The 115,343-nt window shown below is 42.7% G+C and carries 90 protein-coding genes, 8 tRNA genes, 1 rRNA gene and 4 pseudogenes (2 of these 103 only partly in view); 76 read left to right on the forward strand and 27 right to left on the reverse strand.

The genetic code is table 11. The features are described from left to right. The 9 genes from BQ7344_RS10670 to BQ7344_RS10710 form a co-directional block, all read left to right on the forward strand. Positions 1-1,330 (forward strand): 23S ribosomal RNA (locus tag BQ7344_RS10670); it begins 937 nt to the left of the window's first position. Positions 1,331-1,417: 87 nt separating this feature from the next. Continuing rightward, positions 1,418-1,491: transfer RNA gene (locus BQ7344_RS10675), tRNA-Asp, on the forward strand. Positions 1,492-1,528: 37 nt separating this feature from the next. Continuing rightward, positions 1,529-1,601 (forward strand) — tRNA-Val (locus BQ7344_RS10680). Positions 1,602-1,609: 8 nt separating this feature from the next. After that, positions 1,610-1,691: transfer RNA gene (locus BQ7344_RS10685), tRNA-Tyr, on the forward strand. A gap of 18 nt (positions 1,692-1,709) precedes the next feature. Continuing rightward, positions 1,710-1,782: transfer RNA gene (locus BQ7344_RS10690), tRNA-Thr, on the forward strand. A gap of 17 nt (positions 1,783-1,799) precedes the next feature. Then, positions 1,800-1,873, forward strand: a tRNA-Met gene (locus BQ7344_RS10695). Between the two features lie 4 nt (positions 1,874-1,877). Next, a tRNA-Phe gene (locus BQ7344_RS10700) sits at positions 1,878-1,950 on the forward strand. Positions 1,951-2,043: 93 nt separating this feature from the next. After that, positions 2,044-2,116 (forward strand) — tRNA-Lys (locus BQ7344_RS10705). Positions 2,117-2,287: 171 nt separating this feature from the next. Continuing rightward, a complete protein-coding gene (locus BQ7344_RS10710) occupies positions 2,288-2,566 on the forward strand; it encodes a hypothetical protein (protein ID WP_015543413.1) in 279 nt (92 codons plus the stop codon). Here BQ7344_RS10710 and BQ7344_RS10715 read toward each other — a convergent pair. Next, a complete protein-coding gene (locus BQ7344_RS10715; protein WP_072522559.1) occupies positions 2,536-3,744 on the reverse strand; it encodes a metallophosphoesterase in 1,209 nt (402 codons plus the stop codon). The two genes, BQ7344_RS10710 and BQ7344_RS10715, sit on opposite strands and share 31 nt — an antisense overlap. A gap of 141 nt (positions 3,745-3,885) precedes the next feature. Here BQ7344_RS10715 and BQ7344_RS10720 point away from each other — a divergent pair, with 141 nt between their 5' ends. The 3 genes from BQ7344_RS10720 to BQ7344_RS10730 all read left to right on the forward strand — a co-directional run bounded on the left by BQ7344_RS10720 (position 3,886) and on the right by BQ7344_RS10730 (position 6,027). Beyond that, positions 3,886-4,719, forward strand: a complete 834-nt coding sequence (locus BQ7344_RS10720) for a SpoIID/LytB domain-containing protein (protein ID WP_072522560.1) — start codon at positions 3,886-3,888, stop codon at positions 4,717-4,719. Positions 4,720-4,772: 53 nt separating this feature from the next. Continuing rightward, a complete protein-coding gene (locus BQ7344_RS10725) occupies positions 4,773-5,603 on the forward strand; it encodes a M23 family metallopeptidase (RefSeq protein ID WP_072523414.1) in 831 nt (276 codons plus the stop codon). 181 nt (positions 5,604-5,784) lie between these two features. Next, a complete protein-coding gene (locus BQ7344_RS10730; protein WP_072522561.1) occupies positions 5,785-6,027 on the forward strand; it encodes a GIY-YIG nuclease family protein in 243 nt (80 codons plus the stop codon). Between the two features lie 53 nt (positions 6,028-6,080). On the opposite strand, the gene trhA is transcribed toward BQ7344_RS10730, so the two are convergent. Continuing rightward, positions 6,081-6,770: a PAQR family membrane homeostasis protein TrhA gene (gene trhA / locus BQ7344_RS10735; protein WP_072522562.1), complete on the reverse strand. Its 690-nt coding sequence runs from the start codon at positions 6,768-6,770 to the stop codon at positions 6,081-6,083. Positions 6,771-7,030: 260 nt separating this feature from the next. Between trhA and BQ7344_RS10740 the strand changes: the two genes are divergently transcribed. The 6 genes from BQ7344_RS10740 to spoVT all read left to right on the forward strand — a co-directional run bounded on the left by BQ7344_RS10740 (position 7,031) and on the right by spoVT (position 39,662). Next, positions 7,031-7,828: a LytR/AlgR family response regulator transcription factor gene (locus BQ7344_RS10740; protein WP_072522563.1), complete on the forward strand. Its 798-nt coding sequence runs from the start codon at positions 7,031-7,033 to the stop codon at positions 7,826-7,828. A 337-nt stretch (positions 7,829-8,165) separates the two neighbouring features. Further along, positions 8,166-9,344 (forward strand): tetratricopeptide repeat protein, encoded by a 1,179-nt coding sequence (locus BQ7344_RS10750; protein WP_072522565.1) that lies wholly within the window; start codon positions 8,166-8,168, stop codon positions 9,342-9,344. Positions 9,345-9,367: 23 nt separating this feature from the next. Beyond that, complete coding sequence (locus BQ7344_RS10755; RefSeq protein WP_072522566.1) at positions 9,368-34,369, forward strand: InlB B-repeat-containing protein; 25,002 nt, start codon at positions 9,368-9,370, stop codon at positions 34,367-34,369. A gap of 186 nt (positions 34,370-34,555) precedes the next feature. Then, positions 34,556-35,995, forward strand: a complete 1,440-nt coding sequence (locus BQ7344_RS10760; RefSeq protein ID WP_072522567.1) for an extracellular solute-binding protein — start codon at positions 34,556-34,558, stop codon at positions 35,993-35,995. Positions 35,996-36,030: 35 nt separating this feature from the next. After that, complete coding sequence (locus BQ7344_RS10765; RefSeq protein WP_072522568.1) at positions 36,031-39,024, forward strand: bifunctional diguanylate cyclase/phosphodiesterase; 2,994 nt, start codon at positions 36,031-36,033, stop codon at positions 39,022-39,024. Positions 39,025-39,113: 89 nt separating this feature from the next. Next, positions 39,114-39,662, forward strand: a complete 549-nt coding sequence (spoVT, locus tag BQ7344_RS10770; RefSeq protein ID WP_015543422.1) for a stage V sporulation protein T — start codon at positions 39,114-39,116, stop codon at positions 39,660-39,662. An 81-nt stretch (positions 39,663-39,743) separates the two neighbouring features. On the opposite strand, the gene BQ7344_RS10775 is transcribed toward spoVT, so the two are convergent. From BQ7344_RS10775 to BQ7344_RS10785, 3 genes are all read right to left on the reverse strand, one after another. Further along, the gene (locus BQ7344_RS10775; protein ID WP_072522569.1) at positions 39,744-40,775 is read right to left on the reverse strand and encodes a 3-deoxy-7-phosphoheptulonate synthase; all 1,032 of its coding nucleotides are present in this window, start codon (positions 40,773-40,775) and stop codon (positions 39,744-39,746) included. A 102-nt stretch (positions 40,776-40,877) separates the two neighbouring features. Beyond that, positions 40,878-41,441 (reverse strand): M15 family metallopeptidase, encoded by a 564-nt coding sequence (locus tag BQ7344_RS10780; RefSeq protein ID WP_072522570.1) that lies wholly within the window; start codon positions 41,439-41,441, stop codon positions 40,878-40,880. Positions 41,442-41,498: 57 nt separating this feature from the next. Further along, a complete protein-coding gene (locus BQ7344_RS10785) occupies positions 41,499-42,962 on the reverse strand; it encodes a nicotinate phosphoribosyltransferase (protein ID WP_072522571.1) in 1,464 nt (487 codons plus the stop codon). A 161-nt stretch (positions 42,963-43,123) separates the two neighbouring features. Between BQ7344_RS10785 and BQ7344_RS10790 the strand changes: the two genes are divergently transcribed. Further along, positions 43,124-43,195, forward strand: a tRNA-Gln gene (locus BQ7344_RS10790). A 51-nt stretch (positions 43,196-43,246) separates the two neighbouring features. On the opposite strand, the gene BQ7344_RS10795 is transcribed toward BQ7344_RS10790, so the two are convergent. After that, the gene (locus BQ7344_RS10795) at positions 43,247-43,855 is read right to left on the reverse strand and encodes a GNAT family N-acetyltransferase (protein ID WP_072522572.1); all 609 of its coding nucleotides are present in this window, start codon (positions 43,853-43,855) and stop codon (positions 43,247-43,249) included. A 164-nt stretch (positions 43,856-44,019) separates the two neighbouring features. Here BQ7344_RS10795 and BQ7344_RS10800 point away from each other — a divergent pair, with 164 nt between their 5' ends. The 14 genes from BQ7344_RS10800 to BQ7344_RS10865 all read left to right on the forward strand — a co-directional run bounded on the left by BQ7344_RS10800 (position 44,020) and on the right by BQ7344_RS10865 (position 59,062). Further along, positions 44,020-44,733, forward strand: a complete 714-nt coding sequence (locus BQ7344_RS10800; protein ID WP_072522573.1) for an acyl-[acyl-carrier-protein] thioesterase — start codon at positions 44,020-44,022, stop codon at positions 44,731-44,733. Between the two features lie 24 nt (positions 44,734-44,757). Further along, a complete protein-coding gene (gene aroE, locus BQ7344_RS10805; RefSeq protein WP_072522574.1) occupies positions 44,758-45,609 on the forward strand; it encodes a shikimate dehydrogenase in 852 nt (283 codons plus the stop codon). 9 nt (positions 45,610-45,618) lie between these two features. Next, positions 45,619-46,701 (forward strand): LacI family DNA-binding transcriptional regulator, encoded by a 1,083-nt coding sequence (locus tag BQ7344_RS10810; protein ID WP_072522575.1) that lies wholly within the window; start codon positions 45,619-45,621, stop codon positions 46,699-46,701. A 381-nt stretch (positions 46,702-47,082) separates the two neighbouring features. Next, complete coding sequence (locus BQ7344_RS10815; RefSeq protein ID WP_072522576.1) at positions 47,083-48,297, forward strand: hypothetical protein; 1,215 nt, start codon at positions 47,083-47,085, stop codon at positions 48,295-48,297. A 23-nt stretch (positions 48,298-48,320) separates the two neighbouring features. Beyond that, positions 48,321-49,835: a sugar ABC transporter ATP-binding protein gene (locus tag BQ7344_RS10820; RefSeq protein ID WP_072522577.1), complete on the forward strand. Its 1,515-nt coding sequence runs from the start codon at positions 48,321-48,323 to the stop codon at positions 49,833-49,835. Beyond that, the gene (locus BQ7344_RS10825) at positions 49,832-50,779 is read left to right on the forward strand and encodes an ABC transporter permease (RefSeq protein WP_072522578.1); all 948 of its coding nucleotides are present in this window, start codon (positions 49,832-49,834) and stop codon (positions 50,777-50,779) included. The genes BQ7344_RS10820 and BQ7344_RS10825 overlap by 4 nt, the downstream gene beginning before the upstream one ends. A 94-nt stretch (positions 50,780-50,873) precedes the next feature. Beyond that, a complete protein-coding gene (locus BQ7344_RS10830) occupies positions 50,874-51,932 on the forward strand; it encodes a substrate-binding domain-containing protein (RefSeq protein WP_072522579.1) in 1,059 nt (352 codons plus the stop codon). Positions 51,933-52,078: 146 nt separating this feature from the next. Beyond that, a complete protein-coding gene (locus tag BQ7344_RS10835; RefSeq protein WP_072523415.1) occupies positions 52,079-52,507 on the forward strand; it encodes an RbsD/FucU family protein in 429 nt (142 codons plus the stop codon). A gap of 3 nt (positions 52,508-52,510) precedes the next feature. Next, the gene (locus BQ7344_RS10840; RefSeq protein ID WP_072522580.1) at positions 52,511-53,545 is read left to right on the forward strand and encodes an aldose 1-epimerase family protein; all 1,035 of its coding nucleotides are present in this window, start codon (positions 52,511-52,513) and stop codon (positions 53,543-53,545) included. A gap of 19 nt (positions 53,546-53,564) precedes the next feature. Continuing rightward, positions 53,565-54,869 carry a cupin domain-containing protein gene (locus BQ7344_RS10845; RefSeq protein WP_200793042.1) on the forward strand — a complete coding sequence of 435 codons (1,305 nt, stop codon included), beginning with the start codon at positions 53,565-53,567 and terminating at the stop codon, positions 54,867-54,869. 113 nt (positions 54,870-54,982) lie between these two features. Further along, complete coding sequence (locus BQ7344_RS10850) at positions 54,983-56,497, forward strand: FGGY-family carbohydrate kinase (RefSeq protein ID WP_072522581.1); 1,515 nt, start codon at positions 54,983-54,985, stop codon at positions 56,495-56,497. 18 nt (positions 56,498-56,515) lie between these two features. After that, on the forward strand, positions 56,516-57,487 hold the full coding sequence (locus tag BQ7344_RS10855; RefSeq protein ID WP_072522582.1) for a Gfo/Idh/MocA family protein: 972 nt from the start codon (positions 56,516-56,518) through the stop codon (positions 57,485-57,487). An 11-nt stretch (positions 57,488-57,498) separates the two neighbouring features. After that, entirely contained in the window at positions 57,499-58,341 is an 843-nt protein-coding gene (locus tag BQ7344_RS10860) for an L-ribulose-5-phosphate 3-epimerase (protein WP_072522583.1), read from the forward strand. A gap of 25 nt (positions 58,342-58,366) precedes the next feature. Continuing rightward, positions 58,367-59,062: an L-ribulose-5-phosphate 4-epimerase gene (locus BQ7344_RS10865; RefSeq protein WP_072522584.1), complete on the forward strand. Its 696-nt coding sequence runs from the start codon at positions 58,367-58,369 to the stop codon at positions 59,060-59,062. Between the two features lie 90 nt (positions 59,063-59,152). Here BQ7344_RS10865 and BQ7344_RS10870 read toward each other — a convergent pair whose 3' ends face one another. Further along, positions 59,153-59,653 carry a heme-degrading domain-containing protein gene (locus BQ7344_RS10870; protein WP_072522585.1) on the reverse strand — a complete coding sequence of 167 codons (501 nt, stop codon included), beginning with the start codon at positions 59,651-59,653 and terminating at the stop codon, positions 59,153-59,155. Positions 59,654-59,861: 208 nt separating this feature from the next. Between BQ7344_RS10870 and BQ7344_RS10875 the strand changes: the two genes are divergently transcribed. The 28 genes and pseudogenes from BQ7344_RS10875 (at position 59,862) to BQ7344_RS11020 (ending at position 86,766) form a co-directional block, all read left to right on the forward strand. After that, a complete protein-coding gene (locus BQ7344_RS10875) occupies positions 59,862-60,704 on the forward strand; it encodes a CvfB family protein (protein WP_072522586.1) in 843 nt (280 codons plus the stop codon). 40 nt (positions 60,705-60,744) lie between these two features. Next, positions 60,745-64,212 (forward strand): DNA polymerase III subunit alpha, encoded by a 3,468-nt coding sequence (locus BQ7344_RS10880; RefSeq protein ID WP_072522587.1) that lies wholly within the window; start codon positions 60,745-60,747, stop codon positions 64,210-64,212. A 116-nt stretch (positions 64,213-64,328) separates the two neighbouring features. Further along, entirely contained in the window at positions 64,329-65,318 is a 990-nt protein-coding gene (gene pfkA / locus BQ7344_RS10885) for a 6-phosphofructokinase (protein WP_072522588.1), read from the forward strand. Positions 65,319-65,441: 123 nt separating this feature from the next. Next, positions 65,442-66,218, forward strand: a complete 777-nt coding sequence (locus BQ7344_RS10890; protein WP_072522589.1) for a TrmH family RNA methyltransferase — start codon at positions 65,442-65,444, stop codon at positions 66,216-66,218. A 26-nt stretch (positions 66,219-66,244) separates the two neighbouring features. Continuing rightward, positions 66,245-66,685 (forward strand): NfeD family protein, encoded by a 441-nt coding sequence (locus BQ7344_RS10895; RefSeq protein ID WP_072522590.1) that lies wholly within the window; start codon positions 66,245-66,247, stop codon positions 66,683-66,685. Position 66,686: 1 nt separating this feature from the next. Then, positions 66,687-67,631 carry an SPFH domain-containing protein gene (locus BQ7344_RS10900; protein ID WP_072522591.1) on the forward strand — a complete coding sequence of 315 codons (945 nt, stop codon included), beginning with the start codon at positions 66,687-66,689 and terminating at the stop codon, positions 67,629-67,631. Between the two features lie 108 nt (positions 67,632-67,739). Next, positions 67,740-68,741, forward strand: coding sequence for an ornithine carbamoyltransferase (gene argF / locus BQ7344_RS10905; RefSeq protein ID WP_072522592.1), 1,002 nt, complete (start codon positions 67,740-67,742; stop codon positions 68,739-68,741). Further along, positions 68,738-69,544, forward strand: a complete 807-nt coding sequence (locus BQ7344_RS10910; protein WP_072522593.1) for a biotin--[acetyl-CoA-carboxylase] ligase — start codon at positions 68,738-68,740, stop codon at positions 69,542-69,544. Before argF ends, BQ7344_RS10910 begins: the two co-directional genes overlap by 4 nt. Before the next feature lie 27 nt (positions 69,545-69,571). Beyond that, complete coding sequence (locus BQ7344_RS10915; RefSeq protein ID WP_072522594.1) at positions 69,572-69,934, forward strand: DUF6145 family protein; 363 nt, start codon at positions 69,572-69,574, stop codon at positions 69,932-69,934. Between the two features lie 9 nt (positions 69,935-69,943). Next, positions 69,944-70,903: a tRNA dihydrouridine synthase DusB gene (gene dusB, locus BQ7344_RS10920; RefSeq protein WP_072523417.1), complete on the forward strand. Its 960-nt coding sequence runs from the start codon at positions 69,944-69,946 to the stop codon at positions 70,901-70,903. A gap of 162 nt (positions 70,904-71,065) precedes the next feature. After that, positions 71,066-71,548 (forward strand): transcription elongation factor GreA, encoded by a 483-nt coding sequence (greA, locus tag BQ7344_RS10925; RefSeq protein ID WP_015543439.1) that lies wholly within the window; start codon positions 71,066-71,068, stop codon positions 71,546-71,548. A gap of 31 nt (positions 71,549-71,579) precedes the next feature. Continuing rightward, positions 71,580-73,613 (forward strand): lysine--tRNA ligase, encoded by a 2,034-nt coding sequence (gene lysS, locus BQ7344_RS10930; RefSeq protein WP_072522595.1) that lies wholly within the window; start codon positions 71,580-71,582, stop codon positions 73,611-73,613. 212 nt (positions 73,614-73,825) lie between these two features. Then, a complete protein-coding gene (locus tag BQ7344_RS16040) occupies positions 73,826-74,260 on the forward strand; it encodes a Type 1 glutamine amidotransferase-like domain-containing protein (RefSeq protein WP_143143560.1) in 435 nt (144 codons plus the stop codon). Continuing rightward, positions 74,193-74,693: pseudogene (locus BQ7344_RS10935) on the forward strand (Type 1 glutamine amidotransferase-like domain-containing protein); the annotation flags it as partial. The gene BQ7344_RS16040 and the pseudogene BQ7344_RS10935, both read left to right, overlap by 68 nt. Positions 74,694-74,959: 266 nt before the next feature. Further along, a pseudogene (locus BQ7344_RS10940) lies at positions 74,960-75,635 on the forward strand (hypothetical protein); the annotation flags it as partial. Beyond that, positions 75,616-75,990, forward strand: coding sequence for a TnpV protein (locus BQ7344_RS10945; protein WP_001129922.1), 375 nt, complete (start codon positions 75,616-75,618; stop codon positions 75,988-75,990). The pseudogene BQ7344_RS10940 and the gene BQ7344_RS10945, both read left to right, overlap by 20 nt. Positions 75,991-76,356: 366 nt before the next feature. Then, entirely contained in the window at positions 76,357-78,276 is a 1,920-nt protein-coding gene (gene tet(O) / locus BQ7344_RS10950) for a tetracycline resistance ribosomal protection protein Tet(O) (protein ID WP_002596250.1), read from the forward strand. Between the two features lie 54 nt (positions 78,277-78,330). Beyond that, positions 78,331-78,501 (forward strand): cysteine-rich KTR domain-containing protein, encoded by a 171-nt coding sequence (locus BQ7344_RS10955; protein WP_224783670.1) that lies wholly within the window; start codon positions 78,331-78,333, stop codon positions 78,499-78,501. A gap of 490 nt (positions 78,502-78,991) precedes the next feature. Further along, positions 78,992-79,501 (forward strand): sigma-70 family RNA polymerase sigma factor, encoded by a 510-nt coding sequence (locus BQ7344_RS10970; RefSeq protein ID WP_002596252.1) that lies wholly within the window; start codon positions 78,992-78,994, stop codon positions 79,499-79,501. 95 nt (positions 79,502-79,596) lie between these two features. After that, the gene (locus tag BQ7344_RS10975) at positions 79,597-80,028 is read left to right on the forward strand and encodes an RNA polymerase sigma factor (protein ID WP_002596253.1); all 432 of its coding nucleotides are present in this window, start codon (positions 79,597-79,599) and stop codon (positions 80,026-80,028) included. 76 nt (positions 80,029-80,104) lie between these two features. Then, positions 80,105-80,578: an RNA polymerase sigma factor gene (locus BQ7344_RS10980; RefSeq protein ID WP_002596254.1), complete on the forward strand. Its 474-nt coding sequence runs from the start codon at positions 80,105-80,107 to the stop codon at positions 80,576-80,578. 155 nt (positions 80,579-80,733) lie between these two features. Continuing rightward, positions 80,734-81,765 carry an AAA family ATPase gene (locus BQ7344_RS10985; protein WP_002596255.1) on the forward strand — a complete coding sequence of 344 codons (1,032 nt, stop codon included), beginning with the start codon at positions 80,734-80,736 and terminating at the stop codon, positions 81,763-81,765. Positions 81,766-82,095: 330 nt separating this feature from the next. After that, complete coding sequence (locus BQ7344_RS10995; RefSeq protein WP_004613323.1) at positions 82,096-82,275, forward strand: hypothetical protein; 180 nt, start codon at positions 82,096-82,098, stop codon at positions 82,273-82,275. Positions 82,276-82,281: 6 nt separating this feature from the next. Beyond that, the gene (gene mobV, locus BQ7344_RS11000) at positions 82,282-83,247 is read left to right on the forward strand and encodes a MobV family relaxase (RefSeq protein WP_002596256.1); all 966 of its coding nucleotides are present in this window, start codon (positions 82,282-82,284) and stop codon (positions 83,245-83,247) included. Positions 83,248-83,255: 8 nt separating this feature from the next. Continuing rightward, entirely contained in the window at positions 83,256-84,110 is an 855-nt protein-coding gene (locus BQ7344_RS11005; protein ID WP_002596257.1) for a ParB/RepB/Spo0J family partition protein, read from the forward strand. Between the two features lie 45 nt (positions 84,111-84,155). Continuing rightward, entirely contained in the window at positions 84,156-84,386 is a 231-nt protein-coding gene (locus BQ7344_RS11010) for a YdbC family protein (protein WP_002596258.1), read from the forward strand. Between the two features lie 70 nt (positions 84,387-84,456). Further along, positions 84,457-84,648 (forward strand): hypothetical protein, encoded by a 192-nt coding sequence (locus BQ7344_RS11015; RefSeq protein ID WP_002596259.1) that lies wholly within the window; start codon positions 84,457-84,459, stop codon positions 84,646-84,648. Positions 84,649-84,702: 54 nt separating this feature from the next. Beyond that, complete coding sequence (locus tag BQ7344_RS11020) at positions 84,703-86,766, forward strand: recombinase family protein (protein WP_235816097.1); 2,064 nt, start codon at positions 84,703-84,705, stop codon at positions 86,764-86,766. A gap of 427 nt (positions 86,767-87,193) precedes the next feature. Here the strand turns inward: BQ7344_RS11020 and BQ7344_RS11030 are convergent, their stop codons facing one another. From BQ7344_RS11030 to BQ7344_RS11045, 4 genes are all read right to left on the reverse strand, one after another. Next, positions 87,194-89,092: a hypothetical protein gene (locus tag BQ7344_RS11030; protein ID WP_072522597.1), complete on the reverse strand. Its 1,899-nt coding sequence runs from the start codon at positions 89,090-89,092 to the stop codon at positions 87,194-87,196. Further along, positions 89,085-89,807, reverse strand: coding sequence for a TetR/AcrR family transcriptional regulator (locus BQ7344_RS11035; protein ID WP_083585531.1), 723 nt, complete (start codon positions 89,805-89,807; stop codon positions 89,085-89,087). The genes BQ7344_RS11030 and BQ7344_RS11035 overlap by 8 nt, the downstream gene beginning before the upstream one ends. A gap of 205 nt (positions 89,808-90,012) precedes the next feature. Further along, positions 90,013-90,090 (reverse strand): TnpV protein, encoded by a 78-nt coding sequence (locus tag BQ7344_RS16975; RefSeq protein WP_317258981.1) that lies wholly within the window; start codon positions 90,088-90,090, stop codon positions 90,013-90,015. Positions 90,091-90,144: 54 nt separating this feature from the next. Beyond that, entirely contained in the window at positions 90,145-90,447 is a 303-nt protein-coding gene (locus tag BQ7344_RS11045) for a hypothetical protein (RefSeq protein WP_235816098.1), read from the reverse strand. Positions 90,448-90,701: 254 nt separating this feature from the next. Between BQ7344_RS11045 and BQ7344_RS11050 the strand changes: the two genes are divergently transcribed. Together BQ7344_RS11050 and BQ7344_RS11055 are read left to right on the forward strand one after the other, a co-directional pair. Further along, complete coding sequence (locus tag BQ7344_RS11050) at positions 90,702-91,010, forward strand: type II toxin-antitoxin system RelB/DinJ family antitoxin (RefSeq protein ID WP_026649468.1); 309 nt, start codon at positions 90,702-90,704, stop codon at positions 91,008-91,010. Continuing rightward, a complete protein-coding gene (locus BQ7344_RS11055; RefSeq protein ID WP_072522598.1) occupies positions 91,007-91,186 on the forward strand; it encodes a hypothetical protein in 180 nt (59 codons plus the stop codon). The genes BQ7344_RS11050 and BQ7344_RS11055 overlap by 4 nt, the downstream gene beginning before the upstream one ends. Positions 91,187-91,583: 397 nt before the next feature. Here the strand turns inward: BQ7344_RS11055 and BQ7344_RS11065 are convergent, their stop codons facing one another. Next, positions 91,584-91,937, reverse strand: coding sequence for a cupin domain-containing protein (locus tag BQ7344_RS11065; protein ID WP_004614173.1), 354 nt, complete (start codon positions 91,935-91,937; stop codon positions 91,584-91,586). A gap of 142 nt (positions 91,938-92,079) precedes the next feature. Here BQ7344_RS11065 and BQ7344_RS11070 point away from each other — a divergent pair, with 142 nt between their 5' ends. Continuing rightward, positions 92,080-92,412 (forward strand): winged helix-turn-helix transcriptional regulator, encoded by a 333-nt coding sequence (locus BQ7344_RS11070; RefSeq protein WP_008373705.1) that lies wholly within the window; start codon positions 92,080-92,082, stop codon positions 92,410-92,412. A gap of 318 nt (positions 92,413-92,730) precedes the next feature. After that, positions 92,731-92,967, forward strand: coding sequence for a DUF6061 family protein (locus tag BQ7344_RS11075; protein WP_004843528.1), 237 nt, complete (start codon positions 92,731-92,733; stop codon positions 92,965-92,967). 151 nt (positions 92,968-93,118) lie between these two features. On the opposite strand, the gene BQ7344_RS11080 is transcribed toward BQ7344_RS11075, so the two are convergent. From BQ7344_RS11080 to BQ7344_RS11105, 6 genes are all read right to left on the reverse strand, one after another. After that, on the reverse strand, positions 93,119-93,727 hold the full coding sequence (locus tag BQ7344_RS11080) for an ATP-binding cassette domain-containing protein (protein ID WP_005608342.1): 609 nt from the start codon (positions 93,725-93,727) through the stop codon (positions 93,119-93,121). Further along, positions 93,724-95,664 carry a DUF1430 domain-containing protein gene (locus BQ7344_RS11085; protein ID WP_005608344.1) on the reverse strand — a complete coding sequence of 647 codons (1,941 nt, stop codon included), beginning with the start codon at positions 95,662-95,664 and terminating at the stop codon, positions 93,724-93,726. Before BQ7344_RS11085 ends, BQ7344_RS11080 begins: the two co-directional genes overlap by 4 nt. A 243-nt stretch (positions 95,665-95,907) precedes the next feature. Continuing rightward, entirely contained in the window at positions 95,908-96,114 is a 207-nt protein-coding gene (locus BQ7344_RS16555) for a hypothetical protein (protein WP_235816099.1), read from the reverse strand. 67 nt (positions 96,115-96,181) lie between these two features. Continuing rightward, positions 96,182-96,526 carry a broad-spectrum bacteriocin mediterrocin MdcF gene (gene mdcF, locus BQ7344_RS11095; RefSeq protein ID WP_005608346.1) on the reverse strand — a complete coding sequence of 115 codons (345 nt, stop codon included), beginning with the start codon at positions 96,524-96,526 and terminating at the stop codon, positions 96,182-96,184. Between the two features lie 143 nt (positions 96,527-96,669). Further along, positions 96,670-97,566: an ISAs1 family transposase gene (locus BQ7344_RS11100; RefSeq protein ID WP_072522599.1), complete on the reverse strand. Its 897-nt coding sequence runs from the start codon at positions 97,564-97,566 to the stop codon at positions 96,670-96,672. A gap of 443 nt (positions 97,567-98,009) precedes the next feature. Further along, a complete protein-coding gene (locus tag BQ7344_RS11105) occupies positions 98,010-98,846 on the reverse strand; it encodes a MerR family transcriptional regulator (RefSeq protein ID WP_072522600.1) in 837 nt (278 codons plus the stop codon). Between the two features lie 136 nt (positions 98,847-98,982). Between BQ7344_RS11105 and BQ7344_RS11110 the strand changes: the two genes are divergently transcribed. Then, positions 98,983-100,311 (forward strand): MATE family efflux transporter, encoded by a 1,329-nt coding sequence (locus BQ7344_RS11110; protein WP_072522601.1) that lies wholly within the window; start codon positions 98,983-98,985, stop codon positions 100,309-100,311. 33 nt (positions 100,312-100,344) lie between these two features. Here BQ7344_RS11110 and BQ7344_RS11115 read toward each other — a convergent pair whose 3' ends face one another. The 6 genes from BQ7344_RS11115 to BQ7344_RS11145 all read right to left on the reverse strand — a co-directional run bounded on the left by BQ7344_RS11115 (position 100,345) and on the right by BQ7344_RS11145 (position 105,816). Continuing rightward, complete coding sequence (locus BQ7344_RS11115) at positions 100,345-101,961, reverse strand: IS1634 family transposase (protein ID WP_072522602.1); 1,617 nt, start codon at positions 101,959-101,961, stop codon at positions 100,345-100,347. 120 nt (positions 101,962-102,081) lie between these two features. Continuing rightward, on the reverse strand, positions 102,082-102,342 hold the full coding sequence (locus tag BQ7344_RS11120; RefSeq protein WP_072522603.1) for a transposase family protein: 261 nt from the start codon (positions 102,340-102,342) through the stop codon (positions 102,082-102,084). A 61-nt stretch (positions 102,343-102,403) separates the two neighbouring features. Then, positions 102,404-103,141, reverse strand: a complete 738-nt coding sequence (locus BQ7344_RS11125; protein WP_072522604.1) for a DUF6040 family protein — start codon at positions 103,139-103,141, stop codon at positions 102,404-102,406. Beyond that, positions 103,080-104,801, reverse strand: coding sequence for a MobA/MobL family protein (locus BQ7344_RS11130; protein WP_040893156.1), 1,722 nt, complete (start codon positions 104,799-104,801; stop codon positions 103,080-103,082). Before BQ7344_RS11130 ends, BQ7344_RS11125 begins: the two co-directional genes overlap by 62 nt. A 329-nt stretch (positions 104,802-105,130) precedes the next feature. Next, complete coding sequence (locus tag BQ7344_RS11140) at positions 105,131-105,445, reverse strand: hypothetical protein (RefSeq protein WP_005608351.1); 315 nt, start codon at positions 105,443-105,445, stop codon at positions 105,131-105,133. 140 nt (positions 105,446-105,585) lie between these two features. Further along, positions 105,586-105,816, reverse strand: a complete 231-nt coding sequence (locus BQ7344_RS11145; protein ID WP_004843519.1) for a helix-turn-helix domain-containing protein — start codon at positions 105,814-105,816, stop codon at positions 105,586-105,588. A gap of 171 nt (positions 105,817-105,987) precedes the next feature. Between BQ7344_RS11145 and BQ7344_RS11150 the strand changes: the two genes are divergently transcribed. Then, the gene (locus BQ7344_RS11150) at positions 105,988-106,617 is read left to right on the forward strand and encodes a helix-turn-helix domain-containing protein (RefSeq protein ID WP_005608353.1); all 630 of its coding nucleotides are present in this window, start codon (positions 105,988-105,990) and stop codon (positions 106,615-106,617) included. Between the two features lie 86 nt (positions 106,618-106,703). Beyond that, positions 106,704-106,943: pseudogene (locus BQ7344_RS11155) on the forward strand (site-specific integrase); the annotation flags it as partial. 2 nt (positions 106,944-106,945) lie between these two features. Here BQ7344_RS11155 and BQ7344_RS16055 read toward each other — a convergent pair. Next, a pseudogene (locus tag BQ7344_RS16055) lies at positions 106,946-107,011 on the reverse strand (MerR family transcriptional regulator); the annotation flags it as partial. A 171-nt stretch (positions 107,012-107,182) separates the two neighbouring features. Between BQ7344_RS16055 and BQ7344_RS11160 the strand changes: the two are divergent. From BQ7344_RS11160 to BQ7344_RS11170, 3 genes are all read left to right on the forward strand, one after another. Continuing rightward, the gene (locus BQ7344_RS11160; protein ID WP_005608353.1) at positions 107,183-107,812 is read left to right on the forward strand and encodes a helix-turn-helix domain-containing protein; all 630 of its coding nucleotides are present in this window, start codon (positions 107,183-107,185) and stop codon (positions 107,810-107,812) included. An 86-nt stretch (positions 107,813-107,898) separates the two neighbouring features. Then, complete coding sequence (locus BQ7344_RS11165) at positions 107,899-109,194, forward strand: tyrosine-type recombinase/integrase (RefSeq protein ID WP_072522605.1); 1,296 nt, start codon at positions 107,899-107,901, stop codon at positions 109,192-109,194. Between the two features lie 248 nt (positions 109,195-109,442). Beyond that, positions 109,443-109,631: a hypothetical protein gene (locus BQ7344_RS11170; protein WP_330392910.1), complete on the forward strand. Its 189-nt coding sequence runs from the start codon at positions 109,443-109,445 to the stop codon at positions 109,629-109,631. Here the strand turns inward: BQ7344_RS11170 and BQ7344_RS11175 are convergent. Further along, a complete protein-coding gene (locus tag BQ7344_RS11175) occupies positions 109,618-110,055 on the reverse strand; it encodes an Rrf2 family transcriptional regulator (protein ID WP_028087392.1) in 438 nt (145 codons plus the stop codon). The genes BQ7344_RS11170 and BQ7344_RS11175 overlap by 14 nt on opposite strands. Positions 110,056-110,173: 118 nt before the next feature. On the opposite strand from BQ7344_RS11175, the gene BQ7344_RS11180 reads away from it, so the two are divergent. The 5 genes from BQ7344_RS11180 (at position 110,174) to pepT (ending at position 115,174) form a co-directional block, all read left to right on the forward strand. Beyond that, positions 110,174-111,079, forward strand: a complete 906-nt coding sequence (locus BQ7344_RS11180; protein ID WP_235816100.1) for an SIR2 family NAD-dependent protein deacylase — start codon at positions 110,174-110,176, stop codon at positions 111,077-111,079. Continuing rightward, on the forward strand, positions 111,079-111,927 hold the full coding sequence (locus BQ7344_RS11185) for an SIR2 family NAD-dependent protein deacylase (protein WP_072522607.1): 849 nt from the start codon (positions 111,079-111,081) through the stop codon (positions 111,925-111,927). Before BQ7344_RS11180 ends, BQ7344_RS11185 begins: the two co-directional genes overlap by 1 nt. A 72-nt stretch (positions 111,928-111,999) precedes the next feature. Next, positions 112,000-112,953 (forward strand): SIR2 family NAD-dependent protein deacylase, encoded by a 954-nt coding sequence (locus BQ7344_RS11190; protein WP_235816101.1) that lies wholly within the window; start codon positions 112,000-112,002, stop codon positions 112,951-112,953. A gap of 133 nt (positions 112,954-113,086) precedes the next feature. After that, positions 113,087-113,767: a hypothetical protein gene (locus BQ7344_RS11195; protein WP_072522609.1), complete on the forward strand. Its 681-nt coding sequence runs from the start codon at positions 113,087-113,089 to the stop codon at positions 113,765-113,767. A gap of 204 nt (positions 113,768-113,971) precedes the next feature. Further along, the gene (pepT, locus tag BQ7344_RS11200) at positions 113,972-115,174 is read left to right on the forward strand and encodes a peptidase T (protein WP_072522610.1); all 1,203 of its coding nucleotides are present in this window, start codon (positions 113,972-113,974) and stop codon (positions 115,172-115,174) included. On the opposite strand, the gene BQ7344_RS11205 is transcribed toward pepT, so the two are convergent. Next, positions 115,122-115,343: the 3' portion of a TIGR03915 family putative DNA repair protein gene (locus BQ7344_RS11205; protein ID WP_072522611.1), read on the reverse strand. It continues 585 nt past the right edge of the window; only the last 222 of its 807 coding nucleotides appear in the window; its start codon lies off the right edge, out of view; its stop codon occupies positions 115,122-115,124. The two genes, pepT and BQ7344_RS11205, sit on opposite strands and share 53 nt — an antisense overlap.

Genomic DNA, 115,343 nt, shown 5'->3' on the forward strand with positions numbered 1-115,343 from the left:
TTTAGTAATGAAGTCCGTGAGCTGTGCGTCAAGAAAAGCCGCTATTGTTCATACCATACCCGTACCGTAAACCGACACAGGTGGATGAGGAGAGAATCCTAAGGCCGGCGGAAGAAGCATTGTCAAGGAACTCGGCAAAATGACCCCGTAACTTCGGGAGAAGGGGTGCCTGCGCAAGCAGGCCGCAGAGAATAGGCTCAAGCAACTGTTTAGCAAAAACACAGGTCTATGCGAAACCGTAAGGTGAGGTATATGGGCTGACGCCTGCCCGGTGCTGGAAGGTTAAGAGGAGAGGTTAGCGCAAGCGAAGCTTTGAATTTAAGCCCCAGTAAACGGCGGCCGTAACTATAACGGTCCTAAGGTAGCGAAATTCCTTGTCGGGTAAGTTCCGACCCGCACGAAAGGCGTAATGATTTGAGCGCTGTCTCGACAATGCATCCGGTGAAATTGAAGTACCAGTGAAGATGCTGGTTACCTGCGCCAGGACGGAAAGACCCCATGGAGCTTTACTCCAGTTTGGTACTGGGATCCGGTACTGCATGTACAGGATAGGTGGGAGGCTATGAAATGGTAACGCCAGTTGCCATGGAGCCGCTGTTGGGATACCACCCTTGCAGTATTGGGTTTCTAACCAGCCGCCGTGACCCGGCGGTGGGACAATGCCAGACGGGGAGTTTGACTGGGGCGGTCGCCTCCGAAAGGGTATCGGAGGCGCCCAAAGGTTCCCTCAGGATGGACGGAAACCATCCAAAGAGTGCAAAGGCAGAAGGGAGCTTGACTGCGACACCGACGGGTGGAGCAGGTACGAAAGTAGGGCTTAGTGATCCGGTGGTATTAAGTGGGAATGCCATCGCTCAACGGATAAAAGCTACCCTGGGGATAACAGGCTTATCACTCCCAAGAGTTCACATCGACGGAGTGGTTTGGCACCTCGATGTCGGCTCATCGCATCCTGGGGCTGTAGTAGGTCCCAAGGGTTGGGCTGTTCGCCCATTAAAGCGGTACGCGAGCTGGGTTCAGAACGTCGTGAGACAGTTCGGTCCCTATCCGGCGTGGGCGTAGGATATCTGAGAGGAGCTGTCCTTAGTACGAGAGGACCGGGATGGACGGGCCGCTGGTGCACCGGTTAGACTGCCAAGTCTATAGCCGGGTAGCCAAGCCCGGAAGGGATAAACGCTGAAGGCATCTAAGCGTGAAGCCCCCCTCAAGATGAGATATCCCATCCGAAAGGAGTAAACCCCCTTGAAGACGACGAGGTTGATAGGGCAGGGGTGGAAGTGTGGTAACACATGGAGCTGACTGCTACTAATAGGGTGAGGGCTTGACCAAAAAGCATGGTCAGAAAGATTCAGTTGATTGTCAACATGTATGTGGTTTTGAAGATACGATATATCTTCTATAGCAAAGTAATTTGCATGGCCCAGTGGCTCAGTTGGTTAGAGCGCCGCCCTGTCACGGCGGAGGTCGTGAGTTCGAGTCTCATCTGGGTCGTTGCATACCGAAAGGTGTGTACATTAATTGAATATGTGGGATCTTAGCTCAGCTGGGAGAGCATCTGCCTTACAAGCAGAGGGTCATAGGTTCGAGCCCTATAGGTCCCATATAATCCGGGTGGATTCCCGAGTGGCCAAAGGGGGCAGACTGTAAATCTGTTGGCACCGCCTTCGAAGGTTCGAATCCTTCTCCACCCACTAAGCCTAATTGGCTAAGCCGATGTGGCTCAATTGGCAGAGCAGCTGATTTGTAATCAGCAGGTTATCGGTTCGAGTCCGATCATCGGCTTCAAATTTCATAATTATCGCGGGGTGGAGCAGTCTGGAAGCTCGTCGGGCTCATAACCCGAAGGTCACAGGTTCAAATCCTGTTCCCGCTATTATGCCCAGATAGCTCAGTTGGTAGAGCAGAGGACTGAAAATCCTCGTGTCGCTGGTTCGATTCCGGCTCTGGGCATTTACCTTGTAAAACATGGTGTATGCTGGTTGAAAAAGCCTGGGCATTTACCTTGTAAGATTAAATATAATATAAGGTAATCAAACTGAATATGGGATATTAGCTCAGTTGGTAGAGCACTTGACTTTTAATCAAGTTGTCCGGGGTTCGAATCCCCGATGTCTCATTAGAAAGCACTATCATTTCGATAGTGCTTTTTTTGTACTCGGAAAAAAGTTAAAACAAAGATGCACTGTCGTTCTAAACAAGACAACTGCTGCATATATTATATTACATATGTAGTAGTGGGAAGTGCGCAGTCCCGGTGCTTTTTATGGAGAATAGCAGGAGGTTCATTATGAAAAATATGAAGGAAAGGTTTCATAAACTGATAACTGTAATTCTTTGTTTTCTGGTAAGTATGGTTCCGAAGAGGGATGAAGTAGATGTATCTGTGATCGGACAGGCTGTTACTGCATCTCCGGTTAATGGAAATGCAGCTGGCGCAGCAACTGTCTCTGCAGAAAATATGGATAAAGATGTGAATATGTGGATAGTGCACAATCGAAAACATCATCGCATGTGGAAAAAACTTTTTTTCTGGCTTCAGGGTCCGGGTGATACGAAATTGACCTGAATTGAGCAGATTTCGCTGTCCGTACCTAATCGCATGGCGGGTCCCCAGACACCGGCACCGGAAGTTACAATGCAGGTCATGGCATCCTTTTGGCTGATGCCACATGGATTCTCCCACATCGGTTTGATGGTCAGATTTCCGGGAAAGGTCTGTCCGTTGTGTGTATGACCGCACAGATCTAAATCAGTACCCGCGTCAGCAAGTTCCTGAAGTTCTTTTGGCTGATGATCAATAACAAGGATCGGTTTGTCCCTGTCCAGCAATTTGGTAAGCTGGTCAGGGGCTTTTCTTGTTTCATGGATCTTTTCTATGAGGGAGGCATCTTTGCGTCCGACAATATAAAATTTGTTATCTATCAGGACACTTTCGTCTTCGAGAAGCTTAATATTGGATTTACGGAGAAATTCATTCATGCGTGGATCTTTTACATCTGAGATATTATCTCCTTTGTGATGAAAGGTAAATCCGGCAAGAATTGCCTCGTTCAGATCATGATTTCCCCAGCATGCATATACTCCATAAGTGGATTTGATGGAACGCAGAACCTTTGAGAGCTTTTCGGGACTGCGGATCGCATCATATTCATTGTCAAAAATATCTCCGGCAATGCAGACAAGATCAGGTTTTTGCTTATTGATTTTATGGACAAGTTCATGTGCATGGATGACACCGGCATTGTAACCGAAATGTGTGTCAGCGACGAGAACAACTTTAAGTTTATCTGTATCGGGAACAGTTTTATTTATCGTAACTTCATAAGGTGTTACTTTAATGTATTTTGCATGGATAATTCCCCGGATACACAGACCAATGATTAGCAATACACAGACAGCACCTGCAACATTAAAGGCAATTCGTGAGTGAATCCACGATACTCTGCATACATATTTGAAAAATAACCGTCCGAGATCAGCCGCCATCACGATCATCAGTGAGTAAAGGAAAATACCGAGAAAATAATTTCCGGTTACTTTTAATGCGCGATGTAGCACTCTTGGCTTTTTAATAAAGAAACCGGATACAAGGCTGGTCGCGACTATGGCATAGATAATTGCGAAAATAGTGCGAAATGCCATAGTACGCAAAATACTGTGACAGCTGCCCATCCACAAATATGCCCATCGCAGAATATACAGGTTGAGGATAATATAAACAGGTGCAAGATAAATTGCAATCATATAAAACCTCCGAAATTTTTTTACATTATATAATGGATGTTTTTTGATGTCAAAGAAAGAAAAAAGGGAAAAATATCGAATTTACTTATAAAGTATGGATGATTTTCATATATTAGAGTAAAACGAGCATGGAAGATAAATATGAAGGGCAGAAAACAATCGTGGGTTACAAAAATTTTTCTGTTACTGACACTTCCATATCTGGTCACGGTCTTTGTAAATGGTCCGGAGGCAGTTGCTGTAAATAAAACAACAGATATGGAAAACATACTTCCGATAATTTTAAGTGAGCAGATTTCTCCGGAATATCGGATAGAGACGCTTGAAGCACAGGCAGTCATAGCAAGAAGTAATCTTATGCGAAAGCTTCAGGAGCAAGCAGACACAGGTTCCATTCTTTGTGAAATCAGCAATAACATAAAACAAAAAGGATGGGTATGGAAAATTCCGGAAAAATGTTATGAGACAGCGGTGAAAAATACGCAGGGTCAGATACTTACTGTGGAGGGAGAGTTAAAACTGGTACCTTATCATGAAATCAGTGCCGGAGAAACAAGAGACGGGGAGGAAGCTTTTCATGATTCGCAATATGCCTATCTGAAATCGGTGGATAGCAGTGCAGATAAAGATGCGGCAGAGTATTTAAGCAGTACTTATGTATCAGAACAACAGCTTCCAAAAGAGTTGGCGATTAGTTCACGGGATAAAAGAGGATATGTGCAGAGTCTGACGGCAGACGATAATATATTAGAAGGAACTGCGTTTGCATCCGGGATGGGAATTGCATCGCCGGCATTTTCCATGCAGAAGCTGGATGGCAGAATACGCTTTTTAAGCAAAGGAAAAGGGCATGGGCTTGGTTTTTCTCAATATGGCGGGGATGTGCTTGCAAAAGAGGGAAAAACATGGCAGGAAATTTTACATATTTATTTTCCATTGATGGAAATTGAAACAGAAGATTTTGATTATATTTAGTAAAATTGAATATTTTTGCATATACTGGACACCCTGTTAATACAGAAATGATTATGAGCAGAGGTGAAAAGAATATGGCAAATAACAGAATTGTAAGGTACGTAACAAATACGGCGCTTCTGGCGGTTCTTGCAGCGGCGGGAATTGGAGTTTATCAGCTCGGAACATCCGGAACGGATGTGGAAATTCAGGAAGAAGCACCATCGTACCTGAATGACACGGCAGATAACAAAGAGAATGAGGATTCGGCAGTAGATGCGGGAACCAGTCTTGTAGAAGCGGAGATGAAGGACGAAGGAACAGACACTGAAAAAGAGATGAGCGGTGTAGAAAACACAGTACTTGCAGACAACGAAGATGCAGATCAGACATCCGTACAGACCGTAGATGGGAACGGAGCAGCACAGAGTGCAGTCAATACAGAAAGTGTAAGCACTTCTGCAAGTGCCGAAGCAGCTCCAAAACTGAGTTTTTCGGAAGATACGCTGATGGAATGGCCGGTAGATGGATCGATCCTGTTGGATTATAACATGGATCAGACGGTTTATTTTCCGACGCTGGATCAGTACAAATTAAGCCCGGCAATTTCTGTTCAGGCAGTGGATGGAGCTCCTGTTCTGGCATCTGTTCCGGGAACTGTTTATTCAATTGAGGAAGATCCGCAGACAGGAACTACCGTAACTATGGAAATCGGAAGTGGCTATCAGGCAGTTTACGGGCAGTTGAAGGATCTTACTGTTGAAGAGGGTGACACAGTAACAAAAGGTACAGTGATCGGGTATGTGGGGACTCCGACAAAGTATTACAGCAAAGAAGGCAGCAACCTTTATTTTGCAATGAAAAAGAACGGAGAACCTGTGGATCCGATTGCATATCTTCCGTAAATGGTTCACAAAAAAGAAAGTACAACGTATAATAAAGCAGGTAGGAAATAAAAATTCGTAGCCGGCTGCTTTATATAGAAATGAGGGTAACTGCCGGAAAGAATGGCGGTTATCCTTTTACATAGAGCAAATAAACAGCTTGTTACATAAGATACAGCATGACCGGTAAAAGAGGAAAAGGATGAACTATACATACATGATGAAATGTGCGGATGGCACACTTTATACGGGATGGACAACCTCGGTGGAGAAACGTCTGAAAGCGCATAATGAGGGGAAGGCCGGTGCAAAGTATACGAGGGCAAAACGCCCGGTGGAACTGGTTTACTATGAGGGATATGCGACGAAAGAAGAAGCGATGAGCAGGGAGTATGCGATTAAGCAGCTTACAAGGAAAGAAAAACTTGCCCTGATGGATTTTTGAAAGAGAAATAATATTATTCTAGAAAGAACTTTCATAAGAAAAATACCCTGCCGTTAAATTGGCAGGGTAGAGATGAAGCAATACATGAGGATAAAGTGGCAGGCACTTCCAAGCATAATGAATACATGGAAGATTTCATGTGAACCGAAGTCTTTGTGACGGGCATTGAATAAAGGAAGTTTCAAACCATAGATGATGCCGCCGACGGTGTAAATAATGCCTCCTGCGAGAAGCCAGCCGAAACCGGCACGCGGAAGAGAATGAAAAATCGGGACAAAGGCAAGGACGCACAGCCATCCCATACCGATATAGAGTACGGAAGAGAGCCATTTCGGGCAGGTAATCCAGAGACCTTTAAGAAGGATGCCAAGGATCGCAACACCCCATACAAGGCCACAGAGGATGTAACCGGTACGGTTATGCAATGCAATCAGGCAGATCGGTGTATAACTTCCGGCAATCATAACGAAGATCATCATATGATCCATCTTACGCAGGCGTCGGTTAACGGTTTCGGTAGAATCAACGGAATGATAAACCGTGCTTGCTGTATAAAGAAGGATCATAGTGAGGATAAAAACTGCAAGTGCCGCAATATGAAGCGGAGCATTCTCACCGGAAGCAGCCCGTAGCAAAAGAGGAGCGGTACCGGCAATTGCCAGAAGCATCGCAATTCCGTGTGTGATGGCACTCCACGGATCCTTTAAATTTAATTTTGAGACAAGTGAGTTTATATGCATCATAGTGAACGCCTCCTAAATGGTAAAATAGATACGGAATAATTAAAAACATATCATGTAGTAATCAATACTACATAAGAAGTATACTGAAACTATAACACTTTTATGCATATTTGTGAAGAGAAAATTTATTAAAAGAATCTAAATTACTGTTCACAGATAAAATCCCGAGACATACGGGGCAAATATTGACGGTCATCGACGAGTTAAGTTATAATATTTTAAAAGAATAAATTGGGATGTAAAGAAAGAGGTGACCGCCCATGAATAAAACAGAAGATGAAGTTGTCAGGCTGACAGCAGAATGTCTGACCAGATACTGGAAGCGTGATTCTACGTTTATTTTCAGTCATTGTGCGCCTAAAATAGTCTGGATCAGTGCACGACAGGATGAATATCTTCTGACTCTTGATGAGGTGAAAGAGAATCTCGAAACAAACTGTGCGGCTATTCCGTCATGCCATCTTCAGCACGCAGAATTTCAGGTTGCAGCCAGTTGTTCCGAACTTTTCGTTATAACCGGCAAATATCTTGTAACAACAGATCCTGAAGAAAAGTTCTTTTTGTCTGCACAGCAGCGCTGTACGTTTGTGTGGGAGAATACCGGCAATGGACTGCAGATCAGTCATATCCATATTTCAAATCCCATAGGTGAACTGAAAATTGCTGAAGATGAAGCATTTCCTGATACAATGGGAAAAATGGCAAGTCACTATATGAAAGAAGAAATTTTACGTCTGACCAGTGACAGGAAGCTGTCTGTCTGTGACGTTAACGGATCCCTGATATTTTTGCAGATGTCTGATGTTATGTTTATTTCTGCACTGGGTAAAGAAACTGTTGTCAGGACTCTTACAGACTGCATTTTTGCAAAAAACAGTATTAAAGAACTGGCACAGCAGACACAGGATTGTTTTGTTATGACTCACAGAAGTTATCTGGTCAATCCGCAGTATATTACGGCTATCAGACGTTATGCTATTACTATGCAGGATGGTACAGAGCTCCCGGTTCCGCGGAAAAAATATGATGAGATTCGCAGACAGATTCTTTCGGTATAATTTCAATGTGGAATTATACCGAAAAATAATTTTAGGACCATATATATTTATTAAGACACATCTTTAATCGTACATTTCTTTATCAATTTTTATCTGAGTTTCTTTATTGCCATATCATGACTTTTCACACTGAAATATTATTAATTATCATATTATTAAGATATTTTCATGTATTATATTTCATTTTGTTTTTCGTTCCGTTATTGTACGTTTCATTCTTTCGATGTTGAAAAAAATATTTCAGAGAAGTATTATAAAAATAACCATATTTTTGTGAACTGATGTTTTTTAATAAAAAATTCTGAAAATTAAGATAAGGCGGTGGAGAACAGAAATAATGAAGATAGAGAAGAAACAACAAATCAGAGGACCTTCTGAGAATCCCGGAAGGACAAAGTCGAAATGGTACCGCAAAAAGTGGCTCCGTGTAACGGCTGTCTGTCTTGTGACAGTGCTTGTTGTATCGGAATTTGTAATTCATTATACAGCACAGCAGGAAATACAGACAGATTTCGGACCTGAAACACTTCTGGACGCACAGATACAGGAAGTACTGAAAGATCCAATGAAAGTACTTGAAGCATTTAAGGATGCAAAGAGGCAACTTCAGGATAAACAGCAGAAACTTCTTGATGCATGTAATAAGGCCGAAAAACTCATTAAAGAAGAAAAATACGAAGAAGCTATAGAACCGGTTGATTATCTTCTGAAGGAAATGGAACTTACAGAAGAAGAAAAGATACAGATGAAGATGACCAGAACGGCTCTCTGCTTTTCAGCAGGAAGATTTGATGAAGCTATGGAAGGCTGTACAGAGCTTATAAATCTGGACCGGAGTGAAGAAGGATATTATTACTTTATGAGATCTGTGTGCAGTATACAGAAAGAAGATTACAGTCAGGCAAAGGATGATCTTCTGGAAGCTCTTGCTCATGGATATAAAGACGAAGCTCTTTGTTATGTGCATCTTGCTTTTTGTGAGAACTATCTTGAAGATTATAAAGAGGTTCTGAAATATGCAGAACTGGCTGAAGAAAAGGGAGCAGAAGATGTTTATCATGCGACACTGACGTATCTTATGGCAGTGGCCAGTCTTAAAGAAGAAAAATTTCAGGACAGTATTTCTTATATTACGGAACTGCTGGAGACAGATCAGTACAAAACAAGCGGTGATCTGTATTTTTACAGAGGAGTCAGTGAGCTTACACTTGAAGAATATCAGAAGGCTTACGATGATTTTCAGAAAGCGATGAAATACGGGTTGACCAATGCACAGGAAACGGGAGGTGAACAGAAAAAAGAAAGTAATACGATGCTTTATTACAACAGAGGAATTGCGGCACTTGGATTGAACAGACAGGAAGATGCGACGGAAGATCTACGGAAAGTCGTAGAGAACAATGATTATCCGGAACTGACAAAAGCATCAGAAGAACTTCTTGATATGCTGGAATCAGGAAAATCAGACAGCATTCAAAATGAAGATGTCAGTTCAAAAACAGATCAAACCAAATAAAAAAAGGGAAAGGAGGTGTATAGATGAAACTGCACAGCATAAAGAAAAAAACACTGACATTTGTTCTGGCAATGTCTCTGTGTGCCGGTGGCTCGTTCACAGTACTGGCGGCTGAAGAAAGTGCGCTTGAAGTGCAGGAAGAAGCGGCCCCAGCCCCGGCAGCAGAAGAAGCGGCCCCGGCTCCGGTGGTGGAAGAACCAGCCCCAGCCCCGGCAGTAGAAGAACCGGCCCCAGCTCCGGTGGTAGAAGAACCAGCCCCAGCTCCGGTGGTAGAAGAACCGGCCCCAGCTCCGGTGGTAGAAGAACCGGCCCCGGCTCCGGTGGTAGAAGAACCGGCCCCAGCTCCGGTGGTGGAAGAACCAGCCCCAGCTCCGGTGGTGGAAGAACCGGCCCCGGCAGCAGAAGAAGCGGCCTCGACGGCAGTACAGACAGCCGGAGAAGAAGATTCTGCAGTAACAGGAGAAGATGATGTAGATACATCACTTCCTGAAGAAATAAAAGAAGGCAGTGCTCAGATTGCAGAACAGATTACAGGTGGCACGAATACAGCAGGACAGGAAGTTTTCAAAAATGATGCTCCGGTATCAGAAGAGAACAAAGACAGCAGAAATGCCATTCAGAAGGCTGTTGATGTAGCACTCAAATCAGCAAAGGAAAATGCTGGCATTACAGATATTACGATTGTTGTAGATGACGGCGAATATGATGGAGATATCAATATCTCCTGGGGATCGGACAAAACTCCGGGTTTATTTAAAACTCTTTATATCCTCGCGAAAAATTCTTTCAAAGAACCATCGGTCGGTGATGTGATCGACAAATCAACCATTAACAGTGGCGCAGGCGGCGGAGCGAAAGTAAACGGCAATATCATTATTGATGGAATCAATGTAGTACTTTCCGGTTTATATTATTCGCTGAATACAACGATCACATCAAAGAAAGCAACAACAACTGTTTACGGTACAGCAAAAGATGATAACATTCAGGTTGAACTGGAAGACTCGAGTCTGGAAGTAATATCCGGTGATGGTCAGGACAATATCCGCGTTAAAGGAAAAGGCGGAGAAAATCAGAAAGTTGATCTGGATGGCGGAGGCGGCAGTGACGTTTATACAGTAGATGTTTCTACAGGAACTACAGTAAATATCAATGATCAGGATGGAGGAAGAATTCATCTTACAGGTGATCTTAAGAAGAACAGCAATCCGACAGGAAATTATGACAGTGCGAAGCAGGAAGCTTCTTTTACGCTGACAAACAGTGCCGGAAAACTTTTGAAGATATTTACAAAAGGCATTACCGCATTTACAGATGAACTGACAAACAAAAAACAGATCGAGATCAAAAAATCAGATCTGAAATCCGGTATCTATGATGCAGGAAATATAAGCTTCAGTGATTTTGTATATAATCCTCAAAATGATGAAGCTGTTTCACTTATTGTTAAAGGAAAGGGATTTATGGACTCCCTTATCGTCAGCAGTAAAAATCTGATGATCCAGAAAATCCAGGCAGCAGAAATGAATGTCCGACTGAAAGGACAGGTTATTACTGTAAAAGATAGTATAGAAGCTGTGAATGTTATGATAGAGGCAGGCGATGATGATACGCTTGTCAGCACAGACAATCCGCTTCCGGGAAGTATCTCAGACAAAATCTCTCTCGGAGATGAAATGGATGCTTCTGTTATGGATATTGTAACAAATGCAAAAATCATCCTTGAAAAAGGAAGTAACATAAAAGCTGGTGGCTCTGTAGTAATGAAAGCAGTCAGCAGCCAGAAAAATAATCTGGTTCCTTTTGTAGAAGGAGCGAATATCATTAACGTCAAGATCGGAAATGCTGTAATCAGTATTTTCGGCAACATAGAAGCAGGCGGCGCTGTAGAAGCAACAGCTTCTTCCACAGTAAATGTTGCAGCTTCTAACGAAACTCTTGCAAAATATTACATCCCACTGGCAGCCGGTATCCTTGTATCAGAAGCCAGAGTGGAAACAGGTAAAGACTCAGTCATCACAGCAGGAGGAGATGTAAAGCTTTCTTCCATAAGTGATGTCACACTCACTACTCTTTCGACTGTAGGCGCACTGCCTATATCACTTGCTTTATCTGTAGTAGTGAACGATTCTCATGTTAAGGTCCTTGGTAAGATCATTTCCGGAAATGGAAATATCGGTCTGGATGCAAAAGGCAGTTCAACAGTGACTACAAAGTCAACGAACAAGACACCAGAGACCTCAGGCAGTGCGGTAAATCCGAAAAGCGGCAGCAGTACTCCTACCGGAAGTGGCAGCCTTTCCAATAAATATGGCGGATTTTTCGCAGCGTCAGTAGTAATTCAGGATGTAGATGCATCTCTGACAGGAAACGGAAGTCTGAGTGCGGTGAACGGTAACATCACCATTAATTCTCAGTCATCCGAAAAAGTAGATACACAGGCAGTTTCCGTTGGTGGCTCTAAAGAACAGAATTCTCAGGAAAGTCAGACAGTAGGAGGAGTCAAAGATAAGATCACAGCTCTGCTTAAGGGCGTTACCACAAAGCTTTCAGCAAACGCAGAGGAAACAAAAAATTCAGCAATCGGGAAATTAAACAGTGCGCTTGGCAGAATTGAGGGAAGCAGCGGAAATACCATCACTTCACAGGAAAATGAACACGGCACAGTTTCTGCACCGTCAAGAGCAGAAGTAGGACAGAAAGTCACAGTAAAGGCTGTACCTAATACAGGTTATAAACTTAAAGGCCTGACTTATACCTATCTTCCGGCGGGATCATCTTCTTATGTTACCAAAACTGTTGATATATCATCCGGAACCTATACTTTTGAGATGCCTGCATCAGAAGTAATTCTTGTTGCAGTATTTGAAAAAGATGAGCAGAGCGGATCAGAAAATACAAATGTAGGAGATCTGTTTGATGAGGACGATGATGATGATCTGGGATTGGGTGATCTTTTTGACGAAGGAACAGGCGGTGCAAGGGAAGACACACCGACATCGGCACAGCCTACCAGAATCGGACAGTTCGATATTAAGAACTATGAGAAAAAATCCCTTACAGGAAAACTGGAAGGTGCCATTCTTTCAGACCATGTGAAAGCAAACACAGGCGATACAATTAAACTGACTGTAAATCCGGCAGAGGGTATGAAACTGAAAGACGGAAGTCTGAAAGCAATCTATACCAATGCAGCAGGAAAGAAAATCACTTATACAGTACCGAAGAACAGCGCAGGAGCATATGTATTTACGATGCCTGAACTGAAAGTCGGAACAGTACTGGAATTTAAAGCAGATTTTGAAAAAGGTACAGCAGACACAACCGGAAAAGGCAGCACCTCTTCTTCACAGGCAACCGGAGCACTTGCCATTAACATCGTCTTCAACAGAAATGATGCATTCATTGATACAGATGGTAATGTGACAGCCGGCGGTGAACTGAGCGTAACAGCAACTGCAGATACATATGCACATTCAAATGCAGATGGTTCCAATTTTGATGAATCTTCCGCAGGACAGATTACTCCTACAAACCCGGCAACAGGAGAAACAGAAGATAATGACGGAGAAATCACCGGTGAACAGAGACATGGAAATGTTCGCATAGCGGCAACAACAAACGGAACAATCTCATTCAAATCTAATAACCAGACACCTCAGTCAGGAGATAAAGTGGCTGTAGCAGTAACTGCAAGAGAAGGCTATAAGCTTACAGACAGTTCCCTTGTATTTACTTATCAGAAGGTAATGAAAGATGCACAGGGAAATGTAATAACTGATAATAAGGGAAATCCGCGCATGACATCAGAAACAGGAAGTCTGAGTTATGACGGAAAGACAGGAAATTATTATTTTACAATTCCGGAGGATATGGCCGAGGGAACAGAACTGGTCATTAAAGCAGCTTTTGAAGGCGATGTACACAATATTACAATTGCAGGTACAGACTCTTCCAGAGGAACGCTTACCACTTCTTCTTCCACACCGAAGACCGGTGATACTGTTGTACTCAACATAACAGCAGCCAACGGTTATAAGGTTTCAAAAGTATATTACTTTGATACAACCGAAAACGGAACAGAAGACAATAACACCGTAGAACTGAAAGCCAATGCTGATGGAACCTGGACACTGAAAATGCCTGGAAGGAATATTACCCTGAAGGCTGTTTTCATCGAAAAAGGATATGCCATCGTGATCAACGGCAGCGCAACTGCAGACAAACAAAGAGCGGATGCAGGAGAAACTGTTAAAATTACAAGTTCCATAGCAGGACAGAATCCGGGAAACGTAAAAGTTGAATACGGATATAAATCCCTGTTCAGCGAACCGGACGACTGTTCGCTGGATTATTCCGATACTTATGGTGAACTTAGTTATGATGCTGCAACAGGTACTTTCGTACTTCCGGAAGGAGTAACCCTGAAAGATGGTATGATCATTCTCGTAACTGTAGACGGCACAACACAGAAAAAATACGAAGTAAAAATTGATGTGACAAAAGCTTCCTCAACGAAAGCCGGCGGAACAGTTTCAGTTCCGGGCAGAGTTGATCAGGGCGATGTGATCACAGTCAATGTAACACCGGACGCAGGTTATTCACTTGTTGCAAATTCACTGAAAGCAATGATTACCAAAAAGTCCGGAGCAGAAGAATTAAATGAACTGGTTGACCTTATTGCAGATGAAAACGGTGCTTATCGTTTTACAGTTCCAACTGATCTGGGCAATGATGCAGTGATCACCATTCTTGCAAAATTCACGGAGGGAACTGTAGAACAGCCGAAGAAGACTCTGTCACTTGGTGTGGGTGTCAATGTATCTTATACAAAGCACAGCAACAATGCTTACATCAAAAAAGGAAATATCACGGCAGGTTCTCTGAATGTTTCAGCAGTATCCGGAAGTAAGAATTCACCGGTCACCTCGATCGCAGAATCCTATGGCGGATATTCTGAAGGATCGATCGGACTCGGCGGATCAGTCACAGTTCATGTTGTATCAGCAAGAACGACAGCTCTTATTCTGAAAGATGCAGTCGTTACCCTGAAAGACGATGCAAAATTAAATGTAACTGCATCTTCAGCAGAACGTTTCCATACAATAGCAGATGCATCCAAAAATGACAAGGCAGGCAAAGTCGGCATAGGTGCCGGAATTGCAGTTGCTGTTACCGGTGTGGATGTTATTTCTGGAATGGAAGACAATACAACAGTAAGAGGTACAGACTCTATTGCTGCAGATCCTGTTACAGGTGAAGGAAAACCTTCCTATATTAAAAACACTGTAAAACTGGATTCCGTAACAGTCAAATCAGATCATTCTGCGGAAGAACGTGTTACTGCAAAAGCAGGAAGCGCAGGTGGAGTATCAGTAAGTCCGGTACTGGCACTGAATATATCAGGAATGCGTTCAGAAGCGTACATTGGAAATGCGGATTTGGCAAATTGTCCTCAATGGCAGATAAGAAATGATCTGACAGTTTCTTCAGACAGCGTGATCGATCGTCAGGTTGCAGCCGATGCGGCAGCAGCAGGAGGATCAGTCGGTGTCGGGGCAGCTCCGGTGATCACTGTCTATAATGACAGTTCCAGATCAGGTCTCAGAAGAAGCGTAAAAGCAAATAACATAAAAGTTTTTGCAGAAGGTATCAGTAAACTGAAATCGACTGCAAGAGCCGGCTCAAATGGAGCACAGTCCAATTCATCCGACAAGGGTTCCGGTGGGGAATCCGGCGGATCTTCTGGCGATGACTCCGGGGAGAGTGCCTCGCAAAAAGGAGAAACGGACAAACAGGCAGACAAGAGTATTGGCGGAGCATCTAAGATTGCAGGAAAAACCGGCAACAGTAATCTGAAACCGGGTATGATCAGCAATCTGACAGAAAACCGTCAGACTTCACAGACCAGTGAAGGTAATGTACAGATAGCAGCTGCTTTCAACCTCAATATTATGAAGAACAGCAGTATTGCAGCAATCGAGGGTAATATTGCAGTAGAAGCAGAAAATGAGCTGGAAGTATCTTCTATCGGTCAGACAACAGCAGAGATTTATGCAAATGCATCAGCCACTCAGGCCAAAACCGGCATCGGAGCAGCTGTGGCATTAAATATCGTTTCCTATATTAATGAAGCGTATATTGATCAGGCAGCAGTAAAGGCCGGAACTCTTAAAGTTCTCGCACAGATGCCTGAAAAGGAAATTAAAGAAGATAAAAAAACAGAAGATGAAGAAACAGAAGATAAATGGGTTAAGAATCTTGTAACAGATCTTGTAACAGAGGCAGCAGACAAGATGGGACTCAAAGATCTGTTCGGTGAAGAAAATACAGAAAAACTTACACGTCTTCTGGCAGGAACCGCAGATCAGGTAGTCACGGTTGCAAAGACAACAATGTTAAAAGAAACTCCTCTGGAAGGAATGAAACTGGAGGATATCCGAAACAACCCGGAAAATCTTCTCAAATTCAGAGAACTGATTGGTTCAAATATCACTGAAACTCTGAAGACCAATGCAAAGACAACATTAAGTGAGCTTGGCAGAGTACTGACAACAGCCGCACTTGATGGACTCTTTACCTGGCTGGATGTAGATGTGAAGGAAATTGAAAGAAATCCTTCCAATGTATTTGTTACAGAAGCGGTTTCTGGTGCAGGTGCATCAAATGTCGGTGTGGCAGGCAGCGTGGCAATCGCGGTGATCAACGGTACAACAAAAGCTTACATCGGTGATTCTGCAAATGTAATTACAGCAACCGGTGATATCATTATAAATGCAGATGCAAGACAGAGCGAATCTACAACTGGCAGTGCAGCAGTAGGAAACGATGGAAAGGCAGACAAAAACCTTTCCGGAGGCAATTCCGGGACAGAGAGTGATTCCACAGTGGAAGAGGATCCGTCAAAGCTTCACGATATCGTGATCCGTCCGCTGAATCCGTCCGGAAACGTAAACGGTGCAGTCGGAAGTCTTTTTGTGACAACACCATCCCAAAACGGAGAAAGCAAAAATCTCTCCAAAGCAAAATTTGAAGACAAAGTACTTGTCCGCGTAGTTCCGGCAGATGGAATGCAGCTGAAGGAAGGCTCACTTGTATTTGTCTATACATCAGATGGAAAGAAAGTTATCAAAAAGATCGTAACCTTTGAAAACAGAGGCAACAATGTGTATGCATTCTATATGCCGGATTTTGATGTCTCAATCGAAGCGACATTTGAACCGGTACCGGCAGGAACCGTTACAGCACCGGCGAAGACCGGAAACGGAAAGACCATCGGTGTGGGTGCTTCATTTGCACTCGATGTAATTAATGTAACAGTAGAAGCCGGAATTGGCTCATCACGCAAAGTAACCGGAAAATCTGTAGAGGTAAAAGCAGGTGCAGAGCATGATCGCACAACCGCATCTGTATCCGGTACAGATCCGATCAGTGGTGACAAAGCCAATGATACAAAGACAAAGGATGTTTCAGTAGATGCATCTGTAGCAATCGGACTGACAGATATTAATGTTAAGTCCTATGTGAAAAAAGATACAGTCCTTAAAGCACTTGGAGATTTTATCCTGGAAGCAGCTTCAAAAGGTAAATCTCTTACTCAGGCCAGTGGATTCGCAGCAGGTAATGAGACTGCAGTCGGTGCAGCAGTTGCGATCAACATCGCTGATTCTGATGTAAAGGCACTTTTTGAAGGAACAGGAATTATTTCCGGAAATGCATCACTTAAGAGCTATACTTACAATGAAGATGACAGTAAGGCTCTGGCAACAGCCATCGGTGCAGATATTTCCCGTTATCTGGCAAAATTCAAAAATGCAAAAGAAGTGACAGAAGAAAATGCCAATAAGATCATGAGCGGGGATTACGAAGGACTTGAAGCAGAAAAAGACAACACAGACAACCAGACAGCCAGCAAAATCAACGGCAAACTGGATGCAAACAGCAACAGCAGTAATCAGAGTGGAGCAACTGCCGGAAAGACCAACAATAATCTGTCACTTTCTGCAAATGCACTGAGATCTCAGGGCGTTGCAACAGAAGATACAGGTTCCGGTTCCAAGGTAGGGGATGCTTCAAAAGAAGCAAATGATCAGGCACAGGCAAACACTTCCGGTAAGGGTGGAAGTACCATGAACATGAATGCTCCTGGTAAAAAATCCATTCAGGCAGCGGCAGCAGTCGGACTGAACATTACCGGACATATGGCACAGACTTCTGTAAGCGGAAATATCACAGCCGGCAAAGTGCTTGAAATGCTGGCAGACAATGATGGCAATTTCCGCACACTTGGAAGTGGTGCAACCATGACTCTGGGTCGGGCAAAATTCTCTCTTGCAATGGGAGTAGCTGTTTCTGTAAATAACAATAAGGCAATCGTCACAGCAGGCGAGACAACTCCTGTTACTGTAGAAGGCAAAGATAAAGTGATCATTGCATCTGAACTTTCTCAGAACATGGATGGCAAATATAAAGGATATCTTGGTGCGCAGGCTCTTGCAGGTTCTGTAACAGGAACGGCCGATGCAGCAATTGCAGGAGCGGTATCTGTTCTTGTTTCAAGAGCAGAAACAAGATCTACTGTAGGAAACAGCTCTGAGATCAGAGGCGGTGATGTAGAGATCACAGCAAAAGACAAGAGCAAACTTGCAGTACGTGCAGGTGGATATTCCGTTGCAACAAGAGGTGCCAAAGTTGGTGTGGGTGCATCTTATGCATTCATCTACGGCTATAATCAGATCCTTGCTCAGATAATGGACAATGTGAAGATTACAGCTGCATCACTTAAAGTACAGGCATTGAAAGAAAAAGTATCTGATTCCGATTACGGACTTCCGATGGGACTTGAAAGTCTTATCACGAGAAGTGAAGGCGATGCAAAGATTCCGGATTCACAGAAAGGAATTATTCATCTTACCAGAAATGGTAATAAATCAGAATCTTCTTATTCTGTAGAAATCAATCTCAGTACAGATACGATCCTTGAAGGAATCGACCTTCTGAATTTCTTAAGCTCTGTGAACTATTATGCAGAAGCAATTTCCGGCGCAGTATCAGGCGGAAAAGGAAGTTTCTCAGGAGCCGGCTCTCTTGCCATGGTATTTTTCTTTAATGATACACAGGCCATTATCGGAAAGAATGTACAGATCATTCTGACTGGTGATGCACTTGTAGAAGCTGTCAACAAATCAAATGTCCGAATCATTGCAGGTTCACTTTCTGCCAGCCAGTCCAACGTCGGAGCAGGCCTGACATTAAGCTTCCTGTATAACGAGGACAAAGTAAGCACAGATGTTTCTGACGGAACAGTTATCCGTACTACAGGCGGAAACTATACACAGAGAGCTGAATCTTCAGCAAATGTACTGGTAATCACAGTTGCAGCTGCAGGAAGCAGCAGCAATGCAATTGGCGGAAATCTTGGTGCAATTGTCATGAAGAACAGAAGCAATGCACTTATCGGAAAGCAGGTATCAATTACTGCTGATGGTAATGTAACTGTAAAAGCTCTGCAGAACAGTGAACTTTACCTGATCGCAGCCAGCGCAGCCGTATCCGGAAGCAGGACAGCGGCAGGTGGAACACTGAATGTAACAGTAAACGGAACAGAAGCAAATGTAACTGTAAATGACGGAACAACAATTCGCAGTGAAAAAGGTTCTGTTGTCCTGAATGCAGATACAAAAGAAAAACTGATCAGTGTACTGGCAAGTGCAAGCGCTGCTCTTGGCGGCACCGGTGCTGCAGGCGTACTCAGTGTTCTGGTATCTGGTTCAAAAACAGTTGCAGATATCGGTAAAGTAACAATTTACGCAAAGAAAGATGTACAGATTCTGGCAACAGCAGTATCAAAACTTTTCCAGATCAATGCTTCCGTAAGCGGAGCATCCCAGAATGCAGTAGGTGCAACAGTGAGCGTAAATGTCCTGAACAGAAAAGTTCTGGCAACTGTAGCTGCTCCTTCCAGTATCACGGCAGAAGAGGGAAGCGTACTGGTTCAGGCAACCGGTGACGAAGCAGTTCTTCTCGTGATCATGGCAGCAGGTGCGGCAGGAAGTAATGCACTGACAGGTGTGGTTCCTGTGATCGTAAACAACAGCACTATCCTTGCAGAAGTGGAAAATGGAACAAAAACTTCTCATTCCAGAATCACAGCAGGTGACAGTATCGGAATCATTGCAGCAGCAGATTCTGATATCTATATCATCGCAGGCGGTCTTGCAGCCGCAGGAGCAAATGCAGTAGGCGCTTCCATTAATACAGCAATCCTGAAAAATGATATTCAGGCTCATGCAGGAACATGGACAGAGCTCATGACAACTGCAACACCGGCAGTACAGACTTCCTCAAATGGCATCAGGATTCCGAACCGTAATGAACGCAGACGCGGTATCATCATTTTTGCGAATGGAAATGAGGATGTAGTTATGGTATCTGTATCAGCAGGTGCGGGCGGAAGCAATGCCATAACCGGTGTAATTAATACACTGGTTGTAAGAAACACAGTAAAAGCAACATCAAGAGAACATGTGACCATTTCTGTAAAAAAAGCTGCCGGTTCGTCCACAAACGATACCGACCCTCTCCCCGGAGTCTATATTGCGGCTCATGATGATACGGAACTTCTGAATCTGGCAGGTGCACTGTCAGCAGCAGGAAGTGTAGGTGTGGGTGCAACAGTAGTGGCACTGGTATTCAACAAAAATGTAACGGCTGAAACAGCAAAAGAACATAAGATCCTGGCACCTGGAAAAGTACAGGTGATCGCAGATGCAAAAGATAATCTCTGGCTTCTGGCTGTGAACTTTGCAGCAGGAGGAAGTGTAGGTGTGGCAGGCGGTGCCAATGCACTGGTATTCCAGAATTATGTAACTTCTGCTCTTGGCGGAACTACAGGAGATATAAATAATCCTGTACAGTCCGTGAAAGTATCTGCAAACTCCGACAGCAGCCTCTACAATCTTGCAGCGGCAGCAGGAATTGGCGGAACCGCAGGTGTGACAGCAGTTGCAGTTATTACTTACTTCTATAATGAAACGTTAGCTTATGTAAAAGAAAACAGCAGAATCTATGCAGCAGGTGCTGTAGATATTCTGGCAGATTCAAAGGAATTTGTCACAGCAGATGCAGCAGGTGCAGCAGGCAGCGGAACCGTATCTGTAGGAGGAACACTGGATGTGGTCGTAACAAAGGTTGTTACGAAGGCATACACAGAGAAAAATGTTCTGATCCATGCAAAAGGAACTACAGCAGACATTTCCGTAAAAGCAGATGATGATTACAAACTGATCGCAGTAGTGGGAACAATTTCCGCTTCCGGTGTGGCAGCAGTGGCAGTCAGTGTACTGACAACTGTTTCCTATAATACAGTCAGTGCCGAGATCGGAGAAGGAAACACCATAAACGCAGGAAGAGATATCATCATTCAGGCGAAATCCGACCGTCTGGTTCAGGGCTATGTATTTACAGCAGGTGCAGGTCAGGCCGGTGTATCCGGTTCTGTTATGGTGATCGTGGCAGGAAGCCTTCTTACAGATGATGCACACAATGCCATTTATGTTACCAATAACAAAGACGGAAAAGAATACGGATCCATGAATCCGCAGACTCAGACAGATGCTGTTTTTGCACAGGCTCACAAAGAAGCTCTTTCATCAAAACCGGAAGATAATCTCGATGACCTTCTGAAAGGGGACGGATCTTCCGCAGAAAATACCGCAAACGGAAATGGAGCTCTTGACTATGATAATTATGGTCAGGATACCTCCAAAAAGGATAATGATGAGAGCAGCAGCTCCAACATGAATGATAAAGCATACGACAGCGCAGCAGATACGATCAGGAAAGAAGGTACAAAAGGTGCCGTTGTAAACGGAACAGAGCTGAAAGATTCCACAACAGCTGTTGTCCGTGGTGGAACAGAAGGAACAACTCTGACAGCCGGACGTAATGTGGAAGTAGTTTCCGGTGACAGCTTAAGTGCTTATATGGCAAGCGGTACACTGGCAGCCGGTCTTTATGCAGGCGTTGGCGCAGGCGTTTCCGTAGCAGTCCTTTACTCCAATGTTCAGGCTGTTGTGGAAGACAATGTTATCATCTCAGCAGGAAAAGATGTTATTGTCAAAGCAGTTTCCGGTTCTTCCGAGCAGACCAAAGCCGAACTGAAATATGACGCGGCAAAAGGCACAGACGGAAGCAAAGTGCTGAATGACAAAGTAAAAGAATCTGATCCTGACAATGCAGCAGCAACAGGTGACAAATCTACAATCCTTGTGATCGGTGTAACAGGAAGCGGCGGTATTGCAGGTGTATCTGTAACAGTAGCTTCACTGAACCTGATGAATAAGACCTATGCCAGAATGGCAGGTAACATTGTAAAAGCAGAAAATGTAACCGTAACAGCAGAAACACAGTACGGAACCGTGCTCGCCATTACTCTGGCAGCAGCAGGCGGTATTGCAGGTGTAAGCGGATCAGTTGCAGTTACAGATTTTGAATCAAAAACAGAAGCTTCCATAAGCGGAAGGGCAAAACTGGAAAATATTTCAGGAACTATTAAAGTCAGTACAGACGGAACCACAAATGCAACAGCAGCAGCAACTGCGGCAAGTGCCGGTGCAGTGGGTGCTTCTATAACTACAGCAGTAGCAGTTAACCGCAGCAGATTTGATGCATTTATAGGTCAGGGAGTCAGCATCAATGCTCCGTCCGCAAAGATTGACATGAAAGGTTATCTGAAAGCAGATGCAAAGGCAATCATAGTCAGTGCAGCCGGTGGACTCGCAGGTGTGGGAGTATCTGTGGCAGTAGCAGTTAACCGTCCGGTATCCATGACATATATCGGAATCACTCCGAATGGAGATATCATTGAAACTTCAAAATCTGATGTACGTGGTCAGATTACGGTATCTTCCGCAGATGTCAGAAACACAGTTGACGGTTCGACAAAAGTGACCAGCCTTGGTCTTGCAGCAGGTGGGATTGCGGTAAATGGTGCAGTAGCACTTGGATTTAACCGTGCGAAGAGCTATGCGGCAGTAAATAAGGCAAACGTGACAGCAACTGGTGACCTGACTGTAGAAGCAGCCATGAATGGAAACACCACCGTATACATTACCTCAGTAGTTGCAGGTTCTGTAGCTGTTGGTGCTTCAGTGGCAGTAGCACAGATAAAGAGCGAAAACATTGCGCTTATTGATGTAACAGGCGGAACTGTGAAAGCAGCAAATATCTCTGTACTTGCAGGAACCGAAGCAAATCCGTATGACACAGAAGCACTTGCAACTGTGATTACAGGTGCAGCAGGCGGAACAGCAGTGGCACTGAATTTTGCAGTAGCTCTCAACAGTTCTGTAAACAGAGCACAGGCGGGCGGCACATCCGGCAGTCTTATCGCAGAAAAAGAACTGAAGATCCGTGCAGATGGCAGAACGAAGGCTTACGGAATTGTATTAAATGCAGCGGTTGCCGGTATTGCGGCAAACGTATCCATGGCATGGGCAACTCTGTCAAGCATTCAGGAAGCACTTCTTGACGGAAACATTTCCGTAAGTGCAGGAAGCCTTACTGTAGAATCTGTGCAGAATAACAGTGAGACTACGAAGCGCAAAGACCCTGTTACTGTAGTGATCGACACAGCAAAGAAATTCACGAAGACAATCACTCCGGATTCTATGGCACAGGCATTTATCTTCAGCGCATCCGCATCAGCAGTGAGTATTACAGCAAATGCAGCTGTTGCAACAGCAGATGCAGTATCAAGAGCAAAAGTAAATGTAAATAACATCAGAGTATCCGGAAACATCAAAGTAAACAACAAAGCAGATTCTGTGGCAACAGTAACCGTAAACAATCTGGATCCGGTAAATTTTGTAAATGCAGGACTTATGACTGGATACGCTTATGCAAAAGGTACATTTGAAGCAGTCTTGAGCGGAAACGGAACAGTTCATGCAGACGGTAATGTAGACGTTACCAATACATGGAAAGGAAATTCCAAAGTAGAACTTGTACCTGCAGCAGGCGGAATTACAGTGGCTTATTACAAAGCCGGTATGAATGTTGCAATCGCAGAAACAAGTACAAAAGCATACGCTTACATCAGCGGAAAACTGAATATTTCGGCAAAAGGCAATGTAAACGTAAGAGTAACGGGAAATGCAGACTCCAGTGCAAGAATCGACGGAGCTGTGATCAAGATCAGCAAAGTGGCAGTGGCAGTCAATGTTGTAACTTCCGAAGTAAAAGCAGAACAGAAAGCTTATATCGAAGGCGCAGGCAAAAATTCAGCCGGTTACACAGGAATTGTTTCCGAAAATGGAAGCATTACTGTAGAATCAGTACTGAATGTAAATGCATTGGGCGTGATCGGTGGAAACAGTGCAGGAGAAGGTATCAGTGTTTCCGGTATTGACGGAGAGGCATCTTCAGCAACTGCAAAGGCAGAATCCGTAAATATCGCTTATGTGAATAATGGAGTTCTTGAAGCAGCAAGAGGAAAAGCTTCAATCAGTGCGAATACCTCATCAAAGACAGATGCACAGGCACTTGCTCCGAACTTCAGCCTTTCACTGGCAGAAATGAACATTGTAAATGTTTACACTGATTCTAACGACAGCGTAAAAGCTTATGTGACAGGCGCAAGCCGTGTCAGTGCACTTATGGTTGATATCCTTGCAAACGGAACAGCAGAAGTAACAGCAACAGGAGCAGTTCCGGGAGTAACGGTCAGTCTTGTAAACGGAAATGCAGTGATTGTTACAGCTACAGCAGCCAAAGGCACAAACGGCAAAGTAACAAAAGCATATGTTGGCAGAGATTCAGAAGTATATGCCAACGGAGTAACTGAAAACGAAAATACGGTGCACAGTCTGAAAGTCTCTGCAGAGTCAAATCTGACAATTACGGCAAAGGTTCCGGAAACAAAGAGCATCGGAGCAGTGAAGCTTGGTGTATTTCTTGTAAAAACTATTGCCGGAAAGACAGATACCTGGGCAGCAATCCTTGGCAAAGCAGAGTCCACAAATGATATTTTTGTTCTTGCAATAGATAAGATCACTGAAACCTCAAATGTGGAACTGTTCAGTGCAGGACTGGTTGCAGGTGGAGCATCCAGAGCAGAAAATACTGTGGAAAGTCAGAATTCATCTGTACAGGTCGGTGACGGTGCAGCGTTGAAAGCCTGGGGTAATATTCAGGCGAAGGCTGTTACAAAAACAAATGCACAGACACAGATACAGGATGCGGCCTATGGCGGCGGAACTAACTGTTCTGTAGAAAGTAAAAACAATATAACAAGAAAAACCTCTCTTGTAATAGGTAATAATGTAAATATTACCTCTGTGATCGGAAATATTGAACTTCTCGCAGAAGAAGACAAAACAAGCCACATTGAAAGCATTGCAACCGGTTCTTCCGGATCTGTGTATGCAGGCGGTGGCCCGAAAGCAGAGATCAATTACAATTCCACAGTAACTGCAACTGTAGGAAACGGTGGAAACATTGATGCCAGATATGGAACACTTGATATCAAAGCCATTGCAAATACCGATCTTTATGCGGATGCTTACAGAAAAGCAGCAGCAGCGGCAGGTTCCAACAAGAGTGAAGCAAACATTAACAGCAATGTGACAGTAGTTACAAACATCAGTAAAAACGGGGCAAAAACCAGAATCCTCGGTGAAGTGACCACAATTGGTGCTTATATTGAGAATCAGGTAATCCTGGCAAAAGCAAAATCCTATACTGCATCTGCAGGTTCCAAAACAGAGGCTTATGCAACTTCAAATGTAAACAACAATGTTTCAACGGGAGTTGATAATGCATGGATCGGCGGAACAGAAAATCTGAATGTTGAGGCACTTGTAGTTGCTCAGAATATCAGAAGTGAATCTTATGCAGAAGTAGTTGGATTTACCGGACACGTATATGCAACATCAACAGTGACCGGAGGTAATAATGTAAATGTAAATGTAACTTCCAACGCAGAACTTGCCGGTAAGAATATTTCCGTAAGAGCAGACGCTCCGGAACTTACCACACAGGTCATCAGCCGCAGCGCAACAGCAGTTGCAAATACCGTGGTCAATTATGTATGGACCAAGGTAAAGACAGTTGTAACAAAGATCATAAATAAGATCTGTAAGATCCCGCTGATCGGAAAACTGATCAAAAAGATTGTGAAAAAGGTTGTTGAATGGGTTGATAAGCTTGTAGAAGTTATTCTTTATTCGGATGCAGAAGCAAAAGAAGCCGGTGAATTCAAAAATGCAGGAAATATCATCTTTAACGGAACTGTTCATGTAGGCGGTGGTGCAGCAGGAATGTTTGTAGATATTTTTGACGGCCTGATCGCATATACAGGACTTGATAATGACCTTACAGACAGTTTGAAAAAGGCTGATAAGTTCCTGAAAACTGATGGAAATACAATTACTGTTAAGAAACTTTATAACAATGATGTGGGAAGTCTCAGACTGGAAGCAGGTGTCGGTAATATTTCCGGCAAAGGAACGGTCATTACAAATTCCTATCTTCCAAATGTACAGATTACAAACCACACTGACAAAAATCTGATTCTGAAAAACATCCGGATGTCAAATTCCAATGCTCTTGCACCGGATATCGATACATCAGCAGAAGGAAATGACGGATTCAGTTATCAGGTCAGCGAAGACACACCAAATCTTATCATCCGGACAGAAGGAAAAGGCAATATTACATTTGCAGACGGCTCTTCTGATGCGGATGGAAAAGGTTCTATAGAAACAGATCTGGGCGAAGGCGTTCTTACCATCGAGATGAATGGCGGAACACTTAAGACTTCCGGAAAGGCATTTGTAGCAGCCAACAAGCTGTATATCAGCGGGGCAGGAAAAATCGGAGATGGTGTTAAGAATCCGTTCCGTGCCTATATCTTTGATATCAGCAGTTATCCTGGAATCTCCGGTATGGCATCTGCAAAACCGGCAAGCCCGAATGAAGTAAAAGTAAAAGCCGGCGGAGATATCTATCTCAGTCTTACTCTGGTAAGAGAGTGGATGACCCAGAAGCAGATGAATGATGCAAAGAAAGGCATCGGAGAAAAAGCAGCCCTCAATCTCAAAGAGATCATCGGAGAATCCGACAGCACTGTTTATGTAAGTGTTGAGGCACCGAAGGTGGTTTGCGCAGGAAAACCGGACTCAGCAGATGATTATTTCATTTCTGTTCCGAGAACAGCAATGGACTTTGTGACACTTCCGGGTGCAAAGGGCAGAACCTTCCGGAAAGTACAGCTCAAAGATGCAAACGGCAACAATACAGATTTCTGGCTGACAGATGACGGAATGCTCGTAAATATGAGCGAAGACATCACTTTTGTTTCAGATGCATACCTTGTATCTCAGACATCGAAGTATGACACTTATCTTCTTCCAAATGGCGCAACTGTTGTAGTAGACAGAGTGTCAAAGAAACTTGTAAGAATCATAGGCAGGCTTCATGATGAAAAATCTGAAGATTACAGCGGCGGAATCTATGATCTCTCCAAAATGAAGGTGGAAACAGATTCCAATGGAAATCTGACCATTACCATTAATGAGAACGGAAACACATTTAACCAGAAGATCACCTTCAGAAACGGCACAGCCTATATGGAAATTGGTCAGAATGGTGCGACAACCTATATTGAGTCATCAGGTCTGGAAGAAGGACTTGGCTGGCGGCTTCCGAACGGAATCGTTGTTTTCTACAAGCAGGTATTCCTGGACGAAAGAACAAATACAGTTGTCAATGGTACACCGATCATGGAGACAAAAGACGGACGCTGGATTCTTCTTGAAAGTATCACGGAAGCAGGAAGAACAAAATACCATGTGGTACATGTAACCGGAACTGACGGTCATTATGAATTCAAGGAAGGATACATTTATGACAGAGCAGATCTGGAAGCAAAAACAATATCACTGAATCAGTCACTGAAAGAAGCAAAGAAAGCTGTCAAAAATGCACTTGGAAACAAAAATACCATCACCAGTATGGTAGAAACGGCACTGAAAGGAGCCGGTGTACAGACAGAACTTTCCGGATATGCAGATGCCATTCGCAATGCTATCATGGCTAAGCTGAAAGGAAAAGTTACACCGAATATCATTGTTGATGTGCTTGTAACCCTTTCTAAGACAACAAAGACAGAGAAATATAATTACACAGGCGAAACTCTGGAATATACAACTTATAACACACCGTGGAAGTTTGTGGTTTCTCTGAAAACAAATAACGGTGACAGTGAAGTAAGTGAAACTGTTTACAATGAGAAAGGTTCTGTTTCTGAGAGAATCAATGCAGGAAGCAGTGATAAAGCACTGGAAATCGGCAGTGAGGTAACATCTTCGACAGCCGGAAACAGTCAGTACGGTACGAAAGCAGCAGATTCCTACACAGTTTACCAGGACAGCGCTGATTCAGATATCTATTACAGATATGATGATGATACAAAGACCTGGACATTAAACGTAAAAGGAAAAGATCTGCTGGGTAATGACTACTGGTTTACATTTGACCTGAAACAGACTAACGGTGAATGGTATCAGGCAGAGGAAGGCATTTGGCTTTTGAAGAGACATGCAGCTTATGAAACAGTGAAAAACCTGTTTATCCGCATCTCATCTGAACCTGTAACGGTACTGAAAAATCAGGCAACCGGTGGTTATAAGAAGACTGAAAAGACTGTAATTTTCCTGGATAATGACGGAGATGAAAAGGGTATTCTGCTGATAACTGACCGTGTGCTTGCCCTGTTCCCGGATGGAACTTACAGTTTTGTTGCAGTCCGCAAGGACGAAAATGCGACAGACACCGGAAGTACTCCTGGAATGAATGAAACAGTGGCGATTGCACCTGGAATGCAGCAGAAAAAAGATGAGAACGGAGATCTGGTTTACTCCAGGGTATTCCTTTCTCTTCAGAAAAATGACGGATCAGGAAGCTGGCTTACCGGAGATGATGTGACAGCTAAATTCAGTTCCACACTTGCGGGAATGATCAGAAGTCACATTCAGAACGGTGTTGTCATTCTGAATCCACAGGTCGATAAAGACCTTATTGCAGCCATTAATGAAGAATTGAGCGGAAGATATGATATCAGTCTTATTTCTTATTACACAATGGCTGGCGGCAAAAAACATTATGCATATGACACTTCCAGTGACAGAGTATATGTACTCGAAACAGATGTGATAGATGCAGAAGGAAGAAAGCAGTACAGAGTTGATGGATTTACTGATGGAAGTCTGTATTACAGAAAGAAATCCGGATTATTTATCGGAGCAAGTGATGATATCGGTACTGTAGAGGTAGTAAACGGATATGTTTATCTTACTGATGAAGAAGCGGAACGTCTGGCAAGAGGTGCTTACACCAGCAAGCGGGACGCAAGATTTGAAACAAGGGTAAACCGTTCGATCTCCTTTACAAAAGTAACCGGTTATATACCGGGAACGATCATCATCAGCCCGATCGAGAAATCAAATACTGACAGCAGTAACAGTGCATATCTTTACTTCAAGAATGCGACAGAACAGTTTGCTGCTTCACGTGACAGCAACGGATATGCGATCATTGACCGTTACCTGAGAGTTGTAGATAAAGCAATGGAAAATGCTTCCGGTCTTCTGACAGGAACAATCCTTTTCCTGGATGAATCCGGCCAGATCGCAGCATATCTGAAACCAGACGGAACTTTCCGTGTATATGAGATTTCTTCCGGAAAATCCGAAAACGGATCCACACAGTATGTGGAAGTAACTAAGGACGGCACAACAGAACGTGCATATTCAGAATATACCGTTGACAGCAGCGGAAAACTGAATACAACAATCTCAAAAGGAACGGCAACTTATCTGATGGAGCTTTCACAGGACGTTTACACAAGTGTTTACGGACTTCATCAGAATCCACCTGCAGACAGTCAGTATAGCTATGACAGTGCACACTACTTCGGTTACAGCGAAGACGGTACACTGGTGGAACTTGCAAAGACAGATGAGAAGTATAAATATGTTGAAGCAGATGGTGATTACCTGCTGGCACGTGATGATGCAAACGGAACAGAAAAAGGTTTTGGTTTAAGCAACGGAAAACAGAAACTTCTTTCTATTCTGAATAACACAGTGAAACACCCACTGTCAGACAGAAATAATAAAGCAATTTATATTATGACAGATAACAGCACCATTGATTCTGATGGTAATCTGTCCAGCCTGACAGCAGATACAGCAAGAATCTATGCTGATCTTGAAGATGACACAGACCTGATTCTGGGCAAAGTTGAGGGCGGAGAAGTGATCATTGAGATCACCAGTCCGAAGAACGGTACTGTTCAGGTAAAAGGTGACCAGGAAACAATCAAAATCGTTTCCGACCTTCTTGTTCTTCTGAGCAAAGGTGAAGGAACCACCAGATATGGTGACTCTAAGAAACCGATGGAAGTGACACCTTCAAAAGAAAACGGAACCACAAATGTGATCTTCCGCAGAGAAGCAGTTGAGGATGCTGAAGGAAATATTTCCTATGAAGGCGAATTCACAGGAACCGCATATGTGAACTTCAATGGAAATGTATTATTCAAAGATTCTGTACTCAAAGACAACGCACTGGCAGACATAAAAGTCAGCACAGGCAATGTGGAATTTTCCAATGTGGAATTCAGGGACAATGCAAATATGACTCTGAAAATCCTGAACAAAGGTAATGTAAGCTTTGACAGGATCTCTGTAAATGGAACCCAAAGTACAGATAAGCCGAAACTTGATGTCAGCACAGTTGACGGAGATATTGTTTCCGGAGATGTTAATGCAAATGCACAGTCAGAAATTCTGCTGACAACGAAAAAGGGAAATATCCGGACAGGAAATGTCAGTGCAAGTGAACAGTCGGAAATTCTGCTGACAACGAAAAAGGGAAATATCCAGACGGGAAATGTCAGTGCAAATGCACAGTCGGAAATTCTGCTGAAAGCAGAAAACGGAGACATCCGTACAGATGATGTAAAACTCAAAGACAATGCTGTATTAAAAGTAAATGCCACAGACGGCAACGTAACTGTCAAAAAAGCAGATGTTTCCTCTTCGGGCAGCAATCATGCATCACTGTTTGTTACAACAAGAGACAAAAACCAGAAGAAAGGAAACCTGACTATTGGCGAAACATTAAATGCACAGGGCAAAGTTGTTCTTGATCTTTCAGGAAGTCTTCTCGGAGAAATCCAGAAAGACGGAAAAGAAAAGACCAGTACACTGATTCTTGGCAAAGATGTTTATAATAATGGTTCTTCCTTCTCCTTCGGAGGAGATATCGGATCCAGAGAAATTCCTCTGGTGGTTGATGTAACAGAATCAAATATACCATTTAAGATCGTTACTGTAAGAAACGCCTTTATCAGAGGTGCAGAGCATTACAGACTGACAGAAGATTACAATTCTGAACCCAAAGACAAAGACGGACAGATTAATATCAGAGTTGATCTGGATACAGAAGAGATCAGTGATGCACTTGAGGCATACAGAAAACTTCTGGAGACTGAGGACAGTTCAGAAGAAGAACTGGCAGCAGCGAGAGCGGCTGTAGAAGAGGCTCTTGCGAAGCTTGCAGAAGAAAAGAAAGCAGAACTTCTGGAACAGCTGAAAAAAGCGGCTGAATCGGGACGCCCGACAGGCATACCGAAAGAGCCGGTTTCCATGGTTGTTGAAATCGGTACTTCTACAGGAACTACTGATGGAATCAATATCAGCAATTACGGAGATATTACGGTAATCCAGAAAGCTGGCAATCTTTATATCGGACGTATTGAGACCAACCGCAGTGACCTTACACCTGGAAACATTGCACTTGGCAATGTAACAGTGAAAGCGCTCGGCGGAAGCATCATAGGTATTAAACAGAATGGCACAGAGACTGAAGAACTTGCCAACATAACTGCAAACAATATTACACTGGAAGCAAAGAAACATATCAGCGGCCTCCTGACAGACCTGATTCAGAAAGAATATCAGGTATCTGATAAAATTCTGACAGAAAAAGACGGAGACGAACTGGAAGACCCGAAAATTTCCTTTATCATGGTTAAGAAAGAAAACGAGATCGTTGACGAGGAAGGTAATACGGTTACAGTTACTGTATGGGAACCGGAATTTACTGTATCCGGCTATGTGGACTATACCGGAAACTGGGTATTTGATTCAAAGAAAGAAGGCATTCTGAATGCATCTTCCAAAGAGGGAAATATCCAGATAAAGGAAAAAGAAGGAAACATCGGTCTTGGCGTGATCACAGCACCAAACGGAACTGTAGAGATCGCAACAGATATGGATTCCGATATTCTTGACAGAAGATCAGAGGATCAGAAAGAAGCAGGACTGGTAAATATCACAGCAGGTGACGGAAACAGCAGTCTTACAGGTAAGAGTATCGGTACAGAAACAGATCTGATCACAGTTGATATCAGAGGAAAGCTTCTTGTAGATGCAATCGAAGATATCAGACTGGAGGCAAAGAACAGCCTGGATGCACAGACTGACAGCCAGATCGGAAAAGTTTATGCTTCAGCTGAAAAAGACCTCACACTGTCCAGCAGTAAGAAGTCTTACGGCGGAACCGGTGACCTGTATGTAGAGAAACCGAAAGCAGGAAGAGATCTTACTCTTGCAGCAGCAGGAAATCTTTACACAGATGAGCTTACCGCTCCTGGAAATGTAACTGCGAAAGCAGGTGGAAACATTACTGTTGATACAGTGAAAGCCGGAAAAGATGCTGCTCTTGAAGCTGGTGGAGATGTACTGGCCGAAACAGTAAAAGCCGAAGAAAATGCTTCCATAACAGCAGGCGGTTCCATTCTTGAAGGCGACCGCGGTGATGAACCGGCAGCAGTAACTGCAAAGAACATCACACTGATCGCAGGAAATGAAGTTGGAACAAGAGAAAATCCATACGAAGTGGATACTTCCACAGATGGAACTCTCACTGTAAAAGCAGACAGTGCAGTGATCCGTGAAATCAGCGGAGATCTTACACTGAAACAGGTAGAAACAAAGAAAGATTTTGTTCTGGACGCAGACGGAAGTGTATACGACGGAAACGGAAACCTGGCAGATAAAGCAGCAGATGCAAAAGCAGATGTTGATAAAGCACAGGTGAAGAAAGATGCCGCAGAAACAGATGAACGTGTCCATGAAGAACTGATTCTTCCACCTCTTCGTGATAAGAAAGATCAGGCAGAATCTGCAGAATCCGAAGCTGAAAAAGCAAAAGATGAAGCGCAGAATAAGTCTGCTGAACTGGAACAGAAGATCCGGGATATGGAAAATCTTCAGAAAGACCGTGAAGAACTGATTCAGAAAGCTGTTGATGCAGCAAGAGATCAGCTTAAAAAAGAACTTGACAAGAAACTTTCAGATACGGATCAGAAGATTCAGGATATTGAAGCAGAAATAAAAGATCTGGAAGCAAAAGAAGACCTTACACCGGAAGAAACGGAACGGCTTGAAGAACTGAAAAATTCCAGGGACGAACTGAACGGACAGAAATCTGAACTGAGTGATCGGCTTCAGAATCTGAAGGATACAGAAGGTTCTGTGGAAGAAATGCTGAACAGAATCCAGGATATTCAGGACAGAGTGGAAAAAGGTGAGCTGACAGAAGCGGAAGCAGAAGAACTTCTGAAAGAACTCCTGCCGGCAAAAGAACTTCTGGAAAGCGGAGACATTGAGAAGCTTGCAAAAGATCTTGAATCGGCACGGGAAGAATTTGAAAAAGCAGAAGAAGCCCGTAAAGAGGCAGAAGAAAACTATGCAAAAGCTCATGAGGAAGCAGAAAAAGCCAGACAGGAATATGCAGCAAGTGAAGAAGAACTGAATCAACTGAAAGAGAAATTGAGAAAAGCTGAGGAAGAACTTGAGGAAGCAAAAGCTGCATACGAAGAGGCTAAGAAGAAAGCGGAAGAGGAAACTGCAACGGTTATCGCCGGTGGAAATCTTGATATCAGATCCAACGGTGAAGTAGGAAAAGAAGACCATGGACTCTCTGTTAAAGTTGATGGAACTGTTGAAATAAAAGCAGAAGGAGATGTTTCTCTTACATCACCGTCTGATCTTACAGTAGACAACATCAACAGCAGTAACGGCACCGGAGATGTTACGATCCGGGTAGATGGAAATCTGAAAGATGTTCCGGGAAAAGCTCCGGCAGTTAAAGCAAAAAGAGCAGATCTGTCCGCAGCGGATGGCGATATCGGAACAACGGATAATCCATTCAGTGTCAGTGTTTCAGAAGTCAAAGCAAGCGCAGATAATGTTTATCTCGAAAATGACAGAGATCTTATTGTGGATGAAATCCACGGAAAGAGAGAAGATGGCACTGTACAGATCAGAGTTGACGGTGATCTGACCGGTAAAACGGCAGATTCCATGATCAGTGGCGGACATTTGGAAGCAGAGATCAATGGCAGTCTGGGTACACCGGAAAACAGAATGAACACAGATGTGGACAGTATCAAAGCAAAAGCTGATGATATTTATCTGAATAATATTTCAGACAAAATGGAAATCAGAGGAATGACAGCAGAAAACATTGACATTATCGCGAGAGGTGATATCTTTGGAAAAGATGTAAGATCCGGCAATCTGGTGATCCGTTCCAATGGTCATACAGGTTACAGTGACAATCCACTTCTGATTCATGTCAGTGGCAATGTAGATATAGGTTCGGCATATGGTGAAGTTCATTATGTAAACAGCTACCGGGCTGAAAAGCCATCTGAAGAAAAACCGGGACAGAAGCAGAATCATGATTCTGAAGAAAAGCCTGAAAGAAAGCCTTCTTCACAGAATGAGAAAGAACCGGGACTCTCAGAGTCTGAGCACGGGGCTGCAGGAATTTCCGGAGCTGTAAAGACTGGAGATTCCACACCGACGGAAGTAAATCTGTATCTGGCATTACTTTCCCTGGCAGCAGTAATTCTTCTGCTTAAGGAAAAAAGAAGAAAGAACAGATAAAAAATATCTGAAATAAGATTAATAGGGGTTGCCGTACTGAGCAGTACGGCAGCTCCTTTTCAATGCAGAAAATGCGGAAAATACAGGGTAGCTATTGTTGAAGACGTAGTCCTGAGATGGTACAATGGTGCCAGGTTATGCTTGAAAATTGTAAAGATGTACAGAAGGCTCAGGGAAGGAGATAACATGAACCAGAAGAGAATAATCACTGTACTGGCAGGAAGCGCAATGCTTGCAGGTCTGCTTACAGGATGCGGGACAGAGCCCGGGATCGGAAAATCAGAAGAACCTGTAAACCTGACGGTATGGACTTATTATAACGGAGAGCAGCTGGATGCATTTAATGCCCTGGTAGATTCTTTTAATGAAAGTGTAGGTAAAGAAAAGAATATTGTTGTAGAAAGTTCCAGTCAGGGAAGTGTTAATGACCTGGAATCAAATGTAATGGATGCTGCCGAAGAAAAAGTCGGTGCGGCCGATATGCCGAATATTTTTTCTGCATATGCAGATACTGCGTATAAATTAGATCAGGCAGGTCAGGTGGTCGATCTCAGTGATTATCTGACTGATGAAGAAAAAAATGAATATATAGATGCTTATTTAAAAGAAGGTGATTTCTCCGGTGACGGCAGTATTAAGATATTCCCGGTTGCAAAATCTACAGAACTTCTTTTTCTGAATAAAACGGACTGGGATAAATTTGCAGAAGCAACCGGCGCAGACGAGTCAGATCTGGAGACAGTAGAAGACCTGGTAGAGACTTCAGAGAAATACTATAACTGGACAGATGAACAGACAGAAGAACCAGATGACGGTAAGGCACTGTTTGGAAGAGATGCAATGGCAAATTATATGTTTGTAGGTGCGAGACAGCTTGGAGGAAATCTTTTTGAAGTGAAAGACGGTAAGATGACGTTGAATTTTGACAAAGAGATTGTCCGTAAACTCTGGGACAATTATTATGTTCCATATGTAAAAGGATATTTTGCGGCATCCGGTCGTTTTCGCAGTGATGATATTAAAACAGGAAATATTCTGGCATATGTGGGTGCAACTTCAAGTGCCACATTTTTCCCGACACAGGTAATGACCAGTGACACAGAATCACATGATATTGAACTGGAAGTACTTACACCGCCTGAGTTTGAGGGAGGAAAAAAGGTTGCAGTACAGCAGGGAGCCGGAATGGTTGTGACGAAAGGATCTGATGAAGAAATCGAAGCGAGCGTTGAATTTTTGAAATATCTTACAGAACCGGAGAACAATACCAGCTTTTCTATTGGGTCGGGATATCTTCCGGTAACCCAAAAAGCAAACGATATGGTTGAGATCAGAAAGGGTGGAACAGATCTTCCAAAATCTATGGATAAGGTTCTGACAAAAGCTGTTGAAACAGTAAATAACAATGAATTATATACAACACCGGCATTTGAAGGCGGGCAGGATGCCCGTTCAGTACTGGAATATTCGATGAGTGATCTTGCAGATGCGGACAGAAAGGCTGTTCAGGAAAGAATTGATGCCGGACAGACGATGGAAGCGGCAACCGAAGAATTTCTGACCGGAGAATATTTTGACAGATGGTATGAAGATACGCTGACAAAATTACAGACATATGAGGGTTAGTGTATTCTGAAACTGGAGAAGGAGGATTTTTCCGGATGCATCAACAGAAGAAAAAAGAAAAATCGATTTTTCAGTCAATATTTAAGGCAATGCTGATTGTATTGATAATAGAACTGTTCCTTTTAGTGGCTACGCTGTATTTTGGAAACGTAGGGAAACAGCTTAACAAGAATGCCGTGGATATTCTGAAAAAACAGGTGGAAAACAGACAGAATTATCTGGAAACCACTATGGTAGAAAATCAAAATCTGTCGTCTATATCCGGCATATTGAATAATGCTGTAGAAAGCAGGATTGCATCAGGACTGGATATTGAAAAACTTGATTCTGATGAAAAAGCCTGTGCATCTCTGATGGAAGAAACCAGTGACAGTCTTATCAATGTGCTGCGCCACAGGTCGGTCAATGGTATTTTTGTGATATTTAATACACATGATCTTGATGAACGTGAGACAGATTCTGTATTGCAGGGAATTTATATCAGAGATCTGGATCCGATGACAGCCGCTTCCGAAAGAAATCATGATCTTCTGCTTGAGCGTTCGCCGGTGCAGCTTGTTAAGTCTCTTGGGATTTCTACGGACAAGGGCTGGACACCGGGAATAAAATTCAAAAATAACAAAACTGAGGGAATTCTTTATCCTGTTTTTCAGGCAGCATATAAGGATGGTGGACAGCTAAATGCAGTGGATTACGGACGCTGGACAAGTACACCGTATACTCTGCCGGGAGATGACCGTTCAGTGGTGGCATATTCTGTTCCGCTGATTTTGGACGATGGAACAGTATATGGTGTCATAGGTGTGGAAATGCTTACGACTTATCTGGAGACGATGATTCCATATACGGAACTTCAGAATAATAATACAGGTACGTATATTCTGGCTGAGACAGGAGAAGATCTGGACTCAGATACTGTAAATGTAAAATCTGTAGATGTATCGTCAAAAGAAGGAACACTGAAAGGTACAGTGGGTGAAGACATTACGTTGAACCGGCTTTCCAGAAATATTTATGAAATGAATGCCGGCAAAAAGAAATACATGGTATCGGCATATCCGCTGGAACTGTACAACAAAAATGCGCCATTTTCAAAAGAACAGTGGATGCTGATTGGTGCAGTAGAGCAAAAAAATCTCTATGCATTTGGAAATCAGGTTTTTGCAATGCTGAAGCTGACAATTTTGATTACGCTGCTGGTTGGTGTGGTATGCAGTTATATTATCAGTCGGCGTCTGGCAAGTCCGATTGCAAAACTTTCAGAGGAAGTGGCAGAAGCACAGGGAAGCAGAAATACGATTCCGAAACTTTCCAGCACAGGAATCCGTGAACTGGATCAGTTTTCTGATGCGATTACACAGCTCAGTCAGGATGTCCTGAACACTTCTACGAAATTCCTGCGTATTATGGAAATGGCGAGTGTGGAGATCGGTGGATATGAGATTCGGTTTGATACAGGAAGTGTATTTTTTACAGAAAATTTCTTTGCCGTGATAGGAGCGCCTTTTAGTGCAGATGCTGTTTTGAATCTCGACGAGTTTCGAAAGATACTGAGAGAATTTACAGAAAATTATTTCTTCAAATCAGAATCAGGTGATACAAATATTTACTGTGTCCGGCTTCCGAAGAGAGGTCTTCGTTATGTACGAATGGAAGTGAAAATGGAAGGCTGGGTACAGGTTGGCCTGGTGGAAGACGTGACAACTGCTATGATGGAACGTCTCCGAATCGAACATGAAAGAGATTATGATGCACTGACCGGTCTGCATAACCGTCGTGCATTTAAACGGGAAAGTGAAAAGATATTCAGTCATCCGGACAAGATCGGCCATGCTGCTTTGGTTATGATGGATCTGGATAACCTCAAGTATACAAATGATACATTTGGTCATGACTGGGGCGATGAATATATCCGTCAGGCAGGATGTTGCCTGGAAGAAGGCACACCGAAAGGAACGTTAAGTGCGCATATTTCCGGTGATGAGTTTAATCTTTTATTCCATGGATATAAGAGTCAGGATGACATTCGTTACCAGCTCGATAAGTTGAGAAAAGCAATCGAAAGAAAGGTCATTCGCCTGCCGAATGGCCAGAAGCTGCATTTAAGTATTTCCGGTGGTGTGGCATGGTATCCGGAGGACAGCAACAGTCTGGGAGTTATGAGAAAACATGCGGATTTTGCCATGTATCAGGTCAAAAAGACAGAAAAAGGCAAAATTGCAGAGTTTGATCAGGATGTTTACGAAGAAGAATTTCGTGACAGTCAGATTCGGTGTGAATTTCATCGTTTTGTGAAAGAAGAACTGGTTACGTACTACTTCCAGCCGATCGTTTCCGCAAAAACCGGTGAGATTGAAGCTTATGAGGCTCTGATGCGCTCAGAACTTCCGATATTGAAGCGACCGGATGTGGTGATGAAAATTGCCCGGGAAGAAGGTGCACTGCGTGAAATTGAGCGTATGACATTATTCCACGCGACACAGGAATTCAAAGAATTGAAAGAAAAGAATCTGATAAAGGGAGATGCACTCCTCTTTGTAAATTCCATTGCGAGCCAGCATATGGACAGAGGAGACGAGGAAGAATTTGCAAGGCGTTTTAAAGATCTTGCAAAGCAGATTGTCATCGAGATCACAGAGGAAGAATCACTGGATTATCACGCACTGCAGCACAAGAAAAATGCGTCGGCATTCAGTGGTGTCTTTGCACTGGATGACTATGGAAGCGGTTACAGTAATGAAAAAAGCCTTCTTGATCTGGCACCGGGTTATATTAAAGTCGATCTTTCAATCATTCGTGACATTGATACGGATCCGGACAAGCAGCAGATCGTGGAAAATATTGTTGCGTATGCGCACAAGCGTGACATGAAGATTGTTGCGGAAGGGCTGGAAACACCGGAAGAGATCAACAAAGTTCTGGAACTTGGTGTGGATCTGCTTCAGGGATTTTATATTGCAAAACCACAGCCTGTTCCGACGAGTATCAGTCCGCTTGCATTAAAAACGATTTCACAGTTTTACACATAATTCTCCTGTTTTTCCATATAATAACGATACAGCAAACGACATTAGTGAAGATATAAATATGGAAAAACAACAGGAGGAACATAAAAAATATGAAGGCAACAGGAATCGTCCGCCGTATCGATGATCTCGGAAGAGTTGTGATTCCGAAAGAAATTCGTCGCACATTGCGGATAAAGGAAGGTACGCCGCTTGAGATTTTTACGGATAAAGAAGGCGAAATCATCCTGAAAAAGTATTCGCCTATCGGAGAATTGAATCTTTTCGCCAAAGAATATGCCGAGGCACTGGCACAGGCGACAGGAATGATCGCATGTATCACAGACCACGATCAGGTGGTGGCGGCAGCAGGGCAGAGGAGCAGGGAATTTGCCGGTAAGGAGATCAGCAGGGAACTGGACAGAGTAATCTCAGACAGAGAAATGCGTTGTTTTCATTCCGGGGAACGCGGGAAAATATCTCTGGTCGAGAACCAGAAAGAAAATGCGGGAGCAGTGATCGTACAGCCGATCATCTGCGACGGAGATGCGATTGGTTCAGTATCACTGATCGGAAAAGGCAATGGAGAAAAGTTCGGAAACCCGGAAAAGATGCTTGTACAGACGGCTGCAGGGTTTCTTGGACGACAGATGGAATCATAAAATAATAATAATAAAAATGGAAGATTTTCGGAGAGCCGAAAGTCTTCCATTTTTATTAACAGAGAGTTTATTGAAAATAAGTTAACATTTCTCAGCAATTTCGTAAATGAGACGTTCCGTATCTTCCCATCCGAGGCACGGATCAGTGATAGAGCAGCCCGGAGTCATGTGGTCACTGATGTCCTGTCTGCCCTCAAGCAGATAGCTTTCGATCATAACACCTTTGATCAGTTTGCGGAGATCCGGATTGTAGTTGCGGCTGTGAAGTACTTCGCTTACGATACGAATCTGTTCTTTGAACTGCTTGCCGGAGTTGGAATGGTTTACATCTACGATGGCAGCTGGATTTTTGAGATTTTTTTTGCCATACAGGTCATAAAGACGCATCAGATCTTCATAATGATAGTTAGGGATGGTCTGACCGTATTTGTTGACACCACCACGGAGAATCGTATGTGCAAGTTCGTTTCCGCTGGTTTCTACATCACAGCCACGGTAGATGAAGTGATGTGGGTGCTGTGCGGCAATTACAGAATTAAGCATAACGGACAGGTCACCACTTGTCGGATTCTTCATGCCGACCGGGATGTCCATGCCGCTTGCAGTCAGACGGTGCTGCTGGTTCTCGACGGAACGTGCACCGATTGCTTCATAGGAAAGCACATCATCCAGATAGCTTCGGTTTTCCGGGTAAAGCATTTCATCTGCTGAGGAAAGACCGGTTTCTTCAAGCACACGGATGTGCATCTTGCGGATTGCGATGATGCCGGCAAGAAGATCCGGGGCTTTATCCGGATCCGGCTGATGAAGCATGCCCTTGTAGCCGTCACCTGTAGTACGTGGTTTATTGGTATAGACTCTCGGAATGATCATTAACTTGTCAGATACTTTGTCAGCGACTTTTTTGAGACGATTGACGTATTCGCAGACCGTGTCTTCGTTGTCTGCGGAACAAGGGCCGACCAGAACGACAAATTTATCTGATTCGCCGGTAAAAATACGACGGATCTCCTGATCGCGAAGCAGCTTGGCTTTCTGCAGCTCTTTGCTGAGTGGATATTCTTGCTTCAACACTTCCGGAAGCGGAAGCTGGTGATTGGTTTTCATAGACATAATTGTTTCCTCCATGGATATTTTCACACATATACTGTGTTTTTATCAGCTTTGAACAGTAGTATAACACGTTATTTCAAAAAAATAAAGTAAATTAACGCGTTAAACTGTCATAGTGCAGTCCTTTTTTTGTATAGTATAGTATTCATCCAGCGTCATGCCTGTTTTTGTAAGGTAGATGGCCAGGGTTCGGGTGACAAAACGGATATGCCAGGGTTCATAAGGATACCTGGTAATGTCTTCTTTTCCGAGAGGATAGCGAAGGATAAATCCATAAAAAGGTGCGTGGGAGGCAAGCCAACGTCCCTCCGAAGTATCTCCAAATTTTTCTGTAAGCTCCATCTGTACGGATGGACTGGAAAGATCAAGGGCAAGCCCGCTCTGATGTTCGCTGGTACCGGGAGCTGCGACGTAGGAACTGCCACGGAAAAGTTCTTTTTGGCGGTCATAGGAGCGGTAACCGGAGATACAGCACAGACTGATTCCTTCGTGCTGACTGCGACAGATCAGTTCTCTGGCAGCATATGCAGTCCCTTTTTCGAGAAGTCTTTTGGGATTGCCGGGAGCACAGTCAAATGGAAGTCCGATGTCGATCAGATCCGGTGGCACATAGTCTGGTGGAAGTGGATACTCTTTATTGATCAGACGTGTGTAATCAGTAATCATAAAAATCCCCCCTCATTTTCCAGTATATGAAAGTTGAGAGGGGAGTATGAAGCCTTTTTAATCGAGAGCTTTTTCGCTCATTTCTTCAAGAAGGTTTTTCTTAAGATCAAACAGCTTCTGAGAAAGGTCTACGTAAACTTTCTGCGGATTTACGAGACGGCGGGATTCATCCCACAGAGTATTCTGTTCTTTCTGGCAGTATGCACGCAGATCCATGACTTCAGGAGAAGTATAGACACGTTTGCCCTCACGAATGACTGGAACCAGAAGCTCACGGAGTTCATAGGTGCCGCCGAGGACTTTGGTCTTTTTCCATGTATCAGTCGGATCAAAAATGATCATAGTTTCCTCCGGATCAAAGACTTCGTCTGCGAGACAGATAAGATCAGCTTTGATCTTGCCGGTGGATTTGCTGTAAATACGATAAACGGTCTTGTTACCAGGATTGGTGACTTTCTCAGTGTTTTCGGAAAGTTTGATCTTTGGAGTGAAGGAACTGCTTCCGTCATCTTTGACTGCGGCGAGCTTATATACACCACCGAAAGCCGGGTTATCTTTGCTGGTGATCAGGTTGGTGCCGACACCCCAGGAATTGATTTTTGCATCCTGAGTCTTCAGGCTGTCAATCAGGTATTCGTCAAGGTCACTTGATGCAGAAATCGTTGCATCGTCAAAACCGGCAGCAGCCAGCATTTTGTAAGCTTCTTTGGAAAGGTAGGCAAGATCACCACTGTCAATACGGATACCGTAGTGAGTGAGCTGGATGCCCTCCTCACGCATTTCTTCGAATACACGGATCGCGTTTGGTACACCGGATTTCAGGACATCGTAGGTATCTACGAGTAAGGTACAGGAATTCGGGTACATTTTTGCATAGGTTTTGAATGCGGTATATTCATCCGGGAAACTCATGATCCAGCTGTGGGCATGCGTTCCGAGAACAGGTACGTTGAACATCTGGCCGGTGAGGACATTGGATGTTCCGGCGCATCCGCCGATTACTGCAGCACGTGCACCGTAGATGCCGGCATCCGGTCCCTGAGCACGGCGGAGACCGAATTCCATGATTCCGTCACCACGGGCTGCATAGCATACTCTGGCTGCTTTTGTGGCAATCAGACTCTGATGGTTGATAATATTCAGGATTGCAGTCTCGACAAGCTGTGCTTCCATGATCGGCGCGATTACTTTAACGAGCGGTTCGCGTGGGAAGACAACTGTCCCTTCCGGGATTGCATAAATATCGCCGGTAAAATGAAATGATCTCAGATATTCCAGGAAGTCATCTTCAAAAATATGAAGGCTGCGGAGATATTCAATATCTTTATCACTGAAATGAAGGTTTTCAATATATTCAATCATCTGCTCCAGACCTGCTGTAATAGCAAAACTGCCGCCACAAGGATTCACACGATAGAACATATCGAAAATTACAGTCTGATTGGTCGGGTTCTTAAAATAGCCCTGCATCATGGTTAATTCATATAAATCGGTGAGCAGGGTCAGATTCATTGCTCTCATCTGTTATCTCCTTTTCTTTAAGGTTAATTTATTATACCATTATTCCCGTAGAACGGCACGAAATATTTTTTTGAAAAAAATTTAAAAAAGGGGTTGATTTTTTCGGAAGACTGTAATATAATAACATTCGTCGCGAGCGATGAGCAAGCGAAAAACAATAAAGGGCTATCGCCAAACGGTAAGGCAACGGACTCTGACTCCGTCAGTTCAAGGTTCGAATCCTTGTAGCCCTGCTAAGTGGAGCACCTCGGAAGAGGTGCTTTTTTCGTATTTGTTACAGGAAATTACTTCATAAATTTCCTGTAACAGATGTCGGATTCTATATCCCTGAATTTTCGGATCTCAGGCTGATCTGTCAGATGCTCTCCAATCTGTTTTTCCATCCAGACCATGTTGTACCACGTGCGGAATTTGTATCCGCACTGATAAAATTCACCAACGAGACGATAGCCCATGTGTGTATGGAACTCGACGCTGTTGTTATTGAGGTGAGGGTCTTCTGTTGGTGTGCAGGCAATACATGCATTCATATTGAGAATGCCCTGTTTTTTTAATGCATTTTCCAGTGCATCATGGAGAAGTCTGCCGATGCCGGAGTGCTTTAGATTCTCATCTACATAGATGGAAGTTTCAACAGCCCAGTCATATGCAGCACGCTCGTGAAACGGTCCTGCATAGGCATATCCCAGAATTGTGTGATCCTTTTCTGCAACAAGGTACGGGTATTTTTCCAGTGTGTGTGTGATCCGCCGGGCAAATTCTTCTGTGGATGGAACATCATATTCAAAGGTGATGGCGGTTTCAAGCACATAAGGTGCATAGATTGCAAGGAGTGCGGCTGCATCGTCGGGGGAGGCGGTACGAATGTGAATGTTTGAAGCGGCTGATGACATGATAATACCTCCGTTGAATTGGATGAATTTTGATGTTACTGTGGACGGTAACATTTTAATCCAGAATATTTTCTGCATTCAGCATACCACAATTGACCTTAAGATAAAAGACATGGTAAAATATAACATAATATAAAGAAATACATTGAAAGAGAGCGGAAATTATGATATATAGTTTTGATGGAAGAGTACGATACAGTGAGACCGGTGAAAATGGTCTGCTTACTCTGCCGGGGATTCTGAACTATTTCCAGGATTGTAGCACATTTCAGTCAGAAGAAGTCGGACTTGGCCTTAAAGTACTGAAGGAATGGAAACGTTTCTGGGTATTGTCTGCATGGCAGGTGATTGTTGAACGCTATCCGGCGTTGGGAGAACAGATCAGAACCTCTACATGGGCTTATGGTTTTCGGGGGTTTATGGGTTTTCGTAATTTTACTATGGATACAGCAGATGGCGAACGATTGGCTTATGCAAATACTTTCTGGACGTATATTAACAGAGAGAATGGGGTTCCCGTCAGGCTGACCGAAAGAGATATGGAGGGGTATGGTCTGGAAGAAAAACTGGAAATGGATTATGCCCCCAGGAAAATCGTTTTACCAGAGAAATATATAAAAGAAGATGTATTTTATGTCCAGAAGCATCACCTGGATACGAATCATCATGTAAACAATTGCCAGTATGTACAGATGGCAATGGATTATCTTCCGGCGAACTATAAGATTTATCAGATGCGTGCAGAATATAAGCAGCAGGCACGGTTGAATAATCAAATTTTCCCGGGAAAAGCAGAAGCAGATGGTGTGACTAAAATTTTATTAAATGACCGGAATAATGAACCATATGCCGTTGTTGAATTTATGGAAAAAATGTGAGATAAACAGACAGGAGGTATATGTATGAGGGGAAAGTATCAGAGACAGCTGGTAGGCGTTTTCGGTGATCCAGTAGATGATAATCCTACAGTAATTATGGAACAGGCTGCTTTTGATTCAGAACAGATACCGATGGACTATCTGACAATCCAGGTAAAGTGCGGTGATCTTGAAAATGCGATGAAGGGTCTGCGCGCAATGAACTTTACCGGGATTAATATTACAATGCCACATAAGGGAGAAGTTCTTCGGTATCTGGATGAAGTCTCAGAGAGCGCACAGATCATGGGTGCCGTAAATACAATCTACTGGAAAGACGGAAAACTGGCCGGTGAAAATACAGATGGCAAAGGTTTCCTGAAAAGTCTGAAAGACGGAAATGTCGCTACGGAAGGGAAAAACGCAGTGATTTTGGGCGCCGGAGGTGCTGCCAGAGCTATTGCTGTGGAACTGGCCGGGGCAGGAATGCGTAATATTATGGTGATCAACCGAAACAGAGACCATGCACAGCTACTTGTGGATATTATAAACAAAAAGACACTTGCAACAGGAAATTTTATGCCGTGGGATGGCTGTGTACAGATTCCGGAAGATACAGATATTCTGGTGAATGCAACATCAATCGGTTTTCAGGATGATGCAAAACCGGATATTCAGTATAAAAAACTGCCGAAGGATCTGGTAGTATGTGATGTAATTCCAAATAAATTAAGAACTTCGTTTTTACAGGAGGCAGAGAGACATAATTTAAGAACGTTTAATGGTTTGGAAATGCTGGTAAATCAGGGTGCATTGGCTTATGAGTTGTGGACAGGACGAAAAGCACCTGTGGAAGTAATGAAGCAGGCAATGAAAAAAGAATACGGAGAGTGCTGAGAAAAATATATGAGTGGAATTAAGGATGTTGCAAAAAAAGCAGGAGTGTCCATTTCAACGGTGTCCAATGTCCTGAACAAATCAAAATATGTAAGCCCGGATCTGGTGATGCGTGTAGAAAAAGCTGTAGAAGAGCTTTCTTATGAGGCTAATCCGATAGCAAGAAGCATGAAAAATAATAAAACGGGAACGATCGGAGTGATCACAGAAGATATGTGCGGAGTGTTTTATCCGTACGTAGTAAAGGGAATCAATTCAGTAGCAGTAGAAAAAGGATATCAGATCATCATTTGTGATACACAGGCAACCTATGGTGACAAGGATGCAATCAAAAGAGAAAAAGAGTTGTTTCGAAGACTGATAGCGAACCGGGTAGACGGAATTATTTTTGTCTCTTCAATATCAAATGAGAGCGCAGAAAAATATTTTTCACAGTTGAGAAAACAGGCAAATAAATATAAAAAAATCCCGCTGGTAAGTATGGAACGTGACATGACGGACGTTGGGATTGATTCTGTGTATTTTGACGGATATGCAAATGCACAGAAGGCAGTGCAGCACCTGATCGACTGTGGATGCAAAAAAATATGTCATATTACGGGTGCCACAGAACTGCAGATCGCGCTGGAGCGTATAAGAGGCTACGAAGACTGCCTGAAGAAGAATGACATGTATTATGACAGGGAAAAAATGATGACCTACGGTGATTACAGCCATCAGAGCGGTTATACATGTATGAAACAGCTACTGGAACAGGTGCCGGATCTGGACGGTGTATTCTGTGGAAACGACCAGATGGCGATTGGTGCGCTGAAAGTCCTGAAAGAATATGGAAAGAGAATACCGGAAGAAATCAAACTTATGGGATATGATGATGTTTTCCTCTCGAGTGTGATAGAACCGTCACTTTCAACAATCCATATCCGGAAAAGACATGCCGGGATCGAAGCGGCGAAGATACTGTTTCAGAGAATAGAAGAACAGGATGAGAAATATTATGATGCAATAGGTATCAAAATGAATGCAAGACTTGTTGTACGAAAATCAACAGTAGAAGATGCACCGGAAGACTGGAATCTGGTCGACTGGTAAAAGGATATCCCCGATATCATCTGATGATGGTGGCGTCGGGGATTTTTTTGTAGATAAATTTGCAAAAAATATAAATAATTGTATAATCAAAACAAATGAAAAAACGTTTTACGGAACGGGGGGGGGTAAAACTTAAAAAATATTGTGCAATTTTAACAAAAACATACCAGAAAAACGTTTCACTATTTACAAATATTAAATTGTGTACAAAAATCAATTGACAAATACAATATAAAAGGATATGATAAATCTATCTTGAGACGGCAAAAGCACTTAAAACATATGTATATTATGTGAAAAATAGTGCAAAAAGCACAATAATCAACAAGACTATTTTTTTTAACCATTAGAAAAACGTTTTACCAAAAAGGAGAGGATAATATGCAAAATAAAAAAAGACTTGCTGAAAAAGCGTTGGAACAGGGTGGCGGAATTTTAAGACTTGCTCCTACCTGGGTACCGAGATCGTTTTGCAGACCGGGAAAAAGAATCAAACTTCATCCGGATGATTATTTTGTTCTGGGTCAGAGAGGTGGAATAGATGAGAGATGGTTTTCATCTACCACATGGGCTGAGAATGGGCCGGATACACCGGAAGATGAAGGCCTCAGCTATGTTGTAGTTGATGATGAAGGAAAAGAAAAAGTCCTGCTCAGAGATGTTGTGGAACTTCTGGGAGCAGAGGTTATCGGAGAGACACTCTGGAACAAATATCACAGATGGCCGATGTTTTCCAAATTCTTTGATAATGCAGGCCCGTTGCCGCATCACATCCATCACAGAGATCAGCATGCGAACAGAGTTGGTGCTTCAGGAAAACCGGAAATGTATTTCTTCCCGTCACAGTTAAATAACCACGGTGGAGAATTTCCATTTACTTTCTTCGGACTGAATCCTGAAACTACAAAAGAAGAAGTTCTTGAATCTCTGAAAAACTTTACAAAAGGAGATAACAGAATCACTTCTCTGGCAATGGCATATAAGCTGGATCTTGATACCGGATGGGATGTACCTCCGGGAGTATTACATGCACCTGGAAGCCTTTGTACTTATGAACCGCAGTTTGCATCAGATGTATACGCAATGTATCAGTCAGTCCTTCTGAACGGACAGATTGTAGGAGAAGATCTTCTCTGGAAGAACACACCGGAAGAAGAGCTTGGAAATTATGAATACCTGCTGGATGTTATCGACTGGGATAAGAACGTAGATCCTGATTTCCATAAGAACCGTTTTATGGCACCGAAGCCGGTGAGACCGATGGAAGACATGATCGCAGATGGATACATTGAAGAGTGGATTTGCTATAAGTGTGAAACAGTCTGTGCAAAACGCCTGACTGTTCTCCCGGGACAGACTGTAACAATCAAAGACAGCGCACCATATGGTCTGATCTGTCTGGAAGGCCACGGAACTTTCGGAAAATGGGAAATCGAATCTCCGGCACTGATCCATTATGGACAGCTGACACATGACGAATATTTTGTAACTGAAAAAGCAGCAAAAGAAGGTGTTGTGATTACAAATCCATCCACCACAGATCCAATCGTGATTCTGAAACATTTCTCGGAAAACCCGGATTTGGTTATTGAATAGAAAATTGAAGGAGGAGAAAAGTCTTGGGAGGCAAATACATACTGGAAGCCACAGGAATTGATAAAGCTTTCTCCGGAGTAACTGTACTAAAAGGAGCAGAACTCTGTATTGAACCAGGTGAGCTCCACGCACTGATGGGTGAAAATGGTGCAGGAAAATCTACTCTTATGAAAATTATTATGGGTATTTATACAAAAGACGCAGGCAAGGTTGTTCTTGACGGTAAAGAAGTTGAATTCAAGTCGGCCAGAGAAGCACTTGATGCCGGAATATCCATGATCCATCAGGAATTAAGCCCTATTCCAGAAATGACAGTTGCAGAGAATGTTTTTCTTGGAAGGGAACAGAAAAAAATCAAAGGGTTGCCTTTTGTAGATAAAAAGCAGTTAAATCAGAAAACACAGGAGCTTCTTGTTGAATATGAACTGGACCAGTACATAAAACCAACAATGAAAATGAAGAATCTGAATATTGCTCAGATTCAGATGATGGAGATCATCAAAGCGGTTTCCTACAATTCAAAAGTTATCATTATGGATGAGCCTACCTCTTCCTTATCAGAAAAAGAGACAGAGACATTGTTCCATATCATTGATAATCTGAGAGCCAAAAAAGTCGGAATTATTTATATCTCTCATCGAATGGAAGAGGTTTTTGAACTTGCCGACAGAGTTTCTGTACTTCGAGACGGACAGTTTATAGGCTGTGTCAAGGTTGCTGATGCATCCAGAGAACAGTTGATTAACATGATGGTAGGTCGTGAGCTAGAAGGTGGTTATCCGACCAACACGGCGAAAAAAGGAGCAGTAGTTCTTGAACTGAAGAATTTCACCAGAAAAGGTGTTTTTGAAGATGTAAATCTTAAAGTAAGAGCCGGTGAGATTCTTGGACTGGCGGGACTGGTAGGTGCCGGAAGAAGTGAAGTAATGAGAGCACTTGTGGGTTATGACAAACTGGATTTCGGAGAAATTTATCTGGAAGGAAAACAGATTACGATCAGACATCCACAGGATGCAATCAAACATCACATTGTAATGGCATCAGAAGACCGAAAAGAACTGGGACTGGTGCTTTGCAGAAATATTAAAGAAAACGTATCTTTACAGAACTTTGATAAATTATCCGGGGCATCATTCATTCAGAAGCCGAAGGAAAGAAAACTTGCAAAAGAATATACAGAAAAAATGGCAACTAAGATGAATGGAATCGATGATCTGGTATCCAGTCTTTCGGGAGGTAATCAGCAGAAGGTTGTTTTAGCAAAATGTCTGATGTCAGAGCCTAAGGTGCTGATCATGGATGAGCCTACACGTGGTATTGACGTAGGTGCAAAAGCCGCAATTTATAACATTATGATCGATCTGGCAAAACAGGGTATTGCGATCATTATGATTTCCTCTGAAATGCCTGAGCTGATCGGAATGAGTGACCGTGTTATGGTTATGGCAAACGGCAGAGTAAAAGGAGAGCTGGAAGGCGAAGAAACAGCTTCTCAGCAGGCTATTATGAATTTAGCATTTGGAGGAAATGAACAATGACACAGAAAAAAGATATAGGAAAGATCCTGAGACAATTTGGACTTGTATTTGTTGCTCTTTTTATCATTGTCTTTATGAGCATCAAATCAGATGTATTTCTGACAAGTCAGAATATCATTAATATCCTGAGACAGATTTCCATAAATGGTATTCTGGCAGTTGGTATGACATTCGTAATTCTTACCGGCGGTATCGACCTTTCAGTCGGATCTGTAGTTGCTATCACAGGTGTTATCGTTGGTTCACTGCTTCAGAGCGGTACAAACTGGTTCCTTGCAAGTCTTGCAGCACTGGTAATTTCCGCTATCTGTGGAGTATTTAACGGATGGCTCATCTCCTATGTAGGATTCCAGCCATTTATTGCAACACTGTCAACAATGACTATCGGACGTGGTTTTGCACAGGTTTATTCCAATGGTAAACCGTACACCATCTCCGATCCGAGCTTTAAGGTAATTGGCCAGGGATACTTTCTGGGAATCCCGGTTCCGATCATCCTTCTGGTAATCTTCTGTATCATTGGTCTGGTCATTCTTACAATGACAACCTTTGGACGTTACGTATTTGCAATCGGTGGTAACATGAATGCCGCAAAACTTTCCGGTGTACGTACACAGAGAGTACAGCTTATGGTTTATGTAATGTCTTCTATTTGTGCATGGATGGTTGGTCTGATCCTTGCAGCACGTATCAGTTCCGGTCAGCCGACAGCTGGTGAATCCTATGAAATGGATGCAATCGCTGCAACAGCGATCGGTGGAACAAGTATGAGCGGTGGTATCGGTTCTCTGTCAGGAACTATCATCGGTTTCGTAATTCTGGGCCTGTTACAGAACTCCATGAACCTGATGAACATCAACTCTTTCTGGCAGCAGATCGTAAAAGGATTACTGATCATCATCGCAGTATTTCTGGATATGAGAACAAAAGGTAAAAAAGCATAATTAAGCACTACAAAAATAAAAACTGAATAATGGTGAATTTAATATCACTGTGATATTAAAAATATAACAATTTCTTTTAAGGAGGAAGCAAAATATGAAGAAAAAAGTTTTGGGTGGGTTACTTGCAGTTTCTATGATTGCAACAATGGGTGCATTTAATGTATCAGTATCAGCAGCAGAGAAGGACAATGCTGATATCAAGATCGGTTTCTCATCAAAAGACAACTCTGACACATTCGTAGCAGCTATTGCAGATGCAGCTGAGGCAGAGGCAAAAGAACTTGGCGTAGAGCTTCTTATGTATGATGCAGGCGGCGATGTAAATAAACAGATTAGTGACTGCGAAACTCTTCTGGCAGCAGGAGTAGATGCTCTTGTTGTAATTCCACAGAGTGTAGAAGGAAGTGCTCCTGTTGTTTCCATGGCAAATGACGCAGGTGTTCCGATCATCGTTGACAATGGCGACATCGGTGATAAGAATTACACAGCATTTGTAGGTTGTACAGATCAGGAATCCGGTGAACTTCTCGGTAAATGGTTCATGGAAGAATCCGGACTTGAAAAAGGATCCAAAGTAGCGATCATTGAAGGACCTATGGGACAGTCAGGACAGGTTGGGCGTATGGCAGGATTCGAAGAAGTCGGAATGCTTGACTATTTCGATGTAGTAGCTACTCAGACAGCTAACTGGAAACGTGATGAAGCTATGGCACTTGCAGAAGACTGGATCACAACTTATGGTGATGATCTGAAAGCTATCATCTGCGAGAACGATGATATGGGTATGGGTGCTCTTTCCGCAGCACAGGCAGCAGGCAGAGACGACATCATCATCGGTGGTGTAGATGGTCTTGATGATGCAGTTGCAGCAGTTAAAGATGGTTCCTATGGTGTATCCGTTCTTCAGGACTCCGCAGGACAGGGACGTGTTGGTGTTGATGTTGCAGTTGCAGCAGCTAAAGGCGAAGAAGTTGAGCCTGATACAAGAATTCCATTCCGCCCGATCACAAAAGACAACGTAGATGCATATCTTGAAGGTGGTGTAGACGCTATCTCCGGTGATGACGCAGCAGAAGATACAACTGAAGAGAAAACAGACGAAGCAGCTGATGATACAGCAGCAGAAGATACAACTGAAGAAGAAGCAAAATAATTTCTGATTCAGAGTAACTGGTAACACGAGTTTATAAAACATAATGAGATCTGGATAATAAAGCAAGGCACCGCTGGCAAAGAATGGACTTTGCAGCGGTGCTTTTTGCGCCCAAAAACAGAGCAGAATTAGAAAGGAAACACAAAATGCTGAGAAATATACCAAAAATTTTACCTCCGGAACTGGTAAAGACAATGATGGAAATGGGACATTCCGATGTATTGATTCTGGCAGATGCTAACTTTCCTGGAACCGCACATGCAAAAAAAATGATCCGTATGGACGGCATTATGATTCCGGAACTTCTGGAAGCAATACTGCAGCTGTTTCCGCTGGATAACTTTATCGATAACCCGGTGAGACTTATGAGAAACCTCCCGACAGAGCCGGTTCCGGAGATTTGGGAAACATACAGAGAACTTTTAAACAAATATGACAAAGATGATGCATTCCATGATTTTGAATTTATAGATCGTCTTCCGTTTTACAAAACAGCAGAAGATGCATTTGTGATCGTTCAGACAGGAGACGAATCCCGTTATGGAAACATAATCCTTCAGAAAGGGGTTTGCTGAAAAATGAATTATCAGGAAGAGAAAAAGTACATCGGACATAAGGATCAGCTGATGAAAGTAAAGAAGATCTGTATGGAAGATGGAAAGGCATCCGGTGTGGAAATGGTGGATGTTCAGAATCGTTCGGGTATGCATTTTGATGTAAATATAAGCAGAGGAATGGATATTCCGTATCTTGATTTCTGCGGAGAAAACATTGGATTTATTTCACCATGTGGTGTGGTTGCACCGGAATATTTTGACGACAAGGGACTTGGATTCCTCAAAAGCTTTACCGCGGGATTCATGACCACATGTGGATTAAAAGTTGCAGGTGCCCCATGCGAGTATGAGGGAACTTCTTATGGACTTCATGGAAATCTTTCACATACACCGGCAGAAAATGTCAGTTATGTGATCGACGAAAGCGGCGCAACACCATGCGCAGTGATCAGAGGAACCGTCCGTGATGCGATTATTTTCGGAGACAAGATGTCACTGAACCGTGAAATCCGCTGCTATTACAAAGACAGAAAAATCACAGTCAGAGATAAGGTAAAAAATGAAGGGTTCAAAAAAGTCCGCCAGATGATTCTTTATCACTGCAATATCGGCTATCCGATTCTTACACCGGACAGCGAAGTATATATACCGGCACTGGAAACAAAAGCAAGAAATGAACATGCGCAGGAAGGCATTGCAGACTGGATGCATCCTGAAGCGGCAGATCCGGATTATGAGGAGATGTGTTATTATCACAAACTGAAACCGGACGAAAACAATCATTCAAAAGTTGCCATATTCAATCCGGAACTTGATCTGGGTATTGCAATTGAAATCGACTTAAGTACTCTAGATCACCTTGTTCAGTGGAAGATGATGGGTGCAGGAGACTATGTTATGGGTCTGGAACCTGCAAACTCTACGATTGATGGAATCGAAGATGCGGTAAATAACGGCTCAATGAAATACCTCGAGCCAGGAGAAGTAAAAGAATACAATCTGACCTTTCACATTTTAAAAGGAAGAGACGAGTTCGAAGCTGTAAAAAATCTTTAAGAGTAAAAGGAGAAAAATCATGACAGAAAAAGATCTGATCAAAAAAGCCGGCGATGCACTGGATGCAAAGCTTGAAGAAGCCAAAAAAACAGGAAATCTTGTAGTAAAAGATGCAACGGAAGATGAAGCAGTTATCCGTTCCACATTCAAAAAAGGAGAAGGCGTTTTTCGTCTGTTCCCCGCATTCGTACCGAGAAGATTTGGTAAAGCAGGTCACAGATTAAAACTTCATCCGGATGATTATTTTGCATTTGGTATGGCACGAGGTTCCATCACTGAGAGATGGTTTGCGTCAACAATTGCAGCACAGAATGGTGAGACTGCAAAAGCCGATGAAGGTATGGCATATGTTTGTGTAGATTATGACAGTGACGAAAAATTCTCTCTGAGAAACGCTGTAAAAGTACTCGGAGAAGAGATTGTTGGTAAAGAATTAATGGAAAAATACAACGGATGGCCGATGTATTCCAAATTCTTTGATAATGAAAATCCACTGTTCCATCATCTGCATCTGGGATTTGAAGATGCTGCAAGAGTAGGCAAACTTGGAAAACCGGAAAACTATTATTTCCCGAAACAGTTAAATAACTATTTTGGTGAAGCAAACTACACATATTTCGGATTTGACCCGGATGTTGATCCGGAAGAGATTAAAGATAGAATTCGTCATTTTGCAGATGACGATACACGAATTACAGAACTTTCCAGAGCTTACAGAGTAGAGCTTGGAACCGGCTGGTATACACCGGCGGGCGTTATTCATGCACCGGCATCTGTACTGACATATGAGCCACAGTGGAACTCCGATGTAAACTCCGTATATGAAAATATCGTATCTGGTGAAGTTTATCCTCCGGAAATGTTGGATGAGGAACTGCCAGAAGACAAGAAAGATATTGAAGATGTATTCAAACTTCTTGACTGGGATAAGAACGTGGATCCTCACTACAGAAAACACTACTTCCGCAGACCAATCGTAGAGACAGAAACAGAACAGTATGTACAGAAATGGATTACATACGCAAATCCATACATTGCAGCAAAAGAGCTGACCGTATATCCGGGACAGACTGTAACAATTAAAGACGGCGCTGCATATGGCTGTATCTTCGTTCAGGGGCATGGAAAATTTGGTGTTTATGATGCTGAGGCCCCGACATTACTTCACTTTGGCCAGCAGAGCTCTGATGAATTCTTCGTATCAGAGCAGGCATCTGTAAAAGGAATCACAATTACAAATACCAGCAAGGTAGAACCGCTCGTAGTTCTGAAACATTTTGGACCGAACTGCCCGGGTGTACCGCAGGAAGTACCTGAAAACTAAGAAATGCTGTGAGAAGGTAAGCCTGAATAAAACGGGAATATCTTTGTGAAAATTTGCCCAGGATACCGGAAATTGGTGTGTCCTGGGCTGCTTTTGTATATAGGAGGATGGATATGAAGTATTTACTGGGAATTGATAATGGCGGAACATTTTCAAAAGCAGCGATTTTTGATGAAAATGGTGAACAGATTTCAGTGGCAAGTGTTCCGACAGAGACACTTACACCAAAACCGGGTTACACAGAAAAAAATCTGGATGATCTCTGGGACGTGAACGCACAGGCAATCAAAAATGCAATTGAGAAAAGCGGAATCGATTCGAAAGAAATCGCAGGAATTTCTTTTTCCGGAGCAGGAAAAGGCCTTTATATGGTTGGCTATGATGGAAAACCATCCTATAACGGAATTATGTCAACTGATACAAGAGCCTGGGAGCAGGTGGAAAAATGGTATGCAGATGGTACAAATAAAAAAGTTTATGAAAAAACATTTCAGGAAATTCTGGCTGTGCAGCCGGTGAGCCTGCTGGCTTGGTTCAGGGATAACAAACCGGAAATTCTGGAAAAAACAAAATATATTTTTGCGGTAAAAGATTATATCCGTTTCTGCCTCACCGGAGAAGCATACAGCGAATATACAGACTGCTCTGGCGGAAATCTGGTCAACATGGTTACGAAACAGCACGACCGGGAATTGATGGCACTGTATGGACTGGAAGATTGCTATGACAAACTGCCACCGCTGAAATATTCTGCTGACATATGCGGATATGTTACAAAAGAAGCAAGTGAAAAGACTCTGCTTCCAGAGGGAACACCGGTCGCAGCGGGAATGTTTGATGTGAATGCCTGCGGTATTGCATCCGGACTTTGCGGTGAAGAGGATATGTGTATGATCGCCGGTACATGGAGTATCAATGAATTTATCCGAAAGGAACCTGTATTAAACGGTACGGTAGCATTAAATTCCATGTTCTGTATGCCGGGATATTTTCTCATTGAGGAGAGCAGCCCGACTTCCGCAGGAAACATGGAATGGTTTATTAAAAACCTGATGAGCTATGAAAAGAAAGAAGCAAAAGAAAACGGAGGATCTGTTTATGACATTACAAATGAATGGGTAGCATCCATCGAGCCACAGGACAGTAATGTGATTTTCCTTCCGTTTCTGAACGGTTCCAATGAAGATCCGCTTGCAAAGGGAACTTTTGTGGGTCTCACTGCTTATCATTCTAAAAAACATATGCTGCGTGCAGTCTATGAGGGAATTGTTTTCTCACACATGACTCATGTGAAGAAACTGCTCCGAAACCGTGACGTTCCAAAGAGCATAAGACTCTCCGGCGGTGCGGCAAATTCTGATGTATGGGTACAGATTTTTGCGGATACACTCCAGATACCGATAGATGTAGTCGGTGACAAAGAACTTGGTGCACAGGGGGCTGCGATGGCGGCAGGTATTGCAGCCGGTGTTTACAAAGATTACAGAGAAGCAATCGAAAAGACTGTGAAGATTACAAAAACCATTTATCCGAGACCGGAATACAAGGAAATCTATGAAGAAAAATATGCAACATACCGTGCAGTGATCGACGGACTGAGCAGCGCATGGAAACGTTTCAAAAACTAACAACAGGAGGGACAGATTATGTTAAAAATGGCAATCATGGGAGCTGGTTCTATCGCAAATAAAATGGCGGATACCATTACAAAAATGAACGATGTAAAGGCATATGCCATTGCAGCCAGAGATACAGAAAGAGCAGCAGCATTTGCTAAGAAATATGGATTTACAAAATTTTATGGCTCTTATGAAGAAATGCTAAAAGATCCTGAAGTACAGCTTGTTTATATTGCAACACCACATTCACACCATTATAAATGCGCAAAAATGTGTCTGGAAGCAGGCAAACATGTACTCTGCGAAAAGGCGTTTACTGTAAATGCTGAGCAGGCAAAAGAAATCCTGAAACTGGCAGAGGAAAAGAAACTTCTGCTTACAGAAGCTATCTGGACAAGATATATGCCTTCAAGAAATATGATTAACAAGCTTATTGCTGACGGAACTATAGGAGAAGTTACCTCTCTGACTGCAAATCTGGGATATGAACTCAGCGAAGTAAAACGAATCTGGGATCCGCAGTTGGCAGGCGGGGCCCTGCTTGATGTAGGGGTTTATCTGGTAAACTTTGCAAGTATGATTTTCGGTGAAGATCTGGAGCATGTACAGTCAGAAGCTGTTTTTAAAAATGGTGTCGATATGATTGACAACATCAATATGACTTTTGCCGGCGGAAAAACAGCATCCATGCAGTGCAATGTTCATGCAGTACAGAACCGTCAGGGTACGATCTTTGGAACAAAAGGTTATATTGAGATCACAAATATCAATAATCCGGAAGAAATCAAAGTATTCAACGACCAGTATGAAAAAGTGCTGTCATGCACTCCGCCGAAACAGATCACAGGATATGAATACGAAGTGGAAGCATGCTGCAAAGCAATTGAAGAGGGCAGACTGGAATGTCCGGAGATGCCTCACAGAGAAACAATACGTGTGATGGAAATCATGGATGAAATGCGTAGGTCATGGGGATACGAAATTCCGATCATGAAATAAGAGGGAAAAAGATGAAAAAATATTCACTGGGGTTATATGAGAAAGCAATGCCGGGAACTCTGGACTGGAAAGAGAAACTGGAGGCTGCAAAAGAGGCCGGATATGATTTTGTAGAAATTAGTATTGACGCGACCGAAGAAAAAATCGCACGTCTGGATATGACAAAAGAAGATCGTTTTGAGATTATCAAAGCCATGTATGAAGTCGGAATGCCGATCCGAACGATGTGTGTAAGTGCGCTTACAAAATATTCTCTTGGAAATGACAAGGAAGAATACTGTAAGCGTGGAATGGAAATCCTTGAGAAATCACTTCGGCTTGCAGATGATTTGGGAATCAGAGTAGTCATGATACCGGGTTATGATGTGTATTATGAGCCGTCAACTTTAGAAACAAAGAAGAGATTTCTCAAAAACCTGAAAAAAGCATCAGAACTGGCGGAGAAGGCTGGAATTCAACTGGGCCTTGAAACAATGGAAAATGAGTTTATGAATACTGTTGAAAAGGCTATGAAATATGTAACTTTATGTAATTCCAATTATCTGAAAATATATCCGGATATTGGAAATCTGACAAATGCAGCTGTTACATATCAGTCAGATGTGCTGGAGGATATGGAACTGGGAAGAGGAAATCTTACTTCATTACATTTGAAAGAAACACTTCCGGGAAGATTCCGGGAAGTGCCGTATGGTACAGGTCATGTAGATTTTGAAGCGGCAATCAGCAAAGCGTGGGACTTGGGAGTACGCAGGTTTGTCACAGAATTCTGGTACACCGGAAACGAAAACTGGAAAGCAGATCTTAATTCTGCAGCGGGAATGGCAAAACCGATTCTGGAGAAAATGAATTAAATTACGTATTAAAAAGGAGAACGAAATGTTAGAGAAATTAAAAGAAGAAGTATACAGAGCAAATATGGATCTGCCGAAATACGGACTGGTCACATTTACATGGGGAAATGTCAGCGGTATTGACCGTGAAAAAGGACTTTTTGTTATTAAACCGAGTGGAGTAGAGTATGACAAATTAAGACCGGAAGATATGGTTGTTGTGGATCTTCAGGGAAATAAAGTAGAGGGTGAATACAATCCGTCTTCGGATACCCCGACACATGTGGTTCTGTACAATGAATTTCCAGATATCGGGGGAATCGTACATACACATTCTGAGTGGGCAACAAGCTGGGCACAGGCAGGAAGATCCATTCCGTGCTATGGAACGACTCATGCAGACTATATCTATGGAGAGGTTCCGTGCGTACGTAATCTGACAAAAGATGAGATCGAAGAGGCATACGAAAAAAATACGGGCGTGTTGATCGCAGAACATTTCAAAAACAGCGATTATAAAGCTGTTCCGGCAGTACTGTGCAAAAATCACGGACCATTTACATGGGGAAAAGATGCACATGAAGCTGTTCATAATGCAGTTGTTCTGGAAGAAGTGGCAAAGATGGCATGCCGCTGTGAACTGATCAATTCGCAGGTAAGACCGGCACCACAGGAACTTCAGGATAAGCATTACTACAGAAAACACGGAGCAAATGCTTATTATGGACAGATTAAGAAATAAAATCCGATAAAAAATACAAAGCGTGCTGTACGGTTTTATGTACAGCACGCTTTAATACTTCAAGAGCCAAATCATCAATACGAAATCCAGTCATTCCGGAAGTGTATAAGGAAAAGCTGGAGCATCCGGACAGTTCAGATATTCTTTCAGGCAGGAAATAATAAATTCATGGTCTGCAATATGATAAAGATTAGAAGCAATGACCGCACCGATTACGGTTTTGCTGCCTTTTATGCGGATAGGAAAACCGCCGCCGCATAATGCATAATCGTTGTTTGATAAAGCGTGTGTTTCTAGGGTGTCGTTGTCATGTTCAAAAGTAAATGTGGATAAAAGAGAACTGCGTTCCATCAGTTTTACGAAATTGAATTTTCGATCCATCCATTTCTGGTTTAAAAGATTGGTTCCGTCAGGGCAATGCTGGAACAAAATACAGCCATTGTTAAGACGGATAGATATGGCAATCGTGATGTTGTGCTTTCTGGCATAGGACACCATAAATGAGCCAAGTTCAAAGGCATCGTCGTTGCAGAAATGCTCGAACTGCAGAAGTTCTTCCTGCTTTTTCAGGATATTCAGATTTTTGCACATAATAAAACCTCCCAATATATTCATAGCATATTTGGAAAAACCTTTTTCTAAGAAATATTATACAGGATAAAGGGGAGAAACCACAAGAGAAATCTCAAGAAGATTTGGCTTTTTTATATCCATTCCTGTTTTTCTGTGTTACAATTAATCTCACAATTAGGTAAAGAAGAAAAACGGACATATATTTGTTTCAGTATCGGAGGAAAATATGATTGAATTAGGAAAGAAACAGACTTTATTTATCGTAAAATCTGTAGAATTTGGAGTATATCTGGCAGAAGATATGCATGCAGATACGAAGCATCAGGTGCTTTTGCCGGCAAAGCAGGTTCCGGAAGGCAAAAAGGATGGAGATAAGATCGAAGTATTTATTTACAAAGATTCACAGGATCGTCTGATCGCCACAACGAATGAGCCGAAGCTCACAGTAGGCGAGGTGGGTCTTCTTAAAGTAAAACAGGTGACTAAGATCGGAGCATTCCTTGACTGGGGACTGGAAAAAGATCTTCTTCTTCCGTATCATGAGCAGACAACAAGGATTTTTGAAGGACAGGAATGTCTTGTTGCTATTTATGTGGACAAGAGCAGTCGTCTCTGTGCAACCATGAAAGTTTATCCTTATCTTTCTAAGGAGACACCGTACAAGGAAGGTGATCAGGTAAAAGGCCGTGTATACCAGATCAGCGAAAACTTCGGCGTTTTTGTTGCGGTAGATAATAAATATACAGCACTGATCCCGGCAAGAGAGGCAAAGGGCAAATACCGTCCGGGTACTGTGCTGGATCTCCGTGTCACAAGAGTCAAAGAAGACGGCAAAATGGATGTCAGTGACCGTCAGGAGGCATATCTGCAGATCAGCGAGGATGCAGAGAGTGTACTTGGAATCATTGAGGAATTTGCAGGAGTACTTCCGTTTGATGATAAGGCATCTCCGGAAGTTATCCGCCGGGAATTCGGTTTGAGTAAAAATGCATTCAAGCGTGCCGTAGGACACCTTCTGAAAGAAGGAAAAATTCAGATTAAAGATCGCAGGATCTATCTGGTGAAATAACTGTACATTAAATCGGACATATAAAGCAAAGGACGAGATTATGAATTTTACACATCTTCATGTTCATACAGAATACAGTCTTCTGGATGGCTCCAACAAAATAAAAGAATATGTGGACCGTGTCAGGGAGCTTGGCATGGACAGTGCGGCCATTACAGATCATGGTGTCATGTATGGCGTGATAGATTTTTACCGCGCAGCACGGGCAGCAGGAATCAATCCAATCCTCGGCTGTGAGGTTTATGTGGCACCGGGTTCCCGGTTTGACCGTGAAGCGGGAAGCGGCGATGACCGTTATTATCATCTGGTGCTTCTGGCAGAAAACAATCAGGGTTACAGTAACCTGATGAAAATCGTATCAAAGGGATTTGTTGAAGGATTTTATTATAAACCACGAGTGGATCTTTCGCTTCTTGAGAAATACCATGAGGGAATCATTGCATTAAGTGCGTGCCTTGCCGGCGAAGTGGCGAGATTTCTCACAAGAGGGATGTATGAAGATGCAAAAAAGGCTGCTCTTCGTTATCAGGATATTTTCGGGAAAGGAAACTTCTTTCTGGAACTGCAGGATCATGGTATTCCGGAACAGCAGAATGTCAATCAGCAGCTTCTGAAAATGCATCGTGAGACAGGAATAGAACTTGTTGCGACCAATGATGTGCATTATACGCTTGCAGAGGATGCACAGCCGCATGATGTACTGCTTTGTCTTCAGACAGGTAAGAAACTGGCAGATGAAGACCGTATGCGTTATGAGGGCGGTCAGTATTATGTGAAATCTCCCGAAGAAATGGAACGTCTATTTCCATATGCGCCAGAGGCGCTTGAGAATACACACAAGATCGCACAGAGATGTCATGTGGAAATTGAATTCGGTGTGACAAAGCTTCCGAAATTCGATGTCCCGGAAGGTTACACTTCATGGGAATATCTGAATGAGCTTTGTTTCAGAGGATTGGAGGAGCGTTACCAGCCAGTCACTGAAGAACTGAAAGAACGGTTAAATTATGAATTGTCCACGATCAGGAATATGGGCTATGTCGATTACTTCCTGATTGTATGGGACTTTATTAAATATGCGCGCGACCATGACATTATGGTAGGACCGGGACGAGGCTCCGCTGCAGGAAGTCTGGTTGCCTATACACTTGGGATCACACAGCTTGATCCGATTCGATATGATCTTCTGTTTGAGCGTTTCCTGAATCCGGAACGAGTATCCATGCCGGATATCGACGTTGACTTCTGTTTTGAACGAAGACAGGAAGTTATCGATTATGTAAGACGTAAATACGGGGATGACTGTGTCGTACAGATCGTTACATTTGGTACACTGGCGGCCCGTGGTGTTATCCGTGATGTCGGTCGTGTTATGGATCTTCCATATGCACAGGTGGATACTATTGCAAAAATGATTCCGCAGGAGCTGAATATCACGATTGACAAAGCGCTGCAGATGAACCCTGAACTCAAAAAAGTCTATGAGGATCAGAAAGAGATTCATGATCTGATTGATACGGCGAAGCGTCTTGAAGGACTTCCCAGGCATACATCCATGCATGCAGCAGGTGTCGTGATCAGTCAGAAGGATGTTTCAGAGTATGTACCGCTTTCTCGGGCATCCGACGGTTCGATCGTTACACAGTTTACGATGACGACACTTGAAGAACTCGGACTTCTGAAAATGGACTTTCTGGGTCTTCGTACGCTGACAGTTATTCAAAATGCCGTGCATCTGATCGAACAGGATGCCGGTGTGAAACTGGATATGCAGCATATTGATTATAACGATAAAAAAGTCCTGGATTCTCTCGGAACCGGCCGTTCTGACGGTGTATTCCAGCTGGAAAGTGCGGGAATGAAGAACTTTATGAAGGAGCTGAAGCCGCAGAGCCTTGAGGACGTTATTGCGGGAATTTCTCTGTACCGTCCAGGTCCGATGGACTTTATTCCACAGTACATTCGTGGCAAAAACCGCCCGGATACGATCAAATATGACTGTCCACAGCTGGAGCCGATTCTGAAACCGACTTATGGCTGTATCGTATATCAGGAGCAGGTTATGCAGATCGTACGTAACCTGGCCGGCTATACGCTTGGAAGAAGCGATCTTGTGCGCCGTGCCATGTCAAAGAAAAAAGCCGCAGTCATGGAGAAAGAGCGCCAGAACTTTGTTTATGGTAATGAAGAAGAGGGGGTTCCGGGATGTATTGCAAACGGGATTTCCGAGCAGACTGCAAATAAAATCTATGATGATATGATCGATTTTGCAAAATACGCGTTCAATAAATCTCATGCAGCAGCTTATGCAGTCGTTTCTTATCAGACGGCGTTTTTGAAATATTACTATCCGGTGGAATTTATGGCTGCGCTTATGACATCGGTGATTGAAATGCCGACAAAAGTGGCAGAATATATTCAGGTATGTCGGCAGATGAATATTAAGATCCTTCCGCCGGATGTCAACAGAGGTGCATATGGATTTTCTGTGGATAATGGCGCGATTCGTTATGGGCTTTCTGCAATCAAGAGTGTGGGCCGCCCGGTCATCAATGCGCTGGTAGAAGAAAGAGAAGTAAAGGGCGAGTATCGTTCTCTGAAGGATTTTATCGAGAGACTGACAGGAACGGTCAACAAGCGTGCAATCGAAAACTTCATCAAAGCCGGTGCACTGGACTGTCTGGAAGGCAACCGCCGTCAGAAAATGCTTGTTTACAGTCAGATCGTGGACAGTATTGCACAGGAAAAGAAAAATTCTTTTGCCGGTCAGATGAGTCTGTTTGACCTGGTAAGTGATGAAGAAAAGAAAGAATATGAGATCCGGATGCCGGATGTGGAAGAATACGACAAAGAAATGATCCTTGCTTTCGAGAAAGATGTACTCGGAATTTATCTGAGCGGTCATCCGCTTGAAAGATACCGTAACATCATGGAAAAAATGATATCCGCGAAAACTACGGATTTCCAGCCGGATGAAGAATCCGGTATACCGAAAGTGTATGATGGACAGAAGGTGATCATTGGTGGAATGATCACGGAGAAGACGATCAAATACACTAGGAATAATAAGGTGATGGCATTCCTTACCGTGGAGGATCTGCTTGGTACTGTCGAGATTGTGGTATTTCCGCGAGATTACGAGAAATGGCAGTCAATGCTTAATGAGGACGCGCGTGTATTTGTGCAGGGGCGTGTCAATGCAGAAGACGACAAGCCGAGTAAGCTGATCCTTGAAAAAGTCAGAGCTTTTGAGGATATGCCGCAGGAACTTTGGATCCAGTTTAAAGACAAAGCCGAGTATGCCGAAAAAGAGCAGGAACTTCTTGAGACGCTGAAAGGATATGCCGGTGTTTCGGCAGTTGTGATCTATCTGAAAGATGTAAATGCGATGAAGCGCCTTCCGGCAGGATATCACGCACGGATCAGCGATTCCCTGACAGGTGAACTCAGGAAAAAATATGGAGAATCCAACGTTAAAGTTGTGGAAAGAGTATTGAAAAACTTCTGAAAATGCTTTACACTATACAACGAATATGTGTAGAAGATATAACTAAGATTTCCTATTATAATATAATTTTTCGAATACAGATTATAATTCGAGATCTGGAGATGGAGGAATGAATCATGGCAGAGAAACAGATAAAAACCATCGGTGTACTTACAAGTGGCGGTGATGCTCCGGGAATGAATGCTGCGATCCGTGCGGTTGTAAGACGAGGACTGAGCAGCGGACTGAATGTAAAGGGTATTTACAAGGGATACAACGGACTTCTGAATGAAGAAATCGTTGATATGTCTGCCAGAGATGTATCAGATACAATCGAACGTGGTGGAACAATCCTTTATACAGCAAGATGTGCAGAATTCCGTACACCGGAAGGTCAGCAGAGAGGTGCTGAGATCTGCAAAAAACATGGAATCGACGGACTGGTAGTTATCGGTGGTGACGGTTCTTTTGCAGGTGCACAGAAGCTCGCAAACCTTGGAATCAATACGATCGGTGTTCCGGGAACAATCGACCTGGATATTGCATGTACCGAGTATACGATCGGATTTGATACAGCTGTAAACACAGCAATGGAGGCCATTGATAAGGTTCGTGATACTTCCACATCTCATGAAAGATGCAGTATTATTGAAGTTATGGGACGTAACGCAGGATACCTTGCTATGTGGTGCGGTATTGCCAATGGTGCAGAGGATGTCCTGATTCCTGAGAAATATGATTACGATGAGCAGAAGCTGATCAACAATATCATCGCAAGCCGTAAGGCAGGAAAGAAACACCACATTATCGTAAATGCAGAGGGTATTGGCCATTCAGAGGCAATGGCAAGACGTATCGAAGCTGCAACCGGTATTGAGACACGTGCGACCATTCTTGGCCACATGCAGCGTGGTGGTAATCCGACATGTAAAGACCGTGTATATGCATCTATGATGGGTGCACTTGCAGTAGATCTTCTTGTACAGGGTAAATCCTGCAGAGTCGTTGGATATCGTCATGGCGAGTTCATGGACTTCGATATCAACGAAGCGCTTGCAATGCAGAAAGATGTTTCCCCATACATGTGGGAAGTTTGCAATTCTCTTTCTCATAATTATTCTAAATGATATCAGGTAGAATTGTGAGAGTGCATAGCACGAAACAATTCGCAGGTATCAAAAAACCAGCATAATATTTACATCGGAGGCAACCATCAGGTGGCCTCCGTTCTGGATTAAAGGAGCAATTATATGATTACCAGTGCACAGAATACACAGGTGAAAAATGTGATCAAACTCAATCAGAAGGCAAAAGCCCGCAGAGAGCAGGGGCTTTTTATCGCAGAAGGAAGAAAGATGTTTCTGGAAGCGCCGGATGGCTGGATCGAGAAGGTCTATGTGGCTGAATCCCTGCTTGACGATGAGGAAATCATGCAGAAAGCAAAGTGTTTTTCCTGGGATGCAGTTGAAAACAGTGTTTTTCGCCAGATGAGTGACACACAGACCCCGCAGGGAGTTCTGACTGTTCTCAGACAGCCGTCCTATCAGATAGAGGATCTTTTGAAGCAGGAATCACCTCTTCTTATGGTGCTTGAGGACCTGCAGGATCCGGGAAATGCCGGAACGATCATCCGTACAGGGGAAGGTGCCGGCATCGGAGGTGTTTTTCTTACAAAAACCTGTGTGGATATCACTAATCCAAAAGTTATTCGTGCAACAATGGGATCTATTTACAGAATTCCTTTTTTCTACGTAGAAGATGTGGTATCATTAAAGCAGAAACTTCAAAATTGCGGAATCCGTTTTTTTGCAGCACACTTGCAGGGTAAAAATGCATACGACAGGGAATCCTATCAGGGTGGAACCGCTTTCCTTATCGGAAACGAAGGCAAAGGACTGACTGACCAGGCAGCAGATGCTGCGGACTGTCTGATCCGTATCCCGATGTGCGGTCATGTAGAATCCCTGAATGCGGCAATGGCAGGTGGCATACTGATGTATGAGGCTGCGAGGCAGAGACGGAATTGATGCCGTGATCCGGAAGGAGGAATAAGATGGAACCGATAATGTGGCTTATACTTTTGGCCTGTTTTCTGGTAGTTGAGGCAATCACAGTAGGATTGACTACGATCTGGTTTGCGGGAGGTGCGCTTGTTGCGGCAATCGCTTCCGGGCTGGGAGCGGGAATCCTGACCCAGTGGGTTCTGTTTCTGGTCATTTCACTGGTACTTCTGATCTTTACACGTCCGCTTGCTGTGCGTTACATGAACAAAGGCGTACCAAAGACGAACGTTAACAGTCTGATCGGCGAAAGAGCAGTAGTGATCCAGAAAATCAACAATCTGGAACAGTCCGGACAGGTTCGGATCAATGACATCGAGTGGATGGCAAGGACATCTTCCGATGAAGTAACAATACCGGAACATGCAATTGTTACAATTGAAGATGTTCAGGGAGTAAAACTGATTGTAAAAGAAGAAACGGAGGGTAAGTAAAATGGCAGGAATTATTATTTTTATCGTGCTGGTAGTTCTCGCACTCTGGATACTGGCATCCTGTATCCGCATTGTGCCACAGGCATATGCAATCGTTGTAGAACGTCTTGGTGCTTACAAAGAAACATGGAACACAGGTATTCACTTCAAGACACCATTTATTGACCGTGTAGCGAGAAGAGTAAATCTGAAAGAGCAGGTAGTGGACTTCCCACCACAGCCGGTTATCACAAAAGATAACGTAACCATGCAGATCGATACGGTTGTATTTTTCCAGATCACAGATCCGAAGCTTTTTGCATACGGAGTTGAGAATCCGATCATGGCAATCGAAAATCTGTCTGCGACAACACTGAGAAATATCATCGGTGATATGGAACTCGATGAAACACTGACTTCCCGTGAAGTAATCAACACAAAAATGCGTGCATCTCTGGATGTTGCCACAGATCCATGGGGAATCAAAGTCAACCGGGTAGAACTCAAAAACATCATTCCTCCGGCTGCTATTCAGGAAGCCATGGAAAAACAGATGAAAGCAGAGCGTGAAAGACGAGAAGCTATCCTTCGTGCAGAAGGTGAGAAGAAATCTACGATCCTTGTTGCAGAAGGTAAAAAAGAATCCGCAATTCTGGATGCAGAAGCTGAGAAACAGGCTGCAATCCTCAAAGCAGAGGCACAGAAAGAGCGTATGATCAAAGAGGCCGAAGGTCAGGCAGAGGCTGTGCTGAAAGTACAGCATGCTAATGCAGAAGGTATCCGTATGATCCGTGAAGCAGGTGCAGATCAGGCTGTTCTGACGCTGAAGAGTCTGGAAGCATTTGGCAAGGCCGCAGACGGCAAAGCTACAAAGATCATTATCCCATCTGAGATTCAGGGACTTGCAGGTCTGGCTTCTTCTCTGAAAGAAATCGTTACAGATGACAACACAGATACCAGGGAGTAACTATTTAGCAGGCAGCATTCCGCGAGGCATTTTGGCTCGTAACTGTGAGAGTGCAGAGCACGCAACAATCCGTATGTACTGAGATAAGTTAAAAAGAGGAGATTTATTATGAACTTAAAGGGACGGAATTTTCTTACACTGAAAGACTTTACACCGGAAGAAATCACATACATGATCGATCTGGCAGCAGAATTAAAAGCAAAGAAAAAAGCCGGAGAACTTCATGAATATTACAAAGGCAAAAACATTGCCCTGATTTTTGAAAAAACAAGTACCAGAACACGTTGTGCATTTGAAGTAGCTGCTCATGACCTTGGAATGGGCAGTACATATCTGGATCCGACAGGTTCTCAGATCGGAAAGAAAGAGAGTATCGCTGATACAGCAAGAGTTCTCGGAAGAATGTACGAGGGAATCGAGTACAGAGGTTTTGGGCAGGATATCGTAGAAGAGCTTGCAAAATACGCAGGAGTTCCAGTATGGAACGGTCTGACAAATGAATATCATCCGACACAGATGCTGGCAGATATGCTGACGATCCGTGAGCATTTCGGTGACCTGAAAGGCCGTCGGCTGGTTTACATGGGTGATGCCCGTTACAACATGGGTAACTCCCTGATGATCGCATGCTCCAAACTTGGTATGCATTTTGTAGCCTGCACAACAAAGAAATATTTCCCGAATCAGGAACTGGTTGACCTGTGCAAGACCTATGCAGAAGCTTCCGGCGGAAGTGTAACTCTGACAGAAGACGTAGAATCCGGAACAAAGAATGCCGATGTTATTTATACAGATGTATGGGTATCTATGGGCGAGCCGGATGAAGTATGGGAAGAGCGTATCAAAGACCTGACACCATACAAAGTAACATCTGCAGTTATGAAAAATGCAGGAGAAAAGGCAATCTTCCTTCACTGCCTGCCGGCATTCCATGATCTCAAGACAAAGATCGGTAAAGAAATGGGAGAGCGCTTCAATCTGACCGACATGGAAGTTACTGATGAAGTATTTGAATCTGCACAATCACATGTATTTGATGAGGCAGAAAACCGTATGCACACGATCAAAGCAGTGATGGTAGCTACTCTTGGAGAGCCGGAGACAAAATGAGCGTAATACCTTATAATACAGATACAATTTCAAATGAAATACACACAGAATGGGCGGGCAAAACCGTCCATTTTGCAAAAGAAATCGATTCTACGAATGAATGGTGCAAGCGCCTCTCGAAAGAAGATGCCGTACATGGGACACTGGCGGTTGCAGAATTCCAGTCTGCCGGTAAGGGAAGACTCGGACGCAGATGGGTTGTGCCGGAGGGGAATTCGATTATGATGTCGATCCTTCTGAGACCGGACTTTGAGCCGCGTTTTGCATCCATGCTGACACTTGTCATGGGATTGAGTGTGGCGCAGGCGGTCAAAGAACTGGGGGTGGACGTTTCTATTAAATGGCCGAATGATGTTGTAGTTTCACGGAAGAAAATCTGTGGAATTCTGACAGAGATGGGCCTTGAAGATGGTAAGATCCGCGAAGTTGTGATCGGGGTCGGAATCAATGTCAATCTGGCAGAAATTCAGGAAGAACTCAAAGATAAAGCAACTTCTCTTTATCTGGAAACAGGGAAGACTTACGACAGAAATCTTCTGATCGGCCTTGTTATGGGCAAATTTGAAAAGAACTACGAGAAATTTGTACAGACCTGTGATCTTTCACTGATGATCGATGATTACAATATGATGCTTGCAAATAAATGCCAGCCGGTGAGAATTCTGGATAAACTGGATCCGTACGAGGGCGTGGCACTTGGTATTGACCGCGAGGGAGAACTTCTGGTGCGGGTAGCAGATGGCAGAATCCGCAAGGTGTGTTCCGGTGAGGTGTCTGTGCGTGGACTGTACAGTTATGTGTGAGCAAGTATAATATAAGGAGTTATTTTTATGTATCAGGAAAATGTTGTGCTCTGCGGTGCAAGCGCCTATGAGCAGAAATATTATTTTAATCAGGATTTTGATTCTCTGCCGGAATCTGTAAAGCAGGAACTGCACATTATGTGCGTGCTTTATACAGAAGAGATTGGAGGTATCCTGACGTTGGAGTTTGATGATAACGGAAGCCTTCAGTTCAAGACAGAAGCTCTCGATGCTGATGCAATGTATGATGAAATCGGCAGTGTTCTCCGAATCAAAAAACTGCAGACTGAGAAGAGAGAACTTCTGGAATCTCTGGAAATGTATTATCGGGTATTTTTCCTCGGCGAAACAATTGAAGACGATGGGGAAAATGTGGATAAAGGGAACTGATTTATGGAGATGAAGTGGAAAATCGGTTCAGTTGAGATGGAAAATCCGTTTATCCTTGCGCCGATGGCCGGTGTGACGGATCTTCCGTTTCGTATGCTTTGCAAAGAGCAGGGAGCAGGACTTCTCTGTACGGAGATGGTCAGTGCGAAGGCAATTTCTTTCCATAATAAAAATACAATTTCGCTGATGCAGATCGATCCTTCGGAGCATCCGGTGTCCATGCAGATTTTTGGAAGCGAACCGGATCTGATGGCAGAGGTGGCAAAGAGTATTGAAGAACAGCCTTTTGACATACTGGATATCAACATGGGCTGCCCGGTGCCGAAAGTAGTCAACAATGGCGAGGGCTCTGCGCTTCTCAAGAATCCGGAGCTGATTCGTGAGATTGTGACGCAGGTTTCTCATGCGGTAAAAAAGCCTGTAACAGCCAAAATCCGTATTGGTTTTGAGGGATATCCGGTGGATCCGGTAGAAATTGCGAAGATCATCGAGGATTCCGGCGCAGCAGCTGTTGCAGTCCATGGAAGGACAAGGCAGCAGTATTACGCAGGAGAAGCGGACTGGGATACAATCCGCAGGATCAAAGAGGCGGTTTCGATTCCGGTTATTGGAAACGGGGATGTGGATTCGCCGAAAAAAGCAGAAAAACTTGTCAGAGAAACGGGTTGTGACGGCGTGATGATCGGACGTGCGGTACGAGGAAATCCATGGATTTTCCGGGAAATGAACCATTATTTTACAACCGGGGAATTACTTCCGAGGCCGTCATGGGAAGAAATCAAAGAGATGATTCTTCGTCATACGAGAATGCAGATTGAACTGAAGGGAGAATTTACCGGAATCCGTGAGATGCGTAAGCACATTGCATGGTATACAGCCGGTATGAAACACAGTGCAGGACTGCGCCGGGACTCCAATCTCGTAAGCAGTTATGAAGAACTTGAAAAATTGCTGGATTTTCGCGGTTAATCGCGGATTTCCAGCCTTTTTTGTCCTTGACAAGGCATATAGATTTCGGTATAATACTGGAATTGTGAATATCCTAGAATAAGTCTGCCCTTTTTGCGGTATGATGATTCCAGGAGAGTATATCCAATGAGTATCCGGCTATTTTGAAAGGGTGTAAGGATTATGGAAGAAAAGAAGAATTTATTGACATATGCAGGTCTTAAAAAACTCGAAGATGAACTGCATGATTTAAAAGTAGTAAAAAGAAAAGAAGTTGCAGAAAAAATCAAAGAAGCAAGAGAGCAGGGAGACCTGTCCGAGAATGCTGAGTATGATGCTGCAAAGGATGAGCAGAGAGATATCGAAGCAAGAATTGAAGAAATCGAGAAGATCCTTAAGAACGCAGAGGTTGTAGTTGAGGATGAAGTTGACCTTGACAGAATCAGCGTTGGCTGCAAAGTAAAAGTATATGATTACGAATTTGAAGAAGAGATGGAATTAAAACTTGTCGGTTCTACAGAGGCAAACAGCCTGGAAGGTAAGATTTCCAACGAATCTCCTGTAGGTAAAGCACTGATCGGTGCACACACAGGTGATGTTGTAGAAGTTGAGATGCCGATGGGTATTATGAAATATAAAGTTCTGGAAATCCAGAGAAACGTATAAATAATCAAAAGAACAGAAGGAGGCCAAAGAAGTGGCAGAGCAGAAAAAGCAGGATACAAATCAGCTGCTGAAGGTTCGTCGTGAAAAGCTTGCAGACCTGCAGGCAAATGGAAAGGACCCGTTTCAGATCACAAAATTTGACCAGACACATCATTCACTTGAGGTAAAGAGTCTCTATGAAGCACATGAGGCAGAGATCTTAAAAGACCGCAAGACACCGAATGTAGAAGGTCTTGATGAAGCACAGGCAAGAGAAGTCCTCAAGAAGGACTATGAAGAAAGAAGAGAAATCATGGATGCGAGCCCGATCCACGTTGCGATCGCCGGCCGTATGATGTTCAAGCGTGTCATGGGTAAGGCTTCTTTCTGCAATATTCAGGATTTACAGGGAAATATTCAGGTTTATGTAGCAAGAGATGCCATCGGAGAAGAATCCTATGCAGATTTCAAGAAATCTGACATCGGTGATATCTTCGGTCTGGAAGGTTTTGCTTTCAGAACAAGAACCGGTGAGATCTCTATTCACGCTGAAAAAATGACTATGTTAACCAAGAGTTTACAGATCCTTCCGGAGAAATTCCACGGACTGACTGATACAGATACACGTTACCGTCAGAGATATGTAGACCTGATCATGAATCAGGACAGCAAGAATGTATTTATCAAACGTTCCCAGATCCTCAAAGAAATCCGTAACTTCCTTGCAGGGCGTGACTTCATGGAAGTAGAAACACCTATGCTGGTTTCCAACGCAGGTGGAGCAGCTGCAAGACCGTTTGAAACACATTACAATGCACTGAACGAAGATGTTAAGCTTCGTATTTCACTGGAACTCTATCTGAAACGACTGATCGTTGGCGGACTTGAGAGAGTTTATGAAATCGGCCGTGTATTCCGTAATGAAGGTGTCGATACACGTCACAACCCGGAATTCACTCTGATGGAGCTTTATCAGGCATATACAGATTATGAAGGAATGATGGAACTGACAGAATCCATGTTCCGTTATCTGGCAGAGAAAGTCTGTGGTTCCACCAAGATTTCTTATAATGGTGTAGAGATCGATCTTGGTAAGCCGTTTGCACGTCTGACAATGAATGATGCAATCAAGAAATATGCAGGAATCGATTTTGATGAAGTTGCAGATGACGAAGCTGCAAAAAAACTTGCTGACGAGCATCATATTGAATATGAGGCACATCATAAGAAGGGTGATATCATCAACCTGTTCTTCGAGGAGTACTGTGAGAAAGAACTGATCCAGCCTACATTTATCATGGATCATCCGATCGAAATCTCTCCGCTGACCAAGAAGAAACCTTCTGATCCAAGCAAGGTAGAGCGTTTTGAGCTCTTCTGTAATACATGGGAAATGTGTAACGCATATTCCGAGCTGAATGATCCGATCGATCAGAGAGAGCGTTTCAAAGCACAGGATGCTCTTGCTGACGCTGGTGATGAGGAAGCAAACCACACAGATGAAGACTTCCTGAATGCACTTGAGATCGGTATGCCGCCTACAGGTGGTATCGGATACGGAATTGACCGTCTGGTTATGCTGCTTACAGACAGCCAGGCAATCAGAGACGTGCTTCTGTTCCCGACAATGAAGTCCCTGGACGCTGACAAGAAGTCTGCGAAGTCAGAAAACAGCACTTCCACAGCAGCACCTGAGAAGGAAGAAGTTATCGACTTCTCCAAGGTAAAGGTAGAGCCTTTATTTGAGGAATTTGTTGATTTCGATACTTTCAGCAAGTCAGATTTCAGAGCTGTAAAGGTAAAAGCTTGTGAAGCAGTTAAGAAATCCAAGAAGCTGTTACAGTTTACTCTGGATGACGGAACAGGCACAGATCGTACGATTTTAAGCGGTATTCACGCTTATTACGAACCAGAAGAACTGGTAGGCAAGACACTGATCGCTATCACAAATCTGCCTCCAAGAGCTATGATGGGAATTGAATCCTGTGGTATGTTGCTTAGTGCAATCCACGAAGAAGAAGGAGAAGAAAAACTTCATCTTCTGATGGTTGATAACCACATTCCGGCTGGTGCAAAGCTCTATTAAGAAGTACCGTTTTACCTTACAAAACGGGATGTACTTCATTTGTGAAAAAGCTCTGAAAATACACAAATACACCAAATTTACACCAAATGGTGCTTGAAACGGTGCAGAGCCTTAAAAATCGCATATTTTAAAGATATATGGGCAGTTCCATTGCGGAATTGCCCATTTTCAGAAAGAAAAAGATAAATCGGTATTTATAAAGGAGAATATTGATGAAACTATTTTTATGTTCGCACTTTTCAAGTGTGGGAAGTCTGATAAAGGAAGAAATTGAAAATAAGAAAGTAGCATTTATTCCAACAGCTTCACTGCGTGAAGGCTACACCGGTTATGTCGGCTCGGCTCGAAAATTATTCAAAAAGTTGGGAGCAATCGTAACTGAAATTGATATTTCAACGGAGGCTTATTCAACGATACAGTCTGTTTTTGAAGAAGCAGATGTGATATATTTTACCGGCGGAAATTCTTTCTTTCTTATGGACCAGCTCCGTAAAACGGGAGCTGATGGGCTACTGAAAAAGGAATTGGCAAATGGAAAATTGATGATCGGCGAGTCGGCAGGCGCAATTATATGCGCTCCAAGCNTACACCGGTTATGTCGGCTCGGCTCGAAAATTATTCAAAAAGTTGGGAGCAATCGTAACTGAAATTGATATTTCAACGGAGGCTTATTCAACGATACAGTCTGTTTTTGAAGAAGCAGATGTGATATATTTTACCGGCGGAAATTCTTTCTTTCTTATGGACCAGCTCCGTAAAACGGGAACTGATGCGCTACTGAAAAAGGAATTGGCAAATGGAAAATTGATGATCGGCGAGTCGGCAGGCGCAATTATATGCGCTCCAAGCATCCAATATATCGAGCAAATGGATGAAAAGCCAGAGGACTACTCACAAGAAGATGATGCAGGGCTTGATTTGATTGATTTCTATGTTCTTCCGCATTATCTTACAGCACCATTTAAGAAAGTTACCGAGAAAATAATGACTGAGTTTTCGGATTTGAATCTATGCCCGATTAACAACCGTCAGGGAATTGTAATTGATGGTGAAGGTTCAAAGGTTATTTGCAAAGACTAATTTGAAAATTCCCATTTATCAAGCCCTTTGAGAGAGGAGGAACCTTTTCTCAAAGGGCTTTTTCTATTTTTACGGATATTCGCAAACTACAAGAAAAAGCCGAAACCTCATATACTTTAATCACAGAGGAAGTGGAGGTTTTGATATGAGTAACAGCTTAGCGGCAGTACATCCCGAATTGATTGCGGAATGGTCGGAGAAGATAGACATACTAAAGGAATATCTCTGTAAACAACGTGGAATCAAACTCACTAAGTTGCCGATGAACGGTAACAGCAATAGAACTTACGCCGGAAGGAACGGGTTACAGAGCGAAAACACGCTTTGCTAAATTCTATAATCTGCCCGAACTTATGGCGATGTTCAAAGAGGTTGCAGACATTAAAACAGCCGATATGCTTAATCTTCCTGTACCGGAAGCAGAGTATCATAATGTGTCGGTTGAACCGTCCGAAATGCAGAAAGAAATGGTTGCCTCCCTTGCAGAGCGAGCCGAGAAAGTTCGTGGAGGAGGTGTAGATTCAAGCGTAGATAATATGCTCAAGATAACAAACGACGGAAAAAAACAAAGATAAAAAGTCAGCACAATTAGTGTTCTGCGATTTATCGACACCAAAGAATGACGGAACATTTTCTGTCTACAATGACATCAGAAAGAAGTTCATAGAGCGAGGTGTTCCCGAAAGCGAAGTCCGATTTATCCACGAAGCAGAAACCGATGTGAAAAAGAAAGAACTGTTTCAGAAAGTTCGTAAAGGAGAGGTCAGAGTGCTGATGGGTTCGACTCAAAAGATGGGTGCCGGCACGAATGTTCAGGACAGGCTTATTGCACTTCACGATGTTGATTGTCCTTGGCGACCGGCAGATGTAGGACGGATTTTGCGGACATTCAAAATAAAAAAGAATGTGGAGGTAACAGACAATGGCAAAATCATTATTTGAGGAACTGGGCGGCAAATACGAAAGGCAAGGGGATTATTTGATACCGTGCTTAACTGTACCCGCCGAAGAAGAACAGGCAATAGGCATCTGGGGGCAACGGCATTTAGATTATCTAAAACAGTACCGTAAAGTTACATACACCAATCTTCTTACAAGCGGCAGGCTAAACGCCTACCTTGCCGACATCAACAGACAGGCACAGGAACGCTTTGAAAGGCTCATAGAGGGTATGAAACAGGCACAGGGCATAACGGAACAGCTAAAGGCAGAAAACGCCTTAGAATGGACAGGATGCCTCAATAACATAAGGGCTTGTGCGAGGGAGATTGTGGAAAAGGAAATTATTTTTGCATAAACAGATGATTAGTGGCAGGGGGAAATCCTGCCGCTTTTTCTGCTTTAGTTTGTCAGCTTGACAAATAAAGGGTTAAGGAATATAATTAGATTCAGTATTATACAAGGAGTTAATAAATATGCGGCAAGGTATTCTTAAATAAACTGTCAATTTGATAGTGGGAACAAAAAGTAGCAGTCTCGTTTCACTTTTAATATGGGGCTTAGTTTTTTGTACCCAGTTTAAGAATACTTTTATCATGTAATTTTATATGCCCGAAAACATATAAGTGTTTTGGGGCTATTGGAGTTATTTACCCAGTGATAGGAGTATTTATCACTGGGTATTTTTATGCCCTTTTTTGGGTGTTGATAGGAGGAAAATCACATGAAAATAATTAACTTAGGCATTCTGGCTCACGTTGACGCAGGAAAGACAACATTAACGGAAAGTTTATTGTATACCAGTGGTGCAATTGCAGAACTAGGGAGCGTAGATGAAGGCACAACAAGGACAGATACAATGAATTTGGAGCGTCAAAGGGGAATCACTATCCAGACAGCAGTGACATCTTTTCAGTGGGAGGATGTAAAAGTCAACATTATAGATACGCCAGGCCATATGGATTTTTTGGCGGAAGTATACCGTTCTTTATCCGTATTAGACGGAGCAGTATTATTAGTTTCTGCAAAGGATGGCATACAGGCACAGACCCGTATACTGTTTCATGCACTACAGACAATGAAGATTCCGACAATTTTTTTCATCAATAAAATTGACCAAGAGGGGATTGATTTGCCAATGGTATATCGAGAAATGAAAGCAAAGCTTTCTTCGGAAATTATAGTGAAGCAAAAGGTTGGGCAGCATCCCCATATAAATGTAACGGACAATGACGATATGGAACAGTGGGATGCGGTAATTATGGGAAACGATGAACTATTAGAGAAATATATGTCAGGGAAACCGTTTAAAATGTCAGAACTGGAACAGGAAGAAAACAGGAGATTCCAAAACGGAACGTTATTTCCCGTTTATCACGGAAGCGCTAAAAACAATCTGGGGATTCGGCAGCTTATAGAAGTGATTGCCAGTAAATTTTATTCATCAACGCCTGAAGGTCAATCTGAACTATGCGGGCAGGTTTTTAAGATTGAATATTCAGAGAAAAGGCGGCGTTTTGTTTATGTGCGTATATATAGCGGAACATTGCATTTGAGGGATGTTATTAGAATATCTGAAAAAGAGAAAATAAAAATCACAGAGATGTGTGTTCCGACAAACGGTGAATTATATTCATCCGATACAGCCTGCTCTGGTGATATTGTAATTTTACCAAATGATGTTTTGCAGCTAAACAGTATTTTGGGGAACGGAATACTGTTGCCGCAGAGAAAATTTATTGAAAATCCTCTCCCTATGCTCCAAACAACGATTGCAGTAAAGAAATCTGAACAGCGGGAAATATTGCTTGGGGCACTTACAGAAATTTCAGATGGCGACCCTCTTTTAAAATATTATGTGGATACTACAACGCATGAGATTATACTTTCTTTTTTGGGGAAAGTGCAGATGGAAGTCATTTGTGCCATCCTTGAGGAAAAATATCATGTGGAGGCAGAAATAAAAGAGCCTACTGTTATATATATGGAAAGACCGCTTAGAAAAGCAGAATATACCATCCACATAGAAGTCCCGCCAAATCCTTTCTGGGCTTCTGTCGGGTTGTCCATAGAGCCGCTCCCTATTGGAAGCGGAGTGCAGTATGAAAGCAGAGTTTCACTTGGATATTTAAATCAATCGTTCCAAAATGCGGTTATGGAGGGGGTTCTTTATGGCTGCGAGCAGGGGCTGTATGGATGGAAAGTGACAGACTGTAAAATCTGTTTTGAATATGGATTGTATTATAGTCCTGTAAGTACCCCCGCAGACTTTCGGCTGCTTTCCCCTATCGTATTGGAGCAGGCTTTAAAAAAAGCAGGGACAGAACTATTAGAGCCATATCTCCACTTTGAAATTTATGCACCGCAGGAATATCTCTCACGGGCGTATCATGATGCTCCAAGGTATTGTGCAGATATTGTAAGTACTCAGATAAAGAATGACGAGGTCATTCTGAAAGGAGAAATCCCTGCTAGATGTATTCAAGAATACAGGAACGATTTAACTTATTTCACAAATGGGCAGGGAGTCTGCTTGACAGAGTTAAAAGGATACCAGCCAGCTATTGGTAAATTTATTTGCCAACCCCGCCGCCCGAATAGCCGTATAGATAAGGTTCGGCATATGTTCCACAAGTTAGCTTAACAGCTTGCAAAAGTCATATAAAATGAGATTTGAAAGGATTAGAGACTAATTATGATGAAATGCGAATGGATATTGTGTCCTGTTTGTGGGAACAAAACCCGTAATAAAATTAGGAAGGACACTGTTTTGGAGAATTATCCCCTTTATTGTCCAAAATGCAGACAAGAAAGATTGATTAAAGTTGACAACTTGAAGATAACTGTCATCAAAGAGCCAGACGCTTAAGACGCAGAGCCGATGAAATTGTGGAACAATTCACGAATCATCGGCTCTTTTTGTTTCGTATTTGAAAGAACAAACTCACCAAATAAAAAAAACGATATTCGGGTGGGTTATTTTGTTATACCCTAAATTACCCTCTGAATTTGTTTTTAAATTTGGAGGGATTTTTTTATGTCCTTTTTTCGGGCAGTTATCTATCTGCTCATACGAAGCAAAATTTATCAATACATAGCATATCAGAGAACGGCAGGAAACCAGTTAAAAAAATTTCTGCCTATGCAACGGCACTTCCTGCCTTGAATGTAGAAGTACAATCTCCATACAACAGAATTAATATTTCCCATAACCGTAAAGGTCATAGAGCCTTTGCGGTTTTTCTTTTGTCGATTTTTGTTGGAAAGTGCCATAGGGCTATTAGTGGTGTTAGGTGTCGTTCGCCACCTCTCCATCTGGATTTTGAACATTTCAAAAATTCAGATGGGAGGTACTTACAGTGAAATACGCACCGAGAAAGGTATATATCAAGGAAAGCGGCAGATATGTGGAACTGTCCTATACGGATTTCTGCCGCCGCAGGGAATCCGACCAGACCTATATGGACAAGCTGTTTATCCCCATTCAAGGCTGTCTGCTTGAAGTCGTGAGGGAGCAATACACGGACTTCTACCGAGATAAGGAACGGTGGCGTTATCTGAAAAAATTAGATACGAAGAACAGCCTGCTTTCTCTGGATGGATTTACGGACAGCGAGGGGAAGCCTTTAGACTTTATCGCTGATGAAGCGGCAGACATTGCGGAAACCGTTGTCAATGCGGTTATGGTGGACAGGCTGAAAGCCGCCCTGCCTTTGCTGTCGGATAGTGAACAGGAATTGATACAGGCAATCTTTTTTGACGGACTTTCTGAGCGTGAAGTCGGGGCGAGGTTCGGCATAACCCAGAGCGTTGTGAACAAACGCAAAGCCAGAATCCTAAGAAAACTAAGAAAGATAATAGAAAATTAAAATTTAAGGCGTTCAGCCCCCTTGTTTTTTCCTTTGGGAAAATGAGGGGGTTTTTCTCTGCCCTCTCAATCAATTCTGATTGGAGGAAAAGAAGCATGGCATATAACCACGGACGGGAGGACAGGAAATGGCGTATCTGGAAAGAAGCGGAGGAAAAGCTGCTGCGTGAGTGCGGCGTTGATGAAGCGACCATTGAGCAGATACGCATTGCGGACAGGGCAGACTTCAATTCCAACAGGCGGTTTTACCGATGGACGAATGACATTGCGGAATACCTTGAGGACATGGCAGACAGGGAGCGGCAGACGGAAGTGGGTACGGTTGCGGAGTTACTGGACGAGATTGAGAGCGAAAATCTCTATCAAGTATTAGTCGCGGTGGACGGGCGTACCTTGAAAATCGTCCTGCTGAAAATGCAGGGGTATTCCACAAAGGAGATTGCCCCGCTCGTGCATTTGACGACTGGTGCCATCTATGCGAGGTTAGACCATCTGCGGAAGAAGCTACGAAAATTTTATAGCGTCTAAAACAGCCTGCCGTCCTGCGGGCTACTGGGTGAGGGATGGAAATCCCCTCACTTATTTTTTGCAGGAGGCAAGCGGGATGGCATACAGAGTTAAGGCGTACACGCTTCGGGAGGAATCCACGGAAAGCGGCACAAGGTATTTTATCAGCTTTAAGGACGGGCAGGGCAAATCCCACGAGTTGGAAGTGTCGGAACAGTTCTTTATGGAGTTTCGGCAGATGGAACGCAGGAACAGGAATCTCCTCCAATGGGACGAGCGGCACAGGGAGTTTTCGGAAGTATGGGACGAAACGCTGAACAGGCGGGCGTTGAAGCTGCCTAAGAGCATAGAGGAACAAATGATTGAGGCAGAACGGGCAGAACTGCTCTGTAAGGCGGTTGACGGACTGCCAGAGATACAAAGGCGGCGTTTCCTGCTCTACTACGAGTATGAGTTCAATTTTTACCAAATCGCCGCTATGGAGCATTGCACCGCTTCGGCAATACAGAAATCTGTTGCGATTGCAAAGGAGAAAGTAAAGGCGGAAATGAGGAAGTATCTCCAACCGTGACCGACACCGCCCGAAAAAGAAATCTGTTTTTTATTTGTGTGGGATTGGCGGCATTACATACTCTCACTTTTTCTTCGTGGGAGTAAATCTATTTTTAAGGAGGTCAACGCCTATGTGCAACGAAAACAAAAACACCGCCCGAAAGGAGGAAAGCCATGCAGAAGTTACAGACAGTCAACGCCGAAACGCTCCTTTATGAACCGCTTGAGAAGCCGTCCTTTGTGGTGGACAGCCTTATCCCCACAGGCTTGTCGCTGTTCTGCGGCTCACAGAAGATAGGAAAGAGCTGGCTCATGCTGAAGCTATGTTTATGCGTGTCGCAGGGACTTCCCTTGTGGGATATGCCGACAATGGAGGGCGACGTGCTTTACCTCTGCCTTGAGGACACGTTCTGCCGTATACAGGACAGGCTGTTCCGATTGACGAACGAAGCGAGCAGGCGGCTTCACTTTGCCGTGGCAAGCTGCAAGCTGTCAGACGGTCTTATCGTGCAGCTTGAAGATTATCTGAAAGATTACCCAAACAGCAGGCTTATTGTCATTGACACTTTGCAGAAAGTCCGTACAGCTTCAAAAGACAATGCCTACGCAAGCGACTATGGGGACATCTCACTAATCAAAGACTTTGCCGACAGGCATTCATTGGCGGTCATTGTCGTACACCACATCCGAAAGCAGAATGACAGCGATGTGTTCAACAAGGTGTCTGGGACGACAGGCTTAACGGGGAGTGCGGACGCTACCTTTGTTCTGGAAAAGGAGAAACGGGCATCCGACACCGCCAAGCTGTATGTGACGGGCAGGGACACGCCCTATCAGGAATACACGCTGCGTTTCCGTGATTGCAGTTGGGAACTTGTGGAGAGAAAAACGCAGGAGCAGCTTGCGAAAGAAACGATACCAGACGTCCTTTTTCGGTTGGTGGATTTTATGAGGGATAAGGAAGAATGGGCAGGCACGGCAACGGAGCTGTTAGCCGCTATGAGGGAAACGGAAACCATACCCACGGTGATTACGAAATGGCTCAATGAATACCGCACCACATTTTTAAATGAGAACCATATCGTTTATCAGTACAGCCGCAAAAAACACGGCAGGCAGATTTCGCTTGCAAAGCGGGCGGGTGACAGCGGTGACGGTGGTGACAGCGATATTGGGATACCCCCTGTTACTGTCATTGACGCTTAAAGCCGTGTAAAGCTGGCGACTCTGCCCTGCGGGTGACAGCGGTGACGGCGGTGACAGTGATTTTAGGATACCCTGCCGCTGTCATCCCTGCGGGAGAACACCCCGTAAACGCAAAGTGCAGGCGTAGGATTTACCCGCCCTTTTCGGCGTGTAAAACCACCCCTGCGGTCAGAAAAATCCTTCCGATTTTTCCGACTGCGTTTACAGGGTGTAACACACTACACTTTGCCCTGCAAAGTCGTGTGCCAGACGTTCCCTCTGGACTCCCTTATGGCAGGTCTTACGCCCTGCTTATCCTACGCTCCACGCTTCGGATAAAAGAATGGCAGCATGACGGTGACGGCTCTTGCGAGGGGGTATTCCAAAAACACCGTCATCATCGACATGACCGTCATGCAGGGAATAAGGGTGACAGTTGAGGCAGTCGGTAGGGGGTATCCCAAAACTGCTGTCACCGCCGTCACCGCTGTCACCCAAAGGGCAGTTTACCCGCCGAAGAAAGGAAGATGATGAATTATGCCCTATGCAATCCTGCGTTTCCAGAAACGCAAAGCGGGCGGCGTTGCGGCTTGCGAACGCCACAACGAGCGTAAAAAAGAAGCCTATAAAAGCAATCCAGATATAGATATGGAACGCTCGAAAGATAACTACCATCTTGTGAATCCGCCGAGGTACACCTACAAGAAAGAGATTAACCGCATGGTAGCCGAAGCAGGGTGCAGGACGAGGAAAGATAGCGTGATGATGGTGGAAACGCTTATCACGGCTTCGCCAGAATTTATGAACAGCCTGCCGCCCAAAGAACAGAAAGCGTATTTTACGATGGCTCTGGATTTCATTTCAGAGCGTGTCGGGGAGAAAAATATCCTCTCCGCAGTCGTCCACATGGACGAGAGAACGCCGCATATGCACCTCTGTTTTGTGCCGATTACACCAGACAATAAGCTGTCTGCCAAAACAATTTTAGGCAATCAAAAGAGCCTGTCCGAATGGCAGACCGCCTACCATGAGCGGATGTCCTCACGGTGGAATCAGCTTGAAAGAGGTCAGTCCTCAATGGAAACGAAGCGGAAACATGTCCCCACATGGCTCTATAAGTTGGGCGGCAGGCTTGATAAACAGTATGAGGAAATTGTGTCTGCACTGTCCGACATCAACGCCTTTAATGCAGGGAAGAAGCGTGACAAGGCTCTGGAACTGATTGCGGCATGGCTCCCAGACGTGGAGAAATTCTCAAAGGAAATCAGTAAGCAGAGTGCCTATATCAATAGCCTAAAGGAGCAAATCGGGCAGGAATCAGACTATGCGGGGCGTATGCGTGATGAAAAGTATGAGCAGGAACTAAAGGTGCAGAAAGCGAACCAGAAGATATTTGAGTTGCAGAGAACCAACGAGCAGATGGGGCGGCTGCTCTCAAAGATACCGCCCGAAGTGTTGGAAGAATTGCAGAAAAACCATAAAAGCAGAGCGAAAGAAAGGTAGATATGTGAATGAAGAAACAGGATTTTAAGGTGTTAAAGACCAAAGACTTGTACCCGTTTCCCGACAATCCGTTTCATGTGGCAGAGGATGAAACGCTGTCAGAATTAGCGGAAAGCATCAAGGAATTTGGCATTGTCACGCCGATAATCACACGCCCGAAAGAGGACGGGAACGGCTATGAAGTGATTGCAGGGCAGCGGCGTGTCCGTGCGTCTGAACTTGCAGGGATAAATACCGTGCCTGCGTTTGTCCTGCCCTTAGACCGTGACCGAGCCATCATCACCCTTGTAGACAGTAATTTACAGCGTGAGAATATCCTGCCATCAGAGCGGGCGTTTGCCTACAAGATGAAATCCGAAGCCATGAAGCGGCAGGGTTTCCGCACAGACTTAACCTCGTCACAAGTTGTGACGAAGTTGCGGACGGACGACAAGGTGGCACAGGGCTTCGGCGTAGGCAGGATGACCGTACAAAGATTTATCCGTTTGACGGAACTGATACCGCCGATTTTGCGGATGGTGGACGAGGGGAAAATCGCCCTCACGCCTGCGGTGGAACTGTCCTTTTTGAAGAAAGACGAGCAGGAAAACCTCTTTGCCACGATGGAGAGCGAAGAAGCAACGCCCTCACTCTCACAGGCACAGCGGATGAAAAGCCTAAGCCAGAGCGGGCGGCTTGACATGGATACGATATTTGCAATTATGACGGAGGAAAAGGGAAACCAGAAAGAAACCTTGAAAATCAACACAAGCAAGCTGAAAAAGTATTTTCCGAAGAACACAACGCCGAAGCAGATGGAGGAAACCATCATTAAACTTTTGGAGCGTGAATTGCAGAGGAAACGGGGCAGGGACAGCCGCTAATCTTCTCTTTTCGGGAGGTAAATGCAGAAAATTGAGGTATGAAGAATGAAAGAAATCCAGTATGAGATTGTAAAGGAAATCGCCGTATTGTCTAAGGGCGACAGCGGCTACACAAAAGAAATCAATCTTATCTCATGGAACGGAAGAGAGCCGAAATATGACATCCGCAGCTTTTCCCCGAACCGTGAGAAGTGCGGAAAGGGTATCACGTTGAACGCTGATGAAGCAGCAGCACTCCTTGAAGCATTACAGAAAGAAGTAAACAGCGGGGATTGATGGTATCTGATTGACAGGGCGGGGCGTTTCCAGACGTTCTCCTGCCCTGTCTGGAAAGGAAGATTTAAGTATGGGCGAGGATAAGAAAGCAGATAAAAAGAGAAAGCGTATCGTGCCGAAAGCACCAGTTCAGATGATAATCAGCCGTGAATATGTCGGCACGCAGACAGTCACAGAAGCGTTTATCCCGATTATTTCCGAGGATATTCGGAAGAAGATTGCCGAGGGCGACACCTTCGACAATGAGGGGCTGTCCGCTTAGAATGTACGCAATGGAACATGAAAACAGATAGGACAGATATGGAGGTTTTACAGTATGGCAGGAATAAGAATGGAGAACAAGATTTATGAAGTCGGCATGTACTGCCGCTTGTCAAAAGACGATGGCACGGATAACGAGAGTGCGAGCATTGCGACACAGAAATCCATCCTCACGGATTATGTGAAAAAGCAGGGATGGCACTTAGCAAAAACGTATGTGGACGACGGTTACTCTGGTACAAATTTCCAAAGACCAAGTTTCCAGAACATGATTAAGGACATTGAAAGCGGTCTGATAAACTGCGTTATCACGAAAGATTTATCTCGTCTGGGGAGGAACTATCTTGATTGCGGACTGTATCTGGAAGTGTTTTTCCCAGAGCATAATGTGAGGTATATAGCGGTCAATGACGGCGTGGACACGCTCAATAAATCCGCTATGGACATCACGCCTTTCCGCAACATCCTAAACGAAATGTATTCCGCCGATGTGTCGGTCAAGATAAAATCGGCGTACCGAGCGAGGTTTCAGCAGGGGAAATTCATGGGGACGACAGCACCATACGGTTACGTCAAAGACCCCGCCGACCACAACCATCTGCTGATAGATGACAAAGTTGCCCATGTGGTAAGGGAAATATTTGACCTTGCGTTAGCGGGCAACGGAATCGCCAAAATCCGCAAGCACATCAACAAACAGCATATCTTACGCCCCGCCGCTTATGCGGCGGAGCAGGGGGCAACAGGCTATGAGAGGTATTTTGAGGAGAATGAGGAGAACCGTTATATTTGGAGCGAGAACAGCGTAAGGGGCATTTTAAGAAGCCCGATATATGCGGGAAACCTTGCAGGCTACAAGCGGATTGCCGCCAACATGAAAAGCAAGAAACGCCCCTCTAAGCTGCCCGAAGAATGGGAAGTGATACCAGACACCCATGAGGGGATAGTCACGCAGGAGGAATTTGATACCGTACAGCAGCTTATTACAAGCCGCAGATTACCAGAAAACAAGGGCGGCTTTGAGAACATCTTTGCAGGCGTTATTAAGTGTGCGGACTGCGGCTATGCGATGCGGGCTATGAGTGCCAACAGGAGGAAACGCCCCGACATCATCGACTGCGTACAATATTCCTGCAATAATTATGGCAGATACGGTAATATCATGTGTACCGCACACAGCATTGAAGCGAGGGACTTGTTCAACGCTGTCCTCACCGACATCAACCGATTTGCGGATATGGCAGTCAATGATGAAAAGGCAGTGAGGGCGATTGAAAAGCGGCTCACGGAAACAGACCAGAGCAAGGCAAAGGCACTGGAAAAGGAGCAAAGAAAACTGAACAAACGCCTTGCAGAACTGGACAGGCTGTTTTCCTCACTCTATGAAGATAAGGTGATGGAGCGTATTACCGAGCGGAATTTTGAGATGATGTCGGGAAAATACCAGAAAGAACAGCTTGAAATTGAAGCAAGGCTGAAAGAGGTAACGGAAACGCTCAGCGACAGCTATGAGAAGACGCAGGGTGTCCGTGATTTCCTCTCCCTAATCCGCAACTATCAAGGCATTAAGGAACTGGACGCAACCATCATAAACGCACTTATAGACAAGATACTTGTTTCGGAACGTGAGAAACTTACAGACGGAATGGTGCGGCAGGAAATCAAGATTTATTATAAATTCATCGGCTTTGTCGGTGAATTACATATCACACCGACAAAGCGGTGGACTGCGTTAAAGCCTAAGAATTGTACGGTGTGCGGTGTTGAATATGTTCCCCGCTCTGGCATATCGAAGTATTGTCCTGCTTGTGCCAAGAAGATACAGAGGGAGAAATCAAACGAGAGCAAACGCAGGAGCAGGGAGCGAAACAGACAGGCATGTATTGAACTGTCCGCAAAAAATGACCGACTGACTTGGAGCAACGCAGTGGTAGAATTATCCGTCAGGGCAACTCAAATCCAAAGGTGGAAATCTATCGTTATGTTACAAAGCAGACCCTTGACGCATAGACTGCGTTTTCTTACACAGTCATTATCGGTACTATGTTCCTCTCCGACTCCCTCCCATCAGAAATACGATTTCGCCAAGCTTATACGCTTTCTTTTTACCTTTCGGTGATGGGTAGGGTCTCTCCAGTTCCGAACCACACTTTTCATATATACCGTTTCCTCTATACCGAGGGATTCCTCCGTGCTGCTTTCCAGTTTCTTCACACGTTCCATGGCTTTCACCCATATACCCAAGGTTCAGCTTTCCTTTGCTCTCTTTTCAGAGACCTTTTTTAACGATACGGCAGAATTCACTTTATGTTACGGTCTGCATAATTGCTCGCCCCTCTTATCGAGGTTACTTTATCCACTCGCTTAGTATCCTGCATTACTGCAACGCACCGAGTTTAGCTACACGGCTCACTGGCGATTACCGTGACCGGACTTACACCGGCTAGTGTGGTCCAGCTTCGCTGGACACACGGTAACAAAAAAGCGCCGTATTGCTACGACGCTTTTGTTTTGCCCGGAAGCTGGAGCAAGGGAACGCTATTCAATTATCTGTTGTACTTTTTCTTTCTGCTGACAATCGTTGTGCCAATGGCTGCACCGCCGCTGACAAACAGCAAGGCAATCCACAAAGCAAGGTTGCTTGTATCGCCGGTCCGCGGAGATTTGGAATCGTCCTTCAGCTTCGCCGTTACGGTGTCGGCTTTTTTGATTTCCTTTGTACCGTCCTTGTCGCTGTAATATTTACCGCAGCCTTCGCAGTACCAGTACTCGATATTGCCCTCGGTGGTCTTGGTCGCCGCAGTTGCCGGGAAGTGCTTTAAGTCGGTGTGGTTCTTCGCATCAAGCTCACCGTATTCCGCACCGCAGACTTCGCACTTTGCCTTGTCCTTGCAGGTCGCTTTCCCGCCGGTGTGCTCAGTCAGCTTCTTGCCGCAATAATCACACTTGTGGTCTTTGTTATCGTCTGCACACTCGCTGATTATATAATCGCAGATATCACATTTGTGGTCTTTGTTTGCATCGATGCAATTCTCGGTTTCCGTATGGCTGGTGTCACGCTTACAGATTCGGGTGTGGGTCTCTTCATCGCTGTTCTGCGTCCAAGCGCCCCAGTCGTGATCCAGCGCATTGCCGGAGAAGAAGGTCGCCTCATCCGCCGTGCCCTCGGAGCTCAGACCGCAGACTGCGCAGGACTTGTAATAGATTGCCTTTTCGGTACAGGTTGCAGCAGACTTCAAATACTGCGCCTCTGCTTTTTCAGCAGTGAAGCTGTGTGCTGCCATCTCGCCGTATTCGCCGCCGCAGACCGTGCAGACAGCCTTGGCGGTGCAGGTCGCCGTGCCGCCGTGGCAATTCTCGGTTTCCGTATGGCTGGTGTCACGCTTACAGATTCGGGTGTGGGTCTTTTGATCGCTGTTCTGCGTCCAAGCGCCCCAGTCGTGGTCCAGCGCATTGCCGGAGAAGAAGGTCGCCTCATCCGCCGTGCCCTCGGAGCTCAGACCGCAGACTGCGCAGGACTTGTAGTAGACCGCCTTTTCCGTGCAGGTGGCGGCGGATTTCAGGTACTTTGCATCCACGGTCTCCGCCGTGAAGTCGTGGGGCAGCTTTTCGCCATACTCAGCCTTGCAAAACTCACAGACGGCATTTTGGGTGCAGGTCGCTTTGCCGCCGGAGTGCTCCGCGTAGCCTTTCTTTCCCGCGTTATCCGTCACATCGCAGTTTTCATTGGCACATTCATGCCAGTGATGCGTTGCATCGGACGTCCAATCGGACTTCCAGCTATGGCCCGTAGCTGGAATCGGCTCTATTTTTGTTGCGTCGCACTTGGTGCAGCTATATGTCTTTTTGCCCGCTTTTGTGCAGGTAGGCGCTGTTGTTATCGTACCGCTGTCCCAAGTATGAGGGCTTACGTCATCCTTTGCATCGCAACGGGAACACTGCTTCCAGTGCTCGTTATCATCATGTGTCCAACTGGTAGTAAAATCATGTCCCAGAGCATCGCCGTATTCGCCGCCGCAGACCGTGCAGACAGCCTTGGCGGTGCAGGTCGCCGTGCCGCCGTGGCAATTCTCGGTTTCCGTATGGCTGGTGTCACGCTTACAGATTCGGGTGTGGGTCTTTTCATCGCTGTTCTGCGTCCAAGCGCCCCAGTCGTGCCCAAGCGGTTCGGAAGATCCGCCGCAATCCGTGCATGTCCTTCCGCTTGTGCAAGTCGCCGTTCCGCTCCACATGTGTGACTCCCAGTAATCCCATGTATTATCACACACCGTGCATGTAAGAGCGGTTCGGTGCAATTTATCATTTGCGTATTGATAAGTCACCCTTACCGTTTGTATCTGGCCGCATTTACGACAAAGCGCAATATTCGCCGCATATGCCGTCATAGGCATAACAGCCAGCATCACGCACAGTATGAGCACAACGCTCAAAATTTTCTTATTCATATAGTTTCCTCTCCTTTCCTTTGCTGTCCTTTGACAGCTTAAAATCGTATTTCATTTCCAGCATTGCAAACAGCTTATACATAACCTCTGTAGCAATTGCTTCAATATCCAGTGATTGAATAAAGGCAAGCACCTTTGCCTGTTCTTCCTCTGGCACACGATATACTCTCATTGCTGCCGTCAAAAAGCGACTGAGCTTGCGTTCCAACGGAAAATGAATATCACATTTTCTCGCCATATAGCTGCGCATCAATCCCGCCGTGCCAATTTCCATCTCATAAAAGTCGCTCTCGGTATCATCGGGAAAATTTTCACCAAAAATCTGCTTCAGCTCTGCTGTGGTATGCAGGTAAATATATTCCGACGTGTCGGGCAGGGAATAGGCTTCAATGTAGATTTCTCGCAGGTTCTCATTCAGTTCAGTCAGTGTTAGTTGAATCGCCGTTTCCACCGCATAGGCATAAACCGACGGCAGCTTGCTGTCTGCAATGCTTCTTGCCACGCCGAACTGTCCGCCGAACATCGTTTCGGTCAATTCCAGCAAAATTCTGTCCTTGGTAGGAAACAGATTCAAATAGCTTCCCCTTGCCACACCTGCCTCGTCCACAATCTGACTGACAGTGGTGTTTTTATACCCCTGCTCCAAAAAGAGACGAACGCATACGGTCAGTATTTTCCTCTTTGTTTCGCTGCTGTCTCTTCGCAAATATATCACCTTTCTTCAAATATTTTAGTATATATACTAATAATATCATCTTGAGAGTGAAAAAGCAACTGGCATTTGATATTTTTCCGCATTAAATTGTGACATTTCCGCAAACGCTGGCTTCTTCCATTACTCACGGAACTTTATGACTTCTTGAATACTACCCGCAAAGGAAAAGCCGCCGTCTGTTGACAGCGACTTTTCTTACTTAGTATTAACAGTATATAAGCTCACTCGAAACGATTTCCATAGCAGCGCTACGGATGTTGTTCATCCTCTGCACCCACAGCATTTGATTTTCCGCTTTGAGGGCTTCCGTTACGCCCTCTTTTTTCGAAAAGCTGCTTTACCAGCCGAGAAAACATTGCTTCTGCCTGCTCGTTGAGGTCTGCAAGGTAAGCCTTTCTTCCTCTGCTCTTTCAAACGGGTCGTCAAACATAATGGCAAGTTCTTTATGGAACTGTGATGACATTTCATCGTCATATCCATAGCAGTCAAGTGTGCGACTGCTTCTCTTTGCATACTTGTCCTCATTTCGATTACCTCTCCCTGTGCAATGGAAAGATGAACAAACGGAGAATATCTTTCTATAACAAGGGGATACTTCTCCCAAAGCTTTTTTACCGATAATTCCGTAATAATCGCCCATCTCTCATCTCCGGTATAACCGTTATATTCGTATTTAAGATTTATCAGTTTATCAAGTAAATGAAAAGCAGGAGAACAGTATTCGATTAAAAGAATGACAGGTGGCAGAGTCATCGAAGCAAATACAGATTTTTATAGATACCCTATCTGCCACCTGCCGTCTGCCAGTGTATGAAATTACGAAAATAGATTGCGAATCGCTTGCAACTTGCAATCAAACAAGATATAATGAAGAAAAAAGAGGAGGCGATATCTATGGCAAGAACAGCAAATGTATTTGCACGTGTCGAACCTGAAGTAAAAGAACAGGCAGAGCAGGTGCTTGATCGACTTGGAATTCCAATGTCCAATGCAGTAGGAATGTTTCTGAGACAGATTGTACTCCAGAGAGGAATTCCTTTTGAGATGAAACTTCCAGCTTATGAGGAGCCTGTTGCATATGGCTCTCTGACAAAGGAACAGTTCAATGCAGAAATAGAAAAAGGTATGGAAGATATTAAGGCTGGCAGAGTGTATTCAGCAGATGAAGTTGAAGCAGAAATGAAACGGGAATTTGGTATATGAAATATAAAGTGATGTATACAGCAGGAGCAAAGAAAGATCTGCGAAATATTTTCAGATATATTTCAGAGGAACTGTTAGCTCCGGAGAATGCTGCAGGACAGGCAGAGCGGATTATGTATGGTGGACGTGATGTTTATAAACAGTTAAGCCAAACAGAAGACGTTTCAGTAAATTAAAACAGAATATGGAACAAAAACACGAGCAGTTAGTCTATGAAAAATAGGTTAGCTGCTTTTTTTATGCAAACAAGGAGGTGCCGTGTATGGGATATGCACGTAAAGATGTAGAGAAAACAAAGAAAATAGCAAAGAAATTTGTTCGCTATCAGGAAGGGGCAGAGCTTTACAGCATACCGCATTACTTATGAAGAGTGTGTTCAGATGGTTGGTCAGATGAAGGATTCTTTTGAAACAGATGTATTTGGTGTAGAAAAAGATGTGATGGTAAAACTGATAATGAATGTATTGATTTCCGCATAATTAGTGCAATGAGTGGGCAATTCCAATCGGGATTGCCCATTTTTAAAACAAACAAAAATACAAATCAAAATTTGCTGTGTCTAAATACTTTTAATTAGCCGATTACGGCATCCTCTGCTGTAAAATGTTCCAGAGAATTTTCTTTTACCTGAATGCAGATATAAGTAATTCCAGAAATATCGGATGCAAAAAACTGACGCTTTGCAGCAGGTGCGATTTTTAGCCAGTCTCCAGTTGAAAGGCTGATTTCTTCTCCATCAATTATGGCTTTGCCGTTACCTGAAAGAATTCCATAGATTTCTTCATTTTCTTTATGAGAATGAACAAATGGGACATTTGCTCCTGCAGGTAGTTCGTTTAAACTGATTTCTGCACCTGTTAAAGACAACTTTTCATGCAGCTCAATTCGGTTTTCCTTTCCAATAGTTGTTTTTGTGTAATTTGCCATAATAATACCTCCATAGTTAATTTGTAGTTTCTGGCTGCTTGGTATTAGTATAGTGTGAGACACATACAAAAACAAGTACGCACCTTTTTGTAACTGTACACTCAAAAATGAATGTGTTACAATAGAATCGGAGGTGAGAATTATGCGAGCAAAAGAAGAATTACCGGAATGCCCAGTTGCAACAGCAGTATCTCTTATCGGAGGAAAATGGAAACTGCTGATTTTGCGTAACTTGAAAGAGCGTCCATGGAGATTCAATGAGCTACAACGAAGTATAGATGGTATTTCACAAAAGGTTTTGACAGATAGTTTAAGACAAATGATGAGTGATGGGCTGGCATATCGCCACGATTACCATGAGCAGCCACCGAGAGTTGAATACGGCTTAACGGAACTCGGAACAAAAATGCTTCCAATTGTTAATTCACTTGCTGACTTTGGTAACTACTATAAATCAATTATTGAACAGAATTAAGGACGTTAGTATTTGAAGAGCTCGAACAATTCAAGTTGATATTTCACATATTTTAGGAAATTTAATAACTGTTATATTTAATTATCAAATTCTTCGCAAACCCTTGAAAATACTAAGTTTGTAGCAAGTGAGCTTTCCCTTACTCTTTCCCTTGTGTTATATTCTCACATTGGTTTTCATGAACCTTAATATGGGAAAAAATAAGGGAAAGAAAATTTCATAACACAGTATAACAATAACGACATGGTGAACTGATTGAAATGTTTTCGATATTTAACTCTATAACTGATTATTAAAAGAAAATGGAGATAAGATACGATGAGAACAATTTATGCAGAATACAACATAAATCACGATAGTATTGATGTTTACACAAGTGCCGGATATATGCTTCGCATTGATTGCTGGAAAGCTGAAAAAAATCTAAAAACCACATACGGATCAGAATGTGCGCTTACTTCATTGGCTGTGGATGAGCCTTTGGAATATGCAAGATTATATCTTGAGGGTAATTTACAGATGTGGGTAGATGCAGAAGACTCACTAGAGTTATAATCCTTATCCATATAAATAATATGCAAATATATATCCCATCAATATAGCGAATATACTGAAATAAAAGTATCTTTATAATCAATTTTAACCAAAAGAATATGTTCTTAGAGGAGGTGTCTCCCGAAAGAACATATTCTTCTATTATGGGTAATTATAAATATAGAACATGCTTTTCTTGTGCTACAATTTCTTCACTATGAGTTACAACAATAACTGTTTTTCCCTGTTCACTTAACTCATGCAATATATTCATAACAATCTCACTATTTTTTTTGTCTAAGGAACCAGTTGGTTCGTCTGCTAATACAATCGAACATTTCTTTAGCATTAAACGAGCTAACGCAACTCTCTGCTGTTCGCCACCAGATAATTGATAGACTTTTTTGTTAATTACTTTCTGTAAACCAACTTTTTCAAGAGCTTCATTTATTGAAATATCCGTTCTACCTGATTTTTTTATTATTTCTAGATTTTCTTTTACTGTTTTGTTTTCCAAAAGGGCAAAATTTTGAAATAAAAATCCAACAACTTCTTTGAAATATTTCTGCTTTTTTCCTTTTTTTGCCACATCAAAACCATTCACAATAATAGAACCTTTGTCAGGAGTTTCAATACCTCCAATCATATTAAGTAAAGTACTTTTTCCGCATCCACTTTCGCCACTAATTACCAAAAAACGGCTATCTGGAATTTCCAAATGAAAATTTTTGAACAAAATTTTATCATTATATGCTTTGCATAGATTTTCAATTGTTATCATAAGCAACCTCCTTTTAATGATTTCGGTATGTTTGTTTTTTCAACAATTGTGATATTAAAGAAAATAATTGTAAATTCTATTAGTGCCATAAATGAACTAACAAGAATGCTAATTCCTACTTCAGTCTGTACCGATAATAAAGAATAGATAAGCATACCTACTAATATCACAAAATTTTCCACTACAATCATTTTAAGAAGTGTTTTGTGCCGTTCAAATAAACTATATCCAAAGATTTTCATCAAGGAAATTTTCATTGCATTTTCTCGGAACTCTAGTCTACTTACTGTAACAATAATCATAATATTTAAAAGCAATACAATCGTACAAAGAGAACTTAAAAATCCCACGAGTTTTATTAAAAATGTGTGATTATATAAATACTGTTCATGTACGTTTGTAATTACTAGCTGATAATTTCCAAGCATATCTTCATACTTTTTGCTGATATTTCTTAGCTGTTTTTCATCACATTGAAATAAAACTGCTCCTGCTTTATAGCTTTCAAGATACCCACCATTGACTGCTAAATCTTTGTTTGCCTGATAAATAATTATCGGATTTTTGCTTTTTTCGATACCATTTATTCTACTTGTATCTAAATAGGAAAAGTATTCTGTTTCGCTATACTCTATGTACTGAATATTTAATTGTTGTAAATTATCATGATTTAAAACATGGCTCAAGGAGTCATAGGCTAATTGCTTGTTTTTAGCAAAATATCTATTCTTTGGAATGAAAATAATCAAATCAGAAGATTCATTCTCTACTGCATTTATCTGCTTCGTAAAACCTTGTAACATATCTTTTGCATGATTATTTACATATATCACATCATTTTTATCATTTAAAATATTCAAGCATATTACAGGCTTTAATGTGTTATATTCATTCTTGTATAGTTTATTCCAAAAAGCTTCTTCTTTTTCAGCATTAAAATCAGTAGTCTTTACGGTAAAATAATTTGCATCATAATATTCTTCTAACAAATGTTCATTTGTAAATAGGTTATTATGAATACTACTAATATTAGTGGTAATTGTAAAAACAGCGGCTACCCCTGCTATAAATTTTAACGAATAAATTAAAAAATCCACTCCTCTTTTGTGTGTTGCATTTGCGAATGCCTTTCTAATATCAAAAAAGCAAAAAGAACAATATGGAATAGTGGAAAGAATAATTCCAATGGAATATAAAATTGTGACGAGTCTATTCTCATATGCTCCCGATATATAATTTGACAGCAATATTTTTGCAACAATAAATAATGCAATGTCAAAAGTTACATCGAATAAAGCAGCCTTAAATGCTATGAAACCAGCACTTTCTCCTAAGGAAACTCGTACAACAACCTCTTTTTTTCGCCTAACCACTTCAATTACATTTAGAACAATCATCAATGCAATAATCATACCCCATATAATAAAAATCATGTCCTTTTCCGTAGAATTCCAATATTCTGGATAAGTTAAGCTATATTTTTCTGATAATTTCTGATATGCAGAGATAATATTGTCCTCATTTCCTATGTATGAGATAAAGTTTTCATAACCCACAGAGGTACTTTGCAATTCTGAGAGATTATGAAATTTTACTTTCGTAATTCCGGAAACTAAAGCGGTATATTCTGATTCTTCTATGTTTGCAGTATTTTTTAATGTTTGTCTGATTACTTTATCATCGCCATAAATATGAAGTGTTGAAAGGTATTTATTATTGATTTCATTGTACTGAGAAAAAATATGTACATCATTCTCCGTTGCAGTTTCTGATACATCTTTCAGAAACTGCGACATATCTTCACTAGCAACTTCATAGCGTGATGACGTAAAATATGCTGTAGAAAAGTTCCAAAGCTGATCTTGAAATATTTCAGATTGCATAAGTATTCCAAAAATCAGGAAACAAAACAAACATAAGTTTTTAATTGCTTTCATTTATTTCAACCCCAGATTCCATACTTTATTTGCTTTTTCAAATATCGTAGTCAATATTGTGCTATTTTCATCAACAATCCATTGATCTTCTTGATCTTCAGCTTTTTTGCTACTTGACAACATAATTTGAGTATTCAAATCCTTATAGTCATTAAATAGCACGCCTTGACTTATTCCTTGGTGAAATGGTTTTATCCAAATAATTAGTGCATATCGAACATCTGACTCAGCTATCGCAAGATTTCAATTCCAAAGCAAATAATCAGGGACAGACACACTATACTGGAATCCATCTTTATCTGTGTAAATTTTTACTCCAGATTCTTCTATTTCAGGGAAGTCTTTCTGAAATTCGTTATATGGTTTATAACTCCCGAAGTACCAAAATAAATTATAGCAACAGAACAAAATAACCAAAACAATTCCTATATATTTTATTTTTTTCTTCATTTATATACACTCCACAAAAAAGAGTGGTTGGAATTCCAACCACTCAGCCATTATCCCGAACCTTTGTTTAGTAGCTATTACCGTAGGTAATACTATTTCCTTTATGAGCAACCTCAATTTTAGACCAATTACCTTTACCAACATTTGAACCCGAAAAAGAACCATTTCCATTCTTGACATATGCGTAATGATCTTTAGTTGAATGATATGCGTGTGCATAATCTTCATTAATAGCAAGAGTATTATAACCATAAGTCAAAACACCTTTTCCGCCATCAGATGTAGTGCTCAATTCCCACTTTTTATCAAATGTCTTATTCCCGTTTGTAACAGAAAATGCCATTACTGGAATTGATGAAGAAATTAACATTGCACTAATAGCTACCCCTACAATCACTTTCTTTGCTCTCATAAGTTTTACCTCCTTTGATCTGCTGTATTTCTATTTATATTTTATCAAATATTTTGTATCTAGTCAATCAGTATCTTGACTTATATCAGGGCAACCGCATAAAAAATATCCATCATGGAACAAAAATTCCTTGATGGATATTTTTAAATGGTTTCTGCAATTTTCTGAAAAATCAATTCCTGCACATACTCTAAATGATAGGTATACAGCATACTCATTTTTTTATAAGTCATTTTCTTCTTTTTATCAAATCGTGTATCCAATTTCATTAGGTTATAACAAATCTTTCTAATCAGGGCTAAATTCTGCATTGCTTTTTCTTCTTTAATCTTGCAGGCATCTTCCCGAAAATGTACATCCAATACCCAATGCAGGCTGTTTTCTATCTCCCAATGTCCCCTCACAATGTGTGACATTTCTTCCGCTGTCATCTCTTCATCCAAGATATAGTATCTTGTTTCACGGCTTCTTTTTCCACTGATTTCACGGACACTTTCTACCTTGCCAATGGATTTTAACCCCTTCCAGTTTTCTTTTCCCGTCAGATAATCAATATCCCGGGTAATGAAATAGTTTCTTTTTTCTATTCGTCCATGATTTTTTTCTATAGTTCGGTATGTACTGAGTTTTTCCGGTTCTTCTTTTTCTGCATAAGAAAAATACTCTTTTACCTCTTCATACAGGAGTGGCTGGTTTGTTTTTACTGCAAGACAATAATGACCTTTTTGTTCTACAATCTGTTTTGCAATCGGCTTCTGACATCCGATTGCATCGATAGTTATTACACAATTCGATATGTCCAGCTTCTTTAATAACTTTGGTATTTCTTTGATTTCATTGGTCTTTTCCCCTACTTTTAACTGCCCAATGGAAAGACCATAATTTCCTAGATATGCGGATATGATATAGGGAATACCTCTGCCATTCGCCGCCGCTGCACGCACAGCTTTTCCGTCAATGGCAATCCTTTTCGGGTCTGTATCTTCATTTTTCTGAAGTACTGACAGTACATCCCTGATCCATTGATAAAACAGCTCCATAAATTTTTCCGGTTCTATTCTGCTTTATCAGCATTTTCCTGCCTGCCACAGCCTGATGCTGTCATAAGAACTATCGCTGCTAAAATCAATGCCACTTTCCGTGTTACACTTGTTCGTTTCATATTTTGCCTCCTCTTTTCTATCATTTTTCCTTTCAATCACGATTCATTTTTACCTTTTGGGTATATATGAAAATTTTGCTCGGAAAATACCCATAATTTTCCCTTAAATCCGCGTTTTTTGAGGATTTTTTTGTGATAATGGACATACACAGATGGTTTTTCATGCTATATGCCTTATACTCGCTTCGCTCGGCAGTCTTATTATATCTTATCTCATTTTATTTTTGTTAAACCTTCGTCTAAATTAAGAAAATCTTCCATATTTCCAACCATAAAATACACGTTCTGCGAACACTCTATGATTAAGTGAAACAGCAGTCTTCACAGTTCATCCATATCTCCCCCGCAGATGCGCACCGATATCTCCGTCACATACTCCTCCACCGTCTCCGCCATCAGCTGATCCACCGTGTAAACTTCCAGGAACTCTTCCGCCAGTGTAATCTGATGTTCATCTGCATAAGCAAGAAGTTTCCGATAAGCCTCCCCGATGTTTCTCCAGTGCCCTTTAAAATAAGTTGTCAGATATTTCCCCGCAGGCATAAAATGGCAGGACATGCCGCCCGGCTTATGTTTCATCAGCAATATTACGTTGCTGTAATTTGCATAGATCTGCCGTCTGACATCTTTTGCATACTGGATGCAACCAATCTCATAACAGATGCTTTTGCTGTTGTTCTCATAAAAATTGATCAGTTCCGCTGTGCGCTCCGCAAATTCTGATTCCGAAACGTCTAAAAATGCATCAACCATCAGATAATATCTGCCCGGTTTTTCACAGACAAATATTTCATCTTTTTCTTTCTCTAAATATGCCCTGATTTTTTTACTTTTTTCTTCCATCCACTGCCTGCGATCCTTTAACAGCCAGATTTTTTCTGCCAGAATCTGTTCCTCTTTTTCAAACAGCTCCAATAATTTTTCCGGAGTCCGGTCACTTAAAAAGGCCTGGATCTCTTTTAAAGACATACCAAGTTCCTTTAGCATAATGATCGCTTCGAGCACTTCGATCTGATGGATCGAATAATAACGGTACTCGTTATCAAGCACGATCTCCGGCGAAAACAAGCCGATCTTATCATAATGAAATAAAGTGTTTTTGGTGACGTGCATGAGCTTTGCAAGCTCACCAGTTGTCAGATATTGACTTTTGTCCACTTTTAATCTCCCCTCACGAAAAAAGTTCTTGACTATATGGTAACAATATAGTTTATTATAGCATTTGTGTCTCAAAACCGCAATTTCCATCCGCGCTGACACAACATTTAAAAATATTTCAAAGGAGGAACCCCTTATGGCACAGTCCATTGGTCAGAAATTCACACCTGTCACTTTATTAAAATTCGCATTACCATCCATGGTCATGATGGTACTCATGTCCTGTTATACAATCACGGACGGCATTTTTATCTCGCGCTTTCTTGGAGATAATGCGCTGTCCGCAGTCAATATCGTCTATCCGGTCATCAATATCGTACTCGCCATCGGCATCATGCTCGCAACCGGAGGAAGCGCCGTCGTCGCAAAGAAAATGGGCGAAGGGAAAGACGATGAAGCAAAAGATAACTTTTCCATGCTCGTGTTTACCGGTGTTGTGGCGAGTGTTGTCATCCTGATACTGACGATTTTATTTTTAGAACCAATCTGCCGCGCTCTCGGTGCAAATGATTCGTTACTTGCAAACTGCAAGGCATATCTTTTTACCGTTGTTTTATTTGCCCCGGCGTGCATGCTGCAGAGTCTGTTCCAGACGTTCTTCGTGACAGCGGGAAAACCACACATTGGCATGACGTTAGTCATCAGTGCCGGTATCGCAAATGCCGTGTTGGACTATGTATTTTTATCGCCTCTCGGCTTTGGCATTGAGGGTGCCGCCTTAGCTACCGGTATCGGTCAGCTCATCCCGGCAGTCGTGGGACTCTTCTACTTTTTCTTTGTCAAGGGAGATCTTTATTTTACAAAATTTCATTTTCATGGAAGTGTCCTTTCCGCTGCAAGTTTTAACGGTGCATCCGAAATGGTGACAAACATTGCAAACGCCGTGATCACTTATGCATTCAATAAGATCATGCTGCGCCTTGCCGGCGAAAACGGTGTTGCCGCAATCTCGATACTGCTTTATTCCCAATTTTTATTTAATGCGCTTTTTCTCGGATTTTCCATGGGTGTTGCACCTGTGATCAGTTACAATTACGGTGCAAAAAATACAGGCGGACTGAAAAGCGTCTGCAAAATCTGCAGACGCTTCGTGATCGTTTCTTCTATTATAATTACTATTTGCTGTAACCTGCTCTCCGAGCCGATCGTACTTTTGTTTGTCGGTGGAAAAACAGCGACTTATGACCTTGCCGTCAGCGGTTTTTCGGTATTCTGTGTGACCTTTTTGTTCAGCGGATATAACATTTTTTCATCCGCTCTCTTTACGGCACTCTCAGACGGAAAAACCTCAGCGGTCATATCCTTTACAAGAACCTTTGTTTTTATCCTGCTGTCACTCCTCACACTGCCAGCCATTTGGGGGGTGACCGGTGTGTGGCTTGCAATCCCGGTGGCAGAGTTTGTGACACTGTTTTTATCGATTTTTTTTCAGCGGCGCAAACGGACGGTTTATCATTACGCCTGAGCAGCCGCTTTCTTTCCAACCTGGATTCTCGGATTAACATGACGAGGTTGGTGCCTCAACTCCGAGTGCTTCATAAATCTCAGCCTGCTTGACAAGCATTTCACCAATTCTTAGCGAATGATTTGCATCCTCAAAGCATTCCAAGACGTCAAGTTTATCAAGCAGTGACTGCATTGTGTAATTATTATATAAACCTGATTCCTTCATCTTGTGGTCAAGATGAGAGATTAGAATTAATGCCACAAATTCGGTGAAAATTTTACCATCAAGTCCCTTTTCGCTTGATACTAAGAGTCGTCTCATGTTTAAGCGCTCTTTGATGTTTCCAAATGCTTTTTCTACCACGTCCTTCATTCTGTAAAGATGAAGTGCTGTGAAAGCATCCATGGTCTCATTTGTTATAAGCGCAAAGTATCCCAGATATTTTCTGGCTTCCTTTATTGCATCTTCTTTGTAATAAACCTGACGGCCACGCTTTGGCGTAGTCTTCACTTCGAAGAACTGTTCATAGGCTTTCCTGTGGCTTTCCACAGGATTGTCTTCTAACAGCTCTCTACACAGACCGGCGATACGTTTATCAAAGGCCTGTTCATCTTCAGCGCCTTTTTCGATGCTGTAGTAATAGTGGATGTAGATCCTTCGTTTATCTTTGATCACATCACCTTTGTACGGTCGCTCCTGAGTATAATCCCATTCAGTTTGAACCGTATAACCATAGGTTTCGATGCTTTCATCATAATTGGTAAACATACGGATATCATCATATATCGCATCAAGATTACTCTTGATGAACTTTAGTGAAAGCTTTACACCTACTAAGAATTTCACATGTTCACGATAAAGACCATTGATGTTATCTTCAGAGTAGAAGCCTCTGTCCATAACAAACTTGGTCTTACCGAAGCCAAGTATATCAAGATCTTCCAAAAGATGTTTAACTGTTTTGGAATCCGGTATGTTGCCGGCAAGTTTACGGTAATAGAAAGGGAGCCCTGATTCTTCTCCGAAAACCAGCAACAGGTTAAGTTGTGGGAGCTTATCATCTTCCTTGTTCTTACCATACTGTACCTGGGCAAGGGTTTCTGAATAACTTGATATACTGGTACTGTCATATGCCCAGTATTCATCGTCAACGCGCCTTTTGCCCTGCAGCCTGAAGAACTTATTTATCTGTTCATCCGTAATGGATGAGAAGAACTCACTGCTTCTGGGCGAACTGATATCGGCACCATAAGGGTGTTTATGAGTAAAGTTCCATTTTTCAAAACGATACAGTGGATTGTTATCCTCAAGTATCAGATAGTAAGCAATTGATAAAAGTTTTTTATAGGAATCTGGAAAGCATACCTTTAAATCAGCTGTAAGTCCAAGTTCATCGGCCAACTTATCAAACATATATGTTGCGCCATAGTAGAGGTGTTTTGTCTCACAAATGGGTTTAGGACCGCGTTTTGAAACCGGATAATCTGTGGGTTCTTCTTTTTTTCTGGATCTGCCACGGGTAGGAATAATCTCTTTTGTTGCAGGATCAACCTTTCCGACACATACACGCTTGGCACGTGACTGTTGCTTTTCTTTATCCCAGTAATACTGGGTCTCATATGCATATGTGATACCGGTTCTTTTATCAGTTTGAGTAACAATTGCCATAATTCACCTCGTCATGTTTGTGTTAATATTATAAAACATGACGATGAAAACGTCAAGTAAAAAGTGGCAAAAAATCAGAAAAATCAAGGGTTTGCGGCAATTCGTGACGTGGTATCCTCGTCACGTTTCCGAGAATCCAGGTTCTATGAGTGCAAACACGCGCAGTAAGGTATCCGCAGAAGGAACTCCATACTTTAAGTCCAGCATTTTTTCAAAATAAGGTTCTTGAAGCTTCATAAAGAACGCCATATTTTCTGCATCAGTATAACCACATAAAACAGCATAAATGCTCATAACGATAATGTTTCCAAGGTCATGTCTTAACCCTCGGTTATCCCTTTTATCTGCCAGCTCTGAAAAATATAATTTCATTTCCATCATAAAAATCACCACTTTTCTTTTATTATAATGGAAAAGTGATGATTTGGATACTAATTATTTTTTATGCGGTTGCCCTGTGACTTATATAGCGTCGAATTGTAAGATATATTCCTTGTAAAATTAACCAAAAGAACAACAGATTTATTGATAATGCTTTTTTAATTACTTCTCCAAAATAAATGATGACAGCCGCACTTGTCAGTATCATCAGTAGGGTAATAACATCCCAACAGTTTTTCTTATATAATTCTATAACCTTTATTTCTATCAGTATTGCCAGTATCCCTGTCCCTGCCACACATATTCCAACAACCAATATCATCAATAACCAATATATGATTCCGGCTATAATCTCATTTGGAATTTTTGTGCTGATTTGTGCCACAGATTGCCCGGCATCAATCGTCCAACCGATAAAAGTTTGTATGAATGATGCTGCATCATGGAAGAATGATTTGCAATCAGAAAGGAACACATCTGACTGTACTGCCTGAAAAAGAGTGGTTGTCAGCGAATACCATGCAAGAAGGAACAAGGTTGTTTGGAACATTACCGTTTTTGCTTTATATTGTCCTGCAAGTTGCTCTTTTTGTGTTTCGTATCTTGCTTTTGCATTCTGATAGGCTGTCCGGTCACAGGCTTCGCATTTTTTATAGAGTACCGGCTTTTCTACCGGTATCTCTACGATTTTCTGATGTGTCCGGGCATAATCCCGTTGTTGTGTTAAGCATCGTATTTTATCTTGACATTCCTCTATCGTGACGTTTGCGCTTCGCAGCTTCTCTTTCTCGCTCCGCAATGCTCTGTCTGCCAGCTTCAAGTCGTTCTTTAATGCTTGAATATTCCCGGCTCTGTTCTCTTTGTTTAATTTCTCGTTCAAGGTCAGAGATTCGTTGAGCTGCGTCTTCAGTTCCACGATAAGCTGGTCTTTCTGTTCCAACTCTTCTTGTATCTCCTCGGTCAAGAGCAGAAGTTCTTCCAACTGTTCGGCGTTCTTTAATTCTCTGGATTCGTTCATCTATATCACGTCCTTTCTCTACCTGCTGTTCCAGTTCAGCAATTCGGTGTTCTGTTTCAGTAATAAACTGTTTTCGCTGTTCAGCTTCTGTGCCAATATCTGCCATTGCTGATTTTCGTTTTCCAAAAGTTCTATCTTCGTTTTCTGTTCTTCCATCTTGGAAAGTAGTTCCTCGGTATTTGGCAAAATGTTGAGCAGCTCGGATAACTCGCTGTTTAATTTTTGCAATTTCTGATTCTGTTCCTGCATAAGAGAGAGTTGGGTGTCCCGGTTCTGCATTTCCAGAAGCATTTCTGCCATTAAGGTCTGCTGTTCTTCGATTTGCCCAATCATGGACTCCATTAAGGGTATAATTTCCCGGCTTTCTTCTAATGTCATTTAATCGCTCCTTCCATAATGATAATGCACCTGATACTTTCCCAAAGGTGTCCAGTATCTTTTGCAATAACGTGTTTTGTTGTTTTATGATTTGATTTTCCGCTACTTTCCACGAACCTTTTATTTCCTGCCCGGCAAGAAACTTTTGTTCAATCTTTCTTGCGTCAGCACCTTCATGGATGGTAGGAATCTGGAGTTTTCCCTGCTTTTCGTAAGAACGGTGATCGACCTGATTATGCAAAGGCAGATGTTCATTACACACCTTTGCCCACTCGCTCCGCCACAGTTCACAGTTTTTTGGATTGTTCCATCCCGTAGCATCGGTCAGTACCCGTTTCCATTGCAGGCGGTTTCTTGCACCAATCTTCTGGATTCCGTTTTCATCTAATACAGGGATACGGATTCCATGACGGTCAGGGTTTTTCTTATCCTGCCACCAGTTCGGATGGGATTCATCAATCACGATATTTCCGCTTTTATCTCTGACAAAATCCCAATCTTTGACTTCTTTCTTCCCCCAAGAATGATCCGGGTTAAAAGGGCGCATTGTCAGAAGCAGATGGACATGAGGATTGCCATCCCCTTTGTCGTGGATACTCCAATCAGCACACATTCCCTTATCCACAAATGTTTTTTTGATATAGTCGGCTGTATATTGAATCTGTTCCTGTCTGCTCCATTCTTTGGGGAGGGCAAATTCAAATGACCTGCCAAGTTGGGCATCTGCACTTTTTTCAATCTTCAATACCTCATTCCATAACCGTTGTTTCTGAAATGTGATTTTAAATTTTTCTAAAGCAGCTTCTTTATCTTCTGACCTTTTGTATCGGACAGATTTTTGAAAGCGTTTTATATTTTCTTCTGGTACTATCTGCCATTCAGGAGGTGCGTTTTCGCACATCATCAGACTGGTGTAGACCACTTCTTTTTTAGAAGTGTAATAACTGATTCGCCCGGTTTCCTCGTTTTTCATCACATCCCCATTGAGATATGCGGAAGCGGAGATAACAGATTTCCCTTTACTTCGTCCGACTATTTTGATTGTGTAATGAAAAATCGCCATGTCTGGATTCCCCCTTTCTGCACATCCGGCATAGATTTCCGGCAACATTGCTTTCAGTTTTAGAAAAAGCAGTATTGCCGGAACGCCCTCTGCGTAAGAGTGCCCTGCGCATAGCAGCCTGCATGGAATGCGCCCCTCTGGCGAAGAGTGCCTCCTGCGGCATGAGCAGGTCTGGCTGAAAGCCCCGCCGACGGAACGAGCCCGGCAAGCGTGAGCGAAGACCGGTTGCCACTTGTGGCAAACTTATTGGGACGACCTCTGGTTGTCCATAAGTGCGCCCTTCATGAAAAAGCAATGAAGGGAATGAAAAACTCATCCCCCCCCCGCCATTACACTTCCTCCATATCGGTATGTGTTTCTTTCTGCATTGCCTTTGAAAAAAATTTCCCATTGGCTTCCTGCTTTTTCAGAAAACCAATCAGCTTTGGGATGTCCTCTTCCTCGATAGGCGCACCGAGAACGGATTCCACCGCACCGCCAACCTGACAGAGCCTATGGGTTCGTTTTTTACTTTCTTCGGCTTTCTTTCGTTTCAGAAGTTCTTTCTTCTGTGCTGCATATCGTTTTGCTTTTTCAAGGCTTTCCTGTTCCTTCTTTTCCATTTCAAGCATTCGTTCTTCATAACTTTTTGTTGATTTTGCCATGATTACATTCCCCTTTCTTTTACAAACATAAGTTCTCGGTTGCGTATCAGAAGAAGCACATGGTATAATCTTCTTGCGTGTAGGTATATCATGGCTTCGGTCTGATAGAACCTTTGGCGGTTTCTTTGGAAGCCGCCTTTTTAATTTGCCGCAGTTCTTGTTACGGCTTTTACATTTCCTCTATCCCTCAAATCACGACCTTCATTCGCTTCCATAAACATTTCCAGAATATCGGTTTTAATCAGGACTTTGCGACCAACCTTTAATACTGGAAGTTTCTTCCATTCTACAAGCTGTCTTAAGGTGTTTCTGCCGATTCCCGTATAGTCAGCAGCTTCTTCGATGGATAATGCAATTTTTCTTTGCGTCATATAATCACCTCCTTATAAATTGCATTATGCAATTCTTGTGATGTAAGTATATCCTTTTCATATATTTTTGTCAAGCGTTACGAAATATTAAAAATAATTTTTAAGTTGCATATTGCAATTACAGAAAAACAATGCTATAATTCATACATACCGAAAAAGGAGGCAGTCAGCATGAAAGATAAAGAACTACGCAAGCTGATAGGCAGCAGAGTAAAACAGCGCCGTCTGGAATTGAATCTGACACAGCCTTATGTCGCAGAAAAGATGGGTGTTACCGCTTCTACAATCCTGCGTTATGAGAATGGTTCGATTGACAATACGAAAAAAATGGTGCTGGAAGGTCTTTCGGAAGCACTCCATGTATCTGTGGAATGGCTCAAAGGGGAAACAGATGAATATGAAACCGACATTACGGATAAGAGAGAGTTACAGATTCGTGATGCGATGGGAGATATTCTGGAACAGTTACCGCTTGCCCTTACCAAAGAAGAAGATGCTTTTTCAAAAGATTTATTACTGCTGATGTTAAAACAATATGGTCTGTTTTTGGATTCCTTCCAGTTCGCCTGCAAAAACTTCAAGGGAAATGCTGGTCAGACGGATATTGCCAAAACAATAGGGTTTGAATCGAATGATGAATATAATGAGATTATGTTCTTAAGGGAAATCACTCACACCATCAATGCTTTTAATGAGATGGCAGACGTTGTAAGGCTCTATTCCAAGAAACCAAAAACAGCAGAACAAAGGCTTGCAAATCTTTTATCAGAAGTCTTATACGAAGATTCCGAATCGGTATAGTAAGACAACCGGAGTTATGATATACTTACACGCACGAAGCATTTCATCAGTTCCGATTGTCTAATATCGAAAGGAGACATACGATTATGGCAAAAGGATCTGTAAGAAAAAAAGGAAAGAAATGGTACTACCGCTTCTATGTAGAGGACGCAAGCGGCAATCTTGTTCAGAAAGAATGCGTTGGAACAGAAAGCAAAAGTGAAACTGAAAAGCTGCTCCGTCAGGCAATGGATGATTATGAGAAAAAGAAATTTGTTGCCAAAGCGGAAAATCTCACAGTCGGACAGCTTTTGGATGTGTGGGCAGAGGAGGAATTAAAAACAGGTANGTTTCTGCCGATTCCCGTATAGTCAGCAGCTTCTTCGATGGATAATGCAATTTTTCTTTGCGTCATATAATCACCTCCTTATAAATTGCATTATGCAATTCTTGTGATGTAAGTATATCCTTTTCATATATTTTTGTCAAGCGTTACGAAATATTAAAAATAATTTTTAAGTTGCATATTGCAATTACAGAAAAACAATGCTATAATTCATACATACCGAAAAAGGAGGCAGTCAGCATGAAAGATAAAGAACTACGCAAGCTGATAGGCAGCAGAGTAAAACAGCGCCGTCTGGAATTGAATCTGACACAGCCTTATGTCGCAGAAAAGATGGGTGTTACCGCTTCTACAATCCTGCGTTATGAGAATGGTTCGATTGACAATACGAAAAAAATGGTGCTGGAAGGTCTTTCGGAAGCACTCCATGTATCTGTGGAATGGCTCAAAGGGGAAACAGATGAATATGAAACCGACATTACGGATAAGAGAGAGTTACAGATTCGTGATGCGATGGGAGATATTCTGGAACAGTTACCGCTTGCCCTTACCAAAGAAGAAGATGCTTTTTCAAAAGATTTATTACTGCTGATGTTAAAACAATATGGTCTGTTTTTGGATTCCTTCCAGTTCGCCTGCAAAAACTTCAAGGGGAATGCTGGTCAGACGGATATTGCCAAAACAATAGGGTTTGAATCGAATGATGAATATAATGAGATTATGTTCTTAAGGGAAATCACTCACACCATCAATGCTTTTAATGAGATGGCAGACGTTGTAAGGCTCTATTCCAAGAAACCAAAAACAGCAGAACAAAGGCTTGCAAATCTTTTATCAGAAGTCTTATACGAAGATTCCGAATCGGTATAGTAAGACAACCGGAGTTATGATATACTTACACGCACGAAGCATTTCATCAGTTCCGATTGTCTAATATCGAAAGGAGACATACGATTATGGCAAAAGGATCTGTAAGAAAAAAAGGAAAGAAATGGTACTACCGCTTCTATGTAGAGGACGCAAGCGGCAATCTTGTTCAGAAAGAATGCGTTGGAACAGAAAGCAAAAGTGGAACTGAAAAGCTGCTCCGTCAGGCAATGGATGATTATGAGAAAAAGAAATTTGTTGCCAAAGCGGAAAATCTCACAGTCGGACAGCTTTTGGATGTGTGGGCAGAGGAGGAATTAAAAACAGGTACGCTCAGCAATGGTACGGTGGAGAATTACCTCGGAACAATCCGAAATATCAAGAAACACCCATTGGCAGAACGGAAACTGAAAAATGTAACCTCTGAACATTTGCAATCCTTCTTCGATTTGCTTTCCTTCGGGGGAGTTCATCCCGACGGAAAAGAGAGAAAGGGTTACAGCAAAGATTATATCCATTCTTTTTCCGCAGTCATGCAGCAGTCCTTCCGTTTTGCAGTATTTCCAAAGCAGTATATTACGTTCAATCCCATGCAGTATATTAAACTGCGGTATCAGACGGATGAAGTGGATTTGTTTTCCGATGAGGATATGGACGGAAATGTCCAACCAATTTCACGAGAAGATTATGAAAGATTGCTTGCTTATCTGCAAAAAAAGAACCCAGCCGCAATACTTCCAATCCAGATAGCCTATTATGCCGGGCTTCGTATTGGAGAAGCCTGCGGTTTGGCATGGCAGGACGTAAATCTGGAAGAACAATGCCTTACCATAAGACGCAGCATCCGATATGATGGCTCAAAGCGCAAATATATCATCGGACCAACCAAGCGGAAAAAAGTAAGGGTTGTTGATTTTGGAGATACACTGGTAGAGATTTTCCGTAATGCCCGGAAAGAGCAGTTAAAAAATCGAATGCAGTACGGAGAACTTTATCACACGAACTACTACAAAGAGGTCAAAGAGAAAAACAGAGTGTACTACGAATATTATTGTTTAGACAGAACAGAGGAAGTCCCGACAGATTATAAAGAAATTTCTTTCGTCTGTTTAAGACCGGATGGTTGTTTGGAACTTCCAACTACTTTGGGGACTGTTTGCAGAAAGGTGGCAAAAACATTAGAGGGATTTGAAGGCTTTCATTTCCACCAGTTACGTCACACCTATACAAGCAACCTTTTAGCAAATGGAGCTGCCCCAAAAGATGTGCAGGAATTGTTGGGACACTCAGATGTCAGTACCACAATGAACGTCTATGCTCACTCCACAAGAGATGCGAAACGAAAATCAGTTCGGCTTCTTGATAAAGTGGTGGGCAATGACTAAAAAATTTCCCTTATTTCCCTTGTGATTATCTCATAAGGGCAAAAATAAGGGAAACTACATATCATTTCACTAATGGACAGGCGGGAAAGCCTATAAAATGGGGAAAGTTAGAGGAATAATTATATAAATTCAAGTTTGTAGAATTCAAAAATTTAATATGAAATGTGAGATAGAGCGTATGGAAATTAACTATACGTTCTACTTTTTTGCCTTTTTTGAAAAAGTGATTAAAAAACTATTGACATTTTGTGACTGGCAAGACAGCTAAGTCGACTTTGATTTCCTGCGGTGCCAGACTTTCACCATTTGATATTCAGGAGCTTCGAGAAATCATGTCGTATGACGAAATGGAACTGGATATGATCGGCGATCAGAGAACAGCCATGTTTGTCATCATCAGTGATACCGATGACACATTCAATTTTAAAGGTTTTTAACTTTCCTGATTTTAAAATAATACCGATCAATAATATCCTGCAATGTAATGGATTTCATTTTTTCATCTACCATATTTTGAATTTCATGATAGAAGTCTCCAATAGCAAATTGAATGTTGATACCGATTCCACAATCCGGATTGGTATCTGTGTCCAGGTGAAGCAGCGGCTTATCGCCCTCTACGGCTCGGTAGATGTCATACATATTGATTTTATCTGCCGATTTTGCAAGAGCGGCATTCGCATGACCTTGTGTGTTGACAACAATGCCTGCATTTTTCAGGGTTGCCATAAGCTGTCTGACATAAGCCGGGTTTGTCTTGATACTTTCTGCAATTTTTGTGCTGGAGAGTTGTTCGTCATCTCCAAGAGCAATAAATATAAGAATATGAATGGTGTCACTAAGCTTTGTGGAATATTTCATTTGTCACCTCGAATTTTCTTCTTGCAATTTTTAAACTTACATGATAATATGACTTTAATGCTTGATGTAAATTTAATTTTAACAAGTAAAAAAATAAAAGTCAAGCAAAATAAAAAGTGTGGAATCTGATATAAAAAAGGAGATAAAGTGGTGTATGCAAAAGGAGGAACAAGTCAGTTTTCTGGCAGAAAAAATCCGTCAGGCAGATGCCGTTTTGATAGGCGGTGGTTCTGGTCTTTCCAGTGCGGCGGGATATAACCATTATCATTGGCTACCCTATATGGAGGAATGTTTACAAGATTTCAAGGAGTGGTATGGACTGAAATCTCCTTTTGACGGTTTTTACTACTGTTATTCATCGCCGGAACAACAGTGGGCATATTATGCACGTTACATACAAAGTATGTGGGATGCACCTACAGGGCAGCCATACTATGACCTGCGTGATATTGTGGCGGAAAAAGAAGTCTTTGTTTTAACAACCAATATAGATATGCAGTTTGAACGGATTTTTAAGAAAGAAAGGATTTGCGATTATCAAGGTAACAGCGGCTATGTTCAATGCAGTCAGCCTTGCCATGACCAAATTTATTCCAATGTAGAAATGATTCGCAGGATGAACGAAAATATCCGGGAGCTGCGTGTTACTTCCGAGCTTCTGCCAAGATGTAATGAGTGCGGGAGAATCATGGTTCCCTGGGTAAGGGATGATACATTTTTGGAGGGAAAAGACTGGAGGGAAGGTGTAAGGCGATATGAGAATTTCCTAAAAAAATATCTCATGAATGGAACAGATAAGAATGTTGTACTGCTGGAGCTGGGGGTTGGTGAGATGACACCCAGTATTATTAAACTTCCTTTTTGGGAAATGACATACAAAAATGAAAAGGTGTTTTATGCCTGTCTGAATAAGAAGAAATCCTCAGCTCCAGAGCATATAAAAGACAAAAGCATTTATATAGCAGGAGATTTGGCAGAAACCCTGCGGGATTTAAAAGAAAACATAGCGGGGAAGGAAATGTGATGAAGATGAATGTATATCAAGAGATAAGTCAAATCATCAAAGAAGCAGATGGTATTTTGATTGGAGCCAGTAATGGTTTGTCTATCGCAGAGGGATATAATATTTTTGCAGATGACGCATGGTTTCAGGAAAATATGGGAGATTTCAGAGAAAAATACGGACTGCGTTGTGTTTTACACGGATTTTCAGTGCCAATGAAGGTAGAAGAAAAGTGGGCGTTTGTAAGCAGACTTGTTAAGGCAAAAGCTATGCAGGATGAGCCGAGTGAGATTATGAAAAACATCTATGCACTAGTAAAGGATAAAGAATATTTCGTGGTAACTTCCAATGCGGAGGATCATTTTGTGCCGGCAGGTTTTGAGTCAGACCGTGTTTTTGAAATGGAAGGGAAATTAACCCAGATGCGGTGCAAGAACAGATGTCATGACGAGGTCTATCCTAATCAAAAAGCAGTTCTCGCCATGACAGAAGAGGAAGTAAACGGAAGAGTACCCAAAGAGTTACTGCCGAAATGTCCAAAATGCGGTGGAGATATGGAAGTAAATTGGGGTGAGATATCCTCGTTTACAGAAACGAAAAATTGGAAGGAAAAGGCTGCCCGCTATCAAGAATTTATTCAGAATTTACATGGAAAGAAGCTGGTAATTCTGGAATTTGGCATTGGTTGGAGAAATCAGATGATTAAAGCTCCTTTGATGCAACTAGCAGCAGTAGAACCACAGGCAAGATATATCACATTTAACAAGGGCGAAATTTATATTCCAGAGGAAATCAAAGAAAAATCCATCGGTGTGGATGGTAATCTTACGGTAGCGTTAAAGGAAATCAGAAAGGGAAGGATAGATTAAGTAAAGTGGTTAAAGATATTACAGTTGTGAGATAGGAGAATGAAAAAAATGAGCTGTTATGAAAATTTGGTAATGAAAACACAAATGAACTATTCCAGACACTATAGTACCTATGCATCCGGCGGTACTGCTGTAGTGTTGAGCAAACAAAAACCACTTTCTTATGAGGAACAGATTCAGGAATTTGTTCGCAGAGTGCAGGAGGCAGAGTGTATCATAGTAGGCGGAGCATCCGGTTTATCAGCGGCTGGAGGTGGTGACTTTTATTATAGTGATACCCCTTCTTTTCGTGAGCATTTTGGAAAATTTGCAGATAAGTATGGATTCAAAGGTGCTTTTAGCGGCATGATGCATCGGTTTTCTACAAGAAATGAACACTGGGGATATGTGGCAACCTTTTTAAATACTACACAAAATGCTCCTATCAGAGAGCCATATCTGGATTTGGATAGAATCTTGCAGGGAAAGGATTTTCATATCTTAACGACTAATCAGGATACACAGTTTGTAAAGATTTATCCGGAAGAAAAGGTCAGTGAGATTCAGGGAGATCATCGTTTCTTCCAGTGTTCTCAGTGCTGTCAGGATGAAACATGGGATGCCGTACAACCTGTGGCAGATATGATTGCGGCTATGGGAGAGGGGACAATGGTGCCGGATGAACTGATTCCTCGCTGCCCTCATTGTGGTGCGGAAATGTTTCCGTGGGTAAGAGGATATGGGAATTTTCTGCAAGGGAAAAAATACGAAGAAGAATATGAGAAAATCTCAAAATACATTCAAAAGAACAAAGATAGAAAAATTCTCTTCATAGAACTTGGAGTAGGGCGCATGACACCGATGTTTATACAGGAACCGTTTTGGGAACTGACAAACAGTTTGAAAGATGCATATTATATTTCCGTAAATTCAGAATATCAGTTTTTGCCGGAATTCATTGAAGATAAGGGGATTGCTATTTTGGGAGATATAGGAACAGTGTTAAAAGATTTGCAGAAAGCAAAAGAGGAAAGTGCATTTGTATAGGATACTTGTCCTTGATATTCCACTTGATGGAGAAACATTAGAATATTGATTGATACAAAACTGCACTCAGAGATATGGTGGGTGCAGTTTTGCAATGCAGAAAAATGTCTGAAAGAACATAAGGAGAACACAAATGAAAGAGAACACGTATAAACTACAGATTCCGGACATGATGGAAGCAATATTTGATGCAGCGTATCTGATTTTTGATCTGGTAGCTGCAATTTTGTTTTTTATATATGCAAAAGGAAACACATTATTTGTGCTTTATGGAATTTTGACATTGACGCTTTGTGGAGGGGATGCTTTCCATCTGGTGCCAAGAATTATCAGAGCAGTACGCGGAACCAGCGATAAGATAAAAAGACAGCTTGGCATAGGATTGCAGGTATCATCAATTACAATGACGGTGTTTTATATTATTCTGATGTATATCTGGAAGTTTACGTTCCCGGAATTTACGATACCGGTAGCAATCGAGGCCATTGTCTGGATATTGGCGGTTGTCAGAATTGTGATATGTCTGTTCCCGCAGAATAACTGGTGTACAGATGAAGGAAACATGAAATTATCGATCATCAGAAATACAGTCTTTGCAGTGACAGGCATCGGAGTCATTATTCTGTATGCGATTTCCGGAAATGCAAATGGATATCATATGACAAGAATGGTTGCAGCGATTATTATTTCGTTTGGTTGTTATCTTCCGGTAACGTTATTCAGCAAAACAAAACCGAAGGTTGGATTATTGATGATTCCAAAGACATGCGCCTATATGTGGGTTATAGCGATGGGACTCCAGCTTTTATTTTAAGCAGTTAGTCTGTGAAAAACAGGCTGGCTGCTTTTTTCGTCGAGTGGTACAAGATGATAGAAAAAGAGTGCTTGATTGTGTTATACTCAGTTTAAAGTATGGGGAGCAGTCTATAAGTGGATTTGTGAACCAAGAAAAAGTGGACATTCAGGACAAAAAAGTGGACATTGAAATATAAATTCAAGAAAAAGAGGAGCAAAATATATGAAGGTACAGGAAAGGCTAATCAGTTATGTGACAGTGCGGACACCGAGCAATGAAGAAAGTGAGACGGTTCCGTCTTCGATGTGTCAGTTTGATCTGGCACGAAAGCTGGAAAAAGAAATGCAAGAACTCGGCCTGACAGAAGTAGTCCTTGATGACAAGTGTTATCTGTATGGAAAACTACCGGCGACGGAAGGAAAGGAAAATATCCCGGCGATTGGATTTATTGCACATATGGATACCGTATCGGATTTCTGCGATCACGAAATCCATCCGATAATTACAGAAAATTATGATGGTGGAGAGCTTACACTTGGGACAAGCGGTCTGATATTAAATCCGAAAGAATTTCCTCATCTTACAGAATTGAAAGGCCGTACACTGATCACCTCAGATGGAACAACAATTCTGGGAGCAGATGATAAGGCAGGAATTGCCGAGATTCTGACTATGATTGAAAGAATCCAGACAGAAAAATTGCCGCACGGAACAATTAGCGTAGCATTTACTCCGGATGAAGAAATCGGAATGGGAGCAGAGTATTTTGATTTAGAACAGTTTGGCGCAGAGTATGCATATACACTGGATGGAGATTCAGAGGGAGAAATCCAGTACGAAAATTTTAATGCATGCAAAGCCACATTTGAAATCAGAGGATTCAATGTACATCCGGGCGAAGGCAAAGATACAATGATCAATGCCAGCCTGGTTGCGATGGAAGCCAATAATTGTCTGCCGTCTATGGAGACGCCGAGAGGAACGGAAGGTTATGAAGGATTTTATCATTTGATCAGTATGCAGGGCGAAGTCGGTGAAGCGAAGCTTAATTATATAGTCAGAGATCATGATAAAGCAGGGTTTGAGGAGAGAAAAAAGACACTCCGCCTGATTGAGAAGAATTTAAATGAAAAGTGGGGCGAAGGTACGGTAACCCTCAAGATCACCGACCAGTATCGTAATATGAAAGAAATCGTGGAAAAGCATATGCATCTGATAGGTCATGCAAAGAAAGCATGCGAGACAGCTGGTGTAACACCACTTGTTCTTCCAATACGTGGAGGTACAGATGGTTGTCAGTTAAGCTTTAAAGGACTTCCGTGTCCGAATCTCGGAACAGGAGGCCATGCTTTTCACGGACCTTATGAACATATTAGTGTAGAAGGAATGGAAAAGAGTGTGGAGATCCTTCTTGCACTCGTTTAAATTCCACTGCATGTTTCCTTTTCCAGAGTGGAAAAAGATTTCTCTGGCAGATATAATTCCTGCGCTGTTCAATGCTGATCGCATGAAAAAAGGTCTTCCACATATCTGTATATTCGTCTTCATAGGATTCTGTCTGGCGCAGAGTTTCGAATTCTTCGTCTGTCAGGTA

This window comes from Blautia sp. Marseille-P3087, assembly GCF_900120195.1.
Classification (GTDB): Bacteria; Bacillota; Clostridia; order Lachnospirales; family Lachnospiraceae; genus Blautia_A.

Coding starts and splice junctions, on each gene's coding strand:
- BQ7344_RS10710 (WP_015543413.1), top strand. CDS start 2,288: ATGAAAAATATGAAGGAAAGGTTTCATAAACTGATAACTGTAATTCTT.
- BQ7344_RS10715 (WP_072522559.1), bottom strand. CDS start 3,744: ATGATTGCAATTTATCTTGCACCTGTTTATATTATCCTCAACCTGTAT.
- BQ7344_RS10720 (WP_072522560.1), top strand. CDS start 3,886: ATGAAGGGCAGAAAACAATCGTGGGTTACAAAAATTTTTCTGTTACTG.
- BQ7344_RS10725 (WP_072523414.1), top strand. CDS start 4,773: ATGAGCAGAGGTGAAAAGAATATGGCAAATAACAGAATTGTAAGGTAC.
- BQ7344_RS10730 (WP_072522561.1), top strand. CDS start 5,785: ATGAACTATACATACATGATGAAATGTGCGGATGGCACACTTTATACG.
- trhA (WP_072522562.1), bottom strand. CDS start 6,770: ATGATGCATATAAACTCACTTGTCTCAAAATTAAATTTAAAGGATCCG.
- BQ7344_RS10740 (WP_072522563.1), top strand. CDS start 7,031: ATGAATAAAACAGAAGATGAAGTTGTCAGGCTGACAGCAGAATGTCTG.
- BQ7344_RS10750 (WP_072522565.1), top strand. CDS start 8,166: ATGAAGATAGAGAAGAAACAACAAATCAGAGGACCTTCTGAGAATCCC.
- BQ7344_RS10755 (WP_072522566.1), top strand. CDS start 9,368: ATGAAACTGCACAGCATAAAGAAAAAAACACTGACATTTGTTCTGGCA.
- BQ7344_RS10760 (WP_072522567.1), top strand. CDS start 34,556: ATGAACCAGAAGAGAATAATCACTGTACTGGCAGGAAGCGCAATGCTT.
- BQ7344_RS10765 (WP_072522568.1), top strand. CDS start 36,031: ATGCATCAACAGAAGAAAAAAGAAAAATCGATTTTTCAGTCAATATTT.
- spoVT (WP_015543422.1), top strand. CDS start 39,114: ATGAAGGCAACAGGAATCGTCCGCCGTATCGATGATCTCGGAAGAGTT.
- BQ7344_RS10775 (WP_072522569.1), bottom strand. CDS start 40,775: ATGTCTATGAAAACCAATCACCAGCTTCCGCTTCCGGAAGTGTTGAAG.
- BQ7344_RS10780 (WP_072522570.1), bottom strand. CDS start 41,441: ATGATTACTGATTACACACGTCTGATCAATAAAGAGTATCCACTTCCA.
- BQ7344_RS10785 (WP_072522571.1), bottom strand. CDS start 42,962: ATGAGAGCAATGAATCTGACCCTGCTCACCGATTTATATGAATTAACC.
- BQ7344_RS10795 (WP_072522572.1), bottom strand. CDS start 43,855: ATGTCATCAGCCGCTTCAAACATTCACATTCGTACCGCCTCCCCCGAC.
- BQ7344_RS10800 (WP_072522573.1), top strand. CDS start 44,020: ATGATATATAGTTTTGATGGAAGAGTACGATACAGTGAGACCGGTGAA.
- aroE (WP_072522574.1), top strand. CDS start 44,758: ATGAGGGGAAAGTATCAGAGACAGCTGGTAGGCGTTTTCGGTGATCCA.
- BQ7344_RS10810 (WP_072522575.1), top strand. CDS start 45,619: ATGAGTGGAATTAAGGATGTTGCAAAAAAAGCAGGAGTGTCCATTTCA.
- BQ7344_RS10815 (WP_072522576.1), top strand. CDS start 47,083: ATGCAAAATAAAAAAAGACTTGCTGAAAAAGCGTTGGAACAGGGTGGC.
- BQ7344_RS10825 (WP_072522578.1), top strand. CDS start 49,832: ATGACACAGAAAAAAGATATAGGAAAGATCCTGAGACAATTTGGACTT.
- BQ7344_RS10830 (WP_072522579.1), top strand. CDS start 50,874: ATGAAGAAAAAAGTTTTGGGTGGGTTACTTGCAGTTTCTATGATTGCA.
- BQ7344_RS10835 (WP_072523415.1), top strand. CDS start 52,079: ATGCTGAGAAATATACCAAAAATTTTACCTCCGGAACTGGTAAAGACA.
- BQ7344_RS10840 (WP_072522580.1), top strand. CDS start 52,511: ATGAATTATCAGGAAGAGAAAAAGTACATCGGACATAAGGATCAGCTG.
- BQ7344_RS10845 (WP_200793042.1), top strand. CDS start 53,565: ATGACAGAAAAAGATCTGATCAAAAAAGCCGGCGATGCACTGGATGCA.
- BQ7344_RS10850 (WP_072522581.1), top strand. CDS start 54,983: ATGAAGTATTTACTGGGAATTGATAATGGCGGAACATTTTCAAAAGCA.
- BQ7344_RS10855 (WP_072522582.1), top strand. CDS start 56,516: ATGTTAAAAATGGCAATCATGGGAGCTGGTTCTATCGCAAATAAAATG.
- BQ7344_RS10860 (WP_072522583.1), top strand. CDS start 57,499: ATGAAAAAATATTCACTGGGGTTATATGAGAAAGCAATGCCGGGAACT.
- BQ7344_RS10865 (WP_072522584.1), top strand. CDS start 58,367: ATGTTAGAGAAATTAAAAGAAGAAGTATACAGAGCAAATATGGATCTG.
- BQ7344_RS10870 (WP_072522585.1), bottom strand. CDS start 59,653: ATGTGCAAAAATCTGAATATCCTGAAAAAGCAGGAAGAACTTCTGCAG.
- BQ7344_RS10875 (WP_072522586.1), top strand. CDS start 59,862: ATGATTGAATTAGGAAAGAAACAGACTTTATTTATCGTAAAATCTGTA.
- BQ7344_RS10880 (WP_072522587.1), top strand. CDS start 60,745: ATGAATTTTACACATCTTCATGTTCATACAGAATACAGTCTTCTGGAT.
- pfkA (WP_072522588.1), top strand. CDS start 64,329: ATGGCAGAGAAACAGATAAAAACCATCGGTGTACTTACAAGTGGCGGT.
- BQ7344_RS10890 (WP_072522589.1), top strand. CDS start 65,442: ATGATTACCAGTGCACAGAATACACAGGTGAAAAATGTGATCAAACTC.
- BQ7344_RS10895 (WP_072522590.1), top strand. CDS start 66,245: ATGGAACCGATAATGTGGCTTATACTTTTGGCCTGTTTTCTGGTAGTT.
- BQ7344_RS10900 (WP_072522591.1), top strand. CDS start 66,687: ATGGCAGGAATTATTATTTTTATCGTGCTGGTAGTTCTCGCACTCTGG.
- argF (WP_072522592.1), top strand. CDS start 67,740: ATGAACTTAAAGGGACGGAATTTTCTTACACTGAAAGACTTTACACCG.
- BQ7344_RS10910 (WP_072522593.1), top strand. CDS start 68,738: ATGAGCGTAATACCTTATAATACAGATACAATTTCAAATGAAATACAC.
- BQ7344_RS10915 (WP_072522594.1), top strand. CDS start 69,572: ATGTATCAGGAAAATGTTGTGCTCTGCGGTGCAAGCGCCTATGAGCAG.
- dusB (WP_072523417.1), top strand. CDS start 69,944: ATGAAGTGGAAAATCGGTTCAGTTGAGATGGAAAATCCGTTTATCCTT.
- greA (WP_015543439.1), top strand. CDS start 71,066: ATGGAAGAAAAGAAGAATTTATTGACATATGCAGGTCTTAAAAAACTC.
- BQ7344_RS10945 (WP_001129922.1), top strand. CDS start 75,616: ATGGCAAAATCATTATTTGAGGAACTGGGCGGCAAATACGAAAGGCAA.
- BQ7344_RS10955 (WP_224783670.1), top strand. CDS start 78,331: ATGAAATGCGAATGGATATTGTGTCCTGTTTGTGGGAACAAAACCCGT.
- BQ7344_RS10975 (WP_002596253.1), top strand. CDS start 79,597: ATGGCATATAACCACGGACGGGAGGACAGGAAATGGCGTATCTGGAAA.
- BQ7344_RS10980 (WP_002596254.1), top strand. CDS start 80,105: ATGGCATACAGAGTTAAGGCGTACACGCTTCGGGAGGAATCCACGGAA.
- BQ7344_RS10985 (WP_002596255.1), top strand. CDS start 80,734: ATGCAGAAGTTACAGACAGTCAACGCCGAAACGCTCCTTTATGAACCG.
- BQ7344_RS10995 (WP_004613323.1), top strand. CDS start 82,096: ATGACGGTGACGGCTCTTGCGAGGGGGTATTCCAAAAACACCGTCATC.
- mobV (WP_002596256.1), top strand. CDS start 82,282: ATGCCCTATGCAATCCTGCGTTTCCAGAAACGCAAAGCGGGCGGCGTT.
- BQ7344_RS11005 (WP_002596257.1), top strand. CDS start 83,256: ATGAAGAAACAGGATTTTAAGGTGTTAAAGACCAAAGACTTGTACCCG.
- BQ7344_RS11010 (WP_002596258.1), top strand. CDS start 84,156: ATGAAAGAAATCCAGTATGAGATTGTAAAGGAAATCGCCGTATTGTCT.
- BQ7344_RS11015 (WP_002596259.1), top strand. CDS start 84,457: ATGGGCGAGGATAAGAAAGCAGATAAAAAGAGAAAGCGTATCGTGCCG.
- BQ7344_RS11020 (WP_235816097.1), top strand. CDS start 84,703: ATGGCAGGAATAAGAATGGAGAACAAGATTTATGAAGTCGGCATGTAC.
- BQ7344_RS11030 (WP_072522597.1), bottom strand. CDS start 89,092: ATGAATAAGAAAATTTTGAGCGTTGTGCTCATACTGTGCGTGATGCTG.
- BQ7344_RS16975 (WP_317258981.1), bottom strand. CDS start 90,090: ATGCTGTGGGTGCAGAGGATGAACAACATCCGTAGCGCTGCTATGGAA.
- BQ7344_RS11045 (WP_235816098.1), bottom strand. CDS start 90,447: ATGGGCGATTATTACGGAATTATCGGTAAAAAAGCTTTGGGAGAAGTA.
- BQ7344_RS11050 (WP_026649468.1), top strand. CDS start 90,702: ATGGCAAGAACAGCAAATGTATTTGCACGTGTCGAACCTGAAGTAAAA.
- BQ7344_RS11055 (WP_072522598.1), top strand. CDS start 91,007: ATGAAATATAAAGTGATGTATACAGCAGGAGCAAAGAAAGATCTGCGA.
- BQ7344_RS11065 (WP_004614173.1), bottom strand. CDS start 91,937: ATGGCAAATTACACAAAAACAACTATTGGAAAGGAAAACCGAATTGAG.
- BQ7344_RS11070 (WP_008373705.1), top strand. CDS start 92,080: ATGCGAGCAAAAGAAGAATTACCGGAATGCCCAGTTGCAACAGCAGTA.
- BQ7344_RS11075 (WP_004843528.1), top strand. CDS start 92,731: ATGAGAACAATTTATGCAGAATACAACATAAATCACGATAGTATTGAT.
- BQ7344_RS11080 (WP_005608342.1), bottom strand. CDS start 93,727: ATGATAACAATTGAAAATCTATGCAAAGCATATAATGATAAAATTTTG.
- BQ7344_RS11085 (WP_005608344.1), bottom strand. CDS start 95,664: ATGAAAGCAATTAAAAACTTATGTTTGTTTTGTTTCCTGATTTTTGGA.
- BQ7344_RS16555 (WP_235816099.1), bottom strand. CDS start 96,114: ATGAAGAAAAAAATAAAATATATAGGAATTGTTTTGGTTATTTTGTTC.
- mdcF (WP_005608346.1), bottom strand. CDS start 96,526: ATGAGAGCAAAGAAAGTGATTGTAGGGGTAGCTATTAGTGCAATGTTA.
- BQ7344_RS11100 (WP_072522599.1), bottom strand. CDS start 97,566: ATGGAGCTGTTTTATCAATGGATCAGGGATGTACTGTCAGTACTTCAG.
- BQ7344_RS11110 (WP_072522601.1), top strand. CDS start 98,983: ATGGCACAGTCCATTGGTCAGAAATTCACACCTGTCACTTTATTAAAA.
- BQ7344_RS11115 (WP_072522602.1), bottom strand. CDS start 101,961: ATGGCAATTGTTACTCAAACTGATAAAAGAACCGGTATCACATATGCA.
- BQ7344_RS11120 (WP_072522603.1), bottom strand. CDS start 102,342: ATGATGGAAATGAAATTATATTTTTCAGAGCTGGCAGATAAAAGGGAT.
- BQ7344_RS11130 (WP_040893156.1), bottom strand. CDS start 104,801: ATGGCGATTTTTCATTACACAATCAAAATAGTCGGACGAAGTAAAGGG.
- BQ7344_RS11140 (WP_005608351.1), bottom strand. CDS start 105,445: ATGGCAAAATCAACAAAAAGTTATGAAGAACGAATGCTTGAAATGGAA.
- BQ7344_RS11145 (WP_004843519.1), bottom strand. CDS start 105,816: ATGACGCAAAGAAAAATTGCATTATCCATCGAAGAAGCTGCTGACTAT.
- BQ7344_RS11150 (WP_005608353.1), top strand. CDS start 105,988: ATGAAAGATAAAGAACTACGCAAGCTGATAGGCAGCAGAGTAAAACAG.
- BQ7344_RS11160 (WP_005608353.1), top strand. CDS start 107,183: ATGAAAGATAAAGAACTACGCAAGCTGATAGGCAGCAGAGTAAAACAG.
- BQ7344_RS11165 (WP_072522605.1), top strand. CDS start 107,899: ATGGCAAAAGGATCTGTAAGAAAAAAAGGAAAGAAATGGTACTACCGC.
- BQ7344_RS11175 (WP_028087392.1), bottom strand. CDS start 110,055: ATGAAATATTCCACAAAGCTTAGTGACACCATTCATATTCTTATATTT.
- BQ7344_RS11185 (WP_072522607.1), top strand. CDS start 111,079: ATGAAGATGAATGTATATCAAGAGATAAGTCAAATCATCAAAGAAGCA.
- BQ7344_RS11190 (WP_235816101.1), top strand. CDS start 112,000: ATGAAAACACAAATGAACTATTCCAGACACTATAGTACCTATGCATCC.
- BQ7344_RS11195 (WP_072522609.1), top strand. CDS start 113,087: ATGAAAGAGAACACGTATAAACTACAGATTCCGGACATGATGGAAGCA.
- pepT (WP_072522610.1), top strand. CDS start 113,972: ATGAAGGTACAGGAAAGGCTAATCAGTTATGTGACAGTGCGGACACCG.